Source organism: Candidatus Trichorickettsia mobilis (genome assembly GCF_034366785.1).
Lineage (GTDB): Bacteria > Pseudomonadota > Alphaproteobacteria > Rickettsiales > Rickettsiaceae > Trichorickettsia > Trichorickettsia mobilis_A.
Window position 1 is genome coordinate 346,028 of the sequence record NZ_CP112932.1, and the last position, 115,343, is coordinate 461,370.

The following is a 115,343-nucleotide window of genomic DNA, read 5'->3' on the forward strand; positions in this document are numbered from 1 at the left end:
CTCTTTCATCATATCATTTGCTACTTTGTCAGTACATCTTGACCATGCATCAATTACCTTATTATATTTCTCACCATAGGTAATCAAACCATCAGAATATTGTTGTTCAAACTCTTTTACCTCATTGCCTGTAGTGTCAATATGAGCCCACTTGGATTTTGGTATTACCATATCATCCATACCGAATGATATGCCAGAAGAACAAGCATACTTAAATCCAAGCTGCATCAAATGATCAGCAAGAATTACCGTAGCCTTCTGACCACAATGACGATAAACAGCATCAATAACTCCTGATATATCTTTTTTGGTCATTGGCTTGTTTATTAATTGAAAACTAATATGCTGATTTGTTGGCAATAATTCACCAATAATCAAACGACCTGGTGTAGTATCTGTTATTGATTTAACGACCACTCCATCAATATTTGTTACATTACAACGAAATTTAATTTTAGTATGAATAGTAATGGCTTTATGATACAACGCTTGTTCAATTTCTGACATCTCAGCAAAGACCATTCCTTCTCCAGGTTCACCATCCAAAGCTAAACTTAAATAGTAAAGCCCAAGTACTATGTCTTTATCGGGAACAATAATCGGCCGTCCGTTTGCTGGACTTAGGATATTATTAGTTGACATCATTAACACCCTAGCTTCCAATTGCGCTTCAACTGATAATGGAATATGTACTGCCATTTGATCACCGTCAAAGTCAGCGTTAAATGCCGCGCACACTAATGGGTGTAATTGAATTGCCTTACCTTCGATGAGTAGAGGTTCAAATGCTTGAATACCAAGACGGTGTAATGTCGGAGCACGATTTAACATCACCGGATGTTCTCTGATTACTTCTTCCAGCACATCCCAAACTTCCGGCTTCTCTGTCTCAACCATTTTTTTAGCTGCTTTAATCGTTGCCGCAATACCATATAACTCAAGTTTGGCATAAATAAACGGCTTAAATAATTCTAATGCCATCTTTTTTGGCAGACCACACTGATGTAATTTTAACTCAGGCCCAACTACAATTACAGAACGTCCGGAATAATCTACTCTTTTGCCAAGTAAATTCTGACGAAAACGCCCTTGTTTTCCTTTTAGCATGTCGCTTAATGATTTAAAAGGACGTTTATTAGTATTTTTTACTACTTTACCACGTCTACCATTATCAAACAAAGCATCTACTGCTTCCTGCAACATCCGCTTTTCATTTCTTACAATAATATCAGGCGCTTTAAGCTCTAATAACCGTCTTAAACGATTGTTTCTATTAATTACCCGCCGATATAATTCATTGAGATCAGAAGTAGCAAATCTTCCGCCATCAAGCATTACTAATGGCCTGATTTCTGGTGGAATCACTGGCAAAATATTCATAATCATCCATTCCGGCTTATTACCAGAATCGACAAAATCTTCAACAAGTTTAAGACGCTTTACTAATTTTTTACGTTTTACTTCAGAGTTAGTTTCTGCAAGCTCTAGCTGTAAAGACTTACGTAACTCAGGTAAATCAAGCTCTGATAGCATCTGCTGTACTACTTCAGCACCTATAGAAGCTACAAAATTATCCTCTCCATATTCATCTTGAGCACGCTGCAAAGCATCTTCAGATAATAATTCGCCTTTCTGTAATCCAGATAATCTAGGATCCGTGACAATATAGCTTTCAAAATATAAGATCTTCTCCAGATCTTTCATTGCCATATCTAGCAAAATACTTATTCTTGACGGCAGGGATTTTAAAAACCAAATATGAGCCACTGGTGCTGCCAATTCAACATGTCCCATTCTTTCGCGTCTTACTCTTGCGCTCGTGACCTCTACTCCACATTTCTCACAAGTAACTCCACGATACTTCATTCTTTTATATTTACCGCAAAGACATTCGTAATCCTTCACTGGGCCAAAAATTCTTGCACAAAACAACCCATCTTTTTCTGGTTTAAATGTACGATAATTTATTGTTTCAGGTTTAGTTACCTCTCCAAAAGACCAGGCAAGCACCTGTTCAGGACTTGCAATATTAATTTTTATTCGATCAAATTGCTGAGTATTACTCAATTGTCCATAAAAATTAACTATTCCTGCCATAAATATTTTCCTCAACTTAACTCTTAATATAAATTCTTAATATTCTGACGAGATCTCGAACATACTAGTCATCTTGAACATACTAGTCATCCTGAACGTAAATGGTCATCTCGAACATCTGGTCATCCCGAACTTGTTTCGGGATCTTATGAAGTACTGATGAGATCCCGAAACAAGTTCGGGATGACCAGATGTTCGAGATGACCATTTACGTTCAGGATGACTAGTATGTTCAAGATGACTATTTTTCTAGTGTGCACTAGATAGTTCACTCCTGATTTGATAAATGACAATCATCGTAAACATGTCACATGGATAGACTAAGGTTAAAATCAAGAAGCGCTGGGAGCCGTAGGGTCGAAGCGCGGAATGTACATAAAATATGCGAGCACTAGAGATCTATAACGACGACAACGCAATTCTTGATTTTAACCGAGTATATCAGGTTGTGGTGCTATCCTCTAACTGAACATTCAAACATAAAGAACGAAACTCTTTAATCATTACATTAAACGACTCAGGGATTCCAGACTCAAAATTATTATCCCCTCTAACCGTAGATTCATAAATCTTGATTCTACCAGCAACATCATCTGATTTCACAGTTAACATTTCCTGCAAGGTATAAGCTGCGCCATAAGCTTGCAGCGCCCAACATTCCATTTCACCAAAACGCTGACCACCAAAATGAGATTTACCACCCAAAGGTTGTTGGGTTACTAAACTATAAGGACCTATAGAACGAGCATGTATTTTATCATCAACCAAATGATGTAACTTTAATAAATATTTATAGCCAACCGTAATATTACGATCAAAATACTCTCCTGTACGCCCATCTATTAGCCTAGTCTGACCAGAAATATCTTGTTTTGCTAGCTCAAGCATTGCTTTTACATCTTCCACTTTTGCACCATCAAATACTGGAGTGGCAAAATAAACTCCTTTTTTATTTGCATTACAAAAATCTATTATTTCCTCTTTTGACATTTGCTGAATGTTATTCAACAACATTTCAGAACTGAAAATTGTGGTAATAAAAGACTTTATTTCGTCAATATTGATTTGATTATTACAATATTGATCGCATACATTTCCGATTTGCTTGCCTAAATTGACCGCTGCCCAACCTAAATGAGTTTCTAAAATCTGCCCTACATTCATACGAGAAGGCAAACCAAGTGGATTTAACACTATATCAATAACCGTACCATCTTCTAGGAACGGCATATCTTCTTCAGGCATGATTCGTGAGATCACTCCTTTATTTCCATGTCGACCGGCCATTTTATCTCCTGGCTGCAATTTATGCTTGGTAGCAATAAACACTTTTACAATTTTTAAAGCTCCTTGAGGCAAATCATCTCCACTTTGGACTTTTTCTACTTTACTAGTAAAACGCTTATTGAGCATATCTTTCTTTTCATCATAATGACGTTTGATCTGCTCTATTTCGTTCATAACGCTTGAATCTTCAACAATAAACTGCCAAAATTGTCCACGAGATAAATTTTCAAACGTTTTTTCAGTAATGACAGTAGCACTCTTAATCGTTTTAGGACCGCTAACCACGGTTTGACCTATTAAAATAGTCTCAAGACGCATAAAGACAAAATGCTCAATAATCTCAAGCTCATCATCTCTATCTTTAGCTAATTTTTCAATTTGCTGTTTTTCAATTGCTAAAGCACGCTCATCTTTTTCTACTCCACGACGAGAAAACACTCTAACTTCTACCACAGTGCCAGTAACCCCAGGAGGTACATGCAACGACGAATCTCTAACATCAGCAGCTTTTTCTCCAAAAATTGCTCTTAACAATTTTTCTTCAGGAGTCATTGGTGATTCACTTTTCGGAGTCACTTTACCAACTAGAATATCACCAGGTTTTACCTCAGCACCAACATATACTATTCCAACTTCATCAAGATGACGTAAGTTCTCATCACTAACATTTGGAATATCTCTGGTAATCTCTTCTGGCCCTAATCTGGTATCTCTAGCCACCACTTCAAATTCTTCAATATGAATCGAAGTATAAACATCATCTTTAACTATACGCTCAGAGATCAATATGGAATCTTCAAAATTATAACCACTCCAAGGTATAAAAGCTACCAACACATTTCTACCTAAAGCAATTTCTCCACAATCCGTACTTGGACCATCAGCAATTACTTCACCTTTGCTAACATAATCTCCGACCTTTATTAACGGCTTTTGGTTAATACAAGTATTATGATTAGATTTTTGAAATTTAAGCAAATTATATATATCTACCCCTGGAGAACCATCTTTCTTTTGTTCAACAGTTCTGACAACAATTCTTGTCGAATCCACCTGTTCTACTATACCATCGTTTAAAGCAACAATTGATGCTCCAGAGTCTCTAGCTACCACTCCTTCAATACCAGTTCCAACTAACGGTGCATCGCTTTTAATTAACGGTACTGCTTGACGCTGCATGTTTGAGCCCATAAGCGCCCTGTTAGCATCATCATTTTCTAAAAAAGGAATCAATGAAGCCGCAACTGATACTACCTGCATCGGTGTCACGTCAATATAATCAACTTCAACAGGAGATACCATCACAAAATTACCACCATCGGTACGACAATTAATAGCCTCAGCCTGTAAATTACCATTCTTGTCAATAGCAGCATTTGCTTGCGCAATTTTATATTTACCCTCTTCAATTGCTGATAAATACTGCACTTCTGTAGTAACTCTACCTTCTATTACTTTACGATAAGGACTCTCGATAAAACCATATTTATTAACTCTGGCATACGTAGCCATCGAATTAATTAAGCCAATATTTTGTCCCTCAGGAGTTTCAATCGGACATATTCTACCATAGTGAGTAGGATGTACATCTCGCACCTCAAAACCTGCTCGATCACGACTCAATCCACCAGGCCCTAATGCTGACAACCTGCGTTTATGTGTAATTTCTGATAATGGATTAGTTTGATCCATAAATTGAGATAGTTGTGAAGTGCTAAAAAATTCTTTTATTACGGATACCAGCACTTTTGAGTTCACTAAATCATGAGGCATTACCGCATCAATATCAACAGCAGAAATTCTTTCCAGAATTGATTTTTCCATCCTTACCAAACCAATCCTAAACTGATTTTCAATCAATTCACCAACTGACCTTACTCTTCTATTACCTAAATGGTCAATATCATCAATTTGTCCTTTACCATCTTTGAGCGCAACTAGAACTTTAATAATATGCTTTATATCGTCTATAGTTACAGTTGTAGTACTAGATTGTTCATCAAGCCCTAATCTGGCGTTCATTTTGATACGCCCTACCTCAGATAAATCGTAGCGTTCAGCATTAAAAAACAAGCTATTAAATAAAGCAAGTCCTGCATCAAAAGTAGCCGGCTCTCCTGGTCTTAGAACCCTAAATATATCTATAAGCGCCGAAAGTTGATCTTGATTCTTATCTGCAAACAAGGTATTACGAATATAAGGACCTGATTGTGAACCAATCGCAAGTACAGATAGAGATTTAATCTGTAACTTGTCAATAGCTTGCAACATATCTGACGTAATCACTTCACCAATATCTGCTAATACTTCTCCACTTTGCGGGTCTACTAAATCATCAGCCAAACATTTTTCAAGCAAGAATTCTTTTTCTACAAGAATATTCTTTACTCCATCTTTAGCAAATTTTTTAGCAAGTCTTGGAGTTATTTTTTGCCCAGCTTCAAGCACCACTGCTCCGGTATCTGCATCCACTAAATCATTATTTAATCGATGTGCAGTTACTAATTCCGGCAAAAATTTTGTTGACCAACCGTTCAAAGAAACATGATAGGTCATTGTATCATAATAAAATTTTATGATTTCATTAGCCGACATTCCAATGGCACGGAGCAACGTTGTAACGTACAATTTTCTTTTTCTATCTATACGAAAATACAAGATATCTTTTGCATCAAATTCAAAGTCTAACCAAGAACCTCTATATGGTATTATTCTTGCTGAATATAAAAACTTTCCAGAAGAATGAACTTTACCTTCATCATGATAAAAAAATACACCAGGAGAGCGATGCATTTGAGAGACCACCACTCTTTCTGTACCATTAATTACGAATGTTCCATTTTGAGTCATTAATGGAATATCGCCCATGTACACTTCTTGTTCTTTAATGCCCTTAATCTCTCTAGCACCAGTACTTTCTTCAATCTCCCAAACACTAAGACGCAAAGTCACTTTTAATGGCGCAGCATAGCTCAAACCACGTTGATGACATTCTTCTACATCATATTTAGGATTATCTAACTCATACTTTACAAACTCTAAATTGGCAGTATCAGCTGAATCATGAATTGGAAAGATAGAATTTAAAACAGCTTGCAAGCCTTTATTTTCCCGCTCACCATCCTTAATACCAAGCTGTAAAAAGTTTTTTTGATAAGAGTTCTTTTGCACCTCAATAAGATTTGGTATTGAAGCTACTAGATTTATTTGACCGAAATTTTTTCTTATACGCTTATCAATCGACAAGGATTGCGCCATATAATCTCCAGAGTAAAATTTAATTATATCTTAAGTACGATGTAGAACTAATTATTACTGTAAAATTATAAATAACTCATAGTAATACTACAGAACGACAAACATTACTAAGATTGATGATTTATAGGCTTATAAAATTTCATCTTTAAAGAGGAATTTTATAAGCCTATATTAAAGATATATAAAGCCTATAGACAAAAGTATATAGCAAAAATCATTTGAGAATTGAACGCAGCTAATTTTAAAGCTATGCTTGTATTACACACAGATAATCCAAATTCTAAACTTAGAAAATAGCTCAAACAAATTATATTAAGTGTGTAGATCTAAAACTTAAACAAGAATCCACGCAAATTATTGCTGGAGTATTGCTGCTTAGAGATCCAAAGTACAAAAATAACAGCTCAATACAACCTATTAAACACCTTAACAAACACTACACTTCACACAAATTTGCTACATTCAATTCAAGTGATTTTTTTATTAGCCAATTATTTTATTTCAACTTTAGCACCGGCAGCTTCAAGCTTTACCTTCATTGCTTCTGCATCACTCTTATTAACACCTTGCTTTAATGGTTGTGGCGCTCCTTCCACTAAATCCTTAGCCTCTTTCAAGCCTAAACCAGTAAGCGCACGTACTTCTTTGATAATTTCAATTTTTTTATCACCAAAACTTACCAAAATAACATCAAATTCCGTTTTTTCTTCTACTACCGCAGCTGCTGCTGGAGCACTTGCGGCAGCCACTGGCGCCGCTGCTGATACTCCCCATTTTTCTTCTAACATCTTTGAAAGTTCCGCAGCTTGCATTACTGTCAACGATGATAGTTCATCTACGATTTTTGTTAAATTTGTCATAAATTTACCTCTAAAATTCTAATTGATTAATATTATTTATCTGCAAATGCTTGCAACACTCTTGCAAGCCCTGTAGCCGGAGCTTGCAATACAGTAGCGATTCTTGTTGCAGGGGCTTGCAGTACACCAATAATTTTACCCCTTAATTCATCCAATGATGGCAGTTTAGCTATTTGCTTCACTTCCTCAACATTTAACAACTGATTATCTACTATACCACCAACAATCTTCAGTCTTTCATTTAACTTTGCAAACTCGACAATTGTCTTAGCCGCAATAATTGGGTCTTTCGAATAGGCTATAGCTGTAGGACCACAAAATAGCTCAGATATTTGTTTTATCCCAGCATTATCAGCAGCTATCTTCGACAACGTATTTTTTACTATCTTAAATCCAGCTCCTTTTTCTCTCAAAGATCTACGCAACACCGTAATCTGCTTAACAGTAAGACCATGGTAATGAGTTACTATTAAAGACCCAGATTGCTGATATACTTCTGCTAATTCTGAGACAAACTTCTGTTTTTCTGACCTTAACACCAAAATTCTCCTTTATACTATTTGCGATATAGTAGCTGTATCTATTTTTATCGAAGGCCCCATAGTTGAAGATAAATACATAGCCTTTAAATAAGTACCCTTTGCACCAGTTGGTTTAGCTTTAATTACAGCAGATATTACTGCATGCAAATTTTTCAACAGATCTTGAGCTAAAAACGATAATTTTCCAACTCCGGCATGAATTATCCCAGCTTTCTCAACTCTAAATTCCACCTGACCACTTTTTACATTCTTAATGGCTGTTACAATATCAGTTGTTACTGTTCCTAATTTAGGATTAGGCATCAGCCCCTTAGGACCCAAAATTTTTGCCACCCCACCAACTACTCCCATCATATCTGGCGTTGCTATACATGTGTCAAAATTAATTTTGCCACTTTTAATTTCTTCAATAATCTCTACAGAACCAGCAAAATCTGCCCCAGCAGCAAGCGCATCCGCCACTTTATCATCTCTACAAATAACCGCAACTCTTACAGTTTTACCAGTTCCAGCCGGCAAAGCCACAACCCCTCTTACCATTTGATCAGAATGACGCGGATCCACACCCAACTTCATAACAATTTCTAAAGTTTCATCAAACTTTACATAAGAACAGCTGCGTAAAACCTCTACCGCTTTTTCTAAATCATAGAATACTTGCTGATTTATTTGCTCGCGTGCAGCACGTAGCTTTTTAGCCCCTTTTCTACTTTCTTTGTCTTTCTTTTTTTTCTCTTCTTCGCTAGCTTTCATAATTAATCCTGTTTCACTTCAATGCCCATAGATTCTGCCGTACCACAAATAATTCTAACCGCCGCCTGCAAATCATTAGCATTAAGATCAACCATCTTGATTTTTGCAATCTCTGCAACCTGAGACATAGTTACCACACCAACTACAGCTTCTTTTTTAGTAGAAGCTGACCCTTTTGTAATCTTTGCAAATTGCTTTAAGTAATAAGATGCAGGCGGAGTTTTCGTAATAAAAGTAAAACTTTTATCCTCAAATGCAGTAATTACAACTGGCACCGGAGTTCCAGGATCCATTCCTTGCGTAGCAGCATTAAAAGCTTTACAAAACTCCATTATATTAAGCCCTTTCTGACCAAGAGCTGGCCCTATTGGCGGAGAAGGATTGGCTTTACCAGCAAGAACTGTTAGCTTAATATAAGCTGTAATTTTTTTTGCCATTAATTCTTCCTTTAAATTTAATAATTAATACTTCACATAGGCCAAAGAGCCAGAATTTACGTTAATCAAAATCAATAAGCGCTAGAAGTATCAAACGCAGCATGCTTTAAGTATACGAGCAAGATCCCCTAGATACGACAACACAACCCTTTATTTTCATCAAGTATCTAGCACATCAATTTAAGCTATACCTTCTTCACTTGATTAAAAGCTAAATCTATCGGCGTCGCTTTGCCAAAAATTGAAATAGATACACGCAACCGCAACTTCTCATTATCTATATCATCTATAACACCATTAAAGCTATCAAATGGCCCATCAGTTACTATCACAGCCTCACCTACCTCATACAATTTAGCTGAAGTAACTCCCTTTTTTTCCGACTCTAATTGCTCAAAGATATTTTTTACTTCTTTTGCACTAAGAGGATATGGCTTACTTTTTCCACCCAAAAACCCTGTAATTTTTGGCACACTTTTTACCAAATGCCATGACTCGTCAGTCATCTTCATCTTAATCAAAATGTATCCTGGCATGAATTTCTTTTCTGTCTTTACAGACTTACCACGCTTTATCTCAGAAACTTCTATTACCGGTACAACTATTTCCTCAAAAAATTCAGACATACTATTTTTAGCAATCTGATCAATAATCATTTGCTTCACTCGTTTTTCAGAGCCTGATAAAGTATGTATAATGTACCATTCTCCCACAATTAAACTTCCTAAAATCAACTATTTTCCAATGTTCAGTAAAATACGTACTAAACCATGAATACCATAATCTAATATCATACAAATGACACTACAAATCAATACTGCAACAACTATTATAGAAGTGGAAGTAATTAATTCTTTTTTATTTGGCCATACAACTTTATAAGCTTCTTGTTTAACTTGCTCATAAAATTTTATAATCTTATTATCTTTTAACATATACCAAACAGAGCTAAGTGGCAGGAGCGACAGGAATCGAACCCGCAACCTCCGGTTTTGGAGACCGGCGCTCTACCAATTGAGCTACACTCCTATCATATTTTTATTATTTAATCAACATAATTTTTACAACTAACACTATCTGACAAACAAAGAAAACTATATTCGTTTATTTTTTAGACTTAATTGAATCTGCCACCAATTGCGGCACTTGATCATAATGACAAAACAACATACTATATTGAGAACGACCCTGCGACAAAGAACGCAAACTATTCACATAACCAAACATCTCAGCCAAAGGAACATTAGCGGTAATTACCTGCGCATTACCACGCGGTTCCATACTTTGAATTTGTCCACGACGACTGTTCAAATCACCAATAATGTCCCCCATATACTCATCTGGAGTAACCACCTCAACCTTCATTATCGGCTCTAACAATTTAGGATTCGCCTTTGGCATCCCTTCTCTAAACGCCGCTTTAGCAGCAATTTCAAATGCTAGCACACTAGAATCAACATCATGGAAGGCGCCATCAATTAAAGTAGCTTTAAAATCTATCATTGGATAACCGGCAATAACACCACTATCCTTGATGTTCTTTAGCCCTTTCTCAACACCTGGGATAAATTCTCTAGGAATAGCACCACCAACTATTTTACTCTCAAACTCAAATCCTGAACCAGGCTCTAGTGGCTCAAATATTATTTTAACTCTAGCAAATTGCCCAGCACCACCAGATTGTTTTTTATGAGTGTAATCGATTTCATAAGCTTTAGTTATCGTTTCACGATATGCCACCTGCGGCGCTCCAACATTAGCCTCTACCTTAAACTCACGCCTCATCCGATCAACAATAATTTCTAAATGCAGCTCTCCCATACCTTTAATTACGGTTTGCCCAGTTTCTTGATCACTAGTCACTCTTAAAGACGGATCTTCTGCCGCAAGTCTTGATAAAGCCAAAGACATTTTTTCTTGATCAGGCGTAGATTTCGGCTCAATGGCAAGCTCTATAACCGGCTCTGGAAATTCCATCCGCTCCAAAACAATTTGATTATCAATATCACACAAAGTCTCACCGGTAGTAGTAAATTTTAATCCCGCTAGAGCTACAATATCACCAGCAACAGCCAACTTAACATCTTCTCGGTCATTAGCATGCATCAGCAACATTCTTCCAATTCGCTCTTTCTGCTCTTTAACTGTATTCATTACAGTAGCTCCCGACTGAATCTGGCCAGAATAAATCCTAACAAATGTCAGTGAGCCCACAAAAGGATCAGTCATTACTTTAAACGCTAAAGCAGCAAATTTTCCTGATTCCGAAATTACAAAATCTCGCTCTTCACCGGTTTTCAAATCAATTCCTTTAACCTTACCAATATCCACCGGTGATGGTAAATAATCTATAACCGCATCTAATAACGGCTGCACTCCTTTATTCTTAAAAGCACTACCACATAATACCGGTACAAAACTACCAGCAATAGTTCCTTTTCTAATACAAGCCTTTATCTCTTCTTCCGTTAATTCTACACCAGATAAATATTTTTCCAACAACACATCATCAAGCTCTGCAGCCATATCAAGCAAATTAACTCTATACTCCGTGGCCTGCTTTAACATATCATCTGGAACCTCTTCATATGAATATTCAGCTCCTAAAGTTTCATCTTTCCAGATGATTGCTTTCATTTTAATTAAATCAACGACACCTTTAAAACTTTCTTCTATCCCCACCGGCAACTGAGTAACCAACGGTTTAGCACCGAGACGATCTTTCATCATCTCAACACATCTATAAAAATTGGCTCCCATTCTATCCATTTTATTTACAAAGCACATCCTTGGCACTTTGTATTTATCAGCCTGCCGCCACACCGTTTCAGATTGAGGCTCAACTCCGGCCACACCATCAAAGACCGCCACCGCACCATCAAGCACTCGTAACGAACGCTCTACTTCTATAGTAAAATCCACGTGCCCAGGCGTATCAATAATATTAATTCTTTTATCACGCCAAAAACAGGTAGTAGCAGCAGAAGTAATAGTAATTCCACGCTCTTGCTCCTGCTCCATCCAATCCATGGTAGCTCCACCTTCGTGCACTTCACCTATTTTATGAGACTTGCCAGTATAGTACAATATACGCTCTGTAGTTGTAGTTTTACCAGCATCAATGTGAGCACAAATACCAATATTACGAATATCAGATAAAGCAAATTTTTTGGTCGACATTTAACTACCTCTGAGTCTTGCGTGAGCTAAAATGCGAGAAGGCTTTATTAGCCTCAGCCATTTTATGAGTATCTTCTCTTTTCTTCATGGCTCCACCACGATGATTAGCTGCATCAAACAGCTCTTCAGATAATTTATCTATCATCGCTTTTTCTGAACGTTTAACACTAGCCGCAATAATCCAACGACAAGCTAAAGCATAACCTCTTCTTTCATCAACTGGAGATGGAACCTGATAATTTGCTCCACCTACCCTAACCGAAGTTACCTCAAGATAAGGCTTAACATTATGCATAGCATTATTAAAGGTTTCAAAAGGATCAGCGCGATGCTTTTTTTCTATTCTATTTAAAGCCCCATATACTATCTTTTCAGCTAAAGCTTTTTTTCCTTCTTGCATGACATTATTTATAAACCTAGCCAACAACACACTATTGTACTTCATATCTGGCAAGATCACTCTTTTTTCTGCAGCATGACGACGCGACATTTTATTTCTCTTTAATGATTATTTAAAAAAACTGGTATTATTTTGCTTTCGCTGAAGTTCCGTATCTAGAACGCCCTTGTTTACGCCCCTTCACTCCCTGAGTATCATAAGTTCCACGCACTATATGATATTTTACACCTGGTAGATCAGGCACTCTACCACCACGCACCAATACAGCAGAGTGCTCTTGTAAATTATGCCCTTCACCTGGAATGTAAGCATTAACATACTGCCCATTACTTAAACGAACTCTGGCCATTTTACGCAACGCAGAATTTGGCTTTTTCGGAGTAACTGTCTTAACTATAACACACACTCCTTTCAAAAAGGGATTGCCTCTTAATGCAGGTGATTTTGTTTTGCGTATCTTTGACTTCCGCCCAAAGCGGACAAGCTGATTATTCGTTGGCATTCAATTCCCCAGACCTAAAATAAGTTAAAATTTCGGCTGAATATAATCAATTTTTTATACAAAAGCAAGCAGCTTCTTTTGAAAAACACTGTTTACTACTCAATACACATGGAATATCTGGATTTCTAAATATGAGGTTGATAAATATCATAGATTTATGTAAGAGCGATAATAATATTCTGTCGCACAAGTTAATATTCTTTCCATACTAAACATACATTATATTAACCCTATAATCAGAGTGTTTACTGAACTATGTCAATATATACCTCAGCCAATTTTTAAATTATAATGATATTGAAAAGAAAAAGCAGTTTTATTTATACAAATAACGAAACAAAATATTTGATTTTACTAAAATAAACCTTATCCTTACGACACACTCTATAGATGTTAAAAAATAATAAAATGCACCTCATCGAATTTTCTAATATAGCCGAACAAGTTTTATTGTTTATAGCTGATACTATAGAATCATTTGATAGCGATGGATTAATTGACGTTGATTTTAACAATGATATGATCAACATCTCTACTGATAAAGGAATATTTATAATTAACAAACATTCCGCCTCAATGCAAATATGGTTAGCATCTCCAATTAGCGGCCCTTATCATTTCTCTTATGCTAATGGCAAGTGGTACTCGCATGCCGGCTCAGAATTATTTGAGATTCTGACTAATGAATTACAGATTATATTTAAGCCGTAAGAACTGTCTTTATATTAAGGTGTCGCATTTATATAAGATATGTAGAAAAAATCATGAATACTAAAATCACCAATCGTCATTATATTTACGCAGTAATTTTGTTGAGCATATGCTGTTATTTAAGCGCTATAGCTCAAGCAACTCAGACAGTAATTTTGCACCATTCTTCTAATAAATATGGACCTATATGGGTTTATGATAGCGCTGATCTTAAGCGCTGTTTATCATTTGTACCGCCTGGTCAGGTTATCCAAAGTTGTATGATGACGTCAGAACCCGACAAACTAATTTTTGATTATGCAAAAATGGTGTTAGGTACTTTGTACTTGAATAAGAATCCTAAAAAAATTCTGATGATTGGCCTTGGAGGAGGAAGCGTTGCTAAAGCTCTTTATACAATATTACCTTCAGTAAAATTAGATATTGTTGAAATAAATCCAGATATTCCGGCTTTAGCAAAGAAATATTTTGCATTTCAAGAAGATGATCATACTCGAATATTTGTTGAAGACGGTTTTGATTTTATTAAAAATTCTCATCATAATAGCTATGATATAGTTATTATAGATGCTTTTACTAAAGATTATGTCCCCCCATCTTTTTTAACATTAGAATTTGTAAAAAATGTTCAAAATGTTTTGAAACCAAATGGAGTGGTGGCTGTCAATACCTTTAAGAATAACAGCTATTATGAGCTAGAATCAAAGTTATACAAAGAAATATTTGGTGATTTCTTTAATTTAATAAGTTTAGAAACTCGTGTAATTATAGCAAAAAAAGGGGAGTTACCATCTTTTGCAAAGATTCAAAAACAGGCCATAAATTGGAAATTTAGCTTTACAAGATTGGATATTGACGAAGAATGGTTACTAGATAAATTTATTAAACAAAAATAATGCGCGCTTAGTGTAGCACTTATAACGCAAGAACTAACTTGTGAGTAAGGGCTATGTTAATGTTATAGCCCAGGAACACCAGTAAATACAATGTATATCCATCAATCCTTAAAATTAACAAAATACATAAAACTCTATAAACAGGATATCATCATTGTAATGATATCTATAATAAGTGTATCCGGATCTTTACTGATGCTGGGACAAGCATTCAAACAGCTTATTGATAATGGTTTAACTACAAAATATATTTCTTCAGTCAATAATTCAATATCACTAATTTGTCTGCTAATCATAATCTTTGGTATCAGCAGTTTTTTTCGCTCCTATTTTATAAATAAAGTTGCAGAGAAAATTACCGCTAAAATTAGAAACGAAGCCGTCATCAATCTACTGCGGCTTGATATTTCTTACTTTGAGGACTCCAAAATCGGCAATATCATCTCCTGTCTTATTGCAGATGTTGAATTAATCGCAAAACTGATTATCGATTTACTATCATTTGTGGTACGTAATTTGTTGATGCTAATCGGCAGTATGGGACTGATGTTTATTCATAGCACCAAACTTTCTTTAATCGTACTCAGTGTAATACCGCTGTTATTGATCCCGATACTAAAGCTTGGACGCCATGTGAGAGCTTTATCAAAAAATGCTTTAACCTTGCAAGGCGATATTGCTGCCAATTTAACAGAAAATTTTACTAATATTCATACTTTATACGCTTTTAATCAGCAACAACGCAAAATCAATGAATTTATTGATCAAACCAATATTTATCTTCAATATGCTTCAAGTAGATTAAAAATTAGAGCAATATTTTTTGCTGGTTCGATCTCGGTAGTGTTAGCTGCAATTACTCTAGTAATATGGGTTGGTAGTAAAGATATTGTTACCAATAGTATTTCTTCAGGTCAAATGATCTCTTTTATTTATTACGCTATTATCGCTGGCATGAGCGCCGGCGGCATTGCAGAATTTATCGGCGAAGCACAAAAACCATATGCTGCAGTAGAGCGAGTATTTGATCTGCTAAACTTAAAGCCTCAACGACAATTGGATACGCATGCTAATATTACTCTAGTAACTAGCACAAATAATATTACATTCAACAATGTAAGTTTTTCATACCCTAGTCGACCACTGATCAAAATACTAAATAATATTACATTTAAAATTCACGCTGGTCAGTTTATAGGAATTGTTGGCAGATCCGGAGCCGGCAAAAGCACTATAATGCAATTGCTATTAAAATTTTATCTCCCTACCACTGGTAATATTATGATTGGTAATCAGGATATCGCTACAACAGATACTATAGAAGTACGTAAATTAATTGCATATGTACCTCAAGATCCTAGTATTTTTTCTGGTACGATTAGATCCAATATCGCTTTCTCCAAACCAGATGCACATGAAGAAGAGATAATTCACGCAGCAACTGTTACCGGTATTATGGATTTTGTCCACGACTTAAAAGATGGGTTAAATACGCAAATTGGCGAAAAAGGAGTTAGGCTATCTGGTGGACAAAAACAACGTATAGCCATTAGCAGAGCTATCCTATACCAACCAGAAATTTTATTACTTGATGAAGCCACAAGCGCCTTAGACAGCGAAAGTGAACAAAGATTATTCGCTGAATTACAAAATTTTATGCGTAGTAAAACTATAATTTCAATTGCTCATAGAATTTCAACCATCGAAAACGCTGATGAGATATTGGTAATAGATAAAGGAGCTCTGAGTGCTAGAGGTACTCATGATCAGTTATTAACAACCTCCAATATATATCGTATTCTATGTGAAGAACAAATAATCAGCTTTACTTAGAAGCGATGAGTTTTATTAAAATTTTGTCATATAATAGCTAAAGTCAGTAGGTGGCGCATACATACGAATCAAGTTAGATAATAAGTCGACAGTTGATCGTCTGAGCGCCCTAACTCTACGTCATTGCGAGACCATTTATGGTCTCGTAATGACGATTCAGTATAATCTCTTCTTTTCTTAAATCTAACAACTGACGCTATAGGAAGCGATAAGCAGCAAGAAAAAATTTTTAAAGAGTTGGAACAATTTCTTAAAGCACAAAATATAAACAACCAATTACACATGTTTTAATATAAATACATCTATTATATTATTATTATTCTATCATTTCTTCCTTGCATTACCACTAAAAGTAACCTACGATTGAATTAAGCGTGAAATATCAAACCTTCTTGCTCAATTAATTACTAAAATATATTGAGGTTACTGTTATGAAAAGATATCACAATATTTCAGACATACTTAATACAATTCCAAATTCCTATGTTGCATCATATAAAGCTCAGCAACGAGCAGAAACAGATGAAGTTATCGCTATACATCAAAAATATGGAATTTTCCCTTATCCAGGCACTTGCAAATCTATATCATTATATGATAAAGAAGTTACAGATATGGGTATAACTCTATTAGAAAACATTAATAAAACAATAAATACTTGTGTAACCATAAAAAAAGGGCAACAATATGATTCATGGGATTATAGTGCGTGGGAATTGCGTGCAAAGATTTGCAATACACCGGGTATTCATACCAAAACAAACGAATTTAAAAAACATTTAGAATTTTATAAGGCTCAATTAAGCAACTATGCATCTCAGATAGCCAAGTCTTCCAGTATGGCTGATGCTGATCAAATAGCAGTCGGAATGACCAAATATCATGATGATCATATTGGAACTCTCTATGCCGAAAGTCGACAAGCCTTAGATGATTTTCAGGTAGATATAATGGGTGTTAATGTTGTTGATTAATTCTGAAAAATAATTGATATAAAAAGAAGAACTTTATGACACTAAGAATTAATTTAAGTAATCAAATAACAAACTTGTCATTAATTAAAAAACAATTAAATGACAAAACAAACATAGCACAAACAGATGTTAAAGAAGCAGTTTCTATATCTCGCACAGGTATAGAAACTGCTAAATCTTCAGCAACTTCTTCAAGTGTAAATTTGGCTCAAAGACAAATTGAGCCAAATTTACATAAAGAAACTGTTATACAACTACAACAGCTTCAAGAATTCACAGTTGTTCAAATACAATCACAAAATGACGATATTGATTTTAACGGTGTACCTCGTTTAAGTTGGCTTAAAGGTAGAGATGATGTGTTATATAATCAGAAAATAGCATCTCTTTCTAGAGGTGCTGCTTCAATGAAAGCTTTTAGTGAAATTGTTGCAAGAACTAAAAATGATATAGTTATTAGTAAAGAAGACTGGCAAGCTATTGAATATAGTATTTCAGGATTTCAGAATGGGTTAGCAATTAATCAAGAAAACAAAGCAAAAACTAATGACCCCATCGTCCATAAAGTATTAGATTATATAATGCCAAAATCACAACAACGTTTAAATCTGTTAAAGGAGTTTTTATCTACAAAAGTAAAAGTTCCTGATACTGAAGAAACAGCTGCACTCGAGACCTTTGATATTAAATTTAATTTAGATATTCAAACACAAACCAACTTCTCTAACGAGAAAACAACTGAGTTATTGGAGTTTTTAGCAAAAGATTTAAGATGGTACGAATGGTACTTAAGAGATGAAGATTTAACTTCTTTAAGCTATTTTCAATTATCATTGTCACAATCAGTCACTTATGTCTGCTCTTGATGAGACTATATTAAACGTTAGTGCAACCAAGAGGTCTCTGCAAACGAGTTATATGCGAATATGTCATTAAAATAGCTTAGGTATCTATTGTTCACGTCCCCGGCAAACCTTTGCTGTATCAGCTATACAGATGGTGAGTTTGACAACAAACCGCTTCCACGATGTCATTCCAAGCAACGGCGGGAATCCAGCGTACATCTAAGCATTTGAGGCTTTTATTACTAGATTCCCGCCGTTGCTTGGAATGACATCGAGTGCATTAATAAGACTAGTATAGATATATCATACATCTGCGGTTTGCAGACCCCTGAATCAACTATGTTTGCAATAAAAATTTAAACTAAAAATATTTAAATTTTTATTGCTGCACACCCCACATTAAAATCACACAATTTAGCGTTAGCGATGACAATAATTTTACGCATCAAAGCCGTTAATGCGACCATCTTTTTTTTGCCTCGATTGATCATTTTCTCATAAAAATGAACAACCTTGCTTGATGCTACCACACTCCGTCATTGCGAGCCTAAGGCGAAGCAATCCGGTTATAGTTACTCATTTTACTGGATTGCTTCGGGCTTTAGCCCTCGCAATGACGGAGGCGGCTAAAACTCCTCAGCTCAGACGGGTTTATATTGCTTCATTTCCTTAACTTGACGCGTATGGTTCATTGAACACTCTCGTTGTTATTGCTCTTTTGTCTCACTAACTATAATATCATTGGCCTTATACCAATTAGGAGAATGTAGTTTAAAGCCTTTGATTGCAGCACGAGCTAATCTTTGCGCTTCCAGCACATTACCGGTTTTATATGCTAGCATTGCCAAGCTAAGTAGGCTTTCTGCTTGACGACCTGTTTGTTCATAATAAACAGCAAGATAATACAATACTACCGGATTATCATTTTCTTTTTCTGCAATTCGTTGCAAACTCTGATAAAACGTCTGCATCTTTTCCGCTTGATGTTCGTATATAGTAATACCGACAATAGCCTGACCCAACTTAATCAATAAATCATTTGGCCTTAATTTTGCTGCTATCGTATAAAAAGTTAAGGCTTCCTTTTTACCGAACTCGAATAAAATCTGCCCTTTTAGCTCATTATAAAAAGGATCATTAGGTTTTAATGCTAATAACTGATCAATGTGCAAGATCGAATTATTAAAATCACTCATTCGAAAATATATGATAGCTTTAATATAATGTCTAATTTCTGAATTATATTCTTGCAACTGATTATCAGATAATTTTTTAGGATCTATAGTAAAAGCCAATAATTTTGCTGCACTTCTAGCAAATTTATATTCTAGATCTGCAGCATTACTACTATTTTTAAATTTAGATTTTTGATAAAAATTTCGTAAAAGTACAAGTCGCTCACGACTCGATGGATGGGTTTGATCATATGGATTAACAAAAGTGCCATGATGCTGTTGTTCCATATATTCAAAGAAACTAATCATCCCTTTACAACTATTGCCGCTACTTTCGAGTAATCTCAGTGCTGTTTGATCAGCTGCAGACTCAAACCCTCTGGAATAAGATAATAATGACCGTTCAGAAAAATGGATACCACCTAACACCATTGCACTAGCAAGCTCAACATTACCACTGAGGCTACTTGCCAAACCAACTGCAATAGAAGATAGTGCCACTTTATTATAAATATCAATATTCTCTGCTTGCCGAACCACGTGTCGACCTACTATATGCCCTATTTCATGAGCTATAACTCCACGAATTACATCTATCTCTGGAAATTTACTGATCAGGCCGCTATAAATATAAATTTGATTGCCACCTGCAGTAAAAGCATTTAACTCATTACTATTTACCAGATAAATTTTGACTTCCAGTTTTGCAGCTCTGATTATTGGATCTGCAATTGCACGAATAGTTTCTTCTATTTCAGAATCTCTGATAATATTATTACCAATAGTCGTGATAGGCACAATAATACTTAAAAGAAATAGTAATATATTTTGTAACATAGGTGTTTTGTACAAATTACTTGAAAAAGTATGAAATTTATATCAGATTTCAATCCACAATTAAAATGTCGAGTACTATATATGTCTAAACTAGCAATAATCACTGGTGGTACCAGAGGCATTGGCGCTGCTATTTCAATAGCTCTGAAGGAGCAAGGATTTACCGTAATAGCAAATTACCATAACAATCATGAAGCAGCAAATAAATTTGCAGCAGCAACGAATATTAAAATAAAAAATTGGAATGTGGCAAACTATGATGAATGCATAAAAACTGTACAAATCATTGAAGCAGAATTCAATAAACCAGTCAGTATATTAATAAACAACGCCGGTATTACTAAAGATAGTATGCTACATAAAATGTCTAAAGCAGATTGGCAAGATGTAATTAACATTAATCTTACCTCCTGCTTTAATATGTGTAGCGCCGTTATTAATCAAATGCGCAACCAAAATTACGGCAGGATAATCAACATAAGTTCTATTAATGGTCAAGCTGGTCAGTTAGGCCAAACTAACTATTCAGCAGCCAAAGCTGGTATTATTGGATTCACTAAAGCCTTGGCTCGTGAATCTGCTACAAAAAATATTACCGTCAACTGCATCTCTCCCGGCTACACTCAAACAGAAATGGTAGAAAAAATGTCTATGGAGGTATTAGAAAAGATAGTTTCACTAATTCCAATGAAGCGATTGGGGCAACCAGCAGAAATAGCACGAGCCGCTGTTTTTTTATGCGCTGAGGAAGCAGGCTTTATTACCGGAGAAACTTTATCGATTAATGGTGGACATAATATGTTTTGAGCATGTTAATAACGTAAAAATTTATATCATTTTATTCTTGCGTTACCTAATTGCTAGTTATGACAATCAAATAACATTTGACTTTGGCTATGGTAATTTATATACTGCAAAGCGAAATTTTAACTTATATAAAGATGAGAAAGATACGTGACTAAAATAATCAAGTCTAAATATAAAGCAAGTAGAAGACTAGGAGTGAGTCTCTGGGGTAACGGTAAAGACGCTTTTAATACTAAAAATTATCGCCCAGGCCAACATGGACAAAACGCCATGATTAAAGTATCAGACTATGGTTTACATCTAAAAGCTAAACAAAGACTTAAAGCTCATTATGGCCGAGTCAATGAAAGACAGTTTCGTAATATATTTACATTAGCTTTAAAAATGAAAGGAAATACCGGCGAAAATTTTGTTGGCCTTTTAGAGAGTAGACTAGATGCTGTAGTTTATAGAATGAATTTAGCTCCCACTATCTTTGCAGCAAGACAATTAGTATCGCATGGACATATCATAATTAATGGCAAACGAGTTAATATACCTAGCCAAAGACTAAATGACGGAGATATTATAGAATTAAAAAATAACTCCAAACAAATTCCTATAATCTTAGAAACTGCAACTAAAGCAGAAAGGACTGTTCCTGGCTATTTAACTTTTGATCAAACCACAATGTCAGGAAAATTTGTCAGAGTTCCAATGATTTCTGATGTACCTTATCCTTTTGATCCTGATGTGCAGTTGGTTGTTGAGTTATATTCAAGATAATTGGAGAGTATTCAATGAACTGTATCAAACATCATTGCGATGGTTGTGCCTGAAGCAATCCAGAAAAACTCGGTGAGCCAATTGACTGAATTGCTTCGACTATACATGGTCTCGCAATAACAAGTATTACTTTAATTGACATAGTTCATTGCACAGTTTCATATAATATCATCTAGGAATACATAATATTGTCCCGGAATACATAATGTCGTCTCAGAATACACTAGTGTCGTACGAACACAGACAATGTCATCCCGAATTTGTTTCGGGATCCTATGAAGTCTTGATGAGATTACGAAACAAGTTCGGGATGACATTGTCTGTACCTCCTCAACTTCAAGAGTTGGCAGAAAAACGAGTGGTGCTCAAGCTTCGTGCAGTACCTTTGTTTTGTACAAGAGCATTCCGAAGTTTGATATCCCAAATATTGAAGTTCAAGAGGTATATTTCTGGATGATACTGTGTGTTCGTATTACAGATGGTTTAACTCAATTTTTCTTAATACTAAATCGCTGTTTTTCTTGATTAGCTGTCTACTGATACTAATATTAGTATCAGCAACAGTTACTGCCAAGACTACAATACCTACAGCTAAAACACCTGCATTCATGGTCGCTGATTTTGTTGAGTATAACGCAACAGAAGAATTTATTTATGCACGTGGTAATATTAAAATCACTATGGATAATTACCTTCTTACTGCAGATAAGATCCTATATGATATAAACAATGATTTACTATGGGCTGAGGGCAATGTTAAAATTCAAGATGATAAAAAGCAAGTCATATATGGCACTACAGTTTTTTTTAAAGATAAATTAAAAGCTGGTCTCATTGCAGATTTTGTATTTAAATTTAGTGATAATACTGTACTTGCTGCTAAACTTGCAGAAAAAGTAAATGCTCAACAAACCATTTTAGCTAATACCTGTTTTACCCCATGCAACATACCATCAAGTGGTAAACCGATTTGGCAAATTTCTGCACAACAAACAATAATAGATCTTAACCATCAAATCATTAGCTACAAAAATCTATTTTTTGAAATATATAATATTCCCGTATTTTATACGCCTTATTTCTCTCATCCCACTCCACATGCCCGCGCTCAATCAGGAATATTAGTACCTGAAATTAAAAGAAATAAGCTAGGGATTCCACTGTATTTTAGAGCTAAACCAAATATGGATTTCACTTTAACACCTAGATTAGCCAAGAAATATAACTTATTTGAGTTAGAAGCACGTCATAAAATAAATAATGGTAGTTATACTATTTCAGGTAGTTATGGAAAAATCCCATATAATATTAGAGATCAAGGTAAAATAATAAAAAATAGTAATGTCAATCGATACCATCTCTTTGCCTTAGGCTCTTTTTCTCAAGCTAACTATCAATATGGTTTTGATTTAAAACGTACCTCCGATAAAGCTTACTTAAGAAATTATTATGAAATGCATGACGCTTATTTAGCTTCAAAACTATATCTTAATAATATACATAATAATAATTACTTCTCTGTTGAGGGGTTACATTTTTATGGGTTAAAAGTTGATGATTCTAAATCTACCGATCCATTGATTTTGCCTAAAATTCGAACAAAAAATATAATAAATTTAAATGATAATGAAGATTTACAGCTAATTATCAACAATAATACCTCTATGTATCAACAACCAGGAGGCAAACAATTAACTCGTTCTGCTTTAGGGATCACTGCAACTAATCAAATTATCACTAGCGATGGTCATTTATTTAATACTAATTTACAAACAAGAAGCGATGCCTACTTTATTAGAAATATGCCTATACCCAATTCAACTACTAATAATTCAAGCTATAGTAAGACATATGTTCGGCATATCCCTGAATTACAAGTAACTTGGAGAATTCCACTAATGAGTCATTTTGCTTTATCTCCATATAGGTTTAGCATTGAACCTATCATTTCGACGACTATAGGTCGTGATTTCCAATCTAAAGATCATAAATTTGCATTCATTGATAACAATCGCTATGAATTATCGGAAAATAATTTATTTCTTGCTAATCGCTACAGCGGTCTTGATTATCATGAATTCGGCAAACGTATAAGCTATGGAGTGAATACAACCTTGCTTAAGGACACAAATTATTTCAATATATTCTTAGGGCAATTGTTGCATAAACATAATTTCACAAATACTGAAAATGCACAAAATGTTGGCCGATTAGGAATAAATATTAATAATACTGAATTATTTTATAGATTTAGAAAGAATAAAAAATTTGAAGCGATCATGGAAGAGATAGGAAGTCGTTTTTATAATGATAAAATACAATATACTCTGAGTTTTATAAAATTAAATAATTTAAAAAAATATTATTTAGTAGATAACAAACAATTATCTACTAATACCAACAATATAAAACAAGCTCATTCTGACATCCAATATCAATTAACACCATCTTGGTTGATTGGCTATGAAATACAGGTTGATATATCCACCAGGAAACCACAACTATTATACAAAAGTATCAAGGTGACATATGCTTTTGATTGTGTTAGTATAACCGGCAGATTATATGATGACTATACTTCAGACTATTCTAGAGGTATAACTAAGATAAGAAGTAAGACTATATCTTTAGGCTTGAAAGTATTAAATATGTGAGCTTTGAAATGAAACAACAAACAAGTATCGATCTGAAAAAATTCTTAATTATTAGTACAAAACCAATTATGAGATATCCTAGACGTTTTTATATCTTATTAATACTATCCATATTTCTTATAATCAACGCAGCTAAAGGTTCACCTGCAACTATTGTAGCGTTAGTTAACAATGAACCAATTACTTTGTATGAATTTCAGATGAGGAAAAAAATGGTTATAACGCTTAATAACGTGCATAACCCTGATGCTAAAGCTAATGCTCAAATTAATACAGCAGTGTTAAATAGTTTAATTGAAGAACAATTATTATTTCAACATTCAAAAAAAGTTGGCGGTAAAATTAGTGCCACTGAATTAGAAGAAGCAATTAGCACCATTGCTCAAAGAAATAAAATGTCTAAAGAAGATTTGTTTAAATATCTATCCAGTCAAAATATAGATATAGATAGTTTTCGTAAGCAAATAACAGCAGAGTTGATCAAAATAAATATTTTATCTTATATCTCCAGATCAGTAACAATTTCACCGCAAGAAATTGATGCAGCTATTTTACTTAATAATAGCAAGGATGCAAAAATCTCTGCTCGTATTTTTACCTCAAAAGACAAAACACCATCAACATTACAAAAGATGTATAGTTTACATAAAACTTTAAAAACTTGTAATGAGGTAAAAGATGCTGCATACTCAAAATTTGCTACAGCTATTACCATTAACGAAAACCTTAGTACTTTAGATCATCAATTACAAACTATAATAAGAGATCTAAGTATTAATCAAAAAAGCAGCGTATTTGAAACCACAAAAGGATTTCAATTAGTATTAATGTGTACTAAAGTAATAGATAATGTAACTTCAGCAGAGAATGATTACATCACTAATTTTTTGACAAATAAAAAAATGTCGCAAAAAGCACAAAAGTTTTTTGAAGATTTACGTAAAAAGGCATACATTAAAATAATGCTATAAAGTTATAAACTAAATATTTAGATTTTATGAATCATCAATCTAAAGTATTAATTGTTGAAAATAATGAATTAAATTTAAAATTATTTCATGATTTGCTGATAATTCAAAATTATGAAGTAATGACTTCTAAAAATGGTTTAGGCATCCCTGCTCTTATTGAAAATGAACGTCCAGATCTAATCTTAATGGATATACAGCTTAATGGTATATCAGGTATAGATATCATTAAAGAATTAAAAAAAAATCCCGCAACTTCATCTATTCCAATTATAGCAATTACTGCTTTTGCTATGAAAAATGATGAAGCTAAAATATCTGCTTCTGGTTGTGACATGTATTTACCAAAACCAGTATCAATTGACTTATTTTTTCAAGCTTTACACAAATTTATTGAACCAAATAATAAAAACTAATGACTGCAAATGTACTGATAGTAGATGATCTGGAACCCAATGTTAAACTATTAGAGGTAAAACTACTAAGTGAGTATTATACTGTATTTTCTGCAAATAACGGTGTCAAAGCGCTTGATGTACTGGCAAATAATAAAATTGATGTCATCTTATTGGATGTAATGATGCCAGAAATGGATGGTTTTGAAACCTGCATAAAGATTAAAGCTAATCCTGAAACTACTCATATACCGGTGGTAATGGTTACAGCATTATCAGATATTGAAGACAGAATAAAGGGACTAGAAGCCGGAGCAGATGAATTTCTTACTAAACCAATAAATGACGTAGCGTTATTTGCTCGTGTAAAATCTCTATCACGAATGAAAACAATTATTGACGAACTAAAACTTAGAAATAAAACCAATGCTGCTCTTGGAGCTTCAGCAATAGAAATAAAAGATAATTTTGTAGACAGTAAAATACTGATAATTAATGATGACGTAGTTCAAGCACGTAACTTAAGCAAAACACTACTAAAATTATCACCTCAAATTAAGATTGTCACAAAAATAGAAGATATCGATAGTATAATTGACACTTATATTCCGGATGTAGTGATTATTAGTTGTCAATTAGAAGTAGGCGACCCTTTACGCATTAGTGTAATGCTAAAATCAAAAGAAATTTTACGACATACCATGTTAATGCTACTTGCTGAAGAAGAAAATATGCAAATGGTTATTAAAGGAATGGAACTAGGTATAAATGATTATTTTATATACCCAGTTGAAGAAAATGAACTATTAGCGCGGATTAAAACTCAGTTAAGAAGGAAAAAATATCAAGATAATTTACGCAATGAACTAGAACAAAGTGTTAATCTTTCAATTAAAGATGGTCTTACAGGAGTTTTCAACCGTCGTTACTTCGATATTCATATTCAACAAATGATTAAGACTTCTATAGAAACTAACAAACCATTATGTTTATTAATGCTGGATATAGATCATTTCAAGCAAGTTAATGATAATTATGGACATCAAGCAGGTGATGCTGTGCTAGTATCTTTTTCAATGGTTTTAAAAAATCTATTTAGAATTACCGATCTTATAGCAAGATATGGTGGTGAAGAATTTTCCGTATTACTAAGTGAAGCATATCTCAAAGAAGCCGTAATTATTGCAGATAGAGTACGCTCCACCATAGAAACAACAAGTTTCGTCATACCTAATTACCCACCATTGACAAAAACTACCTCAATAGGAGTAGCCGAATATAAACATGGTGAGTCTATAAGTGATTTTATATCACGAGCAGATAAGGCATTATATGAAGCAAAATCAACTGGGCGAAATAAAATAGTAGCTTCATAAGTTTCTAGTTTGACAGATTTCATTAGAGGCTGTCAGATCAGTAGATCTAAGTGGTAATTTTGCTCACTCAAAACGCAGGCGAAGCTCCGCAACAAACAAGAGACTGCTTGCGGTGCTCGTCTTCGTTTTTTCTAAAAATTCCTCTCTTATATCTACTGATCTGACAGCCTCTTAGGTTCTTACACACAGAAATTTAAAAATAGACCTTCTCACAAACTCAAGCGTGACACAGTAAATATGTAAGAGATGATATAATTCTCACGAATAACCTAAGAATATAGAGATTGATGGTTAGGAGAGCTTTACTTTATATTTATCATTAAATATGATTAGCAATATTTAATATTTGAGTATAATAAAAAATGGCACAAAAATTGGTTAACAAAATCCTCTTTGGCGTTTTAGTTATTTTAATAGCTATACTAGCTTATAAAATTATTAATCCTATATCTAATAATATTTCTTCACCGGTAGTAACCACCATGGAAGAAGCTATAGCCCCAGAAGATGAAAAAGAAAAAGTTCAAGATATTGTAAAAGAGTATTTGATGAATAATCCCGAAGTGATTATTGAGTCAATTGAACAACTGCAAAAACGTAAAATGCAGGAAATGGAAGCAACGGTAAAAAACTATATTGAGCAAAAAAAACCGGAAATAGAAAATTCTACTACCTTTCCTGTGCTTGGTAATGCAGAAGGAAATATTATTATAGTATCTTTCTACGACTATAATTGTTCTTATTGTAAAAAAGGTGACAGTTATATCAATCAGGTGCTTGAAGCTAATAATGATGTTAAGGTTATCTTGAGGCCTTTCCCAATCTTGGGCGAAAATTCTATGTATGCTGCAAAAATTGCATTAGCTGTACATAAACTTGCTCCAGATAAGTTTAAAATTATTCACCAGGGACTAATGCACATGAAACCTATTACTGCAGAAGCAATAGAAGGGTTGATCAGTAGTAATGAGATAGATTGGATATCGCTGCAGACAGAAATACATAAACCTGAAATACAAAGTTTAATTGACAAAAATTTTGAAATGGCCGGCAATCTTAGAATTCAAGGAGCACCTGCTTATATAATTAATGGTACATTATTTCCAGGCTTAGTAGATTTCACTCAATTACAAAGTTCGATTGCTGAAATCAGAAGTAAATTACCACAAAAATAAAGCTTAAGTTTTAGTTCTTGACTTGATGTAGGTAATGTTTTAGTTTAGGCAAGTCTAGTTTGATAAAAGGCTTAATGGCGGATATAGCTCAGTTGGTTAGAGCATCAGATTGTGGATCTGAGGGTCGCGGGTTCGAGCCCCGTTATTCGCCCCATGTCTCTACTAAGGTTTTAGGCTTTTTTTAAATTTGTAACCAGCTTTTAATCTTTGGTTTAACTCTTAAATTACAATAATTAATTTTTTAAAACACAAATATAAATAAGCTCATTAAAATTTTGTAGAATGCCTAGCTATTAGTAAATTCTTTATAAGCTTCAATAACTTCTGCCATATTTCCATCCATACGAATCTGTCCTTTTTCCATCCAGATACCACGATTACAAGTATCGTTCATTATTTGTAAATCATGAGAAGAAAGTACCATAATTTTTGTTCGTTCTATTAAATCACTGATTCTAGTTCTAGCTTTATGGATAAAGGCAGCATCACCGGCACCAATCATTTCATCCATGATTAATATATCTGGAGTTATAGCAGTAGATATAGAGAATGCAAGCCGCAGGTACATGCCAGTGGAATATGTACGCGTTGGTAGATCGATATACTCATGCAATTCAGAAAAATCAATAATCTCGTTTACTTTATTTTTAGCTTCCTTGAAGCTCAAACCCATAAATATGCAACGCATAATTATGTTGTCATATCCACTAAGTTCTGGATCCATGCCCATAGTAATATCTGTTAGAGAAGAGATGTGACCTTCGAGTCGAATAGTACCTCCCGTTGGTTCGTAAATACCTGCAAGTACTTTAAGTAGAGTTGTTTTACCAGCACCGTTATGTCCAATTAGCCCAACTCGCTCACCTTCTTTAACTTCAACAGTAATTTTATTAAGAGCTCTTATATAAGTTGTATGATCAATAGAATTGATTTTACCGCCAATCGCACTAATGAGCTGATTGCGTACTGAACGAGTCTTGCTATTATATACGGCAAAAACTACGTCAGCATTATTAAGACTTATATAGGCCATGATACTCTTTGAATATTATAGTGGTAGTGATCGATATAAAATTATAACCAGTAAGTTATTCTATGTCTAAATTTGCTAAAGAATAGTATTGCCACAATCCAGCTTGCACTAATATAGCAGATTGCAGCCAACCAATATTGATATGGAATAGTAATTTCAAGTAATGAGTCACGGCATAAGGAAAGGAATATGGCCAAAGGATTAAGAAAAATATAATCATGAAACCTTGGTGCTACTAATTCAATTTTCCACATAATTGGTGTAGCATAAAAAACAATTTGGATAATACTGGCGATAATATTAGGAAAATCACGAAAACGAACACTAAAAATAGCTAAAATTACTGTTATTGGGAAGAGAAAAATGGAAGTACATATAAATCCTAATAAAGCAATAAAAAGCGCACTAATAGATATTTTCTGCATGCAAATTAGATAAGTTACTACTATTACTGGTAAATTATGGGCTAATATTATTATGTTTTTTATAAACAAACTATTAATATAAGATAATTTAGGAAGACTGAGTCCTATAAGATATCCTGTAGAGCTGATATAAATATTGCTGCCATCCATAATACAGCTGGAAATATACTGCCAAAACAGAAACCCTGTAGCAAAATAAGGTAAATAATCTGGAATGCTAATTTTGAATAATACTGACCAGATTATGCCAATAGTTGCAATATTAATTGCTAATGATAAAGTTAGCCAAAATTGTCCAATACTGGAACGAGCATATCTTTTTCGTATATCGCCAATACCAATTAAGTAAAATATTCGCCAATATTTGAAAGAGCCGACAAAATCATCAAACGCTTTTTTGAGATTATCATTATTTTTTATATGGTTATAGTTGTTTAGAGAATCAGGAGAGTTAGTCATAAATTATTTAAAATAGAAATTAGTAATCTTAGTTGGTAGATGTAAATAAAATTTACTTAAAATTACTAGCGTAACTTTTTTTTATTATTTTTCGTGGCTGCAGAGGAATAACTTCAAATTGAAGATTTTTGTTAGTGGCGAAATGGATTGCTTCTTCTAAATTAGAGAATTTAAGCCGCACTTCATCCATCATATTTCTAGAAGTAGTACGACCCATTATTGGTTCTATAAACTTATCTTCTTTGTTAGGAATGAATTCCAGTACCCATTCTGTTTGATTCTCACCTGATTGAGTAGCTACTTTAGCTGGCTTGTAAATTCTTGCTTGCATAAATATCAATATGATGTTTATTATTAAATAAAAATATTTTAGTATATGACTACATTAAAGTCCATTGAAAACATGACTTTTGAACAAGCTTTAGCAGAGCTTGAAGAAATAGTCAAAAAAATTGATTCCGGGCAACACGATCTTGAAGCAGCAATTAATAGTTTTGAGAGAGGTATATTGTTAAAAGATCATTGTGAAAAAAAATTGAACGAAGCTAAGCTAAAAATCGAAAAAATTACCAAATCAGCAGATGGTAGTGTGGTGATTGAAGAAGTGGAATTATAAACACCATATTGAAATTAGACCTCTTGCATAACTATAGTTGGTTTATAATTTTGCTCACTCAAAACTTGTCTCCGCTCCGCAACAAACAAGAGACTGCTTGCGGTGCTCGACTTCGTTTTTTCTAAAAATTCCTCTCTTATATCTACTGATATGACAGCCTCTTAGACATCAGTATAAGGTGGAGTTTTTATTAATTTAATAGATTCAGTAATAGTCTGTTTTATGAAATAAAATATGCTAATTAATATAGCTCCAATATCAATGAGAATAGCAGCTTTAATGATATCAGAACAAGCTGCAAACTTAGCTAATAAATCAGCAATAAAATTATATTCCATAGACATGAGCTCCTTAAATCTAGAAAAATTTGGTACCGGGAGCTCAAAAAACATGGAAACGCTCATGCCCCACTACCTTCAGCCGTAAGACATTATTGTATAGTAGTGGGACTCCCGGCTTGAAGCTTAAGGGAGTCCTTATTACGGTTCAGAATAAACCGACGTTTCCTTTGGTGTTTTTTGAAGCACCTTAGTTGAACCTTACAAACTAGCAGAATAATGAGCTTTGGTCAATGATTTGATTAACAACGTCATCTATTTTAGAGTTTTGCATCAGCTGGTCTAATGTATAAAGGCTCAAATGGTATTAATGTTCGTTTATTTAGAGTTAAATCAATATATCGACATAGATATATTGATTTAACTCTGCTATATCTTGGTAAAATTGTAATAAATGGTAAATGCTTGATCTTGCCATATATACGAGCTATACCGCTACCGGCACAAATTGTTTTGATTTGTTGTTGCTGCAATAAATTAATAACAGCTTCGTAATCTAATAACAGAGGATTACTGATAGAGTTATTATTATTATCAAATATCTGCATATATAGCTGATTACGATAAGCATCGAGCAAGATAATACTTTGTTGATAATTGTTGACTTGTAGGGTTGCCCTAAAATTTGCTATCTCAAAATTACTAACAGTAGTACCTTTTATCTTACTATTAAATAGAATACCTTTTGCTGCTGCCAGTCCTATTCTAATGCCAGTAAAACTCCCAGGTCCATTGGTAACACCTAAATAATCAATATCACGATATTCAAGTTTTGAATATTCCAAGGCAGATTCGATCATGTTAATTAATCGTTCAGCTTGCATTGATGGTCTTAACTCTTCAATATAAGCAAGAATTTTCTGCCCTTCTGAGATTGCTACCGTTGCGATGTTATTTGCAGTATCGAATGCTAGTATTTTCATCAAATCTCTTATATAATTACATGAAAAAATTTAAGATGAGATACATAAAAAGATGCCAGGATTGATAATTAACCCAATTATTTTTAGAGCATATGATATACGTGGTAATGCCAAATTAGACGTAACCACTGATGCAGCTTATAAGATAGGTTTCTGTTTTACAAGAGAAAATATTACTACTAATAATAGCGTGATTTGTGTAGGCAGAGACGGAAGACATAGTTCAGATGGGCTTTATCGAGCTTTAGTAGAAGGTATAATCGCAGCTGGAGGTAAAGTAATCTCAGTTGGAGTAGTACCAACGCCGGTATTATATTTTGCTGACGTAAAATTTATGCCGGCAGCTAGTATTATGATTACTGGCTCCCATAACCAAAAAGATGATAATGGTTTTAAAATGGTTGTTCAGGGTAAATCTTTTTTTGGAGAGCAGATCCAGAATTTATTAAGTATTATAAATAATACTGATTGGGAGCAGATATTGCCGTCTATCTCAGATAATAATGTCCAAGAGCTAGATATATACGAACAGTATATTACAGAAATCTTGGATCATTCAAATCTCAAAAGTAATTTAAAAATTGTTTGGGATCCTGGTAATGGAGCAGCTTGTAAAGCTATTAAATTACTACAAAACAGATTAACTAACAACAATATCATAATTAATGGTGAAATTGATGGAGATTTTCCCAACCATCATCCTGATCCTACAGTCGCTGCAAATTTAACTCAATTAATTGAAGTTGTACAGAAGCAAGAGTGTGATTGCGGTATTGCCTTTGATGGTGATGCTGATCGCATTGGGATTGTAACGAGAACAGGAGGTATAGTTTGGGGTGATCAACTGCTATGTTTGTTTGCTATGGATATACTAGCACTAAATCCAGGAGCGACAATTATTATGGATGTCAAAACCAGCCAGGTAGTATTTGATCAGATACGATTATATGGCGGTAACCCATTAATGTGGAAAACCGGACATTCCTTTATTAAAAATAAAATGAGAGAGGTCAGAGCGTTACTTGCCGGTGAGATGAGTGGACATTTATTTTTTGCTGATAGATATTATGGTTATGATGATGCAATTTATGCGGCTGTTCGCTTAATAGAATTACTATCAAAATCTTCTTATTCCTTGGATGAAATGCTAAGTCAATTACCACACACTTATAATACTCCGGAGATTAGAATAAAAATTCCAAAATCTATGAAATTTAATATTATTAACAGTATTAAGACACAGCTAATTGAAAAGAATATTAGTTTTAATGATGTTGATGGTTTACGAGTAAATACTGATAATGGTTGGTGGCTAATGCGTGCATCAAATACAGAAGAAGCAATTATAATACGTTGTGAATCGTGTAGTAGTGAAGGATTGATAATGCTCAAAACTGAAGTGGAGGATTTTCTTACTCCTTTTGGTATTCAGCTTTAGCATAATTATCTCCATGCCTTATGTTATCTTGACGCTTAATATCATCCCGAACAACACAGCTGTCGTCCCGAACTTGTTTCGGGATGACATTGTGTGGAATAGATTAGTAGTTCATGAATAACCTTATGTTAATTTAACTCAAATAAATATATGAACATGGTTGTCATAGTTTGTGGACCAACCGGTTGTGGTAAAACATATTTTGCACATAAATTGGCTCAAAAATATTATGGAGAGATTATCTGCGCCGATTCAATGCAATTATACCAACAAATTCCAATTATTACTGCATCTCCAGCGGACAGCTTAAAAAAAGAGCTACCATATTTATTATATAATTTTTTAGATATTACCGAAGAGAGTTATTCAGCGGTAAAATATGCTGAGATTGCTGCTCAAGTAATTAAAGAAGTAAATTCTAGAAATAAAATTCCTATAGTAGTAGGTGGGAGTGGCCTGTACATTAATACTTTAATGTTTGGCTATAGTAGCATACCAGCAATCTCTGAGATTATTAGATCAGAAGTCAAAATGTTGCAAGAAGAATATGGGCAGGAGAAATTTTTTAAGGATCTTCAAAATTTAGACCCAATAGCGGCCAGTAAATTAAATATGTTCGATAAACAACGAACAATGCGTGCTTATGAAGTATTTAAGCAAACTGGCCAGTCAATTATAACTTTTCAGAATAATAAAGCTATATTACCTCTAGATGAGTGGGTAATTAAAGTAGTGTTATTAAATCCGGAGCGGAATTTTTTGGTGTCCAGCTGTAATGTAAGATTGCAACAAATGTTTGATCATGGCGCAATAGAGGAAGTAGAAGCAGTAAAACAGTTGATAGAAAATAAATCTATCATAAAAGATTCTAGCATTAAAGCTGTTGGTGTGCAGGAAATTATCGAATATTTGGATGGTCAGATTACTTTAAATGAAGCGTTAAACCTTGCTCAATATCGAACCAGACAATATGCTAAGAGACAAAGAACTTGGTTTAGGAATCAAATTAAGGAGAAAATAATATTAGAATATAGTAGCAACAAAGAATTGGAGCAATTGCTTTCAAGAGCAGAGACAGCTCAAATATTTAGTCGCTAAAATTTCGTACAAGTTAAATAGTTGAATAGATTAATCTACATACGTCAGTTTTAATTAGCAACTCGCGTTAGTGTAGCATTTTTTAGTTCAAATATTTTGTGCATATTTCCTGCTAAATCATGATTATGCGTTACCATAATAATTGCCGTGCCTTGTTTGTTAGCTAGATTTACGAATAAATTAAATACTTCATTCGCAGTATGGGGATCAAGATTGCCTGTTGGCTCATCTGCTAATATTAGTTTTGGTTTATTAATCAGGCTTCTGGCAATAGCCACTCGTTGCTGCTCTCCTCCTGATAGTTCACCAGGCATGTTATTTCTTCTACTAGATAAACTTAACGTTTCAAGCAATTGATCAGCAGCTTGGAGCACCTCCTCATATTTAGCACCGGCAATTAATGCTGGCATTGCTACATTTTCTCTGGCAGTAAAATTATTCAATAAATGATGATATTGATAGACAAAGCCAAGATATTGTAGCCTAATTAAATCTGTATTGACTCCAGTATTACTTATTGTTTGTTGATAATGTTCTTGTCCTACCTGTATCGTACCACTATCAGCTTTATCGAGCAATCCTGCTATATGCAATAATGTTGATTTACCACTACCGGAAGCGCCAATTATAGCTACTAATTCCCCTTCGGCTATTGTAAGATTAACTTGCTGCAGCACCTCAACAGTAATATTGCCCTGACGATAGCTCTTGCTAATATCTGTTAGTGTTAAAATATGATTACTCATAACGTAAGGCTTCCACTGGGTTTAATTTAGAAGCCTTATAAGCAGGATAAATAGTTGCGCAAAAACATAAAAAGATTGATAATACACTAACCAAAATTATATCTTCTAACCGCACATCTGATGGCAAAGAATATAAAAAATAAATTGCAGCATCAAAAATTTTAGTATCGGTTAAACGCTCTAAACAAAGCCTAATATTGTCGATATTATAAGCAAAACTAGCGCCTAATATTCCACCAACGACAGTACCAATTAAGCCAATAAACATCCCATTACAAATAAAAATTAACATTATCTGCTGCTGACTAGCACCAATCGTACGCAAAATTGCGATATCTTTGGTTTTATCTTTAACCAACATTACCAAGCTTGAAATAATATTAAAAGCTGCTACTACAATAATTAACGACAAAATAGTAAACATGGTAATTCTTTCAACAGCTAATGCATTTAAAAATTGTCGGTTAGATTTTTGCCAACTAGTAACCTTGAATTTTTCTCCAAGAATTGCTTGGATTTCATTGGCAAAAAGCTCCGCTTGCTCTGGTTGCTTAGTATAAACTTCAATAAGATTAATAGTATTATCTTCAAATGATAAAAAATTCCTAGCAGCACTAATCGGCATTAATACTGTTGCAACATCATAATCATACATGCCGGAGTTAAAAATTGCTGTTACTGTAAATTCCTTGGCTCTCGGCATACTACCAAAAGCAGTTGAAATAGTATTAGGTGAAATCAGCTTGATTTTATTACCAATTTTAGCACCAATTAAATATGCCAGCTCACTACCCATAGCAATAATATTGTTGCTAGAAAAATCACCAAACTGCCCAGCCACCACATTTTGCAGTACCGCTTTTTTCCATTGCAGATCATTAATATCAATTCCTTTAATTAACACTCCACTATTAGTACGCGGCCCTATCGCTAGAGCTTGACCGACAATATTAGGTACTACTGCTTTAATATAATTATTATTATTTAATAACTGACGTGCCTTATCATAATTAGTAATATAACGATCAACGTTAGTAATAGTAATATCACCATTTAAGCCAATAATATTTTTAGTTAATTCCAGGTGGAAACCATTCATCACAGATGTCACTACAATTAAAGCAGCAACACCAATAGTAACGCCAAGTAGTGAAAAACCAGAAATGAGCGATACAAATTTCTCATTTTTTTTGGCGCTAAAATATCTGCAAGCTACCACTAAAACAAAATTAGACCTCATTTAAAACTCGCTTATGTGAGTAAATTTGTAGGAGTGAGGATGCGCAAAACCGGAGCGCACTCTTGGTTTGTTTCGGATTTGAGCACCGCATCGACATACAAATTGACCACAGAAGTAGAGTTTTAAATGAGGCCTTATCTGACATTTAAATTGCCAACCACTTTTTTGATAGCCACATCAACAGAGATAATTTCTGTCTCTGCAGTTGCTCGATGCTTAATCTCCACTAAATCATTAGCTGCATTCTTATTACCAATAATTATTTGCCAAGGAGAACCAATTAAATCATGAATTGCAAACTTAATCCCCGCTCGCTCGTCAGTGTTATCATATAATACATCAATATGCATTGACTGCAGCTGATTATAAATAAGATTTGATAGCTCAGAACATTTAGTATCAGCAATATTCAAATTTAGAATTGATACTTTAAATGGCGCAATCTCCTCAGGCCAAACGATGCCACGATCATCATGATTAGCTTCAATAATTGCTGCCACTAATCTGGAAATGCCAATACCGTAAGAACCCATCTCTACCGGCACTAAATTACCTTGCTTATCATTAACAAATGCGTTCATTAATTTAGAATATTTAGTACCAAAATGAAAGATATGCCCTACTTCTATGCCTTTACTGACACATAATTCATTTGCAGATAAAGGGCATAATACTGGATCATGCTTGTCATCGGCAGCTGCATATAAAGTTTTTAATTCTTCAATATCACCGACTAAATCCTCTGCTAACAAGTTAAATACTTTATCATAGTATAAAGTGCTTTCACCAATATCAGCCACAATATGAAATTCGTGACTTAAATCTCCGCCAATTACCCCATTATCAGCAGCAACTGGGACTACCGACACTCCTAGATCACGAAAGCTATGCATATAAGCTGTATACATCCGATTATATGATCTAATCGCTCCAGCATAATCAATATCAAAGCTGTAAGCATCTTTCATCAAAAATTCACGACCACGCATTATCCCAAAACGTGGCCTGATTTCATCACGAAACTTCCATTGGATTTGATACAGATTTTTTGGTAAATCCTTATAAGATTTAATATTACTCCTGAAAATATCAGTAATCATCTCTTCATTAGTTGGTCCAAACAACAAATTATTATCATGACGATCCTGGAATTTTAGCATTTCCTTGCCATAATCATTGAACCTTCCTGACTCTAACCACAGATTAGATGGTTGTACGCATGGCATTAACAATTCAACCGCACCTACTGCATTCATATTAAAACGAATGATATTTTCAATATTTTTCAATACCTTCAATCCTAATGGCAGCCAACTATAAATTCCTGCTGCTTGCTGCTTAATCATCCCACTTCTAAGCATTAACCCATGAGATACGATTTGAGCTTCAAGCGGCTGCTCCTTGAGAGTAGGTAAAAAATATTGCGATAGTAACATTGGCGCATCCCTTTTTATTTATACAGCTTTTGCTATGAGGTTTAGAAACTCTTGTCTGTATGATGATTCAGCAAAAACTCCAGTATAATGCATAGTATCCATCATACTGCCTTCTTGTAGCACTCCTCTAATCGTCATACAACTATGCGAAGCTGAAATTTTTACCGCTACTCCAAGCGGGTTAATATGCCGCTGTAAATTTTCTGCAATTTGCACTGTCATTTTTTCTTGTATTTGTAATCGCTTGGCAAATATATTAACCAATCTAGCAAGTTTACTAATACCTATGACACAATCATTAGGAATATAGGCTATATCGACATAACCAATGATTGGTAATAAATGATGTTCACAAAAAGAAGTAAAGCGAATTGATCGTAACAGAACAAAATCCTTAAAACTACCGGTATCATAAAATTTAGCATCTAAAATAGTAGCAACATCTTGACTATAGCCACAAAACATTTCTCCATAACTATCTACTACCCGATCAGGCGTTTGCAACAGCCCTTCACGATTTGGGTCATCGCCAATAAATCGTAATAGCACACGTACTGCTTCTTTTGCTTCTTCTCGCGATGGTTTAGATGATGTAGTCATTTCATTCCTTAAAATTAGGCACTCTATAAAAAAGGTTTTTACCACAAATAACCACAAACATCAAGCCACCAACTATAGCAATTATTCCTCCGATTCCAACCATTCCCATAGCAAGATAAGCAGATAACTCTAACTCTACTCCCGGAGTCTTCCGCAACACTCCATACCCCCCGGCTATCGCTAGCCCTCCGATATGCAAAGCCTGCCCTAAGGTTATTGTATATATTTGATAGTTCATCTTTTTCAATAGACTAGTATCAGTAGTTTTCTGAGTTGTTATACACAAAAAATAGGCAAATCCCATAAAAGCAATAGTAATGGCTACAATTGAACCATGATAGTGTGCGGGTATGCTAACATTTACACCTTTTATCAGAAGGCCAATCAAACCGCCGAATAAAAATAATAAACTGGAACAAATAATACTAGCTGCTATGTAAGAATGGCTTGATACCTTAATCTTTTGTGTGAAAGTTTCATAGGCTAGCAATATTAAACTCATAGCTGGAACAATGCCGCCTAGGTACCGCATATGATTGGTATAATAGATCTTAAATTCCGCATCAATAATATCATATAAATGATGCCCCATTAAACCAGTTATAGCTAGCACACAATTTAATACTAATAAATATAGATAAAGCCTGGTAAATATTGTTTCTCTATGCCATAGCCTAGAAGATAATACTATCCAAACTACAATTAATATCTGACAAAATAAAAATTGTAGCAAATGTCCACCACTCCAATAAAGCAGCTCATAATAAAATTCTAACTCCATTGCTACTAGATCGATAACTTTTCGTAATGCTAGATATGATTGAACAAAACAATGCCACACTGCAATAAATATTATTGATGCAGACCAAGCAGCAAATTTTAGAAATAATGTTTCATAATTTGTACCTTGGTAAAAATCACGAAATAAAATACTACTATGCTCATATAAATTGTTGGCTGCAAAAATTAGTACTGCACTGCCAAATAAACTTAAACCAATGACAAATATTATATTTTCCAACATTGGAATATAATTATTCATTATCGGTGTACTAGAACCGCAAAATGGAGAGATGGTAATCATTATAGTACCAGCAAGGGCTGTATAAAGACATATTTCGCCTAAGAAAATATGTTTTATTTGATCACTCCAAATAATACAAACTACTGATAATAACCATACCAATACCGATAGGTTCACATGTACTATTAATGTTGATTTAAAGATCGCAGTATTTTCTATTAACCATGCTAATTGCGGAGTACGAAGAATAACCAGTACGATAGAATATATACCAGCAAAACCTAAAGCAATGATACCATTCCTTAGCCAACCAATAGCAATGTTATTTGATAATAGCTTGGTCACGAATACCTGATTGTCCAAAGAATGAGAAATGAAAATATGAATGAGTTGTTAAATATGTATAAAATATGAGAACGCTTTATGAATCATACACATCAAGTTAAGGAAAAAGAGACGATACAAACCAGTCATTGCAAGACCACAACGTTGCCGAAGCAATCCAGTTAGTTACTTGTTTTGGAGTGCATCAAAGCTAAAGCTCCTCGCAATGACGAGTATATACTTTATTTTCTTAACTGACTACTGTCTTAGCCCCACAATGACGTTCGTACCGTCTATTTCTCTTTTATCTATTTGTCTCTTGTTTTCAATTGATTAAAAATAGCTAAAGCTTGCGTGACTAGATGATGAGGTGCAGATAAATCTGCAGGTAATATCACGGTATTTGTTTCTTTGGCAACTTTACTGAAAGCTTCAATATATTGTTCAGCAATTCTAAATGACACTGCATCACCGCCACCATCTTTTTGTAAGGCACTGGCAACTATCTCTATGCTTCTTGCAGTAGCTTCAGCTACGCATAAAATAGCCTCAGCTTCACCACGAGCACGATTTACCTGATCGGTATATGCTGCCTCAGAGTTCAACACTACTTGCGCTTTCTCTCCCTCAGCTTGATTAATTTTTGATTGTCTATTACCTTCTGAATCAAGAATCTGAGCACGTTTTTGCCGCTCTGCTGCTACTTGCAGTTCCATAGCTTTTAAAACTGTTTGTGGTGGCTGAATATCCTTAATTTCATAGCGCATACATTGTATACCCCAATTTATTGCTGCCTGGTTAATTGCTGCCACAATTGCAATATTTAACGAATCACGCTCTTCAAAGGTTCGATCAAGCGGTAATTTACCGATTTCTGAACGCATAGTGGTTTGTGCCAATTGAATAATAGCGTTATAAGGGCTACTTACCCCATATGAAGCTGCAACTGGATCAATGATTTTTACATATAGAACTCCATCAATCGATAAAGTAACATTATCATTAGAGATGGCAGTCTGAGCAGTTACATCTATTGCATCTTCCTTTAAAGTATGTTTATAAGCGACCCTTTGCACAATAGGTATCAAAATGTTGAGTCCGGGCTGTAGTATTTTATCAAACTTTCCTAATCTCTCTATTACCCAAGCCTCTTGCTGTGGTACAATTTTCATCATCTGTATCACCAAAATAATGGCAATAACACTAAATACTAATAATACTACTTCCATAAATAATCCTATATATTTTACAAAATACTATCTAATGGCCTGCTTTAAAGCGTTGATTTAGTCACCATCGGATTTATGCTTTCTAATTTTACTACAAATTAATACGTTGCCATGAATGGCCATAATAAAAAGCTTTTCTCCTATTGCAGCAGAGTTTTGTTCCGTTTTATCCAATCGTGCATTCATCACTGTTCCAGACCATTTAACCTGCCCTAAATCTCCAGGAAATAATGAGCTATTACATACTTCAACCTCACCACCAATCATATCCATATAATGTTCAGTATTTTTACCTTTTGCCTGCATACACCGCTTCAACGGCCACCATAATATAATAAACCATAAAAACGACAATAGTCCGAATGATGAATAATGATATTGAGACAAAATAGGATAAATATAAATTAACGCTGCATTTGATAAACTACCTAAACCTAAAAATAAAAATCCGATACCAGATATTTGTAGTTCGATGATCAAAAAAACAGTGCCTAATACTAACCATAATTCTGCAGCTCCCATATCATGAAAAATATTATACATTATTACTGCTTATCATGGGCAAAAGTCTTTAAAAATGCAATGACATTTACTATATCAGCTGGTTTACTTAAACCAGCAAATGACATTTTGGTTCCAGGAATAAATTTACTAGGTTTATTGAGGAAATGAAATAAACTCTCATCGTCCCAAACACCACCTTTTGCCTGCATTGCTGCGGAATATTTGTAACCAGCTTCTGAAGCCTTATCACGACCGGCAACATCCCATAAATTTGGCCCCACTCTATTAGGCCCACCCTTATCCAAAGAATGACATGCCAAACATTTTTTTGCAATATCTTGTCCTAAAGTAGCATTGGCAGTTTTCATTAGTTCAGCTATATCAACCACTACCTCTACAATTGGAGCATTTTTATCACTACCACTGCCTTCTTCTACCGCTATGCTATACCCTCTCTGTGCTGGCATTAGATTCGGTTTATATAATATATTTGCTACTATTCCAACAATCATAGCTACTAAACTAGCCAACAACACTGCGGCAATAATTTTATTTAATTCAAATCCTGACATGATACATTCAATTCCCATAAAATATCAGTATTACAATAACAAATAAATATCGAATAATCCAAGAGTTTCTATATTTTTACTTCAATTTAGCAATAGAATGTTTTTATAAATATAAAATTTTGCCCACCTTTCTCAAGAATAAAGTTTAACAAAATATGCAATTTATTTTCTGCTAGCATTAACAGTAACCTTATTGTATAAACATGTATACTACACATATATCAGTTAGTAATTCCTTCTATTTACCAAAGAAATTAATATGCAACTATATCCGTTAAAGTTACTCCCAGCTAAAACTAATTTTAATTTCATGCATTTTAAAAAAATTAGTTACACTGTTTCTATTATTTTGTCTGTCCTATGTCTAATATCTATCACATTGTACAAATTCAATTTTGGCATTGATTTTGCTGGCGGCATCAGCATAGAAGTCAGAAGTACTCAAACTCCTAATTTAACTCAAATGCGAGAAATACTTGGTGAATTAAATATTGGTGAAGTAATGATCCAACATTTTGGTAGTGAACATGATCTATCCATCAGAGTTGGTAGTAACAGTGAAGAAAATTTATTGCATAACATTAACCTGATTAAAACTGCGCTTAATACTAAATTACCGTATAAATTTGATTATCGTAAAGTGGATTTCGTTGGTCCTCAAATTGGTGCACAATTAATTCAATCCGGCCTTATAGCACTTACTTTATCATTTATTGCCATAATGATTTATATATGGATCAGATTTGAATGGTATTTTGGTATGGGAGTGCTAATAGCTTTAGTTCATGATGCAATACTTGCTCTAGGGTTTATGAGTATAACTAGATTAGATTTCAATCTGAGTACCATTGCCGCCATTCTCACTATTATCGGTTATTCAGTAAATGACTCTGTGGTAATTTATGATCGGATAAGAGAAAATTTACGCAAATTTGCACAAAAACCAATCGATCAAACTATTAATATCAGCATAAATGAAACTTTATCCCGTACTATCTTAACTGTACTGACTACCCTACTTGCTGCTCTTGCTTTGGTAATTTTTGGTGGAGAAGCAATTCATAGCTTTAGCATTCTTATCTTCTTTGGAATAATCGCTGGAACTTATTCCTCTATTTTCATATCCGCACCAATTCTCACTATATTTGCCAGACAAACTAAGTATCGTATCAACAAGAAGAATTAGGCCATTGCGTACAGCTTTCCCGTTGAATTAGCGCACATCAAACATGCTGCGTCTTGAAGCTTGCGTGCAACAAAGCACTGTTTACGTATCTATTCAGGGGTCTGGCAAACCGCAGATGTATGATATATACACTAGTCTTATTAACGCACTCGATGTCATTCCCAGCAACGGCAGGAATCTAAGAATAAAAGCCTCAAATGCTTAGATGTACGCTGGATTCCCCCCGTTGCTGAGAATGACATCGTGAAAGCAGTTTGTTGTCAAACTCACCATCTGTATACCTGATACGGTAAATGTTTGCGCCAGGAACGTGAATAGATATAGCTTCTCCAGTTGAATTATGGTACACCAATTTTGCAAGCCTCGGCTGTGCGAAACAAAGTAATCTACGCTGTGCAGCGCCTCGCTTTGAAATTAACGTACCATAATTCAACTGGCTTTGCTATACCTGTTTACACATAAATTAACCGAGCCATGCTATTAAAATCACTCAGCGCCTACAAATCTAGGACAAAACTTAACGCGAGTTGCGCTCACGCTCAGTCACATACAAATAAAAAAAACCGATAAATGCCTAAACATTTATCGGTCAACTTATCCAAGATTAAAGGAAAAAATAATAGCTTATTTTTTCTCTTCAGCAGCTTCTTTTTCTTTGTCTGCTTCTACTTGTCCAGCTGGCACTTGGTTAGCAGCAGGTTTTTTTGCATCAGCTGGCGCGGTGCTAGCAAGAGCAGCAGTTGAGAAGGCTAGGGCTAGAAGAATTGTAATAATTTTATTCATAAGATAAACCTCGTTGTTTTTGTAATGGCGATTATAATATAAAAAGCGAAATCTTCAAGCTAAAATATTGATCGTTTGTTATTTTTTTATGATATTGAAAATTTCTTTACTTAAATACATTTAATTGTGCTTTTTATGTTTTTCAGTTTCATGTTTATTATCTGGATGTTCAGCTTTTTCTTTATGGTGTTCTGTATTTTTATGATGTTCTTTGTTGGTGTTGTCCTCATGTTTTTTGCTATCGGTGGCTATGGCAACAGTTGAGAAAGCTAGAGCTAGAAGAATTGTAATAATTTTATTCATAAAACTACCTATATTGTTTTTGTAATTTGATTATAATGAAAAAAAACTTAAAGATAAATTTAATAATAAAGAGCTTAATAGTTATTTTTTTATTTATGGCTTTTATTTAACAGAAGGAAGTTATAAATGAGGCAACTGAGCTGAGAAAGCCTTAGAGAATAGATATAAACAAAACAATTAGGAAAAGCAGTGAGGAACAAACCTACTTGAATTTTTAGCAATAGGAGATTTATCTTCACGAATCCCAATGCCAGCAGCTTGCCCATTGATTACCCAACTTCCTATAGTAGGATAGTTACCTTCAAAATTTGGTACATTAAACCACTCTTGGTAAATAAAATCCGAGACAACTACAGATTTAGGCAATTCCATAGTTTCTATAGACTTGCAGAAAAATACCCCATCTCCTTCTCGTCCTTCTTTTATCTTACTCACAAATGTACTTTTTATCTTCTCTGGTGAAGAGTAAGCCGGTAATAGATAAGGGCAATCTGGAAACAACTCCCATAATACGATGAGAATGTTCTTGTTCTGTAATATCATACGCCAAGCAGGTTCAAAGATCGTTGTATCTGATTCTAATAAATAAAGAGCAAACTCATCTTTTACCATCCATTCCCAAGGGTATAATTTAAATAAATAAGAAATTTTAAATCCTTCTTCATCACAAAATTGCTGTTTAAACCACTTCCTACGCAAAGCAATATTCTGTAACTCAAGTACTTTTACTTGTTTTGTCACTTGAAGAGCTGTATCGGCAAGATAAGTTAGCGTACCATAATCTTCTCCGTTGTCTAAAAACCCACTTAGATGCACCAACGCTCCTGAAGGAATAAGCTCTTGCCACGCTTCAATGAGCTTTTCATGAATACTGTTAAATTGATCTGCTTTAAATTTTAAGGACTGCAACCATTCCCATTGAATAACACTTGCTTCAAATAACGCAGTAGGGGTATCAGCGTTGTATTCAAGCATTTTAGGAGGATTGGTACCATCATAAGCTAAATCAAATCTACCATATAAACTACGAGACTGCTTATGATAGCTTTGCTCAATAAGAGCTATAGATAGTGGTGAAAAACCAAAACCTTCATATCTCTTATTTTCAATTATGAATCTCACCGCTTTTTCACACAAATTATGTAAAACTTCTGTAGCCTGCTCTAATTGATCCACTTGCGTTAAAGATAAGCGATAATAGGCTGACTCATCCCAATAAATTTCATTATCAATTGTATGAAAATAAAACCCTAAATTTTCAACTAAATCTTGCCATCCCTGCCTTGGATTTATCACTATGCGTTCCATTACTTATCCACCGAAACTAAAACCGTGTTTACCAAAACCTCCTGATCGTGGCTTTGCGCCCCACCATGATCCACCCCATCCGCCGCCGCTCCACCATCTTCTTTTCGATTTTTGTTCATATACAGGATATCCATCATCTGGTAAACTTACAGTGAACCCTTTCATTACTGGTGCATATCCATTAAGCCACATCTCACATTGTTCATATTGTTGCTGACATTGCTCGACAGTTGTAGGGATTTTGTCATAATCTTTATTCACTGCTTTAGTGTATGCAGTATCACATATGATCATGCTATAATCTTCTTTACAATCAAGAACACTGTGATAAGTTTTGGCTTGTCTATCACAACTCGTCAGAAATACACTACACATAAGGTATAATGAAATATTTTTTGACCTTCTCATGATTAATAGCTCATGCATCCTGCATTTAAAATCCCTACTATTAAAGAAATAAAAGCTAAGAAAAGCGAACCAGCTATATTATTTTCAGTAACATTCTTTTTTAACTCCGGAATAAATACTCGTGCTAGAACATAAACCATCAATTGAATTGAAGCTGCCACTACACCCCAAACGACTACTTCCTCAATAAACTGGCTATGTATAAGAATAGTAGCTAACGGCAAAACAAAACCAATAAGCGCACCACCAAAGCTAATTACTGCTGAGATATTATTCTCCTTTATTAGTTTAAAGCTATTGTAAGGTGTTATTCCTTCATATAACCACGTAAAAATGAGTGTTAATAATAGTGCGGTGCCGAAATAAGTAATAAAATTTATTATAATTACCATATAAACTGACTCATTATAGTACTAATTCGCGATTATAGAGTGAAAATTTCATTGATCAACAATTCACTGCAAGTTTTAGCTGAAGGCAAAAGGTTGTAGAATGGGCATTGAGTTCTTAGAATATTTTGAAACTCGTAATCATAGTTATAATGATTTGGTATAATACTGTTCTCCAATGGCAATCTCTTCACGACTATTAGCTCGTCGCCACTCATTGCTATCCCTTAAAGAATAAATACACCCACAATATTCCTGTTTATAAAAATGCTCACGTTTGGCAATATTATACATATTACTACTACCGCCATTTTTTCGCCAATTACAAGTCCAATATGTTATTCCTTCATAATGAGAAGCAGCACGAAGTCCAGATTGATTAATCTGCTCCATATCCTTCCACCGAGAAATCCCCAAGGAACTGGTAATGACTTTAAAGTCATTTTCATAAGCATATAAAGCAGTGCGCTCAAAGCGCATATCAAAACACATAGAACAACGCTTGCCTCGCTCTGGTTCATATTCCATACCTTTTGCTCTAGCAAACCAGTTTTGAATATCATAATCAGCATCTATAAACTGTATGCCCATCTTTTCAGCAAATCTGATATTTTCTTGCTTACGTATTTCATATTCTTTCTTAGGATGAATATTAGGATTATAAAAAAAGATAGTTAATGCAATACCAGCTTCAATTACTTTCTCCATTGGTTCTCCAGAACAAGGAGCACAACATGAGTGCATTAATATCTTCTTTTCACCATTTGGTACTTGAAAGGTCATTATGTTAAAGCTCTATATTCTCGTGATAAATTTTCTGATTCTTTATGGTCTAATATAATCTCTTCAGCTAAATTCTTTCTATAAGTCTCTTTATAAAACTTTAGTACTATTAAAGAAATCACTGCAAGAAACATCAAATAATACGACAATGCATATTTATCCTTGGTATATTCCACTAATATCACTCCCATCATTGGTGCTGAACCGCCAAATATTGCTGCACTCAGATTATATGATAAAGCAACACCGGTGAAACGTACTCTGGTCGGGAAAATCTCTACTAACAGGGTTGGAATTGGCCCCATATATATAGCTATTATTCCAGCAAATAGGATTTGCGATAATACCGCCAAAGTATAATCCATTGACCCAAGTAGCTTGAATATTGGATAAACTAATAATATCATCAATAATATTCCAGCAAGCAAAACTGGTTTACGTCCAATTTTATCAGAAACAAAAGCAGAAATTGGAAAAACTATGATCATGGTAGTTAAAATTATTCCACATACCATTGAACTCTGAGCTCGAGTATAACCTAGAGTCTGCATGAAATTCTCAATAAATACCGTAGCAGTATAAAAAGGCGCTGTCACCGTAATATAAAGCCCTATTGCTACTAATAATTGAGTTCGATATTTCGTCACGATTTCACGTAATGGATATCGTGCTAAATTACCGTTCTCTTTTGCTGCACTATATAATGGGCTCTCAGACAAATTTTTTCTGATATACAAGCCTATTCCACCAATAAACAAACCGGCTACAAATGGTAACCGCCATCCCCAAGCAAATAATGCTTCTTGAGACATAAAATATGAAAAAGCATTTGCAGTTATCACACCTAACAACATTCCAATACACATACTAGCAAAAGCTGCACTACCAGCAAGCCCACGCTGTCTTATACTGGCATGTTCCACTATATAGGCTATACAGCCACTAAATTCTCCACCTAATGCAAAACCCTGGATCAATCTAATAATAACCAGAATTATTGGTGCCGCTAGTCCAATAGTTGCATAGCTCGGCAACAATCCAATGCCTGCAGTAGGTATTGCCATAGTTAATATGCCAATTACTAAAGCAATCCGTCTACCGAATTTATCGCCAATACTACCAAATAATACACCACCTAACGGCCGGACAATAAATCCAGAAGCAAATACTGCAAATGTCAGTATTTCCTTAATCTCGGAATCAGGAAAAAAATGTTGAGCTATAATAGGCGCAAACTGAGCATATAATGCATAATCGTACCATTCCAGAGCATTACCAATCATTCCAGATATTATAATTTTTTTCATCTACAACACCTCATTTAATACTATTTTTATGAAGTTGATCAAGTATACACCATTTTTAATATCATAATTCTTAACTCGTGCAATAAATTTTTACAGAATCTAGATTAAATCAAGAAAATGGTTTATAATATAGCTGAATATAGCAAAGATTTCGGAAATGACATGGATAGCGTAGTCACCTGTCATTACCTAATTACACACGTCAAGTTAAGAAAAAGCCTCGCAATATGGTTCGCATCGTCTTTTTCTTAACTTGACATGTGTGTGTATCACTTAACTGATCAACGCCATAACACCTATAACACTATAAATATTAAATATAATACTTCAGTCAATGTTTAGCCACACTATACTCTTGTTAAGAAAACACTATACTAAAAGCAATAAATTATTATTGCTTTTAGTAGTAACGGCTATTGTTTTATCAATTTTTACATATAGCACGATTACTAAAGAAACAAATGTATTAGGGCCTGACCCGAGCAAAGTTATAGGATTAATTCTGGTTGATCTAATAATTTTTTTAGCTCTTGGTATTGTCTTAGCATATAAAACCTTTAAACATTCTGCCAATAAATCTACCAGTAATACTTCTAAATTACAAAACCGAATCATTGTCGCTTTCAGTCTAGTGGCTGCTGTTCCTACAATAATTGTTTCGGTATTTTCAGCGTATTTTTTTAATTTTGGCTTACAAATATGGTTTGATAAAAAAATATCTACAGTACTGGATCAATCAATTAGCGTTGCTGAATCATACCTTGTAGAACATACTATACGCTTAAAAGAAAGTGCAGCAGCATCTGCAGATGACCTTAGTGAAATGTATTATGATTTGATTCACAATCCGACTTATTTTGCCAAAGCATTAAATGCTGAAGCTGAAATGCGTTCTTTAGACGAAGCAATAGTGTTTCAAAAAACTACTAATACCATTCTGGCTCAAACTTCATTAAGTTTCTCCTTAAGTTTTACTACCATACCAATGCATCTAATTGAAAAAGCTGACCGCGGTGAAATAGTTGAAATTACTTCTGACCCCACTAAAATTAGAATGCTGATAAAACTACGAGAATATAATGATACTTATTTGTTAGTGGGCAGAATTATCGACAGCAAAATTATCGATCATATTGATAAAACCAATGGTGCGGCTAGCAGTTACTACCAGCTTAAAACTCATATCTCCAGTATGCAGATCAAATTCTCGATGATCTTTATTTTTATAGCATTATTACTATTATTAGCAGCTATAAGTTGGGGAGCAATTTTTGCCGGTCAAATAGTTAGCCCTATCCATAAATTAGTAATTGCAACAGAAAAAGTAAAAGATGGAGACTTAACTATTCAAGTACCGGAAGAAAACTTAAATAATGACGAGATTAAGGTTTTATCTTCCGCATTCAATAGAATGATTCAACAAATTAATCGTCAGCAACGAGATCTGTTAATTGCTCAACGAGCTCTTGCATGGTCAGATGTAGCGCGTAGAGTAGCTCATGAAATAAAAAACCCTCTCACTCCAATACAACTTTCAGCAGAAAGGCTATTTAAAAAATTTCGTCATGAAATTTCAGATCAAACTGCATTCGACCGATACATAAACACTATTACCCGTCATATCAATGACATTAAAAAAATTGTTTCTGAGTTTGTAAATTTTGCTCGATTGCCATTACCTACTTTTACTAAATGTGAATTAGTATCGTTAATAAAAGATATGGTTGATTCAAGGAAATCAATTAACGATAAAATTACTTACAACTTATCCAGCAGTGAAAAAACTATAGATTTTGTTGGTGATATAACACAACTTCATCAAATTATGCTTAACTTGCTAAAAAACGCTGAAGAAGCCACAGAAAAAACAACTCAACCAATAATTAGCGTTTCTATAACCAAAACTGCTGATTTAGTATGTGTTATTGTTGCAGATAATGGCTCTGGATTTGCCATGGAATTGCTGAACAACGCCACTGAAGCTTACGTTACCAACAGATCAAAAGGCACAGGTCTAGGACTTGCTATAGTTAAAAAAATTACTCAGGATCATTTCGGCTCACTGGAAATAAGTAATGCTCCACAGGGTGGAGCTATAATAAAGTTAACATTCAACTTAACTGAATTAAAATCTAAGTTACAACATAGATTACAAAATGTTAACTTTTAACCTTTTTGTAAAGAAAAAAGGCTAATGTGGCAAAAATACAGTAAAAATTGTTGCTTTATTTTTTATGAATAGCTAATCTGAACAATAGTTAAAGAGCTGAATTCATTTTAGCTTCTTTAAAAGAGATCTTGAATAGATCCCAAAGGCTTTTTGGAACTACTTAGAATTCGCCTGAAAGTCGACTGTCAAAGCAGATTCTAAGCTATTGTAAGAGAGTATTCAATAAACTATGTCAAATTGTCATTGTGGAGAGCTTTGCCCGAAACAATCTAGAAAGGCTTGCTAACTCTTTACAAACTGGGTTGCCACAGCCAGTTATGACTTCGCAATGACGTATTTTAACTTAATTGACATAGTTCATTGAACACTCTCGTTTGTAATGAATCTACATTCGGCAAGTAATAACCATTCTTTATACACATTATATATAGGTAATTTATTATGTCTTTAGATGTTCTTATAATTGACGATGAAGCTGATATTCGTGACCTGATTTCAGATATTTTAAAAGATGAAGGGTTTAATTCAAGAGTAGCCGCAAATAGCACTCAAACCTTTAAATTGATTTCTGAGAAAGTTCCTTCTGCAATAATTCTCGATATATGGTTACAAGGGAGCGATTTAGATGGTCTTGGCATCTTAGAAATTATCAAAAAACGCTATCCATTAATGCCAGTAGTAGTTATTAGTGGACACGGCACTATAGAAACAGCAGTTAGTGCAATTAAAATGGGAGCTTATGACTATTTAGAAAAACCATTTACTCATGATCGATTGATGATTGTATTAAAAAGAGCTTGTGAAGCCGCAAAACTAAAACGTGAAAATCTAGATCTAAAGTCAAAAGTAGTAGACAAAACAGAATTAGTAGGAGCATCTTCTTCTACAATTAAACTTAAGTCTGATATTGAAAAAGTAGCTCCCACTTCTGGTAGAGTAATGATTCATGGTGAAATGGGTAGTGGCAAAGAATTAGCAGCACGTTTAATACATAAAAAATCCAAGAAAGCTCATGGCCCATTTATTGTATTTAGCCCAACTTGTATGTCTACAGACAAAATGCAGCAAGAATTATTTGGAGAACCTGAACGCCAAGATGCTAATAGTGTTTTTACTAAACGTCTTAGCGTGCTGGAAGCTGCTAATAATGGCACCATCTATATTGATGAGGTTGGTGACTTAGCAATGCCTATCCAAATAAAACTACTGAAATTTTTACAAGATCAAATACTTGAAAAACCTGCAACCGGCAAAAGCTTAAAAGTAGATATAAGGTTTATTACTGCTACTACCAAAAATTTGCAAAATGAAATTAATCAAGGTCGCTTTAGACAGGATTTATATTATCGTTTAAATGTAGTACCGATTAAAGTACCTTCTCTATCTGAAAGAAAAGACGATATTCCTTTATTAGTAAAATATTTTATAAAGCAGCTGGCCAAATTTTCAGGACTTAAGGAACGAGAGTTTTCAGAAGATACTATGGCTGCGCTACAGGCTTATAATTGGTCAGGTAATGTCCGTCAATTAAGAAATGTAATAGAATGGACTTTGATCATGAATCCTGTTTCCGTTGGCGGTTACGAAATAATTAAGCCAGATATGCTACCATCAGATATTTTAAATCATGGAGTAACCATAACTAAACCCGATAATAATCTTGATATGATGTCGATGCCCCTTAGAGAAGCACGAGAAGTATTTGAGAGACAATATTTATCGGCTCAAATGAGTCGCTTTAATAACAATATTTCTAAAACCTCATCGTTTGTAGGTATGGAACGCTCGGCATTACATCGTAAATTAAAGCTACTTAGTATACATACAGCCAGTGCAAAAATGAGAGATGAAGAATACCAAGAAGAACAATTATGAGAGAGTTACTTAATTATTATAGCAACGACTGCAATTTGCTTTTTAAAAAATATGCAAGTTTATTACAAATTATTTTTGGTGTCTTAGCATTAGCTGCTAGTAGTCAATTGAGCATTCCTCTAAAGCCAGTGCCTATTACTTTTCTTACAATGATGATAAGCCTGATTGGATTAATATATAAACCATATCTTGCTTTTACCACAGTTGGTATTTATTTAATCTGTGGCGTATGTGGATTGCCAGTGTTTAGCAAATATAACTACGGAATAGAATATGTAATGGGAACAACTGGTGGATATTTGATAGGGTGTATGATTGCAGCTCCTATAATGAGTATACTAAAAAATAGACCTCTTTTAAAACTCGCATCAAAGAGAGGATTTGAAGGAGACACTGCAGCTTGGTCCACAGCGTACTTTTGGTTTGTTTCGGATTCGAGTACCGCGCCAAAGTACAAATCATCTGCAGAAGTAGAGTTTCAAAAGAGGTCTAATAATATATCGCAAAAATTTTGGCCTGTTGCATTTTGCTGTTTTATTGGACATATTATAATTTATTTTTTTGGTATTACCTGGCTTAGCCAATTTATGAGTTTTAATAATGCAATATATAATGGGTTTATTGTATTTATTCCTAGCGGCATAGTAAAAATACTAATATTTTCATATTTATTCTCTTATATTAAAAGTAAAGTCCAAATATGAAAATATTAATTATTTTACTACTGCTTTTTTCTGGATGCTCAGAACAATCCAGAAAAAGTGATGGATTATTGACCGATGCTCAAAGTAATAAAATAAAAGAATTTATTGTTAATCAACGTAACAATAAATTAGAACCTGATATCAAAAAAGAATTTGGTTCAAATCTTAGAGGTCTCAAGCTTACAGGAGTCAACCTTTCTGGTTTAGATTTATCAGGTATAGATTTGAGTTTTTGCCAAATGTCACGTATTAATTTCTCAGCAACAACCTTTAAAGATATAATTTTAGAAAAGTCAATCATTCAAGATAGTGATTTCTCTAATACTACTATCAATAATATAAATGCTAGATATGCAGATTTTCAAGCTTCTATCTTTGAAAAAGCAACTATAAAAAATGTTGATTTTTTTAATACTAATTTTGAAGAAGCTGATTTTACTGGAACAACTCTAGATCAAGTCAATTTTGCAAAATCTAACTTGATAGCTACAATTTTTGAACAAAGTAATATTAATAATAGTAATTTTCAACAAAGTAATTTAGGACAAAGTGAATTCAAAAAAGCACAAATTAGCGGCTCGGTTTTTTATGGTACAGATTTAAGTAATGTGCAAGCAAATAGTATCAAGATACAAAATTGTTATTTTGAATCTGCTGATTTAACGAATGCTAATTTTACTTTAGCCACATTAACCAATTCTAATTTTTCTCACTCACTTCTTGATGAAATTAAACTTAAAGAAGCTCAAATAAATAATTGTGCTTTTTTATCTACTTCTTTTCAACATGCTCATTTTATTAAAACACTTATTACTCACTGTAATCTACAAAATGCAGATTTAAGTAATGTAAATTTTGAACAAGTGAATATTACGGACGGTAATTTACAAAATACAAACTTAAATGGAGCTACCTTATCAGCTGTAAATATCAAAAATGTTAATGCTACCAGTAGTAACCTTCATACAGCTGAAATTACCAATAGTACTATAGAAGATTCTAATCTTCAGAATATCACACTAAATAATACTACTATTAACACTTTAACAATTATTAACTCTGATCTAACCGGCGGAACATTTATTAATTCATCAGTTAATAAATCTCAATTTAATAAATCAAAGCTTAATAAGATATTTAGCAAAAATACCGATTTAACTAAGGTTAAATTTACTTTAAGCAATATTATGCAATCAGCTTTTATAAACTCTAATATGCAAGAAGTAACATTTGATTCCTCACAAATAGTCAATTCACAGATTAATAATATTATAGGGACTAAAATTAATGCAATTAATTCTACTGTAACCAGAACGTTAATATTAAACACAGAAGGTTTTGAACAATTGCAATCAAGCGGCAATATTTTATCTTTAAAAGATTTACAAAATGTCAGTAATTTATCTAATATGAATTTCCAAGGATTATCTTTAGCAAATTTGACTTTTAAACCGCAAATAAATTTTGCTAATACTATATTTAAACAAACAGACTTATCTAAAAGCAAAATGCAAAGTTGTATATTTGATTATGCTGATTTAACTGGAGCTAATTTAACTGACGCAGATTTAAGCGGCGCAAGATTTACTGACAGTAATTTTAAATCTACTATACTATATCGTACAAAATTTGATTATGCTGATTTAACTAATTTAGATTTTAGTAATAGTTTAATTGATACAATATCTTTAGTTAATACAAAGCTTGATGGTACCGTTGGAATTGTAAAACCTTAGAAGATGAAGAGTTGGTAGACGATAGTTTTACTTAGAGCCTGTCTTGAAAGTCTATATAAGAGAGGAATTTTTAGGAAAAACGAAGTCGAGCACCGCAGCGTACCCTTTGTACGTGAGGAACGGAGACGAGTTTTGACAACAAAATTACCTCTTATATAGACTTTCAAGACAGGCTCTAAGACAAGTGCTGCGGTATCTATTCACGTCCCTGGCGGAAACATTTACTGTATCAGGCATACAGATGGTGAGTTTGATAACAAACTGCTTCCACGGTGTCATTCCCAACAACGGCGGGAATCTAGCGTACATCTAAGCATTTGAGGTTTTATTCCTAGATTCCCGCCGTTGCTGGGAATGACATCGAGTGCGTTATAGTGTATATATCATACATCTACGGTTTGCCAGACCCTTGAATAGATACAGTGCTGCGAGCTTGGAGTCGAGCACCGCAGATCTTTAAATACGACTCTCATCAAGACAGGTTCTGAAGATTAAGGCGCCGCGCTATTGTATGATAAGATTTTATAGCATTTGAATTATCATCGACAAGAGTTTCAAATCCAAATTTTTCATTACTATGCATATCCCATAAACGACAGTTATCCGGGCTAATTTCATCAGCAATCATTGTTACAAACTTCTCTCCATTAAATACACGACCAAATTCCAATCGACATTCAACTAATCTGATTTCAACTCCAGCAAACAATCCTGTTAAGAAGTCATATGCTCTGATAGCATGATTCTTCACTTGTTTTATTTCTTGCTCGGTTAACCAACCAAAACTAATAATTTGATGCTCATTAATAATTGGGTATTTTAGATCACTATTTTTAACTCTAAAATCAATTACCGGATAATCAAAAACATATCCTTCTTCCATACCAAACTCATCGACATATCGTCCACAAGCTATTGTAGCAATTGATATCTGGATCGGGAATATATCAACGAGTTGTACTAATTGTTCTCGCATATTTATTTTTTCAATCAGATGGTTTTCTATCCCTACCATGTCTAGTTTACTCATAATAAAGGATGATATATTATTATTAATCACTCCTTTACCGGGAACATTCATTTTGATTCCACCTTCAAGTCTAATTTCATCAGTAAATGCCATAATTAAAGCAAAATCTTCTTCTGACTGATATAATACCTTGCTTGATCCTTGATAGATTTTGTTTTTCATATTTGATATTTAGCAAGAATGGCGCTTTAGATCTTGGCATAATTCTTCATAAGCAATTGATTCTGCCAGACAATTACCAACAATAGATAAAGTTGGCTTCGCAGCAAAGATGTTTATAGCAACATTTTTAATATCTTCAATATTAGCTGTCATAATATGTTCCATTATTTCTTCTACTGATAAATATCTACCAAAAATTGCATAATATTTTCCCACTTCTTCAGATTTACGACTTGAACTTTCTTCTGATATGTAAATACTAGCTTTAATTTGTGCTTTAGCTCTATTTAAATCTTCCAAGCGTATGTTATCTGTAATTTTCTTAATTTCTTCAGCTAGCGAAGAAATTAAGAAGGCTACTTTGTCATGACTGGTAGCAGCATAGATACTAAATAAACCGCTATCATGATAAGCGCTAATGTATGTACCCACTGAATAAGCAAGACCAAGATTCTCGCGTATCTGCTGGAATAATTTTGAAGAAACCCCTCCACCAAACACTAGAGATAAAAGCTGCGAGTGATATAGCGCCGGTAAATTTAAATATGATGTATTTTCAAAACCTAGTATGACCGTAGTTTGTTCTAATTCCTTAGTTGTAAAATGATAGCCGCTGGTATATTCAGCACTAACATAACTATTATCCTGTCCGCTATGTAATCCAGAGAATAGTAGTTCTGCTGACTTCATAATATTTTCATGAGTAACCTGACCGGCTACAGATAAATAAATATTATTTGCATTATAGTGTTTGCGTAAATAGTCTTTAAAAGATTGATGATTAAAGCTGTTTAAAATATGCTCTTCACCCAATATTGATCTACCTAATGGTTGATTATGGTAAGCCAAATTATAAAACACCTCTTGAGCGAGATCATCTGGGTCGTCATACACTTGTGCAATCTCTTGTAAGATCACTTGACGCTCTTTGATGATGTCTTCTTCAGCAAACAATGAATTTTGCATGATGTCGGCAAGTATTTCAAGCGCCTGAAAACAATCATCATGTAATACTTTAGCATGATAGACTGTATGCTCACGACTAGTATAAGCATTAAAATGTCCTCCAATAGCATCGAAGTTTTCAGCAATTTTTTTAGCTGAACGAGTGCTAGTTCCCTTAAAAGCCATATGCTCAAGAAAATGTGAAATGCCTGAGGTTTCTATGGTTTCGTAACGACCACCAACTTTTACAATTAAATTAATGGCTACAGATTGCACAGCAGGCATCCTATAGGTTACCACTGTCAAACCATTTGCTAACTTACTAACGTTAAATGTCATGTTTTACTTATTGTTTTAACAAAATTCGCCAATTGAGGAGCCACTACTGAGGTAGTATATTTATCATTTACCCTCACATATGCATTTTCGGCATATTTTTTTGCATCCATTGAGTTAATTAATAAATAGGCGAGCTTTAGAGTTAAATCATCGACTGAGCCGGCAGTACATAATAATCCATCATGTCTATTACGTATAATTTCTGATGGTCCTTCAGTATTTGTAGAAACTATTGGCATACTATTCACCATCGCCTCCAAAATGATTATGCCAAATGGCTCATGTAACGACGGGACACAAAATATATCGACCTCATTAAAAAACTTTTCTTTATTGTTTATCCATCCTACAAACGACACATATTGTTCCAGCTTAAGTTCTTGAACTAATTTCAACAAATTACTTTCTTCTTCGCCACCACCACCTATTATCGCTTTAAAGTTATAATGTTGATCTCGTAACTTTGCTAAACTCTTTAATAAAATATCAACACCCTTTTTCTTCACAAACCTGGTCATTGTTCCAATAACTACAGGACTATGAAATTTACGCACCACTGGATCTTTACGTATGTTTATCATATTTGGTATCACTTGGATACAGGATTCTTCAAAATGCTGCTTAATCAAATACTCTCTCATATGCTCAGTTAGAGCAATAATATAATTGCATTTTAATAAATCGGCTACTTTGTAATTATGTGCTATACCAACTATTGGACAACGCTTTCCTGCTTTACGAGCGAAATTCACTGCTCTATTGCCATGGACAATTATTAGATCAGGTTTAATAAAAACCACCAATATTATCAAATATAACATTGAAAAAAAGTCCCATGGCCCTAAATTGGGCAACTTTATACTAGTAGCGCTACTAGAGTTTACTTTTGCAAAAACACTAGTAACATTAATAACATTAATATTTTGTGACTTTAAGGCAAAACTATAATCCAAAAAAGATTGTTCTATCCCACCTAGCTTACGGCTAAGCATAATATTTAATACTTTCATTTAGGTCTCTTATAAAATATTAGTATTATAATCTCATAAACTACTTGTACAGTATATAACAATATTAATTATACTTTAATATCGCCATAAGTTGCTCAAATTGTAGTATGGATTCTTGGGTAGTATCAAGGTCTTTAAGTTTATAAATTGAACGTTCCTGTTCTTCGTCACCAATAAAAATAACATATCTTGCATTTCGTGATACAGCACGTTGGATTCTTTTATTAATTTTACCTTGAGCATCCAGCATAATATTTACATCATTTTGGCGTAATTTATCTGCTAAAATCATACTTATATTAATATTATTTTCACTAATCGGTAAAATAAACACAGGCCTGATTGCAGGAATCATATAATTTTTTATTAAAGCAATTCGTTCAATTCCAGCAGCAAAACCAATTGCTGGAATATCTGGACCTTGCATCAATTTTGCTAGACCATCATAACGCCCCCCAGCAAGAACTGTAGATTGCGCTCCAAGTGCTGTGGTAGTATACTCAAATGCTGTATGACTATAATAATCAAGACCTCGCACTAACCTATTATTAATCCGATAACTCACTTTTAACAAATTAAGATATGCTAGCACTTCAGAAAAATACTGTTTTGAAAAATCAGTGTAATATTCGGCTATGACTGGAGCGTTATTGATGATCAACCTATCATTTTCATCCTTAGAATCCAGAATACGCATCGGATTTTTACCAAGACGCACTACACTATCGGCAGATAACTGATTTTTATGGTCGTTGAAGTATTCAAACAATTTTTTTTCATACATTAATCTTGATTCATGACAACCCAAAGAATTTATTTCTAGAGTAACCTGATCTGATATCTCAAGAGCCACTAATAAATCAAATGCAAGTTTTATGGTTTCTGCATCAGAATATGCACCACTAGCACCAATATATTCAAAATTTACTTGATGAAATTGACGTTGACGACCTGCTTGTGGTCGATCATAACGAAATAATGGTCCATACGAGAAAAATTTCACTGGTAGGTTATGTAACAAACTCCCATGAATGATACTTCGCATAATTCCAGCAGTAAATTCTGGTCGTAGCGCAATAGTCTCGTTACTTTTATCAAGAAAACTATACATTTCTTTACTAATTACGTCTGAAGTTTGACCTAAGGTACGATCAAATACCTGAGCATATTCAATAATCGGAGTACTCATAGCAGAGTATCCATATAACTCTCCTATCATTTGCGCAACATTGATTATATATTGGTGAATCTTAAAATTTTCTGGTAATAAATCTTTAGTACCACGTACCGGTTGTAGTTTATTCATAATTTTATTAAATTATCTTAAATGAATTTTAATTTATTGGAGAAAGAAGTTGACATCATAACTTTTTTACTAGATAAAGTAAAATGCATTCTGAGTGCCTAAACATCAAAAAATCTAATGAATATCTTAAAGTTAATTCACCAATCTTCCGCTTGGCAACGTGTGCTAATTGGCATGATCGCTGGCATTATCGTTGGGCTATATTTTGGTAAACAGGTTTCCGCACTCTCATATTTAGGAATAATTTTTCTAAACCTAATTAAAATGGTCACTATACCATTAATATTCTTCACCATTATTTACGGTATTACCAGTATTGATAGTTCTGGTGGATTATATAGAATCAGCATCAAAGCAATAGCTACTTTTATTCTTACAGCTTTCATGGCGGTATGTGTCGGTTTAATAACTGCTAAACTGCTACAACCTGGACATAATGTTGACCTAAGTATATTAATTAATAATGCCCCACCCAATTCACAAGCACAATCTCTAATAGATATATTAATAGGCATAATTCCGACTAATGTAGTGGCAAGTTTAGCAGAAGGTCACATTTTACAAGTTATAGTCTTCTCATTTTTTGTTGGTGTTACGTTACATACCAAGCGTGATAGCTGTCAAGATCTGATAAAAATATGCCACCAAATCTCTAAACTATTATTTCAAATGATTGAAACAATAATGCGGATTGCTCCTATCGGCGTTTTTGGTTATATCGCTGCCATTGTCGGTAATGAAGGAATTACTATATTATTTACTATGGCTAAGTTAGTACTAGCAATTTTTGTTGGCTGTATTATTCAATATATTTTATTTGGGGTAATGATTTTATTATGGGGCAAAATGTCACCAATGCCATTTTACCGTAAAATGCTGGAACCACAGTTATTAGCTTTTTCTACCAGTAGCTCCAAAGCAACGTTAGTGCCGTTAATGAAAGTAGCTGAATCACGACTTGGCATTTCAACACAGAATAGCAAGTTTTTATTACCATTATCTGCTGCTCTTAATATGGATGGCGGTGCTATCTATCAATCAATTTGTGCCGTATTCTTCAGTCAGGCCCTAGGTATTCACCTATCGTGGGCAGATTATGGTACCTTAATAATAATGTGTACAATTGCATCTATTGGTGGTGCCGGTATTCCTGGCGGAGTATTATTATTTTTAGGAATGGTATTACAATCAGTAGGGATACCAATTGACGGTGTATTAATCGTGGCTAGCGTTGATCGTATCTTGGACATGGTTACCACCATGATTAATGTTACTGGTGACGCTTGTGTAACTTTACTTATTGACCGCTCGGAAAATACGTTGGATAAGAAAATTTATGATAGTTAAGTAATAGGTTCATAAAACATTTTAATTATTAACTGGAGTTATTTTTTATACGTCAAAAGCTTGACGTAACTTCAAGCTGAATAAAACAGGAAAAATGGTGCCGCTACCCTTGACTATTGATATTATTATGTTATTTTATATCTTCCAGGTGCTACAAACACCTTAAACCACCGGCGGTTTGATTCCGCCGTAACATAAGGACTCCTACGGCTTTTAAGCCAGGAGTCCCTCTACCATACAACAATGTCTTTGGCATGAAAGTAGAGGGGCATGACCGGTGGCATGTTTTGTAGCTCCTGGCACCAATTTTATTAAATTGAGTAGGAGTACATATTGTGGAATATAATTTTATTGCCGACCTTCTTGCGAAGTTTGCCGCTTGTTCTGATCTAATCAAAGCAGTAATTATTATTAATATTGGCGTAATGTTTGTCAGTTTGCTATACTTTATCAAAGAGAGTATCACCGAATTTATTAAATCAAGTAAAGCGAATAATTAAAAGTGTACATTTAAAAGTGTACATAATGGAAAATATTAAAAATCATGACAATACTTAATACACACAGTAGTAAAAAATCTGATTGCACACGGTTGGACAGAGAGTCAAGCAGAAGCCATGACTGATCTGTTCTGTCAATACGCTACTAAGGATCAGTTAGACGAAATAAAGCAAACTATGGTTACTAAAGCTGAGCTTAAAGCTGAAATTATGGAAGTAAAAGCTGAGATTATTAAAATGGAAAATAAAATCACTGACATCAAGTTTGATTTATTAAAATGGACGATGCCGATGTTTATGACTACCATAGGGTTAATGGTTTCAATTCTGATCAAAATGACTTAGTTTATTAAGCTGATTCAACTGTTTCAACTATAAATCTCTGATCCTCACCGTCATTGAGTAACGCGCTTCTTTACTAAAGTTAAGACACTGGCTAATTGAATCAATAATATCATCATTTTTAGAGTTAGGAAAATTTAATAATTCCTGTAATAAAACGCTATTAAAACTTGATTTTTTAGGGATTAATATTTTACTAGCCTGAAACATAGGTACCACCGAAGCAAATCTAGTAACTTTATCCAACTTTGGCTTGATGGCGATAATGTTCTTGAAACCATTAAATTTAAAATCCTGAATAATCTGTTGACCACTGGCTCTATCTTCAACCAAAATAAATTTTGGTTGATATTTTCCTGCTAATTGCTCAATATTTTTTTTTAAATCTGGATATGTTAATTTAGCTCGTAACATTGATACTAAATAATATATATTCTCAATTACCCCATAAACTGTACAAACACTATAATCTGCATTTTCCGAGACTTTGATTGCCGTATCCCAACTTTGAATAAAATAATCAAAACGATCAGGGATAGTCTCATAGAAATGAATATCCTCTAATGCCAGTAATGAGTATTTCTGTGGGATTGGCTCTTGCAAATATTGCGCTGCAAAGGCTTGTAAGCCAATTTCCTGCTCAAGCTTCAATAAATGTTCCGTTTGATCTCGTTCCTGGTGTAATACTTCTCCTGCTAAAAATTCATATTCTTTATTATTAATGTAAAATTTAATATTCTCGCTAGCCTTAACCGGAATTTTTAAATGCTCCCAATGATCACTATTACTCAATAAATGCCCGGATAAATCTTCACTATGTAATCTTTGCATTACCAGGATAATTGCACCATTATTTTTGTCATTAAGTCTAGTAATAAAAGTTTGTTCAAACCACTCAATTACTCGATGACGCAGCTTCAATGAATTAACTTGCAATGGATTATGAGGATCATCGATAATTAAAAAATCCCCTCCCTCACCGGTCGCGGAGCCACCAACCGAAGTGGCAAATCTAAAGCCATTAGCATCAGTCAGAAATTTACTTTTCTGATTATGCTTCTTACTTAAGGTAGCTTGTGGAAAAATTTGCTTATACCAATCAGAAGACATTACCAACCGACAATCCATGGAATGCTTGATACTCAATACTTGGGAATAGCTAGCCGCCATAATTCGTTTTGAAGGGTCATGGCCGAGCACCCAAGCCGGCCATGCAACGCTGATGCATAATGATTTTAAACCTCTTGGCGGCAGATTAATGATTAATCTTTTAATCTGCCGATGATGTACTGCTTCCAGATACTCTGCTATCAACTCAATATGCCAGTTTGATTTATATTCCGTACCTGGATTAACGCTATTAAAAACCTTGTTAATAAAGCTACAAAAATCCTGACGCAATATCGCTTGTAACAGACTCTCTGAATATTGCACTATCAATCTTTTTTAGAATATTTATTCAAGAAATACTCTATAATTTCCTTATCTGCCGCCGGCATTATAGTTTTAACATTTAGTGATTCTTCCTTGCTGACCTTGTTTAACTGAATGATCAAAGTAACTAATTTATTCAAAGTATCAGTAATATTCTTTTTTACAGTTAATGCGCTTTTAGATTTATTCAGACGCAATTCATCTAATTCATCTTCAAGCATTAGCACTAACTTTGCAATAAAACTATATAGTTTCGAGACTGTTGGTTGAAGCATGATGTACCAATATTTCACTGTTTATAGTTATTACGAATTCTCCTAGCTTAATTAATCCCGTAATAATTCCCGCATTAACAATTGATCGCCGCCTTCAATACTCTCAAGCCCAAAAAAACTTCTTTTTTCATTAATCGTCATAAAATCCGCGCTAGCAATTTTTGCCCATAAATTTTCACGTTTCTCGGTTAATGCCGAAATACTATCCCGATCAAAATCAATAATGATTTCATCCTGATACCAATGTGAAAACCAATTGCCTAAAGCATCAGCTAATTTATCCAGCAGTGGAATTAAAGTTTCTTCCCATAACGCCAAACGTGCTTCTTGCATATTACTATAAGTATTATCACCACTGATACCAAGCAATTGCGGAGGAACACCAAAAGCCAAAGCGATTTCTCTAGCTGCCGAATTTTTTAATTCAATAAAATCCATATCTTTTGGACTAATACTAATTTCTCGCCAATCAAGCCCTCCTTCCAATAACAAAGGTTTACCTGCATTACGACTATTAGTAAATTTTTCGTATAGCTGCTCCTGCAAGCGAGCAAACTGTTCATCGGTTAGATATCCTGATCCATCTTTCATGATCAAAGCACCACTCGGTCTGGCACCATTTTTCAATAATGAATTATTCCAGCTAGTGGCATGCTGATGTAATTCTATATGCGCACTTGCTGCCGATAAGCATGATAGACCATAATATTTATTAGTAGGATGATAATTCTTTAAATGTAATATTTTACTTCTTCGACTTATTTGATCAATAATATAGGTTTTTGTATGAGTACTGGTGTTATATTTATAACTAACTGCTACATTCTGGTTCGTGACAACCTCAATAGCAGCAGCAGGCAACAAATATATTTCATATGGTGGCGAATCATTAGGCGCTGCCGATAAAATATAAGCATTACCATATAATAACTTACTGGCAATGACCTCACTAAAAAAATCCGCTCCGGCTTTTTCAGGGTTCGGTCGATGTAGCAGTCGATAAACCGGATGATCTTTACTAGCTCTTGTGTTGCGATGATCTTTATTAACTACTAAAGGCACATGTCCAGCTGACTGAGCAATTAAATTAACACAACGGTAAACTATAACATTTTTATGATAAGCCTCAACGCCAATTGCTCGATCAGCAAATCCTTCATAATTATATGCCAAATCTATCAGATTATGTGACTTATGGACTTTAGGTTTAAAAAATTTTTTTAAGTAACTTTGAATCATTTAAGTCATATTTTTGTTCAAAGTGTGTTTATATCATGAATTATGTTAGCCACTAATACTTAATGCATAAATATCTTTGCAAGTTTTGAAATTTTGCAATACAATAAATATGTTAATATGGTGATATATAAAATGTCAGTTCAATTACTCGAATTATTGTTTTTTGCCGGTATAGCTTTTTTAATCATAAATAAGTTAATTTCTACGCTTGGCACTACATCTGATGACGATCCGGCTAAACGTAATTCTTATTTTGGTGAAAATGCTTCACTAAAAGATGTTACTAATACTACCGTAAATTCCACGAATAGCGCAGGGATAATAAAACCCAATTTCCTAAAAAAGAAAGTGCCGGATACTATTGTTAATCTTCCTGAGCTGATCATAATGGATAATGAACAGGCGATAATTCAGGGATTAACTGAGTTGCGCGATCGTATGCCATCTTTCAACCCAGGTAATTTTCTACGTAATGCAAAATCTGCGTTTAAAATGATCATAGAAGCTGGAGTCAACAATAATACAACAATGTTAGAAGAACTGGTTGATAAGAGATATTTGTCTCTATTTTCTGATATAGTATCCAGTTATGGTAAAATTCAGGAAACTACTAATCTAGAAGCTAAAATTTCAGAAATTTATATGTTTGGTAATAATGTTTTCATTAAGGTGATATTTAACGGCACTGAAGTAACCAATAACATTGCAAATTTATATGAAGAATGGACTTTTAGTAAGAGCCTTATTGCCATGAATAATAATTGGTATCTTAATAATATTGAAAGATTGCAATAAGTTTGTCCATGTCATCACGAGGAGTCGTTAGGCTCCGTGGTGATCCAAAAATCAGCTCAAGTAAGAGAAAGACGTATCTTAAGACTTGATTGCTTCGATTTTTAATAAAATCTCGCAATGATGATTTTTTCTAAAAACCGTGAACGCCACGCTCATGAAACTGACACTAATTTATCTTATCAAATTTTATCAGTTCTTTATTTCTCCATGGTTAGGTAAGAATTGTCGTTTTTACCCTTCCTGTTCTGAATACGCAAAAGATGCAATTATGGTACATGGTTGCTACAAAGGTGTGTATTTAGTACTATATCGAATTATCAGGTGCCAACCATTATGTAATGGTGGCTATGATCCAGTACCACCATTACCATCACTTGATCAAGATAATCACAAAAAGTAATCTAGATTCTATGGCTAATAATTCTAACGTCACAGGTCACAATTTAATCAAATCTTTACTAGATTCTATACCAACTTTACCTGGTATATATAGAATGCTCGATTGTAATCAGCAGATTTTATATATTGGTAAAGCCAAGAATCTTAGAAAACGTCTGGCAAATTATACTAAACATGATTTAACTACTAAAATAACGATCATGATTGCCTTAATAAGTGATATTGAATACACAATTACAAGTTCGGAAGTTGAAGCTTTATTACTTGAAGCGCAATTAATTAAGAAATGGCAGCCCAAATTCAATATTTTACTCAAAGATGATAAGTCATTTCCTTACATAAAGTTACGGTTAGATCATGATTATCCGCAATTGATAAAATATCGTGGACAAGATTTAACTAATGGTAAATTTTTTGGACCTTTTACTTCTTCCAGTCAAATTGATATAACGCTCTTAGAATTACAAAAAATTTTTAAACTAAGGTCATGTACAGATAATTTCTATGCCAATAGAAAACGTCCATGCCTGCAATATCAAATTAAACGTTGCTACGCTCCTTGTGTCAATAAAATTTCAGCACCGGATTATGCTGATTTAGTGCTCCAAGTTCAAGATTTCTTATGTGGCAAAACTCAACATTTACAACAACGATTAGCACAAAATATGGAAATATTAAGTGCTAATCTGAATTTTGAAGCAGCAGCAGAAATCAGAGATAGAATCAAAGCACTAAGTTATATCCAGCTTAAATCAGGAGCCACCATTAATGAAGATGTTGATATAATTGCCATTGCAGAGATTCATGGTCATTATTGTATTGCAGTGTTTTTGTATCGCGGTGGCCAAAGCTGCGGAAGTAAATCGTATTTTCCATATATTCCTGAGTATAGTAATAAGGTTGAGGTACTAACAGCCTTCCTCAGTCAATTTTATCATACTCACTCGCCACCAAAAGCAATAATCTTGAGTGACGCTATCCCACAATCAGGATTACTTGCAGAAAGTATCAATAAGTTACACCAAACTAAATCAATTATTATAATCCCTAAAGGCGGCATTAAACGTGATTTAGTATTAAATGCTTACACTAATGCACAGCTGGCGCTAGAACAAAATATTCAAAAATCTATCAAACATCAGACAATCTTTGCAGAAATCAGGCAACTATTTGGATTAAAAATTGTTCCTGATCGTATTGAAGTTTATGATAATAGTCATATTATGGGTGAATTTGCGGTTGGCGCTATGATAGTGGCGACTCCTAATGGTTTTGATAAAAAAGAATATAGGTTATTTAATATTTCACAGCTAAAATCTGCTGGTGATGCCAAAATAGGTGATGACTATCAAATGCTAAGAGAAGTCATGACACGTAGATTAACTCGTCTACGTAAAGATCACACAAAAATACCAAGCTTAATCATTATCGACGGTGGTAAAGGACATTTATCGGTTGTCCAAAAAATCATGCACGAATTCAACTTATCTATACCTTTCGTTTGTATGTCTAAAGGCTTGATTAGAAATGCCGGGCACGAACAGTTTCATTTACCAAATCAAGAATCATTTACTTTGGATAATCAGACATTATTAATGAAATATCTTCAAATATTACGTGATGAGGCTCATAATTTTGCAATTAATGCGCATCGAGCCAAACGTTCAAATGCTATTAGAATATCTAAATTAGATGATATTCCTAACATTGGACAAATAAGAAAAAAAGCCCTACTTAATTATTTTGGTTCATATCAGACTATCTGTGAAGCAACTATTGATCAATTATCACAGGTACCTGGCATTAATCGCAGAGTAGCAACCACTATATTTAACAACTTACATCTATCTTCTTAGGTTTATTTATGATAAGGATGATTGGTTAAAATTGTTTGGGCTCGATAAATTTGTTCAAGCAAAATAACTTTTGCCAATTGATGAGGAAAAGTCATAGTTGATAAACTAATTTTATTATCTATCGTCTCTAATATTGAAGCATCAAGACCAAAAGCTCCCCCAATAATAAAATCTATACCATGTATTATCTGGCTATCTATTAAACCAGCAAAATCATAACTTGAAAGGCTTTTACCATTACTATCCAAAATTATTCTGGATGATTTATGGCGATAACGCTGAACAATTAATTTTGCTTCAAATTGCTTAATTTGTGTTGTCGGTAATTTCTGTGAGTAGGTAATTTCTGTTGAGTTTATTCGCCATCTAATCATTTTCTGATAATCATCAGCAATATGTTGATAATTTTCTGATAATTTCCCTATTGAAATAATATGTATGATTTTACCCATTACTTTGAGTATCAGCTCTCAGTATGAAATCTAATATTAGGTACCTTCAAATAATGTACCACAAGTTTAGTGATAAAGGCACCACTAGCAATAAGAATAACCATATATCTGATAGTATCAGGATTTGGATTATGTGCATTCATATCTAAAAATATACTAAACACTAACCCCCACAATATAGCTATTTCAGCATTAAACCCTCCAGAGATACAAGAAATAATCCTATCCTGTCTTAATAAATCTCTTAAAATTCCACCACCATTTGAAGTCAAGAAAGCAAAAAATGGTCCCCATAACTCAACCGGTTCTATCCTCATCATAATTACTACGGAGACTCCAATTACTATCATTGCAGCTTGTCCCATAGCATCACATACTATCAGTAAATTAGTCCAGAATTTCTGTATAAAACTATCAGCAGCAGAATTATTATTATAATAATTAAGTAATCTTACTGCAGCAAAACCGATAACCACAACAATCAATATATAATACATATATGATGGCGTCAGAATAATGCCAACTGTTTCTCGATTTACTATAACATCACGCATAATTCCACCACCTACTGATGGCAGCATTGCCAACAAAAAAGTACCAAATAAAGTTAAATTTTCTTTAGCTGCTATTGCAATTCCTGAAATTGCAAAAGCTATAGTACCAATCATACCTACCATATAAAACCACTGTGAATCGATAGTTTGTAGTAATAATACCGGATATACATAATTTTTTACTATATTTTTATATTCAGGACTGATAACAAATTTTTGAATTTCCTGATTAAAATGATCAACTAATTCTAGTGGTACAGTTTGTTTACTAAACATGAAATGAATTGGTGTTTTGATATTTAACTGGATCTCACGTACTTTATCTCCAGCACCACGGTTTAAAATTATAGCTGCACCAACAACTCGATCAGCCATAAATCCATCAATTTCACCACGCAACAATGCTCGTAATGACTCTGTATCATTTTCATATTGAAACAATATATCACTATTTGCATTATCTGCTATAAATTCATTAATCTTTGCATCAGCATAGATAAAACTTTTAGTTACTCCCAAACGAAAATTTTGCAGTCTTATCTGTGCTAAATACTCTGAAATATTATAAAAAACTAATTTCTTTTCTGTACTCTTTAACACAAATAAAGAATTTTCTTCAAATCTATAAGGTATAGAAAAATATACGAATTGTGATCTTTCTTCAGTATAAGTTGCGCCAGCAGCCCTGTCTCTTTTACCTTCTTTAAGCTCCCTTTGATGCCTAGTCCAGGTAATAGGATCATATTTGATCTCGACACCCACCCGCTCTGCTATAGCCTTACCAAGTTCTATATCCATACCTGTCAATGTATAACCACCGGAGGTAATTCGATTAAACTGATAGGGCTCCCATAAATACCAACCGTTGGTCAACACTTGTTTATCAGAAGCATCTATACATTTATCCAAGCTAATATCCTGGAGAGTAGCAGGAGGCTTTGCGGCGGCAGAGTACTCTGCAATAGCAAAGATAGTAAAGGACGGTAATATAACGAGAAACAATACTACAATTTTAATGTATTTAAATAATAGCACTCTCTTATAAACAACTACTGCGAGAAGTTTAAGAAACACAAATTTCAAGAATTGTCTAATATTGATCATAGTTTATGATTAAATAGAAATTTGCTAAATTACATTTTTAAAGATGCTGTTTATCTCAAAAGCTTGTTCAGAATAGCTAAACAATCAGATTATTGAAATTGCAGACGCAAAACAAACAAAATCACTATGTAGTAAATAAAATAGATGATACTTTTGTTGTTCTCGGCACAATTAATGCAGTTTTTGCACCAAGAGCTCTCCGTCATGAAATTTAACACTAAATTTATTATCAAGAATAGCTTCTTGTCGCGATGATACTATTTTACCATCCTCAGTTTTAATCATAGTAAAGCCACGCCTTAATGTATTATTATAATCTAAACTTGACAATAATTGGGAATTTAAATGCAGTTTATAATTATAATTATCAAAAATTTTATTAAATGATCTCGTCAGATTATCATGTAAATTATTTAGTTGTAATGAACAATAATCAATATAATGCCCCGGATTTAGCCGATTTATAGTTAACTGAGTAACAATACTGGACTTGAATTGCAATAAATTTGGCATAGACTCTAGCAATCTTAAGCCTAACTCATCAACTTTTTGTGCACCAGTTTCTATATAATATGTAGGATAACGCAGTATCTTAACATAACTTCCAATAACCTGTTGTTGATATTTTAACAACTGAGTTATACTATTTAACAGCCTATTATAGTGCATTTTTAAAGTATAATGTAAGTCGGTAGCTACAGGTACAGCAAATTCTGCTGCAGCGGTAGGCGTAGGAGCTCTCTTATCAGCAGCGAAATCTATAAGCGTATAATCAGTCTCATGACCTACAGCAGAAATGATAGGGATGTTGGAAGCAACTGTACTTCTTACTACTATCTCCTCGTTAAATGACCATAAATCTTCAATTGAACCACCGCCTCTAGCAACAATAATTACATCTGGTTTATACTCATCATCCAAATTATTAAAACCAGAAATCGCTGATGCAATTTCAGCTGCCGAATTTTCTCCCTGTACAGTAACCGGCCAAATAATAATACTCGTCGGCAAACGATTAACAATACGATGAATAATATCTTTAATGACTACTCCAGTAATTGAGGTAACAACTCCTATTCTTTTAGGCATGAAAGGCAAAGGCTTTTTATTTTCTATAGCAAACAATCCTTCTTTTGCCAACTTTTCCTGACGCTGCGTTAAAATCTGCATCCATAAACCATCACCAGCAGCGTCAATTTTTTCTACAGATAATTGATAACGTGATTGCCCTGCATATGCAGTAACTTTTCCTGTAGCAATAACTTCCATACCGTCTGCAAGCGGCACTTTGAGTTTTGCTAAAGTTGGACGCCAGCAAGTACAACCAAGAACAGCTAAATGATCTTTTAAATTAAAATAAGCATGACCAGAACTAGCAATTTTTAGCCCAGAGATTTCTCCTCTAATTCTAACTACGCCCAGATTAAGTTCTAGCAATTCCTTAATGATATTTGAGATCTCATTTACTGAAAATTCTTTTAAGGATTGAGAATTTGTTAAACTATTGGCTAACATGGTCTATCTTAAATATATCAATTAAATAAGAATTGCTTGATCTGAGATAAGGGCTTTACCTGAAGCAATCCAGTTATCATATGAGTTTTTTCTGGATTGTTTCAGACAAAACTTCTTCATTGCGAGCCGTCGTTAGACGGCATGGCAATCCAGAAAATGATAAAAAGACTGGATTGCTTCAGGCGATGCCTTGCAATGACGGCTTGGTTTATATTATACCTCTCTCTTCGCTGAGTTTGTAAAAAAGGTATATTGATCTCACTTATCTTAACTTGACGTGTACGATTTGGTGAGCCCCTCTCAGAGGATAATTAATAACAAATTTTATTTTTTACGCCAATCATCTATACTCCTAAGTTTTCTAGTCGTAGGTATTTCTTCCTCAGCATTCTTAGGTTTATATTCAGGCATATTACTTTCTTTACGTTGCTGGTTAATTCCATCTACATGTTTAGTAATTTCTTCTGCGATTTGAGCTTTACGTTCTTCAATCTTCTCAAGAATTTGATTACTATAGCTAAACTCATTAACTGTTTTTTTCAAATCTTCTACTTCTTTTTTAGCTTTATGTACATCTACAGTAATATCTTGATTATAATATTTTTCTAGTAACATTGGTAATTCTTCTGGTTTAATATCATCTCGCTTGTAATGATCTTTTAATAAATCATATTTTTCCTGATATACTTTCTGAATACTCTCCGCAGCCTTTTCATTCATTGCCTCATAATAATCCTCTTTACGTATATATCGATCATTATCTATTAATTCCTGGCGAATTTCGTAAGCTCTATTAATCATATCTCGTGATTGAGAATCTGTAGCTTTTTCACGCATAAATTTCTCGCCCATTAACACCGGGCTCTCTCCATTCTGACCTTCTTCTGCTAATTTATTACGAACATCATATTCAAGTTTTTTCCTGGATAATTCCTGATAATGATTTAACAACTCGGTATTACCAGAAGCCTCAAGTTTTGCTAAATATTCTGGGCGCAGAACATCATCTCCAGCACTTATTGTTGCCTTATCTAACTGCATCTTAAGTTCTTTATATTCCGTTTCTCGTTCCTGATCTCGCAAAGATTCATTATAAGTTCTAAGTCTAGGATCATTTAAATCAAAATCATGCCATACCGCTCCTACTTCTCCAACTCTATCTTTACCTACAACCGCAGCCATAGCATCTCTCTTTAACCCTTCATACCCTGAATATAATTTTTCTCCGATACTGCGACGCTTGGCAGTTTTTAATTTTTCACGCTCCTCTATACGATTATTAAGTTCTTGCATACTACGTAGCGCAGAAAATCGCTTACCAATAAGGCCCACTCCACGCTTTGACATTTCTTGGTGTGCATTAACATATGCTTTTTTGAAATCTTCAGTCGCCTTAGCATTAGCAGACAAAGTTCTTAATGACTCACCCTTCTCGGGTTTTAACAATTTATCTACCTCGGCTTTTTGATCTTGGTTTAACTCATTATATTTCTTGCCTTTAAACTTTAATCCCGCAACATCATTATTAACATCATTAAAGCTTTTGTTCGCTAAAGTTTTAATCTTTTCATCTAAAGCTTCCTTACTTAGCTTACCTTCTGTAAGACCATTGTTAATTTCAGTCATTTGTTTTTGTAAGGCTTCTTTATACTTTTGTGGTGCATCTGCAAATGCAACTACATCCTTCTGTTCCATACCAGTAGTTTTTTTCACCTCCGCTAACACTGCCGCATTAGCAGATTTTGGATCAAGAGCTTTGTTCGCCAACCTAGCCTTTTGCTTATTTTCATACCAACCAGCAGCAGCATTAGAAGCCATATCTGGTATTCCTTTTACTGCTTTTGCCGCCTTAGAAGCCGTATCAAAGGCTTTATTTACCGCAGGTATCTTCCTTAAAGCTCCTTCAACCTTATCACCAACAAATTTACCGGTAGATTTAACCATTTCACCTACCCCTTTAGCACTCTCATGCCCAACACTCTGCACATTTGTTAAATTTCCGGAAGTATTAGACAAGAATTTTGCTACTGATACACTAATGCCGTTAAATTTCTGTAATAAATACACCGCCACAAAAATTAGTAACAAACCATCAAATTGAACAAAATTCCCTTGAAAAAAGTTACTAATTCTATCCTCATCCTTAATAGGATCAAGGAATGGTAAATCTACATATCTCTTTTCAACACAAGCGTAAGCTTCACAAAATGTGCCATCATCCTTTTCATAATCCTGCGGCACTGGAATTGGCACTTGATCAGGACGAGGACTCGGCCATTCTCCTGGTTCTGGAAACCACCAATAAAATATCGAATTCCCAATACTAAGATCCAAACTTTCAGTGAAACTACCAAATAAATCTCCTATGGGTCCCAAATTTGGAAAATCATACTTACATACTCTAAATCCCAAAGAAGAATATAATTCTGCTCTAATTATCATTGAAATAAACGCAAGACCGGTAAATAATATTATTGGTTGCAACGCGTATGATATTAATTGTTTTAGCCAATTTTCAAATAATGAACGAGTAACTTGAAATAACAGAAAGCATATAAAAATAGGCCCCATAGTAATAATCATTCCAATAGCTATTAACGCAGTCAGATAAATTACCGCCGCCTCAAACATCATCATAATTACGAAATATAATGCTATTAAGAATAATATAATGTAAATAAAACCACGCCAATCAATAAAAAGTAAAGACCATAATTTAGCCATAGTCTGAGGAGCAGTCATCAACCCTATCAAACTTGATGATCCAGGTCCGCTTGCACCAGCTTCCTGAATAATCTGTAATATTTGTTCTACTCCACCAACAAAATAGACGAATAAATAATTATTAAAAAACGACCAACCATATTCCGCACTTAACAACGCTGAAACAATACTAAATTTCACTACCCTAACTATTAGCTCTGTATGGGTAATATTGATATTACCGGCTAAAAATGATAAAGCTGTAAACATAATATATAAAGATAACATAGCTGCTACAGCTAAACGATATCCAGGATTCTTAATAATGTTTAGATAGATGTTTCTAATTAGACCATATTCTTTTTTATTACCATTATCGTATACATTAAGCGTAGGATCGTTTTGCTTGAGAGACTTACTAATATCTGAATAACTCTTACGATCTAATCCATAACTAGTACCGCTAGTACCAAATAAATTATTTTTTACCAATAGAGTTAAAAATTGGATAGGATCAGGCCTATTATCACTTATACCAGATTTTATTACTACCCTATACTGCCCATTATTATCATCGTAAAATTTATCTAAAATCTTAAAAAATAACTGACTATCCGCATATTCCTGTTTTTGATTTCCTGACCCTTGGTATTTATAGACAATGCCACCAGCTTTTCTAGTTTTACCAGTCTGACTCACATCATAAAGACCATAACCTGAAGTAGGTTCTCCTAGATGAAAAGTAATACCTTCTGGAGAACGTTGAGAAGCAAAAGAGAGATTAGGGTCAGTACCTCTCCTAGCAATTAAAGCATAAAGACCAACTCCGTTTTTAAATAAACAAGGTGCATTGCCAATTCTAGCATCCTTAGTGCTGGTGCACATTTTCCCATCAATAAAAGTACATTCCTGCAGCCTTTCACAAAATTTTGATAAAGTATTAAAATTAGTGTCCATACCATACCATGGACCCCAAGCAGATAATTCTGAAGCACGATTCTTATCTTCTCCATATTTCCATGTTTTAACAATCATAGTTAAAGGGCGGCCATTTACTCGATAACCACTATTAACCCAAGGAGCTACCTGATTACCTTGCACCTGTGAACTTAATTCTTCCGGTTTATACCTGGAAGAAACAGTAAATTTTTGAAAACCAAAATCATCGGAATCAATGCAACGATCTCCTGTACAAGCAGACAAGCACAGTATACAAAATAAAATAGAAAAGATTTGATTAATTTTCATCTTTACCACTACCTTTGCCTGAACCCTTTTCATCTCTTGATTGAAGTTTGTCAGAATAATTTTTAGACTTACCATCTTCTCGCGCACTATAATTTTGATCAATTACTTTATCTTTGAATACTGCAGCTGCTCGCTTAACAGTATTAGTAACCGGGCTTGCAACTTTTGTTAGATCATCCATTACTGACTGATTAGCAGTACCTGCTGCCTGTACATTTCCTTCCTGCCGTGCTGGCATTACATTAGTAAGCTGCGAGACCACAAGTGTAACATATTCAACTAATCCATATGACATTAAACAATATGAATAAAACAATAATGAAGACGTTACTAATTTCATAAATGAACCACTACTACTAATCACATCATTTATATTACTAGGCGTTGCTACCTCAGTAATAAAGAATGGAATACCTTCCAAGAAAGGTAGCTTAAATGAAAAACTTAATGGAATCCCTAGATGATTAAGGTCAAGGCCAATTTCAATCGGAATCAACCAACCCCAACAAGCTTTGGTAACTGCGCTAGCTAACTGAGTTGATATAATCTGATCTATCAGCAAGAAAAATATTAATAATATTGTTGGTTGAATCATATAACTAAATAAAGTAGACATCCAGTTATTGAATAAGCTTTTAGTTTGCTCAAACAACACAAAAGTAATGAAAAATGGCGCTAATGAAATCATTACTGCCAACCCTACAAATGCCAAACAATAGTTGATTATTACCTCAAGCACAGCTCTAAAATATAATAAGATTGAGTAAATAGTCATAATGGCAAAAAATGTTAGACCATTATGAATTTGTAATAATTGGATCAATAATAATCCCCAAATTCTACCATCTGTATATTTATCAAAGATTGGATCAATAAACCCAAAAATATTTCCAACTGAACTTGATATATCCACAACATTGGCCATCAGATAATCACTACCATATACAAACATGTTAAACAGATTATCATTAAAAAAGTTCCAACTATTTTCACCAAATAATATAACTATAATACTGATTTTAATTACCCTCATTACTATATCTGTGACTGTAATTTTAGTAGCTCCAGCCAAAAAGAATAACCCGTATAAAAGTATATATAAAATAAGCATTAACCTAGCAATACGTTGCAAAGTAGCATTAGTAACCAATTTGCTATAAAATTGTTTAGTCAATTTATTAAATTTTTCGCGTAAAGGAGTAATAGCTTTTTTATATACAATATCTGAGAACCATTTTGTTCCAGTATAATTTGCAAAATTGACAGTAATTGCACCTTGCACTTGCGAATTAGGATTAATAACTCGCAACCATAAATAACCTGCTTGTCCAGCATCAGCTCTAGTGGTTTGACTGACTCCTGAACCACTACTTGGGGCAGATAAAGAAGAAGAGATACCATATTCAACTTTTATAGCTGCTTGTTCTTCAAAACTCACACTCTGATCACCATTACCTATTTCAATCTGCATGGTATATCGGCCAAAATGTAAAAATTTTGCCGATAGGTCTGTTATTGATTGATTAATAAGATCAGATTTTAAATTTGATTCTTGCGAATACGTTTTCCAACCACTCATCAATTGTGAAGCCTTGGTAAACATATTGGAGATTGGCCATGAGGTAAAGGTTAAATCACTAGAGGTTTTAGAGCGATAATAGATAAAATCTTTATTATTGAAACTGGAATGCACAAAAATATCTTGCTCTTGTTTTACTACCTGTCCTCCAATCTTAATGCCCATTCCACGCCCTTTATCATAAAAACATAGAGATTGCGTATTATTAAAATCTGTTCCTAAAGCACAAGAATCTTGAAGATTACTTAACGGTGATTCATAAGGCCTACCCATCAATACATTATATATATTACCACTATTCTTATAAGTTCCATTATTACATATCACTGAACTATTGCCAGTACCTAAAAATTTGCACCACACACCTGCCGGAGCATAAATAATCTTATTATCCATACCAGCACTAACTGTATATGCTATTGATAAATACTCTCCTGGATCATCAAACTCGCTAGTGAATTTATCAGAATTAGTAAAATACCCTCCCTTATCAATAAGAGTTATATTCACTACATCACCAGCATATACAGGAATCCTTGGTCTACCGTTAAAATTAAAATAATCGCTGTAATCAGTTGTTCTTTGTTGAAACAACATCTCTGGTTTATTTTGATATTTGTCTAATTGGCCATTTTTAAACTGGTGAAAATCAGAAACATATTGACCTGATTGATAATCGTAAGTTTGAATAAATACCTGCGGCTGACTGAATCTAGGATCTATGCGATACATAACTTTATATTTCCGTGGACGCGTCTCTACTCCCTTAGTACTCCAATCAAATTTTATCATTTTACCATTCTCAACTTGACTGCCGGTGGGCACCCATATTCCAGACTGTGATAAGTTAAGAATTTTAGAACCATAATGAAAATTGCTAACCTCAGGAACTTCTAAGCACTTTGAAAATAAGCTTGCTAACCCAAGTAAACTAGTAGATAACCAACCAGGAACCGCAAGAGCTCTTATTGGAAATAATAAGCATGTGACTAATAAAATTAGCAAACTTATATTAGACTTAAGAGAAGAACCAAATTCACTAAGATTCAGACGCAATGAATTTAAATAACTCAGGACACTTATGTGACGATGCAAACTGGTCATTGCGAAATGCAAAGCCCGAAACAATCGAGTAAAACGAGTAACTATAACTGGATTACTTAGACCATAAATGGTCTCGCAATGACGATTGGTGTAAGCTCTTTTCCTTAATTTGTTACATATGCTTGTGTAATGACAGTTGGATTTTATGATAAGCGTTTGTGCACGTATATATAATACGCGCACAAACGCAAAACCCTTAAGGATTAAGATTTTTATAGTCTGCCTGATAAAATTACTATTACTTGCCATAGCTATTTTTTTGTTCCAACGTTGCTTGATGATGCTGCTCTCTCAGCTTTATCAGCAGCGTCTTTATTTTCACTTAAAGCTCCTTTTCTCTTAGCCCCACGTTCTTCAGCTGCTTGCTTATATCCATCTCTACTTTCTTTATCTAACCCAACTTTCTTTAACGCCCAATTTTCTATTGAGCCGGACATTGCATTACCAGCGCTTGTTGCTGAAGGGCCAGCAGTACCAGTTAATTTTACTACCATCTTGCTTGATAATTCTGCATATCCATACATACAATAAGCGATAATAACCAACGCTATCATATGCTGCAAATTTATACCCATCATCCCAGAACGATGATCAAATCCCCAAGGAGCAAACCAGTTGATACAAAATAATTCGACATCCGCAAAAGCCGGGCTAAAACCAGGGATGTTAGGAAATGGTAATTTTATTGGCAAAGCACATTTCCAACAAACACTATAGCCAACAGCAAAATCCAGATAAATTGTAAATAATTGAGTAAGAATAATGATCCCAGCCATCAGCACTACCGGCTCAACCATATATCTGAAAGTAAATCTAACCCAGTTATCAAATAGGTATTTAGTAAAATCAAATAACATAAAAGTAAGGAATAGTGGCGCAAGACCTATTAATACCGCTACCGATAAAAACGCCATTATATAAATAGCAATCGCTCTAAAAGTCGTGATAATTAAAATGGCTAATGCAATAACTACAATGATAAAATATAACATTCCGCTAATACCCATACCAATTAACGCCAGTAATTGAGCAAAAAAGGTTTGAGTAAAAAATATCTTACTCATCAATGCATCCATAAACATAAATGGATTTGTTATCTTATCACTAGTGGAAAACATACTAAATCCACTCATATTTGAAATTATTGAATCAGAGAATCCTGTAACAAAATCAAATACATAATTATTAAAAAAATCAAAGGTTTTATGACTCATTAATCCTGACACAAAACCGATCTTAATCACCCGCGTTACTAAATCTAACTGACTAATCTGAACCATTCCTAACAAGAACATCATCCCGTATACCATAATATACAAGCTTAATATGCCCTTAATATAAGTGAAAAAACTAATACATGATGAATATTCAGTAGCACCACCATCATAACAAGTCATGTTTTTAAAGACTTGTATCGACGCAGATTTGATCATATCTTTCATTTTCTCAAATAAAGGAGTCAAAATAAGTGCCGTAAACTGACCAGTAGCTTTTGAAGTAAAAAATTGCACTGTATATTGACCAAAACTCTCTGGATAATCTGCTGTGTTATTGTACACTCTCATCCACAAATAACCTTCAACACCGTCTGGTACTTTAATTTCTCCATTACCATCAGCATCAACTACAAGTCCCTCAGGAGTATAATTAACGCCATAATTAGTGCTAGATGATGAGCCAGAAGAGCTAGCTCCAATGAGACTACAAGCTATGGGTCCTGCAGTAGGATAATCTTTATATAGTTTAGCGGGATTACTAAAACATGAATAGTTGATAGTCTTACCTCCACCTGCATATGCAGTAATAGTACCATCAGGATATATCTTTACATCAGGCCCAAACGCATTGGTACTACCATTCATGATTTGTATAGTTCCATCAGCTTGAGTAACTGCACTATAGCCACTAGTATTAATACTATTGTCTTTAGGACCAAGATTTGGGCTATCTCCATATTTTGTTATAATATATTGAATCCGGCCACGATCAGTTGCTCCTGGATCAGTTAAACCTATACCATTAGTCCTACGACATTTAGTTTGTTTAATAGAGAAGACATAACCACCGGTGTCATTAGGAAGCTTTGTACTACGATCGTATAGTCGATATTGCAAATAGGCTTTATCTCCTTCCACATAAACATTATCAAAGATAGTACGAGTTTGCTCATCAATAATCTTTGCTACTTTGTAGTTACTACCTTCTGTGCTAGCACTAGTTGGACTTTCATTACCATCAAACCTATATAAAATTCCACAAGCATCACTTGCCGAACACCAAAACTTAGCTTTCGGTGGCTGCGATAAGTCAGCTGGATTAGAAAATGTTGCTGGAAAATTCGCAGGAAAGTCTCTGCAAATATAGTACGCTTGATCTGGTGGGGTTAAGTCACTATCTGGACCATCAGCTTTGTTACCATTAGGCAACTCATAACTACTCTCGCTAATTTCCCAGTGACCGCTAGGACCATGGCAAGTCATACCTAAAATAGCAGAATTTAATATATCTTTATTAGCAATAAAACCACTACCGTCAGATGAATATGAAGCAGGTCCAATTTTTGTCTCTAATTTTGGGTACACATCTACAGTAATCAGATTTCTTCTTGAGCCTACCTCTCCGTGATTAAAACATGGACCATCAGTACCAGTACAAATAGTATTGCTTCTCCACGAATTTCTACCCCAAATCACTGATTTACAATCACAATCATATCTTACATCACACGGTAAAGTACATTTTAACGGATATTTAACCCCATTATACGGCGAATATCTACCACATATAGGATTGTATTTGATACTACCATCAGAACAACTTGTGGATTCAAGCTGTTTTGTAAAAATATTAGTTGCCGTAGTATCTCCATCTTTACCTAAAGTCACTCGTATACGATCATTTCTATACATTTCAGTGATATTTCGCCATTCACCAAGGGTTGCACTAAAAATTAACGGCGTTGCTTCTTCATCTTCAACTCGTGGTATTGCTATTTTTTGATTATTTTTATCTAGATTGCTGGATGAACCCAAATTATTCTTTGGTAAATATGCTTTACAAAGGGAGACTTCTCCCTTAACTCTTAACTTAATAATTTGTCCAGATGAGACCGCTAAATTACTATTTAACCATTCGCCGTAATGTAGTGGATCCTTAGAGATTATTGCTTTACCATTAGAATCAGTGCTACTGGTTGAAGTGTAGTTACTATCCGCCCGTAAAGTTATGGTATTAGTAATACTATCTGCACTAACTTTCTTTTGACCATCCATAGAATATCTTTGAAAACAACCATCGGTAATTTTAACACCACCTATAGTTGCAAGAATTGCCATAATTAAGCATACAATTAAGGCAATAATTGCGGCACCAGCTAAAACTTTTAATAAACCTTGATTCATAATTTAACTTCTAAATTTTTAAGCTCCGCCACCGCCGCCACCGCCGCCACTGCCGCCGCTCATACCACCTTCACCACCGCCAATTTTATCCGACGCTTCTTCAGCGCCATCACCTTCACCTCCGCCTTCACCTCCGCCTTCTTTTTTATCGTCTTTTTTTACTGATTCAGCTAATTCTTTGGCAGCTTGTGGGTCTCCCTGCGAAGCTTTCACTGCATTTTTAATAAAATTGGCTGCCTTAATTGCTGTATCTACTACTTTCTGTGGGCTTGCAGTTACTGAGTCCATAATCGGTCCGCCGGTAATATCAGCAGCAAACTGACTAAACGATTTTGAGAAATGGTAAAAAATATAGGTAAATACAAATACATAAATCATATTCACCATTAATCCAAAAATATCTCTAACTGAATAAATTGGAAATAATATGACATTATACTTTTCCCATCCCTGACCAATGTAATATTTGAGTAATTTATATCCAGCACTATCTCTACATTCAGTAGGATTGCCCGCCGGTTCTCTTAACTCAAAAGTACTAAAATTAACATCACTTACTTTATAATCATGACGTTTAAATTGACAATTTTTATATATAGCTGAATCATACATTGTAAGTAGCAATGCTACAAACCCTGCCAATACTGCTGGTTGCAACGCGCAAGACAAGGTTACTTTCAACCATGAATCAAAATAACTCTTAGTTCTTTCAAATAAAGCCATGGTAATAAATATCGGCGAAATATAAGCCATAACATATAACGTAATTAAACATACTAGATAACTAGTAATAAATTGTAACATGATAGAAGAAAATATAATGACAAATACTAAACCACAAATGACAATAATAATGTTACCAGCCATAAAGAAACCAAACATTACTGCAAAAAAGGTCAAACCACCCACTGTTTTTAAAGCTTTTGTTCCATCTTTACCAGCAGACCCTAGCTGTATTGCATTTCCAGAGTCACCTGACGATGAATTAGAACCTGATAAAGAATCTAAAACCGAAGACATATTATATAATAATTGCATCCCAAGATAATAACCTATTCGACAATCTATAGCATCCCATAACGCAAAATACTTATAACCTTTCTCATATTTTGATTGATCAAATTCACACAAACCTTTTGAACCACCGCTACTAAAAACTATATAAGCAAAATCAGAAGTAGCACTGGCTAAAAATGGTAAAGCGAACTCTACCATCCCATTATTAGTAGTTAATTTACCTTCTTTAAAAAATGCTGGACCAAGCCCTACTGCAAAATAACTAATAAATAAAAATTTCAATATAAACATTGCTACTTTATCTAAATTGGCATATTCATGATTTAATACCACTTTAAAACCATAGAATATCACATATATAATCAAAGCTGCACGAATAGATGTTTTTAGAGCTTCTTGAAAAGTTGCAAATGGACTAAGCGAAGTTAAAGTTACTTCAGTTCCTGGTCTACAAGTGTTATATTGAAAAAACACCTTATCTAACGTTTCTTTTAAACAACTTACTGCCACTCCAGAAAAATTAAATAACGATTGGCTCTTAGAAGAACCATAACATGATTGCCCCACAGTTTTACAAGTATTATCATCGGCAGGTGGTGGGGGTGGTGGAAGTTTTGTTCCTTTACAAGCTACAGATAAACTGCCACGCGAGGTAGGCATAGTTAAACATATTATTGTATCCAGTTGTTGAACGGTCAGTGTTAGATCTCTTAATAAAGGGCTACCCCCCAATTCTGGATTAGTACTAATATTACCAAGCGTTTTAGAGTCACCAATTTTCATAGTAATAGGATTACAAATTGGCGTCGCACCTGGAGCATTCTTTAAACAAAATGTAAAATCAGCATTATTAATATCACATGCATTACTTACATATGTAGTCATATCAATATTACCAATTAAGTGCCCATACGCAGTATTAGTACGTAGATCATTATCAATATTAGAGGTAGGAATTGTCGTACATGAATCACCAAAATTAGCAAAAACCTCACAAGACAGCATTAACATGACAGCTATTGGCAACAAAAATTTTATATGACTTAGCAACCAACAAAAAAGCTTAGTAATAAACCCACACAAAATATTACTCTTGTACCCACTACCATCCTCGCACCAACCGCTATCCCCGCACCTATTGCCACCATCGCACCTGTTATCACCAGAACACACGATGTCACTGGAACATACATTGTCACTGGAACATACATTGTCATCCCGAATACACGATGTCATCCCGAATACACGATGTCATCCCGAACTTGTTTCGGGATCTTGCTAAGACTTTATGAGATCCCGAAACAACCCGTGAAACAAGTTCAGGGCATGGTTCGGGATGACATCGCTTGTCTAGAATGACAGCAGGCGCAAAAAAGATAGTAGACGCAAGGATAGTGGATGCAGAAATGATCTTGCATTGCAGAGATGGTATTGAGTAACTAACCTTATGTTTTATCACCACCTTCACCCTGATTTATATTTGATTCTTTCGGTTGATTTAAATCCTCTTTCTCCTCCCTATCCTGATTTTCCTGGGATTTTGGTGCTTTACTTTCTGTAGTAGTATCTCTGTCTATAGTGTTTTTTGTTGATGATGTATCATCTCTAGTTGGCACTTCTTTTTCAGGCACTGATGAACTCTTTTTATCAACACTGTCGGCGTTATTAGTATCATTTAAATTACTGAATTGTTTTAGTTTCTCATCGATACTCCCTTCGGTTCTTTGTACAGAACCAAATAATTCCATAGCACCACCACCTATATTAACATTACTGTTCATATCCTGAGAGCTATTTTGAGTAGGTTGCTTGGTAGATTTAACATCTTGTCCAGTTTGTGGTTTTACCACACCTCCACCTCGTTTTTGTTCCGGCTTTAATTCACTTAAGACACTAGCATTAATTTTAGCAATTTCTGCCTTTTGCGTTCCAGAAAACATTGATTCAATATTCTTAGCATAAGCTTCCTGATGTCCATTCATTTTATCATTATTCATAGTATTTCTTAGCATCGCTTCGTATACTGACTTTACCTTGGCAAATTTTTTCTCTTCACTGGAAAAAGCCACATATCTTGAAAACTCTGCTTTAGAAAAGCCAGTTAGATTATTGGTGTCAATATTACGATCGCTAAAGAATTTCTCTAGATTTTCTCTAACTTCAGGCGTCTCTAGCTTCCTCATTGGCCCAGTATCAGCAACAGAAATATTTTGTTGTTGAATCTCACCTCCTGATGATCTATTAGCATTTTGAAACCCAGCACCGCTACTTCCTCCTACTCCAGAACCACCTTCAGTTTCACCGTCAACTTTCTTATTTGTGCTACCGTTGCCACCAGACGAACTGTTGCTACTACCGCCACCATCACCAACATTACCACCAATCTTATCTCCAGCGCCACCACCGCCGCCAACATTACCACCAATCTTATCCCCAGCACCTTCGCCGCCACCAACATTACCACCAATCTTATCACCGGCTCTGCCAGCACCAGCTTTCCCAGCACCGCCGACACCTTTCATTGCTCCACCAGCAGCACTAAGAGCCTTCATACCAGCTTTAAATATCGCTTGTGGTTTTATGGCAACCGCGCTAAGAGAAACTCCCTCAGTCATATCCGCAGCAAATTCCGACAATTGTGCGCTAAAGTGGTACATCAAGTACAAAGTAAAACAAGCCGTAATTAATGCCAGTACTAAATCTTTGATCTTTTCAAATAGTACCTTAGGTGAAATAAAAAACATTGCTGGCGAAAAAGTAATTGCACTTAAAAATTGAAATTTTGCCATAAAATCATCAGTGCTACTTTGTGGTTTTGCCATTTCTTTGACCGACGATTTACCAAAATCGTACATAGCGGCTATAGGATTATTTAACATAAATCCTAAGCTGTTTTTGCATCCCTTAGCTTCATCACCATCTTCACCTCCATCATAACTAGCCCAATTGTTACTAACGTAAAATATCCTTGTTTGTCGCTGATCACTCTTTAAGTCTTTTGAATCATATCGACAACTTCCATAAAAGCCAAAATCATAGACTGAAAACATCGTAACCATAAAAGTTGTTACTACCATAGGTTGCAACATAAATGATATCATTAGCTTTACCCAACCATCAAAATAACCTCTAGTATATTGAAATAACAACATCGGTACAAATAATGGTGCCAACACACCAAGAATTACTATTGAAATCATACAAATCACAGTGGCATTAACCATATAAGCACCAACTGAAATCACTAATAATGGGTACATTAAAGCAAGAGATACTAAAGTCATGTTCCCAGTTATTACTGCTGGAATTAGTAGATAATAATATGGTGGCACCGAAAAACTAAAGAAATCAAAATTTACAAAATCATGATTACGAGCTTGATTCTCTACTATCATAGTTTGGATAAAATCTAGTCCTAAATAATGACTTACTCTACAATCTAAAGCATCCCACAAAGCAAGATGCTCAAGACCTTTTGCATAACTCATGTCAAACTTGCATAATTCAGACGGAGAAGCATTCATGATCCAACTCGCCATTTGATTCATCCCACCAAGTAAAAATGGGAATGCCCACTGAATCATCCCATCCAACTTACCGTAGTCTGAATTACTATAAGGTTGGATATTAATTCCTACTGAAAAATACGTTACAAAAATAACTTTTACGACAAAATTAACAAATTCCGCTTTTGGCGGCACATTCCCTGTTAATAAAATTTTAAACCCAAAAAAAATCACATATATGGTTAAAAAAGCAGTAACAGTTTTATGCATGTTTTGTTGAAACTTAAAAAATGAACTAGTTTCCCGCTTAGATGAATTTACTACCGAATTAATATCGTCAAAAGTACAAACGTCACTACTTGCTAGCAAACGAGTAGCCATTTCTCGTATACATTCTATTAATGGACCGGAGATAATTACAGCAGTCCTAGAATTATTATAAGCTCTTTGGTAACACCCACCGGTATTACTACATTTCATTAACGCCATATCATCTTCAGCAGAATACAAAGAGCCGGATTGATTTAAATCCATAAAGCTTGCATAAATAGATTGAGGATATGGTTCTTTTATATATTTACATCCTACTGGTATCCAACCACTAAATGCCATAGTTGCAACACATAATCTATCATTCTCTCTTATCACTTTCCATGGAAACCAAGGTACTAACCCGATGTCAATCATGTTACCTGAATCACCTTCCTCTGTACTTCTAAACATCTCATGATAATCCTCTTTTGGAAAGTCCCATGATTTTTTGATATCGTCCCACGGGCTTTTGCCAGTAAACATTGATGAAGCAATAGCGATTGCAGATTTTGCTACCGCTTTCACACGAACTACAGCTAACTTAGTATTACTACATACTGCAAAACTTAATTTTAGCTTAGTGTTTGGATCAAGAGGTTTGCTTGTATCAGTTGAATCTCTTGAAAGTCTTGGGTCTATTCGATTTGGACGCTCACAAGCTCCAGGGAACATCTCTTGATCATTTATTTTCAAACGTAAGACTGAATTAGCATAAAGACCAGGCGACAAAATATTAGCCACCATAAAAGAAAAAAATGAAGCTGGAATACAAGTATGTGAGAATTCCGAACGCAGCAAATCTCCAACACCTTGAGTCTCACAGGTAAGACCTGTAAGAACATCAATAATTGAATCCATAATATCTTTTGCATCTGCTTTTTGTACATTACTAAAATTGACTACAGCAATTATTAGCAATACTGACACAATTCTAGATAAGCCGGAATATACAAGTTGAACTAGACCTCTTGCATAACTCATAAATAAATGAGAGATTCTTATAAAAAACTGGCTTAAGCACCCTAGTATATATAACAAGGAACACTTATTTAACGACAAAATCAGTTTATACAAGAGATCTATTATATCACGTATTGTCATGACACCTTATAATCCACTATGATTTGCTTCAGGCTTTGCGCCTTAAGCAAGACGAATCTTACTTTAATTGACACAGTTCATTGAACCATACGCGCCAAATTAAGGAAATTAAAGTACTATAACTGGATTGCTTCAGCCGTAAATGGTCTCACAATGACAGCGTGAACAAGAGCTCAACTAGCTGTCATTGCTTCGATAAGCGAAGCAATCAGTCAAATTAGCGTGAGTATTCTATTTTGTTATTAATATAGTCACCCGAACCATCTCGAGCACACAAGCTCGGGACGACTTCCGGGATAACCGGGATAACTATTTAAAATTCAAAATTATTACACACTAGCTTATTATTCACCACTGACTGGATTATGTTTCTATCTTACAATTGCTTGGATTTTTAACAACATCTCAAGCAAGACAATTTTTCCTAAAAACTGTAAACCGTAAACGTTCACTATATCATATTGCTTTTACTTCTTCATAGAATATTGGCAACCATTTTTCTGGATTTTCCCCATACTCTGCTCGAACTCGATCGAGCAATAATACTGTTTCTGCCCTACCTGATAGTACATTAACTATATTAGTCATACCACTTAAATTAACCTTAGCCACTACAGCACTTATTCCTTGTTTTATTAAAAAATACCGAGATGCAGGATCGGTAGTTTTAATTAAAATATATTCTCTTTGGCTTAACATAAAAGCACTACGATACACATCCGTTGCTTTAAGATTAGGTAAAAATATTTGAGTTGCCGTTTGTTGTATTAAAGTATCACTTATTCTACTTTTTGCAGCATCTTCCACACTCTGCGTAGCAAAAATAACAAAAGTATTTAATTTTCTCAAAACCTTCAACCAATCTTTGATTTTTGGAGCAAATACCGGGTTATCAATTAATGCCCACGCTTCATCAAGTACTATCATTGTTGGGAAACCATCCAGAGAAATATTAATACGATGAAACACATACAATAATACTGGCGATAAACTGATAGTATCTTTCAATAATTCAGCCATTTCAAAACCAAAAACTCTAGCTTTAGCTAAATCAATATTATCTTCCTCATTATCAAATATTTTTGCATGCGACCCCTTGCTGTGCCACATAGCAATTCTACCGGCTAAAGTACCTGGTCCATCAATACCTAAAAAAGGAACTATATTGCGCAATCTTCGATCTTTTCTGTTTAATCGATAATTGCCGTCTAACGCTTGAGTTAATAATTTAATATCTTCAGCAGAAATAGTTTCTCCATTAGTGGTTACCAATATTTTTAACCAATCTAATAAAAATGACCTATTTTCTCCATTATCCGGCAATTGCAATGGATTAAAATTACATTGCTTACCAGGATCTATAACAGTATAAATACCAGCAAGTGCACGAATAAAAATTTCAGCCCCACGATCTTTATCAAAAAAGAACATACGTGGCTTAAATTTCTGTGCTTGCGCGCATAGAAAATTCATTAATACAGTTTTACCAGCTCCAGTAGGACCAATAATCAAGGTATGACCAACATCTCTCACATGAAAATTAAAATAAAAAGGGGTGCCAGAAGTAGTGTCAAGAATAGTTACATGTTCTCCCCAATGATTACCAGACATTTTACCAATCGGGTAATTATGCATCGAGGCAAACCCTGACATATTAAGTGTATTGATAGTAGATTTTCTAATTATATAATCTATATTACCAGGCAGCTGCCCCCAATAGCTAGGCTCGACATTTACTTTTTCACGTACTGGTTGTAAGCCACAGTTAGATAATTCTACTGATGCCATAGATAATGCATTTTCTAAGGCTTTCAAATTATCATCTATACATAGAACAGAAAAATGATGTTCACCGAAACCAATATCTCCACTCATAGCCATATCAAGCGCTTGTGAGATCTCGGCAATTTGAGATACTGCTTTATCTTGAGCCTGAATCATTCGATTTTGTTGCAATGTCATCGCATTAATTGCTACAGTTCTGTTAGAAAATACAAAACTTTGAGTCATAATAAATTCAAAAGGCATTTGCAAAAAACCATCAAACATCCCAGCTGAAGTACTAGGACCATATTCCAATATACTGACTATACCAGCATATTTTCGTCCACTTGCTCCTCGCGCTTCAATTGAACGAGATCCAAAAAATAACCTGTGAGTTGGTATATATTGGTCAATTTGTCCTCGTGGAACAATCATTGGCATTGATTGACCACAATTTACTAAAGTCCCCAAAAAGCCTAAAATTTCACAATTATAACCACTATTAGATTTTTCAACCCCCAGTAATTTTGCATCGTAATCTCTAAACGTATTTAAAACTCTTGTACTCATTTCTTGGAGACTTTCTTTCATCTCCCTCATATCACTTTCCCAAGCTGATTTATTGGAACTCTGTTGTAACTTTTTTAACAAATGCTCTACTATAGCAGCACCAGCTGTATCTGGCTTATATAAAATACTAATATATAATTCGTTAAAAAACGAAGCAGCACCGGAGTGTTTCTTTCTCCATTCATTAGATAAATATGTAATAAAATCGTTTGGTACTTTTATAGTAGGATCAATACTATAATGCTGTTTACTTACTACTGGTTTTCGTCTCCTAACCGTATGAAAATATAGAATAATATTACCTGAGGCCATTGTCTTTAGTAATGAATTTCTCATATTTTTTCTGATATCTAAATCATCATCATCAGCAGTCTCAAATGAAAAACCACTAACCTTTATCACCTGAAGTAATTCATTTTTCTTAGTCAAAATAGTATTACTATCCCAATGGCACTTATAAGGAATAAAATGCGACACTGGCTTTTCTCGACGTGCTTTAGATTCTTTTGCGGCAGTAGTTTTAAATAATTTAATCACTAAAAAATACCATTTAACAAAAATGCTGACTTCCGTAGCCTATAAATTTTATGAACTATGTTGAGCTGACATAATTATTTTTCTCATATCAAAAACCCCAGCTATTCCAAGACAAATATCTCAATCTCAAATACTATATGAATTTGCGCCATAAAAAGATTTATTAGGGCATTGATTACATTTACTACCTTTATTTAAGTAAAGCTCCATAAATCTTGGTTCTTTAAAACACAATAAATACCCTACCAAATGAACTGCACCAGCAATAAAAATAATACCTATACCAGAAGTTTGAATAAATGCTCCAACTGAAATCATCATATTCAACATCGCAAATTGGATACTGACACCAAATATCATTGTAGGTCTAGTTAATCCTACAAACAATGGATCTGATACTAATTGTCCAGACATCTCTACCTTCTAAACTATTTTATAATTAATGCTATAGTAATTGAAAATATAATGATAAATCAAAACTATAATACTAGCAATGCTATAGGTTTTTCTGATGCGATACATATCAACATCAAAATAACTTAAAAATTATAGAAAAATCGAAAAAATTAAAAGAACAAACAAAAATTTAGATATTTATATCAAAAAAGTTAATTATTATTAATTTAATTATTGCCTTATAAAGTTAATTTTGCTAACATTTGTTTTATAATTATGCATGTATATCATTATGAAACAAATATATTTCCCAGAATTAAATCAGCTGCATAGTAATATTACTATTGTACAATTACAACAAAAACCAAGTAATAAAGAAGAAGAAAGTGCTGTACAATTAGATCTTTCAGTACTAGCTCAAGAAAAACTAGAATCTTTAAAAAATGCACAACTAGAACTAACTGGAGACGATTATACGAAAGTTGTAAATGATTTTATACAAGAACATAACGGTATGCATCCTAACAGCGCAAGTGAGAATATCATATTCAAAAAAAATAATAACAAATACAACTGGAAATTTGAATATGCTGGAGTACCGTTTGATTCAGAAAAAGGGATAATAAAATTAGTAGAAAATAACAACAATAAGGTAATGAAATATCAGTATCTATGTGATGAAGTAACTTATTGTCAGTTTACATTGGAAGCTATTAATGATAATCAAAATTTTATCGAATTGCCAAAAGAAGAAAAAGCTAATGAAGTAGCAATAGAGCAACCACTTGCAATAGTCAAGAAAGGAAATATTGCTTATTTTAAACAACAATTTGGTATGTATCCACCACCAGTACAGCAGAGATTCAAAAATGATAAATTAGTAATATGTACTCTTGGACCTATTAACATTAATAGTGAGATAGACTTTCCTGGTAATGACCATAATAAAAAGGAAACTTCTGCTACTACAATAATAAATTATTTATTATACAAAAATGACGATATTACTAACTTGATAAATCAAGAAAATTTACTATGGGTTATGGATAAGAATGGTAAATTATATACGTCTACTACAGAAAATGGAATGCATCATAGTTATTTCTTAAAGACAGAAGGATATGGTAAGCCAGTAGCTTGTGGTGGACATATGTCGATAAAAAATGGTAAAGTTACGATGTTAAATGACGGCAGTGGACACTACACACCAAATTCTGATCAATTATTATTAGCAGCACATTTTTTATACAAACAAGGAGTGTTAGATGAGAATGTAATAGTTAACGTAGGAAGCTGGGATAAGAATAATAGAAGAAGTTATAATCTAGCAGACATTGCCCAAATTAATACTCAAGATATCTTAGGAAAATACTCGGAGTTAGTATAAAAAATTTAAACTTATTACAAAAGTAGTAGTTAGAAAAAATATTAAGTAATTTGTTGGTGTTCATGAATTTTGAGTTTGAATGTTAGTATACTCTTAAACCATTACTATATGTCATTAGGCTTCTCTAAGAGGCTGTCTTGAAAGTAGATCTAAGTGGTAATTTTGCTCACTCAAAACTTGCCTCCACTCCGCAACAAACAAGAGACTGCTTGCGGTGCTCGTCAGTAACCAGCTCACTGACCGGCGCTATATTTCTGAGTTTGTGAGAGAAGCCTTATAAGACACGGCCAAAGTAACCTAAAAAAATTTCGTAAAGCTTTAATTTACTATAATTGCTACACTTTATCAGCGCGAGAACCAAACTCGAAGCAATCGAGAAAAGCCAACATATAAAAGGTAATTTTGTGGTCAAAACTTGCCTTCTTACGCTCCGAAATAACCAAATGTATACTCGATACCCGATTTCGTTTTTGTTTAAAAAATTTCTCTATAATATATTCTGATCTGATAAGCTCTAAGACATATTTTTTACTTTTTGTGCAAGCCTACTAATCTTTCTAGAAGCGGTATTTAACTTAAGCACCCTTTTTGTAACACCTCGCATAACCTCAGACTGCGCAATTATTAAAGCATCCCTCGCTTCTTGCTGCGATCCAGCAGCAATTGCCTGAGATACTTTTTTAATATAAGTCCTGATACGACTAATTCTACTTTTATTAATTAAAGTTTTTTTAATTGTTTGTCTTAATGCTTTTTTTGCCGAAGAATGATTTGCCATATTGAATAATTATCTCATAAACTAAATTAGTAAACTAGTAGTAGACATTGCATAAGAAATTTTATAGAACCTAGCACTACCATGACTTTCTTGTGGTATAAAATCTCATTAAACCTCTTCTGAAACTTTATTCGCGGTAATTTTATCGTTGAAACTTGTTTGGCCTCCTCAAATATATCAAATATTCTATAGTGTTCAACTATATTTCTCTTAAAAATTTCTCATTAAGAGCCCTAGGCTCTGTGAACAAAAATTTTAATGGGTTTATTTGTGCATTTTTTGTCTACAAAATAACAAAAATTTTTTAAAATAGTTTACTGTTTCTGCAAATTTTTATTATTTTTTGACTAAAATTCACTATAAATAATCTCCATAAAATTTTGTTCACAGAACCTAGATTAGTATATCTAAGAGGCAATTTTGTTGTCAAAACTCATCTTTATTTTGAAACAAACTAAAAGGCTGCGTGCAGCGCTCACTTTTGCTTTTATCTAAAAAATTTCTCTCTTATATCTACTGATCTGGCAGGTTATAAAAATTTTTTTATTTATTTACAGTTATGCAAAAAGTCTATTATATTTTTGATTCAGATGATTCTTGCTTAACAACATTGAGCACGCTCCCTTTAGCGCTGATATCACGGTCAACAAATTCTATATAAGCTACAGGAGCCATATCGCCATACCTAAAGCCTGCCTTAATTATTCTTATATACCCCCCAGGACGAGCATTATATCTTTTTCCTAATACTCCAATTAATTTTTCTGCCGCAACCTTGTCCTTTATTTTTGCAATAATTTTTCTTCTAGTCGCTAAATCAGATTTTTTTGCATTTGTAACTAATTTTTCAACATAAGGGCGCAATTCTTTTGCTTTTGGTAAAGTTGTTTTTATTTGCTCATTCATTACAAGTGCAACAGCCATATTTGCCAACATAGCTTGCCTATGACTACTTGTCCTGTTTAATTTCCTGCCTTTGATTTTATGATACATCTCTTAATATACTCCGTGTGGATAAAAAGTTGACTGGTGTTGATCAATTTTAAAAAACTATAAATCTCGAAGTAGAGTTATATAAACAACTTAAAGCACGAAATACTTACAAAGTTTCTGGAACGACAACGCTAATTCTTCAAGTTAAACTTCGTCTACCACCTCCTCATTTAGCAGAGGTATGCATATAGCTTAAATTAATATGGATCCTCATAACGCTTTGATAAATCTTCAAGATTTTCTGGTGGCCACCCTAGTACCGACATACCAAACTTCAAACCAAAACTAGATAATATTTCTTTTATTTCATTTAAAGATTTACGACCAAAATTCTGTGTTTTAAGCATTTCAGCTTCAGTTTTAATCACAAGATCACCAATATATACTATATTATCATTCTTAAGACAATTTTGAGATCTTACCGATAGCTCTAATTCGTCAACTTTTTTCAATAATACTGGGTTAAATGGTAGTTCCTCTAATTTATCATGCTTTTCTTCTTCCTCTTCTTCAAACATAATAAATAACTGCAGCTGGTCTTGCAATATTCTTGCCGCTAAAGCAACCGCCATTTCAGGTGATACAACACCATTAGTTTCAACTGTCATCACTAATCTATCATAATCAGTAACTTGACCTATACGTGTATCTTCAACTTTATATGCTACTTTTCTTACAGGACTAAATAGTGCATCTATAGGTATTACTCCTATCGCCAAATCTTTATCTCTATTAGCTGGAATATACCCTTTACCAGTTTCACATGTAAATTCTGCTTCCAATTGCGCCCCTTTTGCTAGAGTACAAATAACATGATTAGCAGCCAGCACTTCAACATCATGCCCTGTATCAATCATACCAGCAGTAACCACACATGGCCCTGTAACATTAAGTCTTAATATTTTTCGATCAGCAGTATGCATTCTTATAGCAATAGACTTTAGATTCAATGCTATATCTACTAAATCTTCTTTTACTCCTGGTATCGCAGAAAACTCATGCACCACCCCAGGAATCTTTATTGAAGTTATTGCTGCCCCTTGTAAAGACGACAATAATATTCTACGCAAAGCATTACCAATAGTTAACCCAAATCCTCGCTCTAATGGTTCAACTATAATTTTCGCTATATTATTACTTGAACTATCATAAATTAGCTTAGCTGGCTTTATTAACGATACCCAATTCTTATTAATTGATAACATTTATATTCCCTCTAAACCTTATACTCTTCTTCTTTTAGGTGGCCTACAACCATTATGAGCTACAGGCGAAACATCTATAATTGATGTCACAATAAAATTTTGTCCAAACACCGCACGCATTGCAGATTCTCTTTGCGCACCAGCTCCCTGTACTCTTATAGATACAGTTTTAACTCCGTGCTCTTTTGCATCTTCAGACGCTTTATTTACTGTAACTTGAGCTGCATAAGGCGTTGCTTTCTTAGCACCCTTAAATCCATGACCACCAGCTGTGGAAGCAGCAATAGCATTGCCCTGAACGTCCGTAAAAGTAACTATAGTATTATTAAAAGTAGCTTTAATATATACTACCCCAAGCGTAATATTCTTTTTTTTCTTTTTTATTTTATTAGTACTTACACTCATGTTTTATCTCTAAACTTAATCTTTTATTTTTAGCTTTACAAAGATTTTTCTGTAACCAACAGAGTTATATCATCTTTACTCAAACCTAGATAGTTGTTTATTTAGTCACCTTTTTCTTACCAGCAATTGCTATGGCTTTCCCTTTTCTAGTACGTGCGTTAGAATGGGTATTTTGCCCTCTAACTGGCAACTTTCTAATATGCCGCATTCCCTGATAACATCTAATATCCTTTTTTTTCTTAATGTTTAAATTAATTTCTCGACGTAAATCACCTTCTACTTTACATTTTTTTTCAATAATATTACGCAAAGTGATCAATTCCTGATCATCTAGCTCTTTTACTCTTTTACTTTCTGATATTCCCGCTTCTGCACAAATCATTTTTGCAGAAGTGCTACCTATCCCATATATATAAGTTAAACTTATTACCAAACGTTTGTTTGCAGGAATATTAACATTTGCAATTCTTGCCACATCAGCTCCTAAAAATTAGTAATTAAATTAAAAAAGAATAATATAAAAAAGCTCAGCAAAGTCAAACTGTTTTTATAACAAACTTAATAAAGTAGACGATATTTGATCTTGACCAAGATTCGCATCAACTGTTAATAATTTGTTACAATCACGATAATATTGAATCATAGGTTGCGTTTCTATTTTATACTCTTGCATTCTTTTATTAATTGTGATTTCGTCATCATCAGTTCTATGTATAAATTTATTAGAACCACAAATATCACAAATATCTGCAACTTTTGGCTGGGCATAATATTTATTGTAAGTTTTAAGACAAACTGCACAACTAAATCGACCTAAGATTCTTTGCTTTGCTATAGTCTCACTAACCTCAAAATAGATTGCTTTTACCTCATTAACTATCTTGCTGTCTAAAAATTTTGCCTGAGCTAAATTACGAGGATACCCATCTAAAATACAATTATCTTGATACTCGTCCATTAGCAAAAATTTATAAACTATCTTATTTACTAAGTCAGTGGGTACCAGCTTCCCCTGAGAACTATAATCATTCATTAATTTTCCTTCTGGCTCTTGTTTTTCAATAATACTTCTAAACATATCACCAGTCGACAAATAAGATAAATGAAGTTTTTTTGCCAAAAACTGTCCTTGAGTACCTTTACCAGCGCCAGGAGCTCCTATCAATACAATGAACACTATCGATCTCTCAATTTCATTTTTTTTACCAAACCTTCATATCTATTACTAAATAAATGCGTTTGCACTTGGGTAAAAGTATCCAAAACAACATTGACCACTATTAAAAAACTGGTTCCTCCTAATGAAAAAGAAACCGCATATTTATTCATCAACATTTCCGGCACTACACATATAATACTTAGATATATTCCACCTAAAACAGTTAATCTAGTAAGCAAATAATCAAAATATTCTGCTGTATTTTTTCCTGGCCGTCTTCCTGGAATATAAGCACTATATTTTCTTAAATTATTTGCCGTTTCTTCGGAATTAAATACTACAGCAGTATAGAAAAAACTAAAAAATAATATTAATGCTACATACAACAAAATATACAAAGGTTTCCCATGTCCTAAGTGATAAGTAAACCAAGACATAATATCAGAGTTGTTACTTGAAAAACTAGCAATAGTTACTGGAAATAATAAAATGGAACTCGCAAAAATCGGTGGAATTACTCCAGATGTATTTAATTTAAGAGGCATATGAGTAGAATCACCACCATATATCTTATTACCGACCTGTCGCTTTGGATATTGCACTAATACTTTTCTTTGCGCTTTTTCAAAAAAAACAATAACCGCCACCATTAAAATAACCATTCCGCATATAGCGACTACTACTAAAGGAGATAAGCTACCTTTACGTGATAGTTCAAACATACTGATAATTGCACTAGGCACACCAGATACTATACCAATAAAAATAATTAAAGAAGTACCATTCCCTATTCCTCTCGCTGTAATCTGCTCTCCTAACCACATTAAAAACATAGTACCAACTACCAAAGTAACTACCGTGGTAATTCTGAAAAACATTCCTGGCATTAGCACCACAGAGCCAACATCAGTTACTGCTGATTCTAAACTTATTGCTACTCCATAAGCTTGGAAAGCTGCTAATATAACTGTTAAATAACGAGATAGTTGATTGATTTTTCTTTTTCCAACCTCTCCTTCTTTTTTTAGGTTTTCTAATGGCTTATATGCAATAGAAGATAGTTGAATAATAATAGAAGCAGTAATGTATGGCATTATCGCCAAAGCAAAAATAGACATTCTACCAAGTGAACCACCTGATAACATATTAAACATTCCTAGTATTCCAGCTTGATTTTGTTCAGCTATATTACTTAAAGCCACAGAATCAATGCCTGCTATAGGAATAAACGAACCCAGGCGACAAACTACAAGTATTAATAAGGTAAAAACAACCCTACGACTTAGATCATTATTAGATTTACGTGCATAACTCACTTATATACTTCTATGAAATGAAAAATTGGCGCAAAGCAAGTCAAGTTCAAAAGAACATAATATGTATAGAATTTTTGTAGCATAATACAAAATTTTTGTGACGACAACACGAATTCCTTGAGCTTCACTTTATTTGATTTTTCTCACAAACTCTACTTCTATAGAAGATTTGTACACAGCTCCAGTACTCAAATCCAAAACAAAAAAGCATATTGCGGACGAAGTTCTGTATTTTCTCAAATCTTCTCATATTACTTAGTTTATGAGATAAGTTTATTATAAAATTTGTCCACCAGCTTCCTGAATAGCTTTTTTAGCAGATATAGAATAAGCATCTAGTTGAACAGTAATTTTACAACTCAAATTACTACCATCTGATAATAGTTTTACTAAACATCTAGTACTCTTAATAAACCTAGCACGCACTAAAGCTTCTTTGTTAATTAATTGAATTGCGTCTAATCTACCTATTTCAACCAAAGCATTAATATCTTTTATATTTAGAACTTGATATTTGAGAGAATTTAAACTACGAAAACCGCGTTTTGGCAAACGCTTAATCATTGGCATTTGCCCACCTTCAAAACCTTTAATCGCAACACCTGCTCTAGATTTTTGTCCTTTTACACCACGACCACAAGTTTTTCCTTTACCACTTCCGATTCCACGACCCAATCGTTTACTTTTTTTCTTTGCACCTGGGTTATTAAATAATGTATTAAGTTTCATCACAATAAACTCTACTTTACTTCTTCTACTATTACTAAATGCTTTACTTTATTGACCATACCGCGAATCGAAGGAGTATCCAACAATATTCGCTTCTTATGCAATTTATTAAGACCAAGACCAATCAGGGTTTGTTCTTGATTGTATTTTCTACCTATAGCACTGCCTACTTGAGTCACTAGAATTTTTTTATCTATTTTTTTCATATTTTTTTCCTTTCAACTTACTCGCTAGGTTTAATCTTAACTGATTTAGTTGAAACTTCACTAATTTTTTTATTTCTTTTTTCAGCAATCACTTTAGGCGCAGATAGTTTTGACAACGCATCAAATGTCGCCGCTATCATCGCATAAACATTACTAGAACCTATAGATTTCGCTACAATATCATGAATACCTAACAAACCAAACACAGCACGCATTGGTCCTCCTGCAATAACTCCTGTACCAGCTTTTGCACGTCTTAAAATTACTTTTGCTGCACCGCTATGACCTATCACATCATGATGAATTGTTCTACCCTGATATAATGGAATTTTAACTAATTGCTTTTTTGCTTCTTGAGTTGCTTTTATCCTTGCTTCAGTAACTTCTTTAGCCTTACCATGGCCATATCCAACTTTACCCGCTTTATCTCCAGCTACCACACAAGCAGAAAAAGAAAACTTTCTTCCACCTTTTACAACTTTAGTAACTCTATTAACATCAACTAAAGTTTCCGTCAATCCTTCTACTGTATTTTTTTTAGCCTTAGCCATTCTAACACCTAAATTAAAATTCTAAATTTTTTCTTGCTGCATCAGCTAAAGCTTTAACAATACCGTGGTACTTGCATCCACCTTTATCAAACACAACTTTATGAACACCTATCTTTGCGGCTTTCACTGCTATTGACTCACCAACTAAACTAGCAGAATTAACATTACAATTTGACTTACCAACTTTTCTAATTTCTTTATCAAGAGTAGAAGCAGATGCCAAAGTCACCGAATTCGCATCATCTATTACCTGAGCATATATATGTTTTCCAGATTTAAATATTGATAACCGTATTCTATCTGATACTTTGGATATTCTAGTTCTGACTCTGTTCTTTCTTATTTCAAATCTTACTTTAGAGTTACGCATAAAAAAATCTCAATTACTATTTCTTTTTCCCTTCTTTTCTTTGTACGTATTGCCCCTTACGCTTAATACCCTTTCCTTTATAAGGTTCTGGTGGCCTTTGCTTAATAAGCAACGCTATAAATTGACCTAGCTTTTCCTTATCCGTACTTTCTAAAACAATAATATTTTGTTTTGGAGCATCTACTTTAATGTTTTCTGGGATTTCAATCTTGGTATTATGACTTTTTCCCAAAGTCAGATTTATATAGCTGCCTTTTACAAAAGCTCTATAACCTACACCGTTTACCTCTAATTCTTCTGTAAAACCATCTTTTACCCCTTTTACCATCCCATAAATTATACTACGGGCTGTACCCCACATGGCACGGGTATTTTTATTGGCATTCAATGGCTCAACCAAGAATTGACCCTCGTTTAAACTGAAAGAAATATCTCCAGAAAAATTCTTTGATAGAGAACCTTTTGGACCAGAAATACATACTCTTAGTTTATCGATCTCAATTTTTACATTATCAGGGACAATAATCGGCAATTTCCCAACACGTGACATTATATTTACCTTTAAAATACTTTACAAACAATCTCTCCACCAATCTTCAAACGATGAGCTTCTCGATCAGAAATCACACCTTTAGAAGTAGATAAGATATAAATCCCCATATTATTATAATATCCTTTCAATTTATCAATTGAAGAATATACTCTTTTTCCTGGTTTAGATACTCTATGTATTTCAGAAATCACCGGTCTTCCACTACTAGAATATTTTAACTCAACCTCTATACACCCAATATTATTAGTAGTATTTACTTCGTACCCTTTAACATAACCTTCTGCTACTAACACATCTAAAATTGCGCATTTTATTTTAGAACATGGTAACGAAATGTTAATTAACCTAGCTTTCTGACCATTTCTAATTCTGGTCAACATATCTGCTATTGTATCTGTCATTGACATATAAAAAAACCTATCATCTACCAACTTGCTTTTACTACACCTGGCAGCAAACCTTTGCCACCAAGATCTCTTATCATATTCCTAGATAAAAAGAATTTTCTACTAACTCCTCTAGGTCTTCCTGTCAACTTACATCGGTTCCTTACTCTAGTAGTAGCTGAATTTCTTGGCAATTTAGCTAATTTCATTACTAGGTCAAACCTATCTCCTAAAGATATATTTTTATCGTAAATTTCATCTTTTAATTTAGCCCTCTTTAAGAAAAATTTTCGCGCTAATTCTTTTCGTTTATTATTATTGTTTATAGAACTTACTTTAGCCATGCATTATTACTCCACAAACATGTACAAATTGTATAACGAATGTTAAATTTATATAGCTTGGCTTGTACTTGCGTAGTATAATAATACATTCTACTCAGCTATAACCTTACTTTAAAATTTAACTGTAACCACTTAACTAAACTCTATCTATATATAGCTTAAACTCAGTTATAAAAAGGCAGATCAAAACCCGATAATAACGTTTTCGCTTCTTTATCAGTTTTAGCAGTGGTAACGATTGTAATATCCATACCACGAATCGTATCTATTTTATCATAGTTAATTTCTGGAAACACAATTTGTTCTTTAATACCAAAAGTAAAATTCCCTCTACCATCAAAACTCTTCGCCGATAAACCTCTAAATTCTTTAATACGAGGCAACGCAACTAAAACCAATCTTTCTAGAAAATCATACATTCTATCTCGACGCAAAGTAACTTTACATCCTATTTTCATTCCATCTCGTAATTTAAACGTAGCTATTGATTTTTTGGCATTAATTACCAATGGTTTTTGACCGGAAATTAAAGTTAAGTCATTTACTGCATAGTTTATAACTTTAGAATCGGCTACCGCTTCTCCTATCCCCATATTTATAACAATTTTTTGTACCTTAGGCATTTCATGCTTATTCTTATAGCCATATTCCTGCTGTAAAGCATTAATAATAACTTTGTGGTACAATTCTTTAAATCTTAATAACATTTTACTTACCTTCCTCAACAATAGTCTCTCCAGATTTTTTAGCTATCCTTACTTTAGAACCATCTTGCAAAATCTTAATAGCAATCTTTGTAGGCAAATTAGTTTTAGGATCAACATGAGAAACATTAGAGATATTAATGGGCAACTCTTTTGCAATAATACCACCTTCACTAAGTTGAGTAGGTTTAGTATGTTTTTTTACAATATTAACCCCCGCAACTATTGCTTTATTCTCTTTAGGAAAAATTTTAAGTACCTTACCTTTTTTTCCTTTATCTTTCCCGGCTATCACTATTACAGAATCACCTTTACGAATCTTTAGCTTCAACATATCTATAATACCTCCTCTGCTAAGGATACTATTTTTATAAATTTCCTAGCCCTTAATTCACGAGGCACTGGACCAAATACCCTAGTAGCCAAAGGCTCACCCTGCTTATTTAACAATACTACAGCATTAGAATCAAACTTTACCCTACCATCGTGCCTTCTGACTCCACACTTTGTACGCACTATTACAGCTCTGTGCACCTCTCCTTTTTTTACCTTCCCATTAGGCAAAGCTTCTTTTATAGATACAACTATTATATCCCCAAGCACGGCGATCATATGATGAGACCCACCCAAAACTTTAATACACATTACTTTTTTAGCTCCAGAATTGTCTGCGACATTAAGGACGCTTTGCATTTGAATCATATAAATAAACTTCCACTAAAGAAATTAGAACCTAAAAATAGCTTATACCAATCACTTCTAACATGTTAAAAAATTTAGGTTCGCTTGCTTAAATAATCTTTACTTACGCCTAACTTACCCAACTTATTTTCACCAGACTCCTATCACAAACTCATTCTGGCTGGTGATTTTGTTGTTGAAACTTGTCGTTGATCCTCACATATTTCTGTACGCTACGGTTCTCACTAAAAATCCCTCAACCATTTCTGAGTTTTGATAGAAGACTATCCTCAGAAATTAAATTGGCACTATAGAACCACCCAGGTCTTTGTTTTAGAAATAGGGCGACTTTCTATAATCTTAACTACATCACCTTCCTTATACTGATTATGAGGATCATGCGCAGCATATTTCTTTGATACCTTTATTGTTTTCTTGTATATAGGATGTCTAAACCTACGCTCTACTTTTATTGTAACAGTTTTATCAGCTTTTGAACTAATCACAACACCTTGTAATACTCTTTTTGGCATTTCTTTTTACTCTCCAGCTAATCGTTTAGATAACTCAGTTTTTATTCTAGCTATATCTTTTTTAACAACTTTAAACTTACTAGTGTTTTTTAAATCTCCCAACGCCTGTTGAAATCTTAAATTAAAAGATTCTTTTTTTAAGCTATTTAACTGTGTATATAAAGTTTCTGTAGCCTGCCCTAATAAATCCTGTTTAGAAAATTTTGAATTACCCATAACGTCTCACTATTTTTGTTCTTACTGGTAACTTGGCGCTAGCAAGCTCCAATGCTCTAACAGCGACTTCATCACTTACTCCTTCAATCTCAAACATAATACGCCCAGGCGACACTCTAACTGCAAAAAATTCCGGAGCCCCTTTACCTTTACCCATCCTAACTTCAGCTGGTTTTTTTGAGACTGGTAAATCAGGAAATATTTTAATCCACAACTTACCTTGGCGTTTCATTTGACGCACCGCAGCACGTCGCGCAGCCTCAATTTGCCTTGCTGTTACTCTTAGACCATCCAAAGATTTTAAACCAAACGAGCCAAAAGCCAACATTGTACCCGCTTTAGCTTTCGCTTGCACTCTACCCTTATGAGCTTTTCTAAATTTTTGTTTTTTTGGTGCTAACATCTTGTTCCCAAATCTTAATTATGTTTTCTTCGATTTTCTGTGTAATCACCATTATAAACCCACACTTTTATACCTATAACTCCATAAGTAGTTATAGCTTCAGCTAATCCATAGCTAATATCTGCTCTTAAAGTATGTAACGGCACTCTACCCTCTCGGTACCACTCCGTTCTAGCTATCTCCGCCCCACCAAGACGACCAGAACAACTAACTTTGATTCCCAAGCCCCCTTGCTTAAAACAAGCCTGCATCGCCATCTTCATGGCCTTACGAAACGAACCTCTTTTTTCAAGTTGAGCAGCTATCGTCTGCGCAACGATAGCCGCATCTACGTTAGGTTTTTTTATCTCATGTATATTTATATATACTTCATATGGCGAAATTTTTAGTATCTCTTTCTTTAAACGCTCAATATCATTGCCACTTTTACCAATAATAACCCCTGGCTTTCTGGCGTAAATATTAACTACTACATTCTTGTTTGACGCTCTTTCAATTAGAACTCTACTAACTTGAGCTTGGACATACTTACTTGTAATTAATTTCCTAATTCTCAAATCCTGAATTAATAACGTGCTATAATCTTTCTCAGCATACAAGACAGAATCCCATCCTTTAATCAAAGTAGGACCAACTCTAAAACCGTGTGGATTAACCTTCTGTCCCATATTTATTTCCTGCCTCCTTCAGTTACTGTTATATACAGATTGCTAAAAAACTTATCAATTCTACCTGCACGTCCCCTGGCTCTTACCATCATTCTTTTCATAACCAGACCTTTGCCTACTGTAGCAGAAGTAACAAATAAATCATCTATATCTAAACCAAAGTTATTTTCGGCATTAGCAATCGCAGACTGCAAGCCAGCTTTAACAGCACGAGCAATTCTTTTATGTGAAAAAGACAACTGAATCAACGCCTCAGATACTTTCATATTCCTAATTGAAGCAGCCACAAGATTTAATTTTCTAGGACCTACTCTAAGTAACTTCACAACTGCAGTTGCAGAATTTTTATTAACTTGTGCCATAATTTTATTTTCTCTTCACTTTTTTATCTGCACCATGACCATGATAAGTTCTAGTCGGAGAAAATTCTCCCAATTTCCTACCAACCATTTCTTCAGTAACAGCTACAGGTATAAACTTATTGCCATTATGCACTGAAAAAGTAAAACCAACAAAGAACGGTATAATAGTAGATCTTCTTGACCAAGTTTTAATCATCTCTGTTTTCCCAGAGCTCATCATATTTTGTACTTTTTTAATCAGATAACCATCTACAAATGGCCCCTTCCACACTGAGCGCGCCATATATCCCTATTTATTTCTTCGTTTAACAATAAATTTAGCAGTACGTTTATTTTTTCTAGTCTTTTTACCCTTAGTAGGTTTTCCCCATGGAGTCACCGGATGACGACCACCAGAAGTTTTACCTTCACCACCACCATGAGGATGATCAACAGGATTCATAGCCACACCCCGAACATGCGGCCTCCACCCCATCCATCTACGTCTACCAGCCTTACCAAAATTTACATTTTTTTGATTAGGATTAGATAACACTCCAATAGTGGCTCGACATTCTAGCAACACTAAACGTAATTCCCCAGATTTCAACCTAATTTGCGCATAACCAGCGTCTTTACCAACTAAATCTACTGAAGTACCGGCCGCTCTTGCAATTTGCCCACCTTTACCAGGCTTCATCTCTACATTATGCACTGTAGTACCTATCGGAATATTCTTTAAGGGTAAACAATTTCCAATTTTAATATCCGCACTATCGGCAGAAATTACCTTGTCTCCAACAGCTAACTTTTGCGGCGCTAAAATATACGAATACACCTCATTATCAAACTTAAGTAAAGCAATAAAAGCTGTTCTATTTGGATCATACTCTATTCTTTCAACAACACCGTAAACGCCAATATTACCACGCTTAAAATCTATAACTCGATATAATTGCTTATGACCACCACCTCTATGCCAAGCTGTAGTACGACCTAAATTATTTCTACCACCAGTTTTTTTTAACCCACAAGTAAGTGCTTTAAGAGGCCTTCCCTTCCATAAATCAGACTTATCAACCTGCACCAATTCTCTAAGAGACGGAGTGATAGGATTAAACTTTTTTAATTTCATCTACCTACCTCCAGTAAAATCAATTGTATAATTTTGTTCTAAAGTAACAATAGCTTTTTTAAAATCAGATCTACAACCTTCTCTACCTTTAAAGCGCTTTCTTTTACCCTCAACATTCAAAACATTTATTTTTTTTACCTTCACAGAAAATATATGCTCAATAGCTGCCTTTATTGTTTCCTTAGTAGCACTAGGCAACACTCTAAAAGTATACTTATTTTGCTCGGATAAAAACGTGGTTTTTTCAGTAATAATTGGTTTTCTTATGAGATCATAATGTGTAGACAGCATTTATTTTAACCTCTCTTCTAGAGCATCCACAGCAGCTTGCGACACTAATATACAATCATGACTAATGATATCATATACATTAGCACCAATCTGCGGAACTACTGAAATATTAGGAATGTTACGTACAGCAAAGGCAAAATTATTATTCACTAGATTACCATCAATAACAAAAAAACTCTTACCTTGAAAATTTTTCAATAGCGCTACTAATGACGCAGTTTTAGAATTTTCTAGAATCAACGACTCAAGAATTATTAATTTTCCTTCAGCTAATTTTGATGACAAAGCATGTTTTAGCCCCAACTTTCTTACCTTTTTAGGTAATTTAGTAGCATGACTACGCACCACCGGACCATGTATTACTCCGCCGCCACGCATATGAACCGATCTTAAAGACCCTTGCCTAGCATTACCAGTTCCCTTTTGCTTAAAAGGCTTTCTAGTAGTACCAGAAACTTCTGACACTGTTTTTGTTGAATGAGTTCCAGCCATTTTCTTAGCTCTTTGCCAATCAACCACCAATTTAATTATATCAACCCTTGGTTCTAGATTAAAAATATTAGTATCCAATACTCTCTCACCAACAACTTGATTATCCAGATTTACTATCTTGGCCTTCATATTCTCACTCATTTAAATAGACATCACAGATTTTTTAATTGCATCTTTGATATAAACTAAAGAACCCTTATGCCCAGGGACACTACCTTTTACCATCACTATCTGCTGCTCTTCGTCTATGGCAATAATCGTTAGATTTTGAATAGTAGATTTCTTACTACCCATATGACCAGCCATTTTCTTATTCTTAAAGACTCTGCCTGGGTCCTGCCTACCACCAGTTGATCCATGCGAACGATGTGATATAGAAACACCATGAGAAGCTTCTAGCCCTCTAAAATTATGACGCTTCATACATCCAGCAAATCCTTTTCCTATAGTCACACCAGTCACATCAACAAATTGTCCGATAACAAAGTGATTTACAGTTAGACTAACACCAATATCTATAAAATTATCTTCAATAATTCTAAACTCTTTTAAGTGAGCTTTAGGTTCAACTTTAGCATTCGTAAATAACCGCCTAACTGGTTTTGATATTTTGGATATTTTTACATTCCTAGCACCCACTATTAAAGCAGCATATCCATCATTCTCAAGAGTTTTATGCCCCACAACTTGACAATCTTCAATTTTTAAAAAAGTTAAAGGATATCTCTGCCCTTTTTCATTAAACATCGAAGTCATACCAATTTTTTTCGCAATCAAGCCAGCTCTCATTTCTCAACACTCACCAATTTTATTTCAACATCAATTCCTGCCGGCAAATCAACTTTTTTTAAAGCATCTACTGTTTGAGGAGTTGGATAACTAATCACAATTAACCTCATTTGGGTTCTAATTTCAAACTGTTCTCTTGACTTTTTATTAACATGCGGAGAGCGATTTACAGTAAATCTTTGTATAGTCCTTGGCAAAGGAATAGGACCACTAACATCAGCACCAGTCCTTTTTACCGCTCCTACTATCTCTTTGGTAGCCTGTTCAAGCACCCGATGATCAAAAGATTTGAGCCTAATTCTAATTTTCTGATTATTCATTTCTTAACCTTGTTATAATCCGTCAAAAAAACTTAATTATAGCCTCCACAGTTGAATTATGGTACGCCAATTTTACAAACTTTGGCTATGTGCTCACGTAGTAATCACTGCTTGCACAGCCTTGCTTTGAAATTAACACACCATAATTCAATTGAGCGACGTTATACATAATACGAGAACATTATCCAAATACTAAATACTCTCTACAATCAAATTTTTACAAACAGCTTTTATTTAACAATCTTTGACACCACACCAGCGCCAACTGTTCTACCACCTTCACGAATCGCAAACCGTAGCCCTTCATCCATAGCAACCGGAGCAATTAACTTAATAACCAAACTAGTATTATCTCCAGGCATTATCATCTCTTTACCAGCCGGCATTGCCACTTCTCCAGTAACATCAGTAGTTCTAAAATAAAATTGTGGACGATAATTATTGAAAAATGGCGTATGACGACCACCTTCTTCTTTAGTCAAAACATAAATTTCAGCTTCAAATTCAGTATGTGGAGTTATACTACCAGGTTTAGCCAACACTTGCCCTCTAAACACATCTTCTCTTTTAGTACCACGCAATAATATACCAGCATTATCCCCAGCTTCTCCCCGATCCAGCAGTTTTTTAAACATCTCAATACCGGTACAAGTGGTTTTTTGCGTATCCCTTATCCCAACAATCTCAACTTCTTCACCAACCTTGATCACACCTTTTTCAATTCTACCGGTAACAACAGTACCTCTTCCAGAAATTGAAAAAACATCCTCTATTGGCATTAAAAATGGACGCTCTATATCACGCTCTGGTTGCGGTATATATTCATCAACTACCTTCATCAACTCTCTAATTGCTGCTTCTCCCTCAGGCTTACCTTCTAAGGCTTGAAGAGCAGAACCTCTAATAACCGGAATTTCATCACCAGGGAATTTATACATCGACAACAATTCTCTAACTTCCATCTCAACTAAATCCAACAACTCTGGATCATCGACCATATCAACTTTATTTAAAAACACCACCAAAGAAGGCACACCTACTTGTCGAGCTAAAACAATATGCTCTCTTGTTTGCGGCATTGGACCGTCAGCAGCAGAAACCACTAATATAGCCCCATCCATCTGCGCCGCACCAGTAATCATATTCTTAACATAGTCAGCATGACCAGGACAATCCACATGAGCATAGTGTCTATAAGGAGTTTGATATTCAACGTGCGCCGTGGAAATCGTTATCCCTCTTTCTCTTTCTTCTGGAGCCGCATCTATCTCATCATATTTAGTAGCTTTTGCTCCTCCATCCTTTGCTAAAACCATAGTGATAGCAGCAGTCAAAGAAGTTTTTCCATGGTCAACGTGACCTATAGTTCCTATATTACAATGCGGCTTGACACGCTCAAATTTTTCTTTTGCCATATTATCTCCCTAGCATTTCAAAAATAATTTAATCAAACATTTACTATATTATATCTACAAATTTTACACAACATCAAAGCAATTAAAATCTACTTGGAGCGGGTGGTGGGAATCGAACCCACGTGGCCAGCTTGGAAGGCTGGAGCTCTACCATTGAGCTACACCCGCTTATATACAGCTTACGAGTAGACTATATGACAGCAGATTTAAACAAAAGCCGACAGAACTTATCCACAATAAATCTTAGAAAAAAAACAGACCATACCAGCTCGATACTTAGACCTTATATCCTAATCTCACTACGTTGACAAATAATTTTGCAACAAGCAGCTTTTATTTCTTTAAAAATTATCAGCCTCTCATGAACTTAACACTTTATTTCTTTCAAAAAATGTATGATCATAATTATAGAAAGTGTTCGCTGAACTGTATTAAATTGTTATTATGAGCACACAGCCAAAGCAATCCAAAAAGACTTACTATCTTACAAACTGGATTGTCACAATTATTAACACAACCTTAACTCAGACGTATTTTACTTAATTAACACAACTTATTCAACACTCTCTAAATCACACAATCATATACAAAGAATAATTAAAAGCTTAACTTATTATTTATACATAAAGCTAAACAGCATATATATAATACACACTGGTGGAGGGAGAAGGATTTGAACCTTCGTACGCTCACGCGGGCAGATTTACAGTCTGCTGCCATTGACCACTCGGCCACCCCTCCAAAACTGCATACACACAAACAAACTAACCGCACAAGGCGTTAGACCTTAAATATGTCTAGTATAAAGATTTTTTATAGTTTATAAATTCTTACTTTTATTTTTCTTTTAAGTAAAATATAAACCACCTAATAAGCTGTAAGTTTTTATAGTAAATACTTACCTCTGTCAAGAAATAAATACGAGTAACCGATAAATCCATATGACTAATAATCAGCATTCAAAAACACTTGCAAAATCCTACTATATGTACGGTAAACATCCAGTACTGGCAGCGTTGAACAATCAACATCGAAATGTTGAACAACTATTCTGTGATCAAGAATTTTTTAATATTCACAAAAAAATAATTAGCTCTTATAAATACGAAATAGTAACAAATCATAATTTAAATCAATTCCTAAAACAACCATGTAATCATCAAGGTATCATCGCAAAAGTTCAGAGTGTTTTTTGCAATAATATTGATGACTTAGTTTTTACAGATAATAGCAAACTAGTAATACTTGATCAAATTACCGACCCACAAAATATAGGATCAATAATACGTAGCGCTGCCGCTTTTGGCATTCAAGCGATCATCATGCCCACTCACCATACTCCAGACGAAAATGCTACAATTGCCAAAGCTGCTTCTGGAGCACTAGAATTTGTTAAAATAGTGAAAGTTACTAACTTACAGCAAATTATGAAAACTCTTAAAAACCTTGGTTTTTGGATTATTGGTTTTGACGGTAACACTACAGAATATCCTCGAGATAATTTATTTACAGGAAAAATAATTATGGTTTTTGGCTCTGAAGACACCGGAATGCGACGACTCACAGCAGAAACATGCGACTATCTTATTAAAATCCCGATATCAAAAAACATAGAAAGTTTAAACGTTGCCAACGCCGCTACAATAGCATTTTATTTATCTTGTTCTATACCTCTTGAACTTCAAGAGTTGGGGTGTCGAACTTCGGATTTGCGCGTGCTCACATAGCATATCTATGCTGCGCTCGCTCACCTCTCGTTCTCCTTGCAACTCTTGAAGTTGAAGAGGTATACAGAAATAGATGAAAGAAGCTGTGGATTTTAAATAAAATATACTAAAATAATCATGCATAAAACCTATCTTAATCTAGACATTAATAATCTTTCAGACTCTGAAGCTGAAATAATCTTGCTTGAACTCAGTAATGAAATCCTAAGACATAACCAAGCTTATCATCAAGAAAATGCTCCTATTATTTCTGATACTGAATATGATTTACTATTTAATTTATATGTTGCCCTTGAGCAAAAATTTCCTAATTTAGCTCCATCTAACAGTCCAACAAAACAAGTTGGCTTTACTCCACAAGAAAAATTTGCCAAAGTTGAACATTCTATACCGATGTTATCATTAAGCAATGCTTTCACCGCCCAAGACATTACGGATTTTACTCTACGCATTCAAAAATTTTTAAATATCGACTATTTTCCGGCAATTTTCTGTGAACCAAAAATTGATGGATTATCATTCACAGCTATTTATAAGAATGGTACACTGGTAACTGGTGCCACTAGAGGTAATGGGATGGTCGGCGAAGATATTACCAATAATTTGAAGACCATTCAATATCTACCCCATCAATTGATCTCCGCTCCAGAAATTTTAGAAGTACGAGGCGAAGTTTATCTAAGCAAAGATGATTTTGCCAACTTAAATCAACAGCAAGTCACTGCCAATGCTACAAAATTTGCCAATCCAAGAAATGTAGCTGCCGGTTCACTAAGACAACTCGACCCAGCAATTACCGCAACCAGACCATTACGATATTTTATTTATGCTATCGGGACTTGCAGTACTGAGATTGCCGAGTCACAACAAGAGCTTCTACAAAAACTGCTACAATTGGGCTTTATGGTTAATGATCTCCAAAAATTAGCCAATTCTGAAGTAGAGTTGCTTGAATTTTACCAGCAATTAAACCAAAGTCGAGCTGATCTGCCATATGAAATCGATGGTGTAGTTTATAAACTTAATTCCTTTGCCTTGCAAAAACGAATGGGATTTATTAATCGAGCTCCAAGATTTGCTATTGCTCATAAATTCCCGGCAATAATTGGTAAAACTAAACTATTATCAATTACTATTCAAGTTGGTCGCACTGGAGCGCTAACTCCCGTTGCAGAGCTAGAGCCTATCGCTATTGGCGGAGTTATAGTTTCGCGAGCAAGCTTACATAATTATCAAGAAATCATTAAAAAAGACATTCGTATTAATGATTATGTATATTTAGAAAGAGCTGGAGATGTAATTCCATATATTACCAGCGTTGACTTAAGCAGCCGCTCACTAGATACAATTAAATTCTCTTTTCCGCTCTCTTGCCCATCATGTCATAGTCATTTATTTTATAACGAGCAAGATGCTATTATTAAGTGCGACAATCATCTAAATTGCCCTGCTCAGAATCATGAACGTATTTGTCATTTCGTCTCAAAGGAAGCGCTAGATATTGATGGCCTTGGCAAAAAACAAGTGTTATTTCTAATAGAGCATAAATTCATTAACAATCCAGTAGATATATTTCATTTGACAGCTTACAATAGATTAGAGAATCTAGCTGGCTGGGGAGTAAAATCAGTACAAAATCTTCTTGATAATATTAAAAACGCTGCGGCTAATGTTACACTCAATCGATTTATTTATGCTCTTGGCATTAATCATATCGGTAGCGTTAATGCCAAACTATTAGCTAAAGAATTTATAACTGCCCAAAAATTTTTACAAGCAATGGAGCGATTGGTTGCTGGCAATCAAGAAATTTACAATCAGTTAAATAATCTTGAAGGCATAGGTGATAAAATTCTCGTTGATATTATCAAGTTTTTTGGCGTCAAAGAAAATATTGATATTATTCAACAATTACTCAAAATATTAACTATTCATGATTATATTGATGCGACCACTCAGACTATTTTAACCGGAAAAACCATAGTATTTACTGGTTCATTAACTATCTCTAGAGCAGAAGCAAAAGCCACTGCCGAACGTATGGGAGCTAAGGTAACTAATTCCATATCGACTTTAACTGACATAGTAGTAGCCGGGAATGATGCTGGCAGTAAATTAAAAAAAGCCAATGAACTTGGACTAAAAATCATTGACGAGGATGAATGGAAGCACCTAATCACCTAAAAAGCAGCATTGAACAACGTATTAGCACTCTCAGAGAATTGTTAAAAGAGCGTGAGTTATATGGTTACCTTATCCCTAGCAGCGATGAATATCTGAACGAATATGTGCCAGCCTATGCTAGGCGATTAGAATATATTTCAGGATTCACCGGCTCGAATGGTTTAGCTATAATCATGGAAGATAAAGCATTATTTTTCACCGATGGCCGTTATCTAGAACAAAGCAAACGCGAATTGGATTTAGAACTCTTTCAAATTTTTGATCAAAAAGATTTAAGCAATTTTACCTGGTCAAATTTTGTACCTGTTAATACTGACAGTATTAAATGTAAAATTGGCTATGACCCCAAATTATTTTCTACTAAAACTCTTAAAAATTTTTCTGGGTTACCATTAGAACCAGGTTCAAGATCATCTATTAATTTAATTGATCAAATATGGATCGACCAAGCACCAAAGCCCTCTTCTCCAATTTACACTTACGAGCTAGAATTTACTGGAGAAAGTCACGAATCAAAGCTAAATCGTTGTCGGCAATTTTTAAACAAATATTCTGCCGAAAGTATGATACTTACAGCAACAGATTCTATTTGCTGGTTATTAAATCTTAGAGCTACAGACGTCGAATTCTCACCATTAATGTTAAGTATAGCTATAGTCAGTCAAGATAAAACCTATCTATTTGTTGATGTTGAACGCATTGAACATGAGGTCATAGAGCAGAGACCAGAGCTGGAATTACTACCTGAAAGCTGTTTGCCTCAAATTATCTCAGGACTCACAGAAAAAATTCTAATTGATGAAGCCTCTGCCTCAAGCTTTGTAATCAGCTTGTTACAAGGTAAAAAAACACAAGCTATTAGCGATCCTTGTCAATTATGGAAAGCTTGTAAAAATGACTGTGAAATTAATCACGCCAAGGAGGCGCACATAAAAGATGCGGTAGCAGTATGTGAATTCCTGGCTTATCTCAGTACTGCTACAAATTTACCACAATCTACCGAATATCAGCTGGCATTACATTTAACCAATCTCAGAAAATTACAACCAGGATATGTAATGGATAGTTTCCCCACTATTTGTGGGTTTCAAGAAAATAGCGCCATAATTCATTATCGTGCTACACCAGAGCATACCAAATACATCAGCAGTAGCGGAATATTATTGATTGACTCAGGCGGTCAATATCTTGGAGCTACTACTGATATTACTAGGACAATTACCATCGGCATTCCGACTCAGGAGCAAAAAAAACGATATACTCAAGTACTTAAAGGACATTTAGCACTAGCAAACATAAAATTCCCCAATAATATTACCGGCGCAAATTTGGATGTGCTTGCTCGACAATTTTTATGGGCCGATTATCAAGATTATGCTCATGGTACCGGACATGGTGTCGGCAATTTTTTAAATGTTCATGAAGGACCACAAAGTATTAATTTACGCAATAATGTCGCACTACAGCCAGGCATGATTATTTCCAATGAACCTGGATATTATGTAGCAAATGCATTTGGCATTAGAATTGAAAATC

At 34.2% G+C, this 115,343-nt stretch carries 107 protein-coding genes, 4 tRNA genes and 2 pseudogenes (2 of these 113 running past the window's edge); 31 read left to right on the forward strand and 82 right to left on the reverse strand.

The window, feature by feature from the left end; genetic code table 11:
- The 12 genes from rpoC to rpsL all read right to left on the reverse strand — a co-directional run.
- Window positions 1-2,097, reverse strand: partial view of a DNA-directed RNA polymerase subunit beta' gene (gene rpoC / locus Trichorick_RS01515; protein ID WP_323738505.1) — the 5' portion only. 2,061 nt of this gene lie to the left of the window's left edge; the window shows 2,097 of its 4,158 coding nt (coding positions 1-2,097); it begins with the start codon at window positions 2,095-2,097; its stop codon lies off the left edge, out of view.
- A gap of 441 nt (window positions 2,098-2,538) precedes the next feature.
- Window positions 2,539-6,642: a DNA-directed RNA polymerase subunit beta gene (gene rpoB / locus Trichorick_RS01520; RefSeq protein WP_323738506.1), complete on the reverse strand. Its 4,104-nt coding sequence runs from the start codon at window positions 6,640-6,642 to the stop codon at window positions 2,539-2,541.
- Window positions 6,643-7,133: 491 nt separating this feature from the next.
- Window positions 7,134-7,502, reverse strand: coding sequence for a 50S ribosomal protein L7/L12 (rplL, locus tag Trichorick_RS01525; RefSeq protein WP_323738507.1), 369 nt, complete (start codon window positions 7,500-7,502; stop codon window positions 7,134-7,136).
- A gap of 32 nt (window positions 7,503-7,534) precedes the next feature.
- Window positions 7,535-8,041, reverse strand: coding sequence for a 50S ribosomal protein L10 (rplJ, locus tag Trichorick_RS01530; protein ID WP_323738508.1), 507 nt, complete (start codon window positions 8,039-8,041; stop codon window positions 7,535-7,537).
- Between the two features lie 12 nt (window positions 8,042-8,053).
- Window positions 8,054-8,797, reverse strand: a complete 744-nt coding sequence (gene rplA / locus Trichorick_RS01535) for a 50S ribosomal protein L1 (RefSeq protein ID WP_323738509.1) — start codon at window positions 8,795-8,797, stop codon at window positions 8,054-8,056.
- Between the two features lie 2 nt (window positions 8,798-8,799).
- Window positions 8,800-9,234: a 50S ribosomal protein L11 gene (gene rplK, locus Trichorick_RS01540; RefSeq protein ID WP_323738510.1), complete on the reverse strand. Its 435-nt coding sequence runs from the start codon at window positions 9,232-9,234 to the stop codon at window positions 8,800-8,802.
- A gap of 185 nt (window positions 9,235-9,419) precedes the next feature.
- A complete protein-coding gene (gene nusG, locus Trichorick_RS01545; RefSeq protein WP_323738511.1) occupies window positions 9,420-9,947 on the reverse strand; it encodes a transcription termination/antitermination protein NusG in 528 nt (175 codons plus the stop codon).
- A 21-nt stretch (window positions 9,948-9,968) separates the two neighbouring features.
- Entirely contained in the window at window positions 9,969-10,169 is a 201-nt protein-coding gene (secE, locus tag Trichorick_RS01550) for a preprotein translocase subunit SecE (RefSeq protein WP_316353953.1), read from the reverse strand.
- 18 nt (window positions 10,170-10,187) lie between these two features.
- Window positions 10,188-10,263, reverse strand: a tRNA-Trp gene (locus Trichorick_RS01555).
- Between the two features lie 75 nt (window positions 10,264-10,338).
- Entirely contained in the window at window positions 10,339-12,414 is a 2,076-nt protein-coding gene (gene fusA / locus Trichorick_RS01560; protein ID WP_323738512.1) for an elongation factor G, read from the reverse strand.
- A gap of 4 nt (window positions 12,415-12,418) precedes the next feature.
- Window positions 12,419-12,904, reverse strand: a complete 486-nt coding sequence (gene rpsG, locus Trichorick_RS01565; protein WP_323738513.1) for a 30S ribosomal protein S7 — start codon at window positions 12,902-12,904, stop codon at window positions 12,419-12,421.
- 37 nt (window positions 12,905-12,941) lie between these two features.
- Complete coding sequence (gene rpsL, locus Trichorick_RS01570; RefSeq protein WP_316353957.1) at window positions 12,942-13,316, reverse strand: 30S ribosomal protein S12; 375 nt, start codon at window positions 13,314-13,316, stop codon at window positions 12,942-12,944.
- A gap of 408 nt (window positions 13,317-13,724) precedes the next feature.
- Here rpsL and cyaY point away from each other — a divergent pair, with 408 nt between their 5' ends.
- The 5 genes from cyaY (at window position 13,725) to Trichorick_RS01595 (ending at window position 18,596) form a co-directional block, all read left to right on the forward strand.
- Entirely contained in the window at window positions 13,725-14,027 is a 303-nt protein-coding gene (gene cyaY / locus Trichorick_RS01575) for an iron donor protein CyaY (RefSeq protein ID WP_323738514.1), read from the forward strand.
- A gap of 53 nt (window positions 14,028-14,080) precedes the next feature.
- Window positions 14,081-14,923, forward strand: coding sequence for a spermidine synthase (locus Trichorick_RS01580; protein ID WP_323738515.1), 843 nt, complete (start codon window positions 14,081-14,083; stop codon window positions 14,921-14,923).
- Between the two features lie 90 nt (window positions 14,924-15,013).
- On the forward strand, window positions 15,014-16,756 hold the full coding sequence (locus Trichorick_RS01585; RefSeq protein ID WP_323738516.1) for an ABC transporter ATP-binding protein: 1,743 nt from the start codon (window positions 15,014-15,016) through the stop codon (window positions 16,754-16,756).
- Between the two features lie 431 nt (window positions 16,757-17,187).
- Window positions 17,188-17,730 carry a hypothetical protein gene (locus Trichorick_RS01590; RefSeq protein ID WP_323738517.1) on the forward strand — a complete coding sequence of 181 codons (543 nt, stop codon included), beginning with the start codon at window positions 17,188-17,190 and terminating at the stop codon, window positions 17,728-17,730.
- Window positions 17,731-17,765: 35 nt separating this feature from the next.
- Window positions 17,766-18,596 (forward strand): hypothetical protein, encoded by an 831-nt coding sequence (locus Trichorick_RS01595; protein WP_323738518.1) that lies wholly within the window; start codon window positions 17,766-17,768, stop codon window positions 18,594-18,596.
- Window positions 18,597-19,282: 686 nt separating this feature from the next.
- On the opposite strand, the gene Trichorick_RS01600 is transcribed toward Trichorick_RS01595, so the two are convergent.
- Window positions 19,283-20,587: a M48 family metalloprotease gene (locus Trichorick_RS01600; RefSeq protein ID WP_323738519.1), complete on the reverse strand. Its 1,305-nt coding sequence runs from the start codon at window positions 20,585-20,587 to the stop codon at window positions 19,283-19,285.
- Window positions 20,588-20,668: 81 nt separating this feature from the next.
- On the opposite strand from Trichorick_RS01600, the gene Trichorick_RS01605 reads away from it, so the two are divergent.
- Both Trichorick_RS01605 and rpsD read left to right on the forward strand, forming a co-directional pair.
- Window positions 20,669-21,394, forward strand: a complete 726-nt coding sequence (locus Trichorick_RS01605) for an SDR family oxidoreductase (RefSeq protein ID WP_323738520.1) — start codon at window positions 20,669-20,671, stop codon at window positions 21,392-21,394.
- A 147-nt stretch (window positions 21,395-21,541) separates the two neighbouring features.
- The gene (rpsD, locus tag Trichorick_RS01610; RefSeq protein ID WP_323738521.1) at window positions 21,542-22,159 is read left to right on the forward strand and encodes a 30S ribosomal protein S4; all 618 of its coding nucleotides are present in this window, start codon (window positions 21,542-21,544) and stop codon (window positions 22,157-22,159) included.
- A gap of 472 nt (window positions 22,160-22,631) precedes the next feature.
- Here rpsD and Trichorick_RS01615 read toward each other — a convergent pair whose 3' ends face one another.
- Complete coding sequence (locus tag Trichorick_RS01615) at window positions 22,632-22,769, reverse strand: hypothetical protein (RefSeq protein ID WP_323738522.1); 138 nt, start codon at window positions 22,767-22,769, stop codon at window positions 22,632-22,634.
- Here Trichorick_RS01615 and Trichorick_RS01620 point away from each other — a divergent pair.
- From Trichorick_RS01620 to Trichorick_RS01645, 6 genes are all read left to right on the forward strand, one after another.
- Entirely contained in the window at window positions 22,768-24,813 is a 2,046-nt protein-coding gene (locus Trichorick_RS01620) for an LPS-assembly protein LptD (RefSeq protein ID WP_323738523.1), read from the forward strand. The two genes, Trichorick_RS01615 and Trichorick_RS01620, sit on opposite strands and share 2 nt — an antisense overlap.
- A gap of 8 nt (window positions 24,814-24,821) precedes the next feature.
- Entirely contained in the window at window positions 24,822-25,784 is a 963-nt protein-coding gene (locus Trichorick_RS01625; RefSeq protein ID WP_323738524.1) for a SurA N-terminal domain-containing protein, read from the forward strand.
- 26 nt (window positions 25,785-25,810) lie between these two features.
- Window positions 25,811-26,197 (forward strand): response regulator, encoded by a 387-nt coding sequence (locus tag Trichorick_RS01630; protein WP_323738525.1) that lies wholly within the window; start codon window positions 25,811-25,813, stop codon window positions 26,195-26,197.
- Window positions 26,197-27,552 carry a PleD family two-component system response regulator gene (locus Trichorick_RS01635; RefSeq protein ID WP_323738526.1) on the forward strand — a complete coding sequence of 452 codons (1,356 nt, stop codon included), beginning with the start codon at window positions 26,197-26,199 and terminating at the stop codon, window positions 27,550-27,552. Before Trichorick_RS01630 ends, Trichorick_RS01635 begins: the two co-directional genes overlap by 1 nt.
- A 362-nt stretch (window positions 27,553-27,914) precedes the next feature.
- Window positions 27,915-28,727: a DsbA family protein gene (locus tag Trichorick_RS01640; RefSeq protein WP_323738527.1), complete on the forward strand. Its 813-nt coding sequence runs from the start codon at window positions 27,915-27,917 to the stop codon at window positions 28,725-28,727.
- A 77-nt stretch (window positions 28,728-28,804) separates the two neighbouring features.
- Window positions 28,805-28,881 (forward strand) — tRNA-His (locus Trichorick_RS01645).
- A 132-nt stretch (window positions 28,882-29,013) separates the two neighbouring features.
- Here the strand turns inward: Trichorick_RS01645 and Trichorick_RS01650 are convergent.
- The 3 genes and pseudogenes from Trichorick_RS01650 to Trichorick_RS01660 form a co-directional block, all read right to left on the reverse strand.
- A pseudogene (locus tag Trichorick_RS01650) lies at window positions 29,014-29,598 on the reverse strand (ABC transporter ATP-binding protein); the annotation flags it as partial.
- A 203-nt stretch (window positions 29,599-29,801) separates the two neighbouring features.
- On the reverse strand, window positions 29,802-30,644 hold the full coding sequence (locus Trichorick_RS01655) for an ABC transporter permease (protein ID WP_323738529.1): 843 nt from the start codon (window positions 30,642-30,644) through the stop codon (window positions 29,802-29,804).
- A gap of 52 nt (window positions 30,645-30,696) precedes the next feature.
- On the reverse strand, window positions 30,697-30,975 hold the full coding sequence (locus tag Trichorick_RS01660; protein WP_323738530.1) for an NADH dehydrogenase ubiquinone Fe-S protein 4: 279 nt from the start codon (window positions 30,973-30,975) through the stop codon (window positions 30,697-30,699).
- Between the two features lie 45 nt (window positions 30,976-31,020).
- On the opposite strand from Trichorick_RS01660, the gene Trichorick_RS01665 reads away from it, so the two are divergent.
- Complete coding sequence (locus tag Trichorick_RS01665; RefSeq protein ID WP_316354084.1) at window positions 31,021-31,260, forward strand: exodeoxyribonuclease VII small subunit; 240 nt, start codon at window positions 31,021-31,023, stop codon at window positions 31,258-31,260.
- A 161-nt stretch (window positions 31,261-31,421) separates the two neighbouring features.
- Here the strand turns inward: Trichorick_RS01665 and Trichorick_RS01670 are convergent, their stop codons facing one another.
- Together Trichorick_RS01670 and tsaB are read right to left on the reverse strand one after the other, a co-directional pair.
- Window positions 31,422-31,598 (reverse strand): hypothetical protein, encoded by a 177-nt coding sequence (locus tag Trichorick_RS01670; RefSeq protein WP_323738531.1) that lies wholly within the window; start codon window positions 31,596-31,598, stop codon window positions 31,422-31,424.
- 260 nt (window positions 31,599-31,858) lie between these two features.
- Window positions 31,859-32,521 (reverse strand): tRNA (adenosine(37)-N6)-threonylcarbamoyltransferase complex dimerization subunit type 1 TsaB, encoded by a 663-nt coding sequence (gene tsaB, locus Trichorick_RS01675; RefSeq protein ID WP_323738532.1) that lies wholly within the window; start codon window positions 32,519-32,521, stop codon window positions 31,859-31,861.
- 61 nt (window positions 32,522-32,582) lie between these two features.
- Here tsaB and Trichorick_RS01680 point away from each other — a divergent pair, with 61 nt between their 5' ends.
- Both Trichorick_RS01680 and miaA read left to right on the forward strand, forming a co-directional pair.
- Window positions 32,583-33,959: a phosphomannomutase/phosphoglucomutase gene (locus Trichorick_RS01680; RefSeq protein ID WP_323738845.1), complete on the forward strand. Its 1,377-nt coding sequence runs from the start codon at window positions 32,583-32,585 to the stop codon at window positions 33,957-33,959.
- A 150-nt stretch (window positions 33,960-34,109) separates the two neighbouring features.
- Complete coding sequence (miaA, locus tag Trichorick_RS01685; RefSeq protein WP_323738533.1) at window positions 34,110-35,057, forward strand: tRNA (adenosine(37)-N6)-dimethylallyltransferase MiaA; 948 nt, start codon at window positions 34,110-34,112, stop codon at window positions 35,055-35,057.
- Window positions 35,058-35,107: 50 nt separating this feature from the next.
- Here the strand turns inward: miaA and Trichorick_RS01690 are convergent, their stop codons facing one another.
- From Trichorick_RS01690 to Trichorick_RS01725, 8 genes are all read right to left on the reverse strand, one after another.
- On the reverse strand, window positions 35,108-35,803 hold the full coding sequence (locus tag Trichorick_RS01690) for an ABC transporter ATP-binding protein (protein ID WP_323738534.1): 696 nt from the start codon (window positions 35,801-35,803) through the stop codon (window positions 35,108-35,110).
- Entirely contained in the window at window positions 35,796-37,043 is a 1,248-nt protein-coding gene (locus tag Trichorick_RS01695) for a lipoprotein-releasing ABC transporter permease subunit (RefSeq protein ID WP_323738535.1), read from the reverse strand. The genes Trichorick_RS01690 and Trichorick_RS01695 overlap by 8 nt, the downstream gene beginning before the upstream one ends.
- A 134-nt stretch (window positions 37,044-37,177) precedes the next feature.
- Window positions 37,178-38,479, reverse strand: a complete 1,302-nt coding sequence (gene proS / locus Trichorick_RS01700; protein WP_323738536.1) for a proline--tRNA ligase — start codon at window positions 38,477-38,479, stop codon at window positions 37,178-37,180.
- An 18-nt stretch (window positions 38,480-38,497) separates the two neighbouring features.
- A complete protein-coding gene (gene folE / locus Trichorick_RS01705; RefSeq protein WP_323738537.1) occupies window positions 38,498-39,079 on the reverse strand; it encodes a GTP cyclohydrolase I FolE in 582 nt (193 codons plus the stop codon).
- A gap of 1 nt (window position 39,080) precedes the next feature.
- Window positions 39,081-40,448, reverse strand: a complete 1,368-nt coding sequence (locus Trichorick_RS01710; RefSeq protein ID WP_323738538.1) for a hypothetical protein — start codon at window positions 40,446-40,448, stop codon at window positions 39,081-39,083.
- A gap of 287 nt (window positions 40,449-40,735) precedes the next feature.
- Window positions 40,736-41,656 (reverse strand): SPFH domain-containing protein, encoded by a 921-nt coding sequence (locus tag Trichorick_RS01715; protein WP_323738539.1) that lies wholly within the window; start codon window positions 41,654-41,656, stop codon window positions 40,736-40,738.
- Between the two features lie 57 nt (window positions 41,657-41,713).
- A complete protein-coding gene (locus Trichorick_RS01720) occupies window positions 41,714-42,199 on the reverse strand; it encodes an NfeD family protein (protein ID WP_323738540.1) in 486 nt (161 codons plus the stop codon).
- A gap of 2 nt (window positions 42,200-42,201) precedes the next feature.
- Window positions 42,202-42,732 carry a c-type cytochrome gene (locus tag Trichorick_RS01725; RefSeq protein ID WP_323738541.1) on the reverse strand — a complete coding sequence of 177 codons (531 nt, stop codon included), beginning with the start codon at window positions 42,730-42,732 and terminating at the stop codon, window positions 42,202-42,204.
- 259 nt (window positions 42,733-42,991) lie between these two features.
- Here Trichorick_RS01725 and secF point away from each other — a divergent pair, with 259 nt between their 5' ends.
- Window positions 42,992-43,918 carry a protein translocase subunit SecF gene (gene secF / locus Trichorick_RS01730; RefSeq protein ID WP_323738542.1) on the forward strand — a complete coding sequence of 309 codons (927 nt, stop codon included), beginning with the start codon at window positions 42,992-42,994 and terminating at the stop codon, window positions 43,916-43,918.
- 624 nt (window positions 43,919-44,542) lie between these two features.
- Here the strand turns inward: secF and Trichorick_RS01735 are convergent.
- From Trichorick_RS01735 to Trichorick_RS01765, 7 genes and pseudogenes are all read right to left on the reverse strand, one after another.
- Window positions 44,543-44,701: a hypothetical protein gene (locus tag Trichorick_RS01735; protein WP_323738543.1), complete on the reverse strand. Its 159-nt coding sequence runs from the start codon at window positions 44,699-44,701 to the stop codon at window positions 44,543-44,545.
- Window positions 44,702-44,821: 120 nt separating this feature from the next.
- The gene (locus Trichorick_RS01740) at window positions 44,822-45,004 is read right to left on the reverse strand and encodes a hypothetical protein (protein ID WP_323738544.1); all 183 of its coding nucleotides are present in this window, start codon (window positions 45,002-45,004) and stop codon (window positions 44,822-44,824) included.
- A 177-nt stretch (window positions 45,005-45,181) separates the two neighbouring features.
- On the reverse strand, window positions 45,182-46,312 hold the full coding sequence (locus tag Trichorick_RS01745; RefSeq protein ID WP_323738545.1) for a glutathionylspermidine synthase family protein: 1,131 nt from the start codon (window positions 46,310-46,312) through the stop codon (window positions 45,182-45,184).
- Between the two features lie 3 nt (window positions 46,313-46,315).
- Window positions 46,316-46,606, reverse strand: a complete 291-nt coding sequence (locus Trichorick_RS01750; protein ID WP_323738546.1) for a hypothetical protein — start codon at window positions 46,604-46,606, stop codon at window positions 46,316-46,318.
- Window positions 46,607-46,722: 116 nt separating this feature from the next.
- On the reverse strand, window positions 46,723-47,112 hold the full coding sequence (locus tag Trichorick_RS01755; RefSeq protein WP_323738547.1) for a DUF350 domain-containing protein: 390 nt from the start codon (window positions 47,110-47,112) through the stop codon (window positions 46,723-46,725).
- Window positions 47,113-47,256: 144 nt separating this feature from the next.
- On the reverse strand, window positions 47,257-47,892 hold the full coding sequence (locus tag Trichorick_RS01760) for an epoxyqueuosine reductase QueH (RefSeq protein ID WP_323738548.1): 636 nt from the start codon (window positions 47,890-47,892) through the stop codon (window positions 47,257-47,259).
- 68 nt (window positions 47,893-47,960) lie between these two features.
- Window positions 47,961-49,199, reverse strand: a pseudogene (locus tag Trichorick_RS01765) (MFS transporter); the annotation flags it as partial.
- Between the two features lie 334 nt (window positions 49,200-49,533).
- Here Trichorick_RS01765 and Trichorick_RS01770 point away from each other — a divergent pair.
- The 4 genes from Trichorick_RS01770 (at window position 49,534) to Trichorick_RS01785 (ending at window position 55,684) form a co-directional block, all read left to right on the forward strand.
- Window positions 49,534-51,369, forward strand: a complete 1,836-nt coding sequence (locus Trichorick_RS01770; RefSeq protein WP_323738549.1) for a sensor histidine kinase NtrY-like — start codon at window positions 49,534-49,536, stop codon at window positions 51,367-51,369.
- A 438-nt stretch (window positions 51,370-51,807) separates the two neighbouring features.
- Window positions 51,808-53,244 (forward strand): nitrogen assimilation response regulator NtrX, encoded by a 1,437-nt coding sequence (ntrX, locus tag Trichorick_RS01775; RefSeq protein WP_323738846.1) that lies wholly within the window; start codon window positions 51,808-51,810, stop codon window positions 53,242-53,244.
- Window positions 53,241-53,948: a biotin transporter BioY gene (locus Trichorick_RS01780; protein WP_323738550.1), complete on the forward strand. Its 708-nt coding sequence runs from the start codon at window positions 53,241-53,243 to the stop codon at window positions 53,946-53,948. The genes ntrX and Trichorick_RS01780 overlap by 4 nt, the downstream gene beginning before the upstream one ends.
- Entirely contained in the window at window positions 53,945-55,684 is a 1,740-nt protein-coding gene (locus Trichorick_RS01785) for a pentapeptide repeat-containing protein (protein ID WP_323738551.1), read from the forward strand. The genes Trichorick_RS01780 and Trichorick_RS01785 overlap by 4 nt, the downstream gene beginning before the upstream one ends.
- 472 nt (window positions 55,685-56,156) lie before the next feature.
- Here Trichorick_RS01785 and Trichorick_RS01790 read toward each other — a convergent pair whose 3' ends face one another.
- The 4 genes from Trichorick_RS01790 to hisS all read right to left on the reverse strand — a co-directional run bounded on the left by Trichorick_RS01790 (window position 56,157) and on the right by hisS (window position 60,479).
- On the reverse strand, window positions 56,157-56,876 hold the full coding sequence (locus tag Trichorick_RS01790) for a phosphoribosylaminoimidazolesuccinocarboxamide synthase (RefSeq protein ID WP_323738552.1): 720 nt from the start codon (window positions 56,874-56,876) through the stop codon (window positions 56,157-56,159).
- Window positions 56,877-56,885: 9 nt separating this feature from the next.
- Entirely contained in the window at window positions 56,886-58,160 is a 1,275-nt protein-coding gene (locus Trichorick_RS01795; protein WP_323738553.1) for a M16 family metallopeptidase, read from the reverse strand.
- A complete protein-coding gene (locus Trichorick_RS01800; protein ID WP_323738554.1) occupies window positions 58,157-59,170 on the reverse strand; it encodes a glycosyltransferase family 4 protein in 1,014 nt (337 codons plus the stop codon). Before Trichorick_RS01800 ends, Trichorick_RS01795 begins: the two co-directional genes overlap by 4 nt.
- A gap of 64 nt (window positions 59,171-59,234) precedes the next feature.
- The gene (gene hisS, locus Trichorick_RS01805; protein WP_323738847.1) at window positions 59,235-60,479 is read right to left on the reverse strand and encodes a histidine--tRNA ligase; all 1,245 of its coding nucleotides are present in this window, start codon (window positions 60,477-60,479) and stop codon (window positions 59,235-59,237) included.
- Between the two features lie 114 nt (window positions 60,480-60,593).
- On the opposite strand from hisS, the gene Trichorick_RS01810 reads away from it, so the two are divergent.
- The 3 genes from Trichorick_RS01810 to Trichorick_RS01820 all read left to right on the forward strand — a co-directional run bounded on the left by Trichorick_RS01810 (window position 60,594) and on the right by Trichorick_RS01820 (window position 62,668).
- On the forward strand, window positions 60,594-61,823 hold the full coding sequence (locus Trichorick_RS01810) for a dicarboxylate/amino acid:cation symporter (RefSeq protein ID WP_323738555.1): 1,230 nt from the start codon (window positions 60,594-60,596) through the stop codon (window positions 61,821-61,823).
- A gap of 335 nt (window positions 61,824-62,158) precedes the next feature.
- Window positions 62,159-62,323 (forward strand): hypothetical protein, encoded by a 165-nt coding sequence (locus tag Trichorick_RS01815; RefSeq protein ID WP_323738556.1) that lies wholly within the window; start codon window positions 62,159-62,161, stop codon window positions 62,321-62,323.
- 117 nt (window positions 62,324-62,440) lie between these two features.
- On the forward strand, window positions 62,441-62,668 hold the full coding sequence (locus Trichorick_RS01820; RefSeq protein WP_410250253.1) for a hypothetical protein: 228 nt from the start codon (window positions 62,441-62,443) through the stop codon (window positions 62,666-62,668).
- 27 nt (window positions 62,669-62,695) lie between these two features.
- Here the strand turns inward: Trichorick_RS01820 and terL are convergent, their stop codons facing one another.
- The 3 genes from terL to Trichorick_RS01835 all read right to left on the reverse strand — a co-directional run bounded on the left by terL (window position 62,696) and on the right by Trichorick_RS01835 (window position 65,613).
- Window positions 62,696-64,099, reverse strand: a complete 1,404-nt coding sequence (gene terL / locus Trichorick_RS01825) for a phage terminase large subunit (RefSeq protein ID WP_323738557.1) — start codon at window positions 64,097-64,099, stop codon at window positions 62,696-62,698.
- Between the two features lie 2 nt (window positions 64,100-64,101).
- Window positions 64,102-64,320 carry a hypothetical protein gene (locus Trichorick_RS01830; RefSeq protein WP_323738558.1) on the reverse strand — a complete coding sequence of 73 codons (219 nt, stop codon included), beginning with the start codon at window positions 64,318-64,320 and terminating at the stop codon, window positions 64,102-64,104.
- A gap of 105 nt (window positions 64,321-64,425) precedes the next feature.
- Entirely contained in the window at window positions 64,426-65,613 is a 1,188-nt protein-coding gene (locus Trichorick_RS01835) for a phage portal protein (RefSeq protein WP_323738559.1), read from the reverse strand.
- 132 nt (window positions 65,614-65,745) lie between these two features.
- On the opposite strand from Trichorick_RS01835, the gene Trichorick_RS01840 reads away from it, so the two are divergent.
- The 3 genes from Trichorick_RS01840 (at window position 65,746) to uvrC (ending at window position 68,663) form a co-directional block, all read left to right on the forward strand.
- Complete coding sequence (locus Trichorick_RS01840) at window positions 65,746-66,408, forward strand: TIM44-like domain-containing protein (protein ID WP_323738560.1); 663 nt, start codon at window positions 65,746-65,748, stop codon at window positions 66,406-66,408.
- 154 nt (window positions 66,409-66,562) lie between these two features.
- The gene (gene yidD / locus Trichorick_RS01845; RefSeq protein WP_323738561.1) at window positions 66,563-66,808 is read left to right on the forward strand and encodes a membrane protein insertion efficiency factor YidD; all 246 of its coding nucleotides are present in this window, start codon (window positions 66,563-66,565) and stop codon (window positions 66,806-66,808) included.
- Window positions 66,809-66,818: 10 nt separating this feature from the next.
- Window positions 66,819-68,663 (forward strand): excinuclease ABC subunit UvrC, encoded by a 1,845-nt coding sequence (gene uvrC / locus Trichorick_RS01850; protein ID WP_323738562.1) that lies wholly within the window; start codon window positions 66,819-66,821, stop codon window positions 68,661-68,663.
- A 2-nt stretch (window positions 68,664-68,665) separates the two neighbouring features.
- On the opposite strand, the gene Trichorick_RS01855 is transcribed toward uvrC, so the two are convergent.
- From Trichorick_RS01855 to Trichorick_RS01900, 10 genes are all read right to left on the reverse strand, one after another.
- A complete protein-coding gene (locus Trichorick_RS01855; RefSeq protein WP_323738563.1) occupies window positions 68,666-69,115 on the reverse strand; it encodes a 23S rRNA (pseudouridine(1915)-N(3))-methyltransferase RlmH in 450 nt (149 codons plus the stop codon).
- Between the two features lie 11 nt (window positions 69,116-69,126).
- Window positions 69,127-70,704: a TRIC cation channel family protein gene (locus Trichorick_RS01860; protein WP_323738564.1), complete on the reverse strand. Its 1,578-nt coding sequence runs from the start codon at window positions 70,702-70,704 to the stop codon at window positions 69,127-69,129.
- 240 nt (window positions 70,705-70,944) lie between these two features.
- A complete protein-coding gene (gene xseA, locus Trichorick_RS01865) occupies window positions 70,945-72,288 on the reverse strand; it encodes an exodeoxyribonuclease VII large subunit (protein WP_323738565.1) in 1,344 nt (447 codons plus the stop codon).
- 324 nt (window positions 72,289-72,612) lie between these two features.
- The gene (locus Trichorick_RS01870) at window positions 72,613-76,239 is read right to left on the reverse strand and encodes a type IV secretion system protein (RefSeq protein ID WP_323738566.1); all 3,627 of its coding nucleotides are present in this window, start codon (window positions 76,237-76,239) and stop codon (window positions 72,613-72,615) included.
- Window positions 76,229-78,922, reverse strand: a complete 2,694-nt coding sequence (locus Trichorick_RS01875) for a TrbL/VirB6 family protein (protein ID WP_323738567.1) — start codon at window positions 78,920-78,922, stop codon at window positions 76,229-76,231. The genes Trichorick_RS01870 and Trichorick_RS01875 overlap by 11 nt, the downstream gene beginning before the upstream one ends.
- 251 nt (window positions 78,923-79,173) lie before the next feature.
- The gene (locus Trichorick_RS01880) at window positions 79,174-82,323 is read right to left on the reverse strand and encodes a TrbL/VirB6 family protein (protein ID WP_323738568.1); all 3,150 of its coding nucleotides are present in this window, start codon (window positions 82,321-82,323) and stop codon (window positions 79,174-79,176) included.
- Between the two features lie 18 nt (window positions 82,324-82,341).
- Window positions 82,342-84,351 carry a TrbL/VirB6 family protein gene (locus Trichorick_RS01885; RefSeq protein WP_323738569.1) on the reverse strand — a complete coding sequence of 670 codons (2,010 nt, stop codon included), beginning with the start codon at window positions 84,349-84,351 and terminating at the stop codon, window positions 82,342-82,344.
- A gap of 434 nt (window positions 84,352-84,785) precedes the next feature.
- The gene (locus Trichorick_RS01890; protein ID WP_323738570.1) at window positions 84,786-88,139 is read right to left on the reverse strand and encodes a TrbL/VirB6 family protein; all 3,354 of its coding nucleotides are present in this window, start codon (window positions 88,137-88,139) and stop codon (window positions 84,786-84,788) included.
- Window positions 88,140-88,715: 576 nt separating this feature from the next.
- Window positions 88,716-91,127, reverse strand: coding sequence for a VirB4 family type IV secretion/conjugal transfer ATPase (locus Trichorick_RS01895; protein ID WP_323738849.1), 2,412 nt, complete (start codon window positions 91,125-91,127; stop codon window positions 88,716-88,718).
- Between the two features lie 129 nt (window positions 91,128-91,256).
- Window positions 91,257-91,544: a VirB3 family type IV secretion system protein gene (locus tag Trichorick_RS01900; protein ID WP_323738571.1), complete on the reverse strand. Its 288-nt coding sequence runs from the start codon at window positions 91,542-91,544 to the stop codon at window positions 91,257-91,259.
- Window positions 91,545-91,818: 274 nt separating this feature from the next.
- Between Trichorick_RS01900 and Trichorick_RS01905 the strand changes: the two genes are divergently transcribed.
- A complete protein-coding gene (locus Trichorick_RS01905; RefSeq protein WP_323738572.1) occupies window positions 91,819-92,913 on the forward strand; it encodes a hypothetical protein in 1,095 nt (364 codons plus the stop codon).
- Between the two features lie 514 nt (window positions 92,914-93,427).
- Here the strand turns inward: Trichorick_RS01905 and rpsT are convergent.
- The 31 genes from rpsT to Trichorick_RS02060 form a co-directional block, all read right to left on the reverse strand.
- Window positions 93,428-93,691, reverse strand: coding sequence for a 30S ribosomal protein S20 (gene rpsT / locus Trichorick_RS01910; RefSeq protein ID WP_323738573.1), 264 nt, complete (start codon window positions 93,689-93,691; stop codon window positions 93,428-93,430).
- Between the two features lie 573 nt (window positions 93,692-94,264).
- Window positions 94,265-94,684 (reverse strand): 50S ribosomal protein L17, encoded by a 420-nt coding sequence (rplQ, locus tag Trichorick_RS01915; protein WP_323738574.1) that lies wholly within the window; start codon window positions 94,682-94,684, stop codon window positions 94,265-94,267.
- A 197-nt stretch (window positions 94,685-94,881) separates the two neighbouring features.
- Window positions 94,882-95,889: a DNA-directed RNA polymerase subunit alpha gene (locus Trichorick_RS01920; protein WP_323738575.1), complete on the reverse strand. Its 1,008-nt coding sequence runs from the start codon at window positions 95,887-95,889 to the stop codon at window positions 94,882-94,884.
- Between the two features lie 18 nt (window positions 95,890-95,907).
- Window positions 95,908-96,294, reverse strand: a complete 387-nt coding sequence (rpsK, locus tag Trichorick_RS01925; RefSeq protein WP_323738576.1) for a 30S ribosomal protein S11 — start codon at window positions 96,292-96,294, stop codon at window positions 95,908-95,910.
- Window positions 96,295-96,391: 97 nt separating this feature from the next.
- Entirely contained in the window at window positions 96,392-96,769 is a 378-nt protein-coding gene (gene rpsM, locus Trichorick_RS01930) for a 30S ribosomal protein S13 (protein WP_323738577.1), read from the reverse strand.
- Window positions 96,770-96,841: 72 nt separating this feature from the next.
- On the reverse strand, window positions 96,842-97,471 hold the full coding sequence (locus Trichorick_RS01935) for an adenylate kinase (protein ID WP_323738578.1): 630 nt from the start codon (window positions 97,469-97,471) through the stop codon (window positions 96,842-96,844).
- Window positions 97,471-98,769, reverse strand: coding sequence for a preprotein translocase subunit SecY (gene secY / locus Trichorick_RS01940; protein ID WP_323738579.1), 1,299 nt, complete (start codon window positions 98,767-98,769; stop codon window positions 97,471-97,473). The genes Trichorick_RS01935 and secY overlap by 1 nt, the downstream gene beginning before the upstream one ends.
- Before the next feature lie 276 nt (window positions 98,770-99,045).
- Window positions 99,046-99,498, reverse strand: a complete 453-nt coding sequence (gene rplO / locus Trichorick_RS01945) for a 50S ribosomal protein L15 (RefSeq protein ID WP_323738580.1) — start codon at window positions 99,496-99,498, stop codon at window positions 99,046-99,048.
- 11 nt (window positions 99,499-99,509) lie between these two features.
- Complete coding sequence (gene rpmD / locus Trichorick_RS01950) at window positions 99,510-99,704, reverse strand: 50S ribosomal protein L30 (RefSeq protein WP_323738581.1); 195 nt, start codon at window positions 99,702-99,704, stop codon at window positions 99,510-99,512.
- A 17-nt stretch (window positions 99,705-99,721) separates the two neighbouring features.
- Window positions 99,722-100,255, reverse strand: a complete 534-nt coding sequence (gene rpsE, locus Trichorick_RS01955) for a 30S ribosomal protein S5 (protein WP_323738582.1) — start codon at window positions 100,253-100,255, stop codon at window positions 99,722-99,724.
- 13 nt (window positions 100,256-100,268) lie between these two features.
- Window positions 100,269-100,625, reverse strand: a complete 357-nt coding sequence (gene rplR / locus Trichorick_RS01960) for a 50S ribosomal protein L18 (protein WP_323738583.1) — start codon at window positions 100,623-100,625, stop codon at window positions 100,269-100,271.
- 16 nt (window positions 100,626-100,641) lie between these two features.
- A complete protein-coding gene (rplF, locus tag Trichorick_RS01965; protein WP_323738584.1) occupies window positions 100,642-101,175 on the reverse strand; it encodes a 50S ribosomal protein L6 in 534 nt (177 codons plus the stop codon).
- Window positions 101,176-101,186: 11 nt separating this feature from the next.
- A complete protein-coding gene (gene rpsH / locus Trichorick_RS01970) occupies window positions 101,187-101,585 on the reverse strand; it encodes a 30S ribosomal protein S8 (RefSeq protein WP_323738585.1) in 399 nt (132 codons plus the stop codon).
- A gap of 17 nt (window positions 101,586-101,602) precedes the next feature.
- Window positions 101,603-101,908 (reverse strand): 30S ribosomal protein S14, encoded by a 306-nt coding sequence (gene rpsN, locus Trichorick_RS01975; protein WP_323738586.1) that lies wholly within the window; start codon window positions 101,906-101,908, stop codon window positions 101,603-101,605.
- A 164-nt stretch (window positions 101,909-102,072) separates the two neighbouring features.
- Complete coding sequence (rplE, locus tag Trichorick_RS01980; RefSeq protein ID WP_323738587.1) at window positions 102,073-102,615, reverse strand: 50S ribosomal protein L5; 543 nt, start codon at window positions 102,613-102,615, stop codon at window positions 102,073-102,075.
- Between the two features lies 1 nt (window position 102,616).
- Window positions 102,617-102,946: a 50S ribosomal protein L24 gene (gene rplX, locus Trichorick_RS01985; RefSeq protein ID WP_323738588.1), complete on the reverse strand. Its 330-nt coding sequence runs from the start codon at window positions 102,944-102,946 to the stop codon at window positions 102,617-102,619.
- A 2-nt stretch (window positions 102,947-102,948) separates the two neighbouring features.
- Entirely contained in the window at window positions 102,949-103,314 is a 366-nt protein-coding gene (gene rplN, locus Trichorick_RS01990) for a 50S ribosomal protein L14 (RefSeq protein WP_323738589.1), read from the reverse strand.
- A 287-nt stretch (window positions 103,315-103,601) separates the two neighbouring features.
- Window positions 103,602-103,826: a 30S ribosomal protein S17 gene (gene rpsQ, locus Trichorick_RS01995; protein WP_323738590.1), complete on the reverse strand. Its 225-nt coding sequence runs from the start codon at window positions 103,824-103,826 to the stop codon at window positions 103,602-103,604.
- 6 nt (window positions 103,827-103,832) lie between these two features.
- Window positions 103,833-104,042, reverse strand: coding sequence for a 50S ribosomal protein L29 (rpmC, locus tag Trichorick_RS02000; protein WP_323738591.1), 210 nt, complete (start codon window positions 104,040-104,042; stop codon window positions 103,833-103,835).
- Window positions 104,035-104,445: a 50S ribosomal protein L16 gene (gene rplP / locus Trichorick_RS02005; protein WP_316354999.1), complete on the reverse strand. Its 411-nt coding sequence runs from the start codon at window positions 104,443-104,445 to the stop codon at window positions 104,035-104,037. Before rplP ends, rpmC begins: the two co-directional genes overlap by 8 nt.
- Window positions 104,446-104,459: 14 nt before the next feature.
- Window positions 104,460-105,113: a 30S ribosomal protein S3 gene (gene rpsC, locus Trichorick_RS02010; RefSeq protein WP_323738592.1), complete on the reverse strand. Its 654-nt coding sequence runs from the start codon at window positions 105,111-105,113 to the stop codon at window positions 104,460-104,462.
- Window positions 105,114-105,115: 2 nt separating this feature from the next.
- Window positions 105,116-105,475: a 50S ribosomal protein L22 gene (gene rplV / locus Trichorick_RS02015; protein WP_323738593.1), complete on the reverse strand. Its 360-nt coding sequence runs from the start codon at window positions 105,473-105,475 to the stop codon at window positions 105,116-105,118.
- A 4-nt stretch (window positions 105,476-105,479) separates the two neighbouring features.
- Complete coding sequence (gene rpsS, locus Trichorick_RS02020) at window positions 105,480-105,758, reverse strand: 30S ribosomal protein S19 (RefSeq protein ID WP_323738594.1); 279 nt, start codon at window positions 105,756-105,758, stop codon at window positions 105,480-105,482.
- Between the two features lie 6 nt (window positions 105,759-105,764).
- The gene (gene rplB / locus Trichorick_RS02025; protein ID WP_323738595.1) at window positions 105,765-106,589 is read right to left on the reverse strand and encodes a 50S ribosomal protein L2; all 825 of its coding nucleotides are present in this window, start codon (window positions 106,587-106,589) and stop codon (window positions 105,765-105,767) included.
- Entirely contained in the window at window positions 106,590-106,880 is a 291-nt protein-coding gene (locus Trichorick_RS02030) for a 50S ribosomal protein L23 (protein ID WP_323738596.1), read from the reverse strand.
- Window positions 106,881-107,501: a 50S ribosomal protein L4 gene (gene rplD, locus Trichorick_RS02035; protein WP_323738597.1), complete on the reverse strand. Its 621-nt coding sequence runs from the start codon at window positions 107,499-107,501 to the stop codon at window positions 106,881-106,883.
- Window positions 107,502-107,513: 12 nt separating this feature from the next.
- Window positions 107,514-108,161 carry a 50S ribosomal protein L3 gene (gene rplC / locus Trichorick_RS02040; RefSeq protein ID WP_323738598.1) on the reverse strand — a complete coding sequence of 216 codons (648 nt, stop codon included), beginning with the start codon at window positions 108,159-108,161 and terminating at the stop codon, window positions 107,514-107,516.
- Entirely contained in the window at window positions 108,158-108,481 is a 324-nt protein-coding gene (gene rpsJ, locus Trichorick_RS02045) for a 30S ribosomal protein S10 (protein WP_323738599.1), read from the reverse strand. The genes rplC and rpsJ overlap by 4 nt, the downstream gene beginning before the upstream one ends.
- Before the next feature lie 230 nt (window positions 108,482-108,711).
- Window positions 108,712-109,896 carry an elongation factor Tu gene (gene tuf, locus Trichorick_RS02050; RefSeq protein WP_323738600.1) on the reverse strand — a complete coding sequence of 395 codons (1,185 nt, stop codon included), beginning with the start codon at window positions 109,894-109,896 and terminating at the stop codon, window positions 108,712-108,714.
- Window positions 109,897-109,990: 94 nt separating this feature from the next.
- Window positions 109,991-110,064: transfer RNA gene (locus Trichorick_RS02055), tRNA-Gly, on the reverse strand.
- 487 nt (window positions 110,065-110,551) lie between these two features.
- Window positions 110,552-110,637 (reverse strand) — tRNA-Tyr (locus Trichorick_RS02060).
- A 200-nt stretch (window positions 110,638-110,837) separates the two neighbouring features.
- Here Trichorick_RS02060 and rlmB point away from each other — a divergent pair.
- The 3 genes from rlmB to Trichorick_RS02075 all read left to right on the forward strand — a co-directional run.
- The gene (gene rlmB, locus Trichorick_RS02065; RefSeq protein ID WP_323738601.1) at window positions 110,838-111,623 is read left to right on the forward strand and encodes a 23S rRNA (guanosine(2251)-2'-O)-methyltransferase RlmB; all 786 of its coding nucleotides are present in this window, start codon (window positions 110,838-110,840) and stop codon (window positions 111,621-111,623) included.
- 117 nt (window positions 111,624-111,740) lie between these two features.
- Window positions 111,741-113,807 carry an NAD-dependent DNA ligase LigA gene (gene ligA, locus Trichorick_RS02070; RefSeq protein ID WP_323738602.1) on the forward strand — a complete coding sequence of 689 codons (2,067 nt, stop codon included), beginning with the start codon at window positions 111,741-111,743 and terminating at the stop codon, window positions 113,805-113,807.
- Window positions 113,786-115,343 carry the 5' portion of an aminopeptidase P family protein gene (locus Trichorick_RS02075; RefSeq protein WP_323738603.1) on the forward strand. The gene runs 212 nt beyond the window's last position, so 1,558 of the gene's 1,770 nt are visible here — the first part of the coding sequence; it begins with the start codon at window positions 113,786-113,788; the stop codon falls past the right edge of the window. Before ligA ends, Trichorick_RS02075 begins: the two co-directional genes overlap by 22 nt.

Bases quoted from the DNA above. Each gene is read 5' to 3' on its own strand.
- rpmC (WP_323738591.1), bottom strand. From the start codon at position 104,042: ATGGGTAATTCAAAATTTTCTAAACAGGATTTATTAGGGCAGGCTACA.
- Trichorick_RS01790 (WP_323738552.1), bottom strand. From the start codon at position 56,876: ATGAAAAACAAAATCTATCAAGGATCAAGCAAGGTATTATATCAGTCA.
- Trichorick_RS01795 (WP_323738553.1), bottom strand. From the start codon at position 58,160: ATGACATTTAACGTTAGTAAGTTAGCAAATGGTTTGACAGTGGTAACC.
- rplF (WP_323738584.1), bottom strand. From the start codon at position 101,175: ATGTCACGTGTTGGGAAATTGCCGATTATTGTCCCTGATAATGTAAAA.
- rpsK (WP_323738576.1), bottom strand. From the start codon at position 96,294: ATGAGTGTAAGTACTAATAAAATAAAAAAGAAAAAAAAGAATATTACG.
- Trichorick_RS01770 (WP_323738549.1), top strand. From the start codon at position 49,534: ATGTTTAGCCACACTATACTCTTGTTAAGAAAACACTATACTAAAAGC.
- Trichorick_RS01810 (WP_323738555.1), top strand. From the start codon at position 60,594: ATGAATATCTTAAAGTTAATTCACCAATCTTCCGCTTGGCAACGTGTG.
- Trichorick_RS01760 (WP_323738548.1), bottom strand. From the start codon at position 47,892: ATGACCTTTCAAGTACCAAATGGTGAAAAGAAGATATTAATGCACTCA.
- rplP (WP_316354999.1), bottom strand. From the start codon at position 104,445: ATGTTAGCACCAAAAAAACAAAAATTTAGAAAAGCTCATAAGGGTAGA.
- rplR (WP_323738583.1), bottom strand. From the start codon at position 100,625: ATGCGTAACTCTAAAGTAAGATTTGAAATAAGAAAGAACAGAGTCAGA.
- rplN (WP_323738589.1), bottom strand. From the start codon at position 103,314: ATGATTCAAATGCAAAGCGTCCTTAATGTCGCAGACAATTCTGGAGCT.
- Trichorick_RS01780 (WP_323738550.1), top strand. From the start codon at position 53,241: ATGAGAGAGTTACTTAATTATTATAGCAACGACTGCAATTTGCTTTTT.
- Trichorick_RS01785 (WP_323738551.1), top strand. From the start codon at position 53,945: ATGAAAATATTAATTATTTTACTACTGCTTTTTTCTGGATGCTCAGAA.
- rplQ (WP_323738574.1), bottom strand. From the start codon at position 94,684: ATGTATCATAAAATCAAAGGCAGGAAATTAAACAGGACAAGTAGTCAT.
- Trichorick_RS01880 (WP_323738568.1), bottom strand. From the start codon at position 82,323: ATGAATCAAGGTTTATTAAAAGTTTTAGCTGGTGCCGCAATTATTGCC.
- rplX (WP_323738588.1), bottom strand. From the start codon at position 102,946: ATGTTGAAGCTAAAGATTCGTAAAGGTGATTCTGTAATAGTGATAGCC.
- secE (WP_316353953.1), bottom strand. From the start codon at position 10,169: ATGTTAAAAGATAATAAGATTATAAAATTTTATGAGCAAGTTAAACAA.
- rpoB (WP_323738506.1), bottom strand. From the start codon at position 6,642: ATGGCGCAATCCTTGTCGATTGATAAGCGTATAAGAAAAAATTTCGGT.
- rpsG (WP_323738513.1), bottom strand. From the start codon at position 12,904: ATGTCGCGTCGTCATGCTGCAGAAAAAAGAGTGATCTTGCCAGATATG.
- uvrC (WP_323738562.1), top strand. From the start codon at position 66,819: ATGGCTAATAATTCTAACGTCACAGGTCACAATTTAATCAAATCTTTA.
- Trichorick_RS01640 (WP_323738527.1), top strand. From the start codon at position 27,915: ATGGCACAAAAATTGGTTAACAAAATCCTCTTTGGCGTTTTAGTTATT.
- Trichorick_RS01660 (WP_323738530.1), bottom strand. From the start codon at position 30,975: ATGCAAGCAAGAATTTACAAGCCAGCTAAAGTAGCTACTCAATCAGGT.
- Trichorick_RS01740 (WP_323738544.1), bottom strand. From the start codon at position 45,004: ATGAATAAAATTATTACAATTCTTCTAGCTCTAGCTTTCTCAACTGTT.
- proS (WP_323738536.1), bottom strand. From the start codon at position 38,479: ATGTTACTATCGCAATATTTTTTACCTACTCTCAAGGAGCAGCCGCTT.
- Trichorick_RS01875 (WP_323738567.1), bottom strand. From the start codon at position 78,922: ATGACCAGTTTGCATCGTCACATAAGTGTCCTGAGTTATTTAAATTCA.
- miaA (WP_323738533.1), top strand. From the start codon at position 34,110: ATGAACATGGTTGTCATAGTTTGTGGACCAACCGGTTGTGGTAAAACA.
- rplE (WP_323738587.1), bottom strand. From the start codon at position 102,615: ATGTTATTAAGATTTAAAGAATTGTACCACAAAGTTATTATTAATGCT.
- Trichorick_RS01620 (WP_323738523.1), top strand. From the start codon at position 22,768: ATGGTCGCTGATTTTGTTGAGTATAACGCAACAGAAGAATTTATTTAT.
- Trichorick_RS01595 (WP_323738518.1), top strand. From the start codon at position 17,766: ATGACACTAAGAATTAATTTAAGTAATCAAATAACAAACTTGTCATTA.
- Trichorick_RS01855 (WP_323738563.1), bottom strand. From the start codon at position 69,115: ATGGGTAAAATCATACATATTATTTCAATAGGGAAATTATCAGAAAAT.
- Trichorick_RS01835 (WP_323738559.1), bottom strand. From the start codon at position 65,613: ATGATTCAAAGTTACTTAAAAAAATTTTTTAAACCTAAAGTCCATAAG.
- Trichorick_RS01590 (WP_323738517.1), top strand. From the start codon at position 17,188: ATGAAAAGATATCACAATATTTCAGACATACTTAATACAATTCCAAAT.
- rpsC (WP_323738592.1), bottom strand. From the start codon at position 105,113: ATGGGACAGAAGGTTAATCCACACGGTTTTAGAGTTGGTCCTACTTTG.
- ligA (WP_323738602.1), top strand. From the start codon at position 111,741: ATGCATAAAACCTATCTTAATCTAGACATTAATAATCTTTCAGACTCT.
- Trichorick_RS01715 (WP_323738539.1), bottom strand. From the start codon at position 41,656: ATGGAAGTAGTATTATTAGTATTTAGTGTTATTGCCATTATTTTGGTG.
- yidD (WP_323738561.1), top strand. From the start codon at position 66,563: ATGAAACTGACACTAATTTATCTTATCAAATTTTATCAGTTCTTTATT.
- Trichorick_RS01725 (WP_323738541.1), bottom strand. From the start codon at position 42,732: ATGTCAGGATTTGAATTAAATAAAATTATTGCCGCAGTGTTGTTGGCT.
- rpsS (WP_323738594.1), bottom strand. From the start codon at position 105,758: ATGGCGCGCTCAGTGTGGAAGGGGCCATTTGTAGATGGTTATCTGATT.
- Trichorick_RS01605 (WP_323738520.1), top strand. From the start codon at position 20,669: ATGTCTAAACTAGCAATAATCACTGGTGGTACCAGAGGCATTGGCGCT.
- rplL (WP_323738507.1), bottom strand. From the start codon at position 7,502: ATGACAAATTTAACAAAAATCGTAGATGAACTATCATCGTTGACAGTA.
- Trichorick_RS02030 (WP_323738596.1), bottom strand. From the start codon at position 106,880: ATGCTGTCTACACATTATGATCTCATAAGAAAACCAATTATTACTGAA.
- Trichorick_RS01580 (WP_323738515.1), top strand. From the start codon at position 14,081: ATGAATACTAAAATCACCAATCGTCATTATATTTACGCAGTAATTTTG.
- Trichorick_RS01585 (WP_323738516.1), top strand. From the start codon at position 15,014: ATGTATATCCATCAATCCTTAAAATTAACAAAATACATAAAACTCTAT.
- Trichorick_RS01885 (WP_323738569.1), bottom strand. From the start codon at position 84,351: ATGTTAATGCTGTCTTGTGAGGTTTTTGCTAATTTTGGTGATTCATGT.
- Trichorick_RS01905 (WP_323738572.1), top strand. From the start codon at position 91,819: ATGAAACAAATATATTTCCCAGAATTAAATCAGCTGCATAGTAATATT.
- Trichorick_RS01695 (WP_323738535.1), bottom strand. From the start codon at position 37,043: ATGAGGTCTAATTTTGTTTTAGTGGTAGCTTGCAGATATTTTAGCGCC.
- rplO (WP_323738580.1), bottom strand. From the start codon at position 99,498: ATGAAACTTAATACATTATTTAATAACCCAGGTGCAAAGAAAAAAAGT.
- Trichorick_RS01615 (WP_323738522.1), bottom strand. From the start codon at position 22,769: ATGAATGCAGGTGTTTTAGCTGTAGGTATTGTAGTCTTGGCAGTAACT.
- rplB (WP_323738595.1), bottom strand. From the start codon at position 106,589: ATGAAATTAAAAAAGTTTAATCCTATCACTCCGTCTCTTAGAGAATTG.
- Trichorick_RS01665 (WP_316354084.1), top strand. From the start codon at position 31,021: ATGACTACATTAAAGTCCATTGAAAACATGACTTTTGAACAAGCTTTA.
- Trichorick_RS01840 (WP_323738560.1), top strand. From the start codon at position 65,746: ATGTCAGTTCAATTACTCGAATTATTGTTTTTTGCCGGTATAGCTTTT.
- rpsN (WP_323738586.1), bottom strand. From the start codon at position 101,908: ATGGCTAAAGTAAGTTCTATAAACAATAATAATAAACGAAAAGAATTA.
- rplD (WP_323738597.1), bottom strand. From the start codon at position 107,501: ATGAAGGCCAAGATAGTAAATCTGGATAATCAAGTTGTTGGTGAGAGA.
- rplC (WP_323738598.1), bottom strand. From the start codon at position 108,161: ATGAGAGCTGGCTTGATTGCGAAAAAAATTGGTATGACTTCGATGTTT.
- rlmB (WP_323738601.1), top strand. From the start codon at position 110,838: ATGACTAATAATCAGCATTCAAAAACACTTGCAAAATCCTACTATATG.
- rplA (WP_323738509.1), bottom strand. From the start codon at position 8,797: ATGAAAGCTAGCGAAGAAGAGAAAAAAAAGAAAGACAAAGAAAGTAGA.
- rplK (WP_323738510.1), bottom strand. From the start codon at position 9,234: ATGGCAAAAAAAATTACAGCTTATATTAAGCTAACAGTTCTTGCTGGT.
- fusA (WP_323738512.1), bottom strand. From the start codon at position 12,414: ATGTCGACCAAAAAATTTGCTTTATCTGATATTCGTAATATTGGTATT.
- Trichorick_RS01755 (WP_323738547.1), bottom strand. From the start codon at position 47,112: ATGGTAATTATAATAAATTTTATTACTTATTTCGGCACCGCACTATTA.
- Trichorick_RS01630 (WP_323738525.1), top strand. From the start codon at position 25,811: ATGAATCATCAATCTAAAGTATTAATTGTTGAAAATAATGAATTAAAT.
- tuf (WP_323738600.1), bottom strand. From the start codon at position 109,896: ATGGCAAAAGAAAAATTTGAGCGTGTCAAGCCGCATTGTAATATAGGA.
- Trichorick_RS01600 (WP_323738519.1), bottom strand. From the start codon at position 20,587: ATGTTACAAAATATATTACTATTTCTTTTAAGTATTATTGTGCCTATC.
- Trichorick_RS01870 (WP_323738566.1), bottom strand. From the start codon at position 76,239: ATGAAAATTAATCAAATCTTTTCTATTTTATTTTGTATACTGTGCTTG.
- folE (WP_323738537.1), bottom strand. From the start codon at position 39,079: ATGACTACATCATCTAAACCATCGCGAGAAGAAGCAAAAGAAGCAGTA.
- Trichorick_RS01800 (WP_323738554.1), bottom strand. From the start codon at position 59,170: ATGAAAGTATTAAATATTATGCTTAGCCGTAAGCTAGGTGGGATAGAA.
- Trichorick_RS01890 (WP_323738570.1), bottom strand. From the start codon at position 88,139: ATGAGTTATGCAAGAGGTCTAGTTCAACTTGTATATTCCGGCTTATCT.
- rpsQ (WP_323738590.1), bottom strand. From the start codon at position 103,826: ATGCCAAAAAGAGTATTACAAGGTGTTGTGATTAGTTCAAAAGCTGAT.
- Trichorick_RS01830 (WP_323738558.1), bottom strand. From the start codon at position 64,320: ATGCTTGAAGATGAATTAGATGAATTGCGTCTGAATAAATCTAAAAGC.
- secF (WP_323738542.1), top strand. From the start codon at position 42,992: ATGCAACTATATCCGTTAAAGTTACTCCCAGCTAAAACTAATTTTAAT.
- Trichorick_RS01735 (WP_323738543.1), bottom strand. From the start codon at position 44,701: ATGAATAAAATTATTACAATTCTTCTAGCCCTAGCCTTCTCAACTGCT.
- rplV (WP_323738593.1), bottom strand. From the start codon at position 105,475: ATGGCACAAGTTAATAAAAATTCTGCAACTGCAGTTGTGAAGTTACTT.
- Trichorick_RS01900 (WP_323738571.1), bottom strand. From the start codon at position 91,544: ATGTCTGGACAATTAGTATCAGATCCATTGTTTGTAGGATTAACTAGA.
- xseA (WP_323738565.1), bottom strand. From the start codon at position 72,288: ATGTTAGCCAATAGTTTAACAAATTCTCAATCCTTAAAAGAATTTTCA.
- Trichorick_RS01920 (WP_323738575.1), bottom strand. From the start codon at position 95,889: ATGTTATCAATTAATAAGAATTGGGTATCGTTAATAAAGCCAGCTAAG.
- Trichorick_RS01750 (WP_323738546.1), bottom strand. From the start codon at position 46,606: ATGATCATATGTGATACTGCATACACTAAAGCAGTGAATAAAGATTAT.
- tsaB (WP_323738532.1), bottom strand. From the start codon at position 32,521: ATGAAAATACTAGCATTCGATACTGCAAATAACATCGCAACGGTAGCA.
- Trichorick_RS01635 (WP_323738526.1), top strand. From the start codon at position 26,197: ATGACTGCAAATGTACTGATAGTAGATGATCTGGAACCCAATGTTAAA.
- rpsE (WP_323738582.1), bottom strand. From the start codon at position 100,255: ATGGCTAAGGCTAAAAAAAATACAGTAGAAGGATTGACGGAAACTTTA.
- Trichorick_RS01670 (WP_323738531.1), bottom strand. From the start codon at position 31,598: ATGGAATATAATTTTATTGCTGATTTATTAGCTAAGTTTGCAGCTTGT.
- rpsH (WP_323738585.1), bottom strand. From the start codon at position 101,585: ATGTCAATGACAGATACAATAGCAGATATGTTGACCAGAATTAGAAAT.
- rpsT (WP_323738573.1), bottom strand. From the start codon at position 93,691: ATGGCAAATCATTCTTCGGCAAAAAAAGCATTAAGACAAACAATTAAA.
- Trichorick_RS01745 (WP_323738545.1), bottom strand. From the start codon at position 46,312: ATGGAACGCATAGTGATAAATCCAAGGCAGGGATGGCAAGATTTAGTT.
- rpmD (WP_323738581.1), bottom strand. From the start codon at position 99,704: ATGAAAAAAATAGATAAAAAAATTCTAGTGACTCAAGTAGGCAGTGCT.
- cyaY (WP_323738514.1), top strand. From the start codon at position 13,725: ATGCACCTCATCGAATTTTCTAATATAGCCGAACAAGTTTTATTGTTT.
- Trichorick_RS01690 (WP_323738534.1), bottom strand. From the start codon at position 35,803: ATGAGTAATCATATTTTAACACTAACAGATATTAGCAAGAGCTATCGT.
- Trichorick_RS01625 (WP_323738524.1), top strand. From the start codon at position 24,822: ATGAAACAACAAACAAGTATCGATCTGAAAAAATTCTTAATTATTAGT.
- Trichorick_RS01720 (WP_323738540.1), bottom strand. From the start codon at position 42,199: ATGTATAATATTTTTCATGATATGGGAGCTGCAGAATTATGGTTAGTA.
- rpsJ (WP_323738599.1), bottom strand. From the start codon at position 108,481: ATGAATAATCAGAAAATTAGAATTAGGCTCAAATCTTTTGATCATCGG.
- Trichorick_RS01820 (WP_410250253.1), top strand. From the start codon at position 62,441: ATGACTGATCTGTTCTGTCAATACGCTACTAAGGATCAGTTAGACGAA.
- rpsL (WP_316353957.1), bottom strand. From the start codon at position 13,316: ATGCCAACGAATAATCAGCTTGTCCGCTTTGGGCGGAAGTCAAAGATA.
- Trichorick_RS01655 (WP_323738529.1), bottom strand. From the start codon at position 30,644: ATGACTAACTCTCCTGATTCTCTAAACAACTATAACCATATAAAAAAT.